Source organism: Pseudomonas paraveronii (assembly GCF_963681955.1).
In the GTDB taxonomy this organism is placed as follows: domain Bacteria; phylum Pseudomonadota; class Gammaproteobacteria; order Pseudomonadales; family Pseudomonadaceae; genus Aquipseudomonas; species Aquipseudomonas paraveronii.
This window is the reverse complement of the sequence record NZ_OY817130.1, coordinates 3,706,133-3,820,217: the sequence shown is the minus strand read 5'-3', so window position 1 is coordinate 3,820,217 and position 114,085 is coordinate 3,706,133. Positions and strand designations below refer to the sequence as shown.

Below are 114,085 nucleotides of genomic sequence, written 5' to 3'. Positions count from 1 at the left end.
GTGGTGGTCGACGAATTTGCCGACATGATGATGATCGTCGGCAAGAAGGTTGAAGAGTTGATCGCACGTATCGCCCAGAAGGCGCGTGCCGCCGGTATCCACTTGATTCTTGCGACCCAGCGGCCGTCGGTGGATGTGATCACCGGTCTGATCAAGGCCAACATCCCGACGCGCATGGCGTTCCAGGTGTCGAGCAAGATCGACTCGCGGACCATCATCGACCAGGGTGGCGCCGAACAGCTGCTGGGCCACGGTGACATGCTCTACATGCCGCCGGGCACCAGCCTGCCGATTCGCGTGCATGGCGCGTTCGTTTCCGACGATGAAGTGCATCGTGTGGTGGAAGCCTGGAAACTGCGCGGTGCGCCGGAATACAACGACGACATCCTCGCCGGTGTTGAAGAAGCCGGCAGCGGCTTCGATGGCGGCAGCAGCGGTGGCGACGATGATGCCGAAACCGACGCGCTGTACGACGAAGCGGTCGCCTTCGTGTTGGAAAGCCGTCGCGCCTCGATCTCTGCCGTACAGCGCAAGCTGAAAATCGGCTACAACCGCGCCGCCCGCATGATTGAATCCATGGAAAATGCCGGTGTCGTCACCGCAATGAACACCAACGGCTCGCGCGAAGTCATCGCTCCCGGGCAGATGCGCGACTGATCACGCGCCGCGTGGCAGCACGCGGCACGCCCTAACGACTCAATGAGGACTCCCATGCGTCTTATCCGCATGCTGTTGTTGCCGGCACTGGCCCTGACTGCTGTTTCGGCTCACGCTGATCCGGCCTCCGTCGCCAGCCTGACCAACCTGCTGGACAAATCCAAGACCCTGACTGCGCGCTTCTCCCAGTTGACCCTGGACGGCGGCGGCACCCAGTTGCAGGAAACCGCCGGTGAAATGGCCGTGCAACGCCCAGGGTTGTTCTACTGGAAGACCGACGCGCCGAATGAGCAGACCATCGTCTCGGACGGCCAAAAAGTCACGTTGTGGGACCCGGACCTGGAACAGGCGACCATCAAGAAGCTCGACCCGCGCCTGAACCAGACCCCGGCGCTGCTGCTGTCGGGCGATGTATCGAAAATCAGCGACAGTTTCGACATCACCTCCAAGCAAGCCAGCAATGTGATCGACTTCACCCTCAAGCCGAAATCCAAGGACACGCTGTTCGACAGCCTGCGCCTGTCGTTCCGCAACGGTGTGATCAATGACATGCAACTGGTCGACAGCGTCGGCCAGCGCACCAATATCCTGTTCACCGGGGTCAAGGCCAACGAGCCGGTGCCCGCCTCCAAGTTCAAGTTCGACATCCCCAAGGGTGCCGACGTGATCCAGGAATAACCTGCCTAGAGGTTTCAAACGCTGCCCATGGACCTGTTTCGAAGTGCCCCGATCGCTCAACCCCTGGCCGCACGCTTGCGTTCGACCAACCTGGATGAGTACGTCGGTCAGGAACACCTGCTCGCTCGCGGCAAGCCTTTGCGCGAAGCCCTGGAGCAGGGTGCGCTGCACTCGATGATTTTCTGGGGGCCGCCGGGGGTGGGTAAAACCACCCTCGCGCGGCTGCTGGCGAAAGTCTCGGATGCCCACTTCGAAACGGTCTCGGCGGTGCTGGCCGGGGTCAAGGAGATCCGCCAGGCGGTGGAAGTGGCCAAGCAGCAGGCCGGGCAATATGGCAAGCGCACCATCCTGTTCGTCGACGAAGTGCATCGCTTCAACAAGTCGCAGCAGGACGCGTTCTTGCCGTATGTCGAAGACGGCACGCTGATTTTTATCGGTGCAACCACCGAGAACCCGTCCTTCGAATTGAACAACGCCTTGCTCTCGCGGGCGCGGGTGTATGTGCTCAAGAGCTTGGATGAAGCGGCGATGCGAAAGCTGCTGCAGCGCGCCTTGAGAGAAGACAAGGGCTTGGGCAAGCGCCAGTTGAGCCTCAGCGATGAAGGCTTCAAGATCCTGTTCAGCGCCGCCGATGGCGACGGGCGACGTTTTCTCAACCTGCTGGAGAACGCGTCCGACCTGGCCGAAGACGGCAGCGAGATTGGCGTCGAGCTCCTGCAAAGCCTGCTCGGCGACACACGCCGGCGTTTCGACAAGGGTGGCGAAGCGTTCTACGATCAGATTTCGGCGCTGCACAAGTCGGTACGCGGCTCCAACCCCGACGGCGCGTTGTACTGGTTCGCGCGCATGATCGACGGTGGCTGTGATCCGCTGTACCTGGCGCGCCGCGTGGTGCGCATGGCCAGTGAAGACATCGGCAACGCCGACCCCCGCGCCCTGAGCCTGTGCCTTGCGGCGTGGGAAGTGCAGGAGCGCCTCGGCAGCCCCGAAGGCGAACTGGCGGTGGCCCAGGCCATTACCTACCTGGCGTGTGCGCCGAAAAGTAATGCGGTGTACATGGGCTTCAAGTCGGCACTGCGCGCCGCGGCCGAACATGGCTCCCTCGAAGTGCCGCTGCACCTGCGCAATGCGCCCACCAAGCTGATGAAACAACTGGGTTACGGTGATGAATACCGCTACGCCCACGATGAGCCGGACGCCTATGCCGCCGGCGAAGATTACTTCCCTGACGAGCTTGAGCCGCAGCCGTTCTACCAGCCGGTGCCCCGTGGCCTGGAGCTGAAGATCGGTGAAAAGCTCAATCACCTCGCTCAACTCGACCGCCTCAGCCCCAAACAGCGGAGAAAGTAGTGCTCAAGACGATTCTTGCCGTGTCCGTTGCCGGCATCGCTGGTACATTATTGCGTTTCGCCACTGGTACTTGGGTAAACGCCAACTGGCCGAGGCATTTTTATGCCGCGACCCTGGCGGTCAACCTGGTGGGCTGCTTGATTATCGGGCTGTTGTATGGCTGGTTCCTGTTGCGCCCGGAAGTGCCGATTGAAATTCGTGCCGGCTTGATTGTCGGTTTTGTAGGCGGTCTGACGACCTTTTCATCCTTTTCACTGGATACGGTGCGCCTGCTGGAAAGCGGGCAGGTCCTGGTCGCCTTCGGGTACCTGGGCATCAGCGTGTTCGGCGGGCTGCTCGCCACCTGGGCCGGCCTGTCCTTGACCAAACTTTGATAAACGAGAGACCGACATGCTCGATTCCAAACTGTTACGTAGCAACCTTCAGGACGTAGCGGACCGCCTGGCATCCCGTGGCTTTGCCTTGGATGTTGCGCGCATCGAAGCGCTGGAAGAACAGCGCAAGACCGTCCAGACCCGCACCGAAGCACTGCAGGCTGAGCGTAATGCGCGTTCCAAGTCCATCGGTCAGGCCAAGCAGCGCGGCGAAGACATCGCGCCGTTGATGGCGGATGTCGAGCGCATGGGCACCGAGTTGTCCGACGGCAAAGTCGAACTGGACAAGATTCAAGGCGAACTGGATTCGATCCTGCTGGGCATTCCGAACCTGCCGCACGAGTCGGTGCCGGTCGGTGCGGACGAAGAGGGTAACGTCGAAGTGCGCCGCTGGGGCACGCCAAAGGCCTTTGATTTCGAGATCAAGGACCACGTCGCCCTGGGCGAACTCAGCGGTGGCCTGGATTTCGAAACCGCCGCCAAGCTGTCCGGCGCGCGCTTTGCCTTGCTGCGTGGCCCGATTGCCCGCCTGCATCGCGCCCTGGCGCAGTTCATGATCAACCTGCACACCGGCGAACACGGTTACGAAGAGGCTTACACGCCGTATCTGGTTCAGGCCCCGGCCCTGCAGGGGACCGGCCAGTTGCCGAAGTTCGAGGAAGACCTGTTCAAGATCAGCCGCGATGGCGAAGCCGACCTGTACCTGATCCCGACCGCCGAAGTGTCGCTGACCAACATCGTGGCCGGCGAGATCCTCGACGCCAAGCACCTGCCGCTCAAGCTCGTTGCGCACACTCCGTGCTTCCGCAGTGAAGCCGGAGCATCGGGGCGCGACACCCGCGGCATGATCCGCCAGCACCAGTTCGACAAAGTCGAGATGGTGCAGGTTGTCGAGCCGTCGACTTCCATGGAAGCCCTCGAAGGCCTGACCGCCAACGCCGAACGCGTGCTGCAACTGCTGGAACTGCCGTACCGCGTGTTGGCGCTGTGTACTGGTGACATGGGTTTCAGCGCCGTGAAGACCTACGACCTCGAAGTGTGGGTGCCGAGCCAGGACAAATACCGCGAGATCTCGTCGTGCTCCAACTGCGGTGATTTCCAGGCCCGTCGCATGCAGGCGCGTTTCCGCAACCCGGAAACCGGCAAGCCGGAACTGGTGCACACCCTGAACGGTTCGGGCCTGGCCGTAGGCCGTACCCTGGTGGCCGTGCTGGAAAACTACCAGCAGGCCGACGGTTCGATCCGTGTGCCGGACGTGCTCAAGCCTTACATGGCGGGCATCGAGGTCATCGGTTAAATGGAATTTCTGCCGCTGTTCCATAACCTGCGCGGCAGTCGTGTGTTGGTCGTCGGCGGCGGGGAGATTGCCTTGCGCAAGTCCCGGCTGTTGGCCGACGCTGGCGCGCTGCTGCGGGTGGTTGCTCCCCAGATCGAAAACCAGTTGCGTGAACTGGTGCAGGGCAGTGGCGGGGAACTGATCGTGCGCGGTTATCAGGAGGCCGACCTCGACGGTTGCACCCTGATCATCGCCGCAACGGACGACGAACCGCTGAACGCGCAAGTGTCCAGTGATGCCAAGCGCCGTTGCGTACCGGTCAACGTGGTGGATGCGCCAGCCCTGTGCAGCGTGATCTTCCCGGCGATTGTCGACCGTTCGCCGTTGGTGATCGCGGTGTCCAGCGGCGGCGATGCGCCGGTGCTGGCACGCTTGATCCGGGCCAAGCTGGAAACCTGGATTCCGTCCACGTATGGCCAACTGGCCGGGCTGGCAGCGCGCTTTCGGGCTCAGGTCAAGCGCTTGTACCCGGATGTGCAGCAGCGCCGCGCGTTCTGGGAAGAAGTCTTTCAGGGCCAGATTGCTGATCGGCAATTGGCCGGGCAGGGCGATGAAGCCGAGCGTTTGCTGATCGAAAAGGTCAACGGCGCACCGCCGTATGCGCCGGGCGAAGTCTACCTGGTGGGTGCCGGCCCCGGCGATCCGGATCTGTTGACCTTCCGCGCCTTGCGCTTGATGCAGCAGGCCGATGTGGTGCTCTACGACCGCCTGGTGGCCCCGGCGATTCTTGAGCTGTGCCGGCGTGACGCCGAGCGCGTGTACGTGGGTAAGCGTCGTGCTGACCACGCTGTGCCCCAGGACCAGATCAACCAACAACTGGTCGACCTGGCCAAGCAAGGCAAGCGTGTGCTGCGCCTCAAGGGTGGCGATCCGTTCATCTTTGGCCGTGGCGGCGAAGAGATCGAAGAACTGGCGGCCCATGGCATTCCGTTCCAGGTGGTGCCGGGCATCACCGCGGCCAGCGGCTGCGCGGCGTATGCCGGGATTCCGCTGACTCACCGCGACTATGCGCAATCGGTACGCTTTATCACCGGACACTTGAAGAACGGCACCTCCGACCTGCCTTGGAGTGATCTGGTGGGCCCGTCGCAGACGCTGGTGTTCTACATGGGCTTGATCGGTTTACCGATCATCTGCGAACAGCTGATCAAGCATGGGCGTTCGGCGGACACGCCGGCGGCGTTGATCCAGCAGGGCACCACGTCCAACCAGCGCGTGTTCACCGGCACCCTGGCCGACTTGCCGCGCATGGTGGCGGAGCATGAAGTGCATGCGCCGACGCTGGTGATCGTCGGTGAGGTGGTGGTGCTGCGCGAGAAGCTCAAATGGTTTGAAGGCGCCCAGGCCCAGGTCTGAGCCTAAATGCATCGGGGGCAAGCCCCCTCCCACATTTTGGAATGCATTCCAATGTGGGAGGGGGCTTGCCCCGGTACAGACCGGAGACATCCTTTACGTTTGAAACCGGAGACATCGTTTACATGTATTAATCATGGCCAGGAGGTAACTGGCCATGTCATGGAATCGAGAGTCCCCTATGGACCAAAAAGTCAGATTGATAGGCGACTGGCTGTCCAGCGCCTATTCAAAACGTCAACTGGCATTGAGCTACGGCATTAGTCGACCGACCTTGGACAAGTGGCTGCAACGGTATGCCACTGCTGGCCTGGACGGGCTCAAGGACGCCTCACGCCGTCCACTCTCAAGCCCTTTTCAAACGTGCGATGCGCATATTGCTGCTCTAATCGAGCTCAAGCATCAACACCATGACTGGGGCCCCAAAAAGCTGGTCAAGGTCCTTTCCAATCGCTATCCGGAATGTCATTGGCCGGCACCCAGCACGGCAGGGGAATGGCTCAAACGAGCGGGACTGGTTCAAGAGCGGCGCAAGCGCAATCGCCCGCCTACCGGCCCCGTCAAACTTCGCCCGGCAGATCTCCCCAATCAAACGTGGGCCGCTGACTTCAAAGGCGACTTTTTAATGGCGGATGGCCGACGCTGTTACCCGCTGACACTCACGGATCAGGCCAGCAGATTCATATTGTTGTGTCGTGCGCAGCCCAGTGTGGCTGGGGCCCGCGAGGGTTTTGACTGGGCTTTTCGCGAGTACGGTCTGCCTGATGTCATCCGGACTGACAACGGTTCACCCTTCGCCTCAACCGGTCTCAGCAGGCTCTCGAGTCTGGCCGTCTGGTGGATACGACTGGGTATCTACCCAGAGCGTATTCAGCCGGGGCGACCCGATCAGAACGGGCGGCATGAGCGTATGCATCGCTCACTCAAGGCCGCGTTACTGAAGACGCCAGAAGCCAATATGGTCCAGCAGCAGTTGGCGTTTGAACGATTTCGACAGGAATTCAATCATGATCGGCCGCACGAGGCGTTAGACATGAAGGTGCCGAACGATCTGTACGATAAATCGCCAAGGATCTATACAGGCTGGGTACCTCCTGCCGAATATGGAGCGGATATGGAGGTACGCAAGGTCAGAACAGACGGGTCAATGAAGTGGAGGGGCAGGATGATCTTTTTGAGTGAGTCACTGGTAGGAGAGTCCGTTGGACTGCGAGAAGTGGACGACAACGTGTGGGACATGTACCTATGTAACTATCCACTGGGTAGGCTAGACAGCGGTGCAAGCCGGCTATCCAGCACCCAGAAACGTAAAGGATGTCCCCGGTCTCGTTTGTAAAGGATGTCTCCGTCCGTACACCCCGATGCGGCCATTTGATCCAACCCATCCTCTGGATCAGCGCCAGACGCCCTTACCGCTCAACCGCCCACGATCATGCGGGGCATCAAACACCTGCAACGGCCCCTTGGGCACAATCCCCGTCGGATTGATGGTGCGGTGGCTGGCATAGTAATGCCCCTTGATGTGCGCAAAGTCCACCGTCTCGGCCACTCCCGGCCACTGAAACATTTCCCGCAACCAGTTCGACAGATTCGGATAATCCGCAATCCGCCGCAGGTTGCATTTGAAGTGGCTGTAATACACCGCGTCAAAACGAATCAGCGTGGTAAACAGCCGCACATCGGCCTCGGTCAGGTACTCACCGGCCAGGTAGCGATGCTCGCCGAGGTGCTGTTCCAGGTGGTCAAGTTCGGCAAACAGATCATCGAACGCACGTTCATACGCCTGCTGCGAGGTGGCGAAACCTGCGCGGTACACACCGTTGTTCACGGCGGGGTAGATGCGCTCGTTCAACGCGTCGATGCTCGCGCGCAGGGCTTCGGGGTAGAAGTCCAGGGTGTTGCCGGTCAGCCCGTTGAACGCGCTGTTGAACATGCGGATGATCTCCGCCGATTCATTGCTGACGATGCGCTTGAGGTGTTTGTCCCACAGCACCGGCACCGTGACGCGCCCGGTGTAATCGGCCGTGTCGGCGGTGTAGCGCTGGTGCATGAACGCGAAGCCATCCAGCGAGTCGCCGCTGGAGCCGCGGGCCTTGTCGAAGGTCCAGCCGTTTTCCAGCATCAGCCAGCTGACCACGGACACGTCGATCAGACCTTCCAGCCCCTTGAGTTTGCGCAGGATCAGTGTGCGATGGGCCCACGGGCAGGCGAGCGACACATACAGGTGGTAACGACCGGCTTCGGCCTTGAAGCCACCTTCGCCGCTGGGGCCGGGCTGGCCGTCAGCGGTCACCCAGTGGCGGCGTTGCGCCTGTTCTCGCTGGAAAGCGCCATCCGCGCTACTTTCGTACCACTGGTCGTGCCAGCGTCCTTCGATCAGCAAACCCATGACTGGCTCCTTGGCTAATAAGCGTTAGAGCCCAGTCTAAAGGGATGAGTTCGAACTAAAAGCGCAAAAACTGCGGCGAAATGATCGATTAAATCGATTTATCCCGCGCATCCCAGTAGTGCTGGGCCAGTTCGAACGCTTGTTCCCGCGGATGACCCAGGCCGCGCAAGGCCAGGGCCATGGTGGCGATCAAGGCGAGTTGCGGGTAGCTGTCCTCGACATCGCCGCGCCACAGCGCTTTCAACTGCTCCGGCTCCAGGCTGGCCGGTTTGACATGGCGCTGAGCGGAGAGGGCGGGCCATTCTTCGTCCCAACTTTCGCCGCCGGTGGTGCCGTAGAGGTGGCTGATCGTGTCGGGGTTGATCTCGATCTCACCGCCATCGCCCTTGACCACAATCACATTGTCGCCGAGCAGGCCGCTGGCATCGCGGTGTACACCCTGGTAACCGGGGTGGAAGATGCTTTGCAGGCCGCAGCGGGCGTTCAGTGGGTTGAGCAGGCGTGCCAGGGAGTGGATCGGCGAGCGCAGGCCCAGGGTGTTGCGCAGGTCGATCATGCGTTGCAGTTGCGGTGCCCAATCGCCCAGCGGGATGAACGCCAGGTTGCCGTGCTCGAAAGCCGTCTCGACCTGCTGCCAATTGCGGCACAGCGGGATCTGCAGGCCTTCGAGCAATTGCTCGGTGTACAACCGGCCAGCGGTGTGGGCGCCGCCGCCATGCATGAGGATGCGCACACCGTTCTGCGCCAGGCACTTGGCGGCCAGCAGGAACCACGGCAGGTGGCGCTTTTTGCCGGCGTAGGTCGGCCAGTCGACATCCACCTTCAGCGCCGGCGCGTGCAGGCGCTCGCGCACCGCTTCGGTGAAACCGGCGAGTTCTTCCGGGCTTTCCTCTTTGTGGCGCAGCAGCATGAGGAAGGCGCCGAGCTGGGTGTCTTCGACTTTTTCGTCAAGCAGCATGCCCATGGCTTCGCGGGCTTCTTCGCGGGTCAGGTTGCGCGCGCCGCGCTTGCCTTTGCCCAGGATGCGCACGAACGGCGCAAACGGGTGCTCGGCGGGGGTTTCGAGGGGCAGCGGGGCAAAGTCGGTCATAAGCAATTCGTCGGCCTGGGCAGGCCCGCCAGCTTGGCGGCGAGTTTGGCGGGAGTGCCGTTGAACAGTTTGTTGAGGTGCAGGCTGTTGCCCTTGTCTGCGCCCAGCTTCAAGGCGGTGTACTTGATCAGCGGGCGCGTGGCGGGGGACAGCTGGAATTCTTGATAGAACTGGCGCAGCAGCTCGAGGATTTCCCAGTGCGCCGGGGTCAGCTCGAGGGCTTCGGCGGCGGCCAGGGCGTTGGCCACGTCGACCGACCACTCGTTCAGGTCGACGAGGTAGCCGTCCTTGTCCAGTTCGAGGGCGTGCGTGCCCACGGTCAGGGTGTTCATAGCCAGGTGTTGACCTTGTCGTAGTCGATCGACAGCTGCACGAAGCCTGGGTAATCCACGCAGTCGGCCCAGTCGGGCAGCGGCAGGTTGCGCGCCAGGCTGTCTTCGGCCAGCACAAACACCTTCACGCCCTTGAGTTGCAGGGCCGGGTGATGCAGCCCGTAGGCGCCGTCGCCACAGAGCAGGATCGCATCGTCGCTGCCGCAGATGCGCAGGCAGCTGTCGAGGCGGCTATCGGTAAACGGGGAGTGAGACACCACATGTAGAGTCGACATCAGAGGGTTATCACCTGGTCGTAACGGTCAATCAACTGGGAAATCTGTTCGTTGTTCAGCGGCTGTGCATTGACCGGGTGCGTCAGCCCGCGCGCGGCCAGGCTGTGCTCGCAGGCAAACACCTCGTCGATACCGAACAGCCCCAGTGCCTGCAGGTTGGCGCCGAGGTCTTTTTGCTGCACGGCCTTGGCGTCCTGGTGCGGTGCCAGTTGGAACACGCCGTCATCCAGAAACAGCAGGCCGATGGGCAGATCGAACGCGCCGCCGGCCAATACGATATCCAGGGCTTCCCGCGCGCTCGGCCCGGACCACGGTGCCTGGCGGCTGATCACCAGCAAGGATGTGGACATGTCACGGCCCTCCAAAACAGATCAAGCGGTCGGCGGTCTGGCTCGCGTCGTGCAATTGCCCAAGGCCCGACAGCTCCCATGGCGCCTCCACGTTCACCGCGCTGCGTTGGTAGCGCGCGGCTTCTTCACTGTTGAGCACACCACGGCGCAGGGCGGCGGCGATGCAGACCACGGCGTCCAACTGATGTGCGCTGACAAACTCACGCCATTGGCGGGCGATGTCTTGCTCATCCTGTGGCGTAACGATGGTGTTGGAGGCGCTGTAGACGCCATCCTGATAAAAAAACAGCCGCACAATCTCATGCCCGCCGGCCAGCGCCGCCTGGGCGAACAGCAAGGCGCGACGCGAGGAGGGCGCATGGGCGGCGGAAAACACTGCTATCGCGAATTTCATGGAACACCCTGCAAGCAAACGTGGGTCAATGATAAGGCCGTCGTCGGGAAAAAGCCCGCCGTGATCAAAACGGTCACGGCCGCTGATCGTTCTGACGATTGCCCTGGGCGCTGAAGGCTGACTACGCTGTGGTCTGTCGAATCGGAAACGGAGTCTCCATGTCAGGTCCCTTGGCGTCCCTTAAAGTACTGGATTTTTCCACCTTGCTGCCCGGCCCGTTCGCTTCGCTGATGCTGGCGGACATGGGCGCCGAGGTGCTGCGCATCGAATCGCCCACGCGCATGGACCTGCTCCGCGTGCTGCCGCCCCATGATCAGGGGACCTCGGCGAGCCATGCTTACCTCAATCGCAATAAGCGCAGCCTCGCCCTGGATCTGAAGCAGGCCGAGGCGCTGGAGATTGTGCGCGAGCTGGTCAAGGGCTACGACATCGTGCTCGAACAGTTTCGCCCTGGGGTGATGGAACGCCTGGGCCTGGGGTATGCGGCGTTGAAGGCGATCAACCCGCGGCTGATTTATGTGTCGATCACCGGGTACGGTCAGACCGGCCCCTACAAGGATCGCGCCGGGCACGATATCAACTATCTGGCGTTGGCCGGAGTGGCCAGCCATACCGGGCGTCAGGACAGCGGGCCGCTGCCCTTGGGCGTGCAATTGGCAGATGTCGCCGGCGGCTCGCTGCACGCGGTGGTGGGCCTGCTCGCGGCGGTGATTGCGCGGCAACAGAGCGGCGTCGGTCAATACCTGGATGTGAGCATGACCGACTGCTCGTTCAGCTTGAATGCGATGGCCGGCGCTGGATATCTGGCCTGCGGCGTGGAGCCCGGCTGGGAGACCCATGTGCTCAATGGTGGCAGTTTCTACGATTATTACCGCTCCCGTGATGGGCGCTGGATGTCGGTCGGCAGTCTGGAGCCGGCGTTTATGCAGCAATTGTGCGCAACGTTGGGACGACCGGAGTTGGCGGCACAAGGCTTGTCGCCCAAGCCTGCGCAGCAAAAGGCGCTCAAGCAGGCGCTGCAGGTTGAGTTCGAGAAGCGCAGCTTCGAGGAGCTGTGCGAGTTGTTTGCCGGGGTGGATGCATGCGTGGAACCGGTGTTGAGTCTGAGCGAAGCGGTGGAGCATCCGCAGTTGAAGGCGCGGGAGTTGGTCGCCCAGGTGCCTCGGGCCGACGGCTCGACCCAGGCGCAGATGGCTTGCCCGCTGAAGTTTTCCGAGGGGCTGCCAGCTCCCCGGCATATTGGGGCCGCTGTGGGCGCACACAGTGATGAAGTGCTGATGGAGTTGGGCTTGAGCTCACAGCGCATCAGCGAGTTGCGTAGGGCCAAGGTGGTTGTGTAGGGACTGTGAGGGCCTCATCGGGGGCAAGCCCCCTCCCACAATTAGCTCTGTGAACAGGGTCAAAATGTGGGAGGGGGCTTGCCCCCGATGAGGCCCTCACACACACCGCATATTTCACTCGACGCGAGTTTCCCCGGTAAACACCAACGTCTGCCGACAGCGCCTGCACAGATAACGCCGCCCCTGCCTCACCAACCCATGGCGCTGTGACGAAAACGGGAAGTCGCTGTCGGCACATGGGCAGCGGTAGATATAGCGGGTCACCTGGCGGCGCTTGATCTCATAGGTGTGGCAACGGTCCGGCGGCAGTTCATACACGCCGCGCATGATCAGTTGCCATTCCTCGCCATGGGGCTGGATGCGTTCGCCAAACAATTGGTGGGCGATCAGGTGCGCCACTTCATGGGCCACGGTCTGTTTGAGGAAGTGTTGGCTGTTTTCTCGGTACAACTGTGGGTTGAAGCGCAGCAGGTTTTCGTGCAAATGCGCGACACCGGCTTTCTGGCCCCGCAACTTGAGGCTGACCTGGGGGCGTTTGAAGCTTCGTTTGAAAAAGGATTCGGCTAGCAGGAAACAATCTTCGACGCGGGTATTGAGTTGCTCGGGCATGCTGTACATCTCTCCAGAGATGCCCAGTATGCCGCAAAGGCGGGTGTTTCCGAATCGGTCAGGCGCCGAATGGTCATGCATGACGCACAAAGCCACCTTGCGGTGGCCTTGCCTGCTGGGTGAAACCGCTTAGTTGGTATAGATCGGGCCAACGCCCAGGCCCCAGACGATCACAGTAAACGCCATGATTGCCACCAGCACGACCAGGCCCACGGCCAACACCGAGCTGGAAAACAGGAAGCCTTCGTCCGGATCGATGCTCATGAACGTCGGTAACCCCACATACAGCAGGTACACCGTGTAACAGATCGCCGCCGTGCCGACGACCATCCCCAGCCACATGTGCGGGTAGAGCGCCGCCAGCCCGCCGATAAACAGCGGTGTGGCGGTGTAGGTGGCAAAGGCGATACAACGCGCCATGCTGGGGCTGGCGTCGTAGGTGCGCGCCATCCAGTGAATGAAGGCGCCCATGACCGCTACGCCGCCGAGCATCGCCACGTAAGACATGAGGGTCATCCACAAGGCGCTTTCCTGGGTCAGCATGACCGGGGAGCGGTTGCCGATGACCCAGCCGATCTGAGTGGTGCCGATATAGGCTGATACGGCGGGGATCGCCGCAAGAATCAAGGTGTGTGTGAGGTACATGTGGCCGACGCTTTCTTCTTTATCGCCACGAATTTCCCGCCATTCCTGGTCGGGATGGGTAAAAAGCCCCACGACGTGATGGATCATGCCAGTCACTCCTGTTGTTATTACCATCGCCCCCCATCGGAGCGCCCACGGGCCAGATGGCCTGAAAGGTCTGGATAGTTATGTGCGACCTCAAGTCGCAGTATAGGAAGTGATGACCGGAAAAACCGTAGGGCTTTAGAGCAAATCGCGCTGTAAACAGTGGGCTTAATCGCGGCGCGGTCTGTAGGTTGGCAATGCGGTCAAGTGTGGGAGGGGGCTTGCTCCCTCCCACATTGGAACTTGACCAACCTTACCGGTAAAATACCCGGCTTTTCGTCACACACCTCTAGCGGATCCAAGCGCCATGGGCACTCTTACGGTCAACCAGAACAAACTGCAAAAACGCCTGCGTCGCCTGGCCGGTGAAGCGGTCGCCGACTTCAACATGATTGAGGACGGCGATAAGGTCATGGTCTGCCTCTCCGGCGGCAAGGACAGCTACACCCTGCTCGACGTGCTGCTGCACCTGCAAAAGGTCGCGCCGATCAAGTTTGAGATCGTCGCCGTCAACATGGACCAGAAACAACCGGGCTTCCCCGAAGACGTGCTGCCGGCCTACCTCAAGGCATTGGGCATCGAGTACCACATCGTCGAAAAAGACACCTATTCGGTGGTCAAGGAGCTGATCCCGGAGGGCAAGACCACCTGCTCGCTGTGTTCGCGCCTGCGCCGTGGCACGCTCTACACGTTTGCCGATGAGATCGGTGCGACCAAGATGGCCCTGGGGCATCACCGCGACGATATCGTCGAGACGTTCTTCCTCAACATGTTCTTCAACGGCTCCCTCAAGGCCATGCCGCCCAAGCTGCGCGCCGATGATGGACGCAACGTGGTGATTCGCCCGCTGGCGTATTGCAACGAGAAGGACATCCAGGCTTACTCCGACTTCAAGCAATTCCCGATCATCCCGTGCAACCTGTGCGGTTCCCAGGAAAACCTGCAGCGCCAGGTGGTCAAGGAGATGCTCCAGGATTGGGAACGCAAGACCCCAGGGCGGACCGAGAGTATCTTTCGCAGCTTGCAGAACGTGATCCCGTCGCAGTTGGCCGACCGTAACCTGTTCGACTTCACCAGCCTGCGTATCGACGAGAACGCCGCTTCGCGCTTCGTCAACGTGGTGAACCTCTGACGTTTCTCAACGCTCTGAACGACGGCGCTCACAGGCGCCGTTTTGATTTCAATCCCCAGGAGAGGGCATGCGCGATTACAAATGGCTGCACGAATATTGTCTGAACCGCTTCGGTTCGGCGGCCGAACTGGAAGCCCGTCTGCCTGTCCCCAAGACGCCGGCGCAATTGCGCCAGATCAGTGATGATCGTTACCTGTCGACCCTGGCGCTGCGGGTTTTTCGCGCCGGGCTCAAGCACAGCGTCGTGGATGCCAAATGGCCCGCGTTCGAGCAGGTGTTCTTTGGCTTCGACCCGGAAAAAGTCGTGCTGATGGGCGCCGAACACCTGGAGCGCTTGATGCAGGACACGCGCATCATCCGCCACTTGGGCAAGCTCAAGAGCGTGCCGCGTAACGCGCAGATGATCCTCGACATCGCCCATGAGAAGGGCAGTTTCGGCGCGTTTATCGCCGATTGGCCGGTGACCGACATCGTCGGGTTGTGGAAATACCTGAGCAAGCACGGCCATCAATTGGGCGGGCTGTCGGCGCCGCGCTTCCTGCGCATGGTGGGCAAGGATACCTTCGTGCCGAGCGATGACGTGGTCGCGGCACTGCATGCGCAGAAGATCGTCGACAAGGCCCCCACCAGCCTGCGCGACCTGGCGACGGTGCAGGGGGCGTTCAACCAGTGGCATGCCGAGAGTGGGCGGCCGATGTGTCAGTTGTCGATGATGCTGGCGTATACGGTCAATCATTGAGACCGAGGTGATGCCATCGCGGGCAAGCCCACTCCCACAGGAAACTGCATTTCAACTGTGGGCTTGTCCGCGATGATGGCGGGTCAGGCTGGCTGACCCTCGCCGGCCAAGCGCCGATCCAACTGGAACCGCCAGCGCACATACAGCAGCGCCGTACAGAACAGCGCCAGGCTCGCCAGCATTTCCAGCACACCGAACCACTGGCGGTTCGGGTCATAGGCCGCCAGCGCGCCCTTGATGAAATACAGGTTCACCACAAAGCACATCCACGAGTGTCCGCGCGCGCTGCCGATCAGCATACCCGGCGCCAGCACCAGCAGCGGCACCAACTCGATCAGCAGGATCACCCACGGGCGTGCGCCGTGCAGGTCGGCGATGAACAGGTAATACACGCAGAGCAGACCGACCAGGCCGAAAAACGCCAGCAGGCTCAGCGCGCGTGCGACTTTGACCCGCGGCTCCAGCCATGCCTGGGGTGGCAGGATTTTAGGTTTTTTGGCCACGGCCGTTCTCCAGCAGCACAGCGGTTTTCGCCAGGCGCAGGCCAAGGGCCTTGCACAGGGCGATTTCATGTTGATCCAGCAGGCGCTTGCCGTCTGGCCCGGCATGGTGGCTGGCGCCGTAAGGCGTGCCGCCACCCTGGGTGTCCAGCAGCGCTTGTTCGCTGTAAGGCAGGCCGGTGATCAGCATGCCGTGGTGCAGCAGCGGCAGCAGCATCGACATCAGCGTGGTTTCCTGGCCGCCGTGCAGGCTGGCGGTGGAGGTGAATACCCCGGCCGGTTTACCGACCAGGGCGCCGGTCAGCCAGAGGTTGCTGGTGCCGTCGATAAAGTACTTCAACGGCGCGGCCATATTGCCGAAGCGGGTCGGGCTGCCCAGGGCCAGGCCTGAACAGTGCTTCAAATCATCCAGGCTGGCGTACAGCGCGCCTTCGACCGGAATGCTCGGCGCTACCGCCTCGCACTCGGTAGAGATCGCCGGCACGGTGCGCAGGCGCGCTTCCATCCCGCCTTGTTCGATACCTCGGGCAATGTGCCGGGCCATTTCGCTGACCGAGCCGTTGCGGCTGTAATACAACACCAGCACATACGGCGTACTCACGGCAGGAGCTCCAGCACGTTCTCCGGCGGCCGGCCGATGATGGCTTTGTCGGTGGTTTCGAGGATCGGACGTTCCATCAACTTAGGGTGCTCGGCGATGGCGGCGATCAACTGTGTTTCGCTGAGTGCCGTGTCTGCCAGGTTGAGGGTTTTGTATTCCTCTTCGCCGGTGCGCAGCAGTTGGCGTGCGCTGATCCCCAGTTTGGTCAGCAGGGCTTTCAATTGCGCGGCATTCAGCGGGGTTTCCAGGTAGCGCACCACCGTCGGGGCGAGGCCGCGAGCTTCCAGCAGTTCGAGCGCTCCGCGGGATTTCGAGCAGCGCGGGTTGTGATAAAGCGTCAGATCGGTCATGTGCGGGTCGCATCTTGCGTAAGGTGGCGGGTATTCTACCTGCGCTGCGCCCGGTCCTTAAACCGTAAGAGGCGATCAGCCGCAGCCAACGTTCATTTTTGCGAAGGATTACCCCATGACAAGGCGACTGATCGGTGCATTGGCGATCATCACAACCCTGCTGCTCAGCGGCTGCGGTAATGACTACGGCGTTGACCAATATGGCCAGAAAGTGGCGGCCGAGCGCTTGGACAAGCAATGGCTGGTGGTCAACTACTGGGCGGAATGGTGTGGCCCGTGTCGCACGGAAATTCCTGAGCTCAACGCCTTGTCGGAACAGTTGAAAGGGCAGAACGTCGGCGTGTTCGGGGTCAATTTCGACAATGTGCAGGGTGCAGAACTGAAGGACGCCAGCGACAAGCTGGGCATCAAGTTCACCGTGCTGGCACAGAACCCGGACGGGATCTTTGATATTCCACGCAGCGAAGCGTTGCCGGTGACTTACATCATCGATGACAAGGGCAAGGTGCGTGAGCAGTTGATGGGCGAGCAGACCGCGCAAGGCGTGCTGGACAAACTCAAGGCCCTGCGCGGTTGAAAATGTAGGAGGGGGCTTGCTCCCTCCCACAGTTAGATCCCATTGAGCCTGCGGGCGGCGGTATCAGCCTTCTTCCAGCCACAGGCGAATGGGCTTGCCTTCGGCAGGCCAGAAACGGGTCTGCTCGATCGGCGAGATGTCCCAGCGCTCAACGCCTTGCAGGGCCTGGAAGAAGCGGTGTTCCTGCTCCATCAGGGCGTCGCCGCAGAGTTTGCGGGTACTGCCGATCTTGCCGAAGCTGAGTTTGTCGCCCTCCACGGTGTACGGTGCAAACCAGTGGTTGCACCCGCCGTTGCCGTAGGCGCGACCATCGGCGCCCAGGGTGACGCTCAGGTGCGCGTAATCCATCAGCGGCCGCTCACCGATCCATTCCACCACGTAGCTATGATCCTGCTCGAGCTTTACCGCATCACCGGCGCAGCCCATCAGGCCGGCCCCGACGGCGGCCAGCAGAAGCAGGCCTTTCATTGCGCGGCCTTCTGGCATTTCGGGCAGCGGTGCTTGGCGCCTTCGCTGGCCCAGCCCAACTCGGCAATGCGCGCATTGGCGGCCGGTTGCAGCGGTTCCTTGGTCAGCTTGGTCTCCACCGCGAATTCAAACTCCAACACGGCCTCGCAGCTGTCGCAGTTGACGTTCCAGGTGTGAATCTCCAGCTCGCCGAACTTCGGCCCTTGGGCCATGGCGACCCACTGGCCCGCCGGGCGGATGGAGTAGCGCGCGTCGCCTTCGACGGTGAGGCGCATCGACAGGGTTTTACTGCCGCGCAAGGTGACGATCAGTACGTCGCCATGCTTGATCGAACCACCGTTGCCGGTGACCTGGTAACGGCCCGGCACCAGGGCGCGGCATTCGATCAGGGTGTGTTGCGGGCTCAGCAAGCTGAAGCGGAAATCGTGTTCGGCCATGGTTCCTCCAAATAGGCGCGGCATCCTAGCACGCGCGCCTGTGGATCATGCGCCTGGTATGTGACCGCTGATCATCCGTCGACACGATTCTGCGCACGGCCATCGGCCCAGGCCGCGATATTGGCCAGGGTGGTGTCGGCAATCGCCGCCAGGGCCTCGCGGGTGAGGAATGCCTGGTGCGCGGTGACGATCACGTTGGGGAACGTCAACAGGCGCGCGAGCACGTCGTCTTGCAGGGGCAGGTCGGAGCGGTCCTCGAAAAACAGCTGGGCTTCTTCTTCATACACATCCAGCCCCAGGTAGCCGAGCTGGCCGTCCTTGAGTGCTTCGATCAGCGCGGGGGTGTCCACCAGGCCACCGCGCCCGGTGTTGATCAGCATCGCGCCGGTTTGCATCTGCGCCAGGGAGCGCGCATTGATCAGGTGCTTGCTGTCGGCGGTGAGCGGGCAGTGCAGGCTGATGATCTGCGCCTCGGCCAGCAGTTCGGGCAGGCTCACATAGCGAGCGCCGAGGGCCTGGACCAGCGGGTTGGGAAACGGGTCGTAGGCCAGCAGGTGGCAGCCGAAGCCGGCCATGATCTTGGCGAAGGTGGCGCCGATCTGCCCGGTGCCGACCACACCGACGGTCTTGCCGACGAGGTCGAAGCCGGTCAGGCCGTGCAGGCTGAAGTCGCCCTCGCGGGTGCGGTTGTAGGCACGATGCAGGCGCCGGTTCAGGGCGAGAATCAGCGCCACGGCGTGTTCGGCGATGGCATGCGGCGAATAGGCGGGCACCCGCACGATGGTCAGGCCCAGGCGCTTGGCGGCGGCGAGGTCGACATGGTTGTAACCGGCCGAGCGCAGCGCGATCAAGCGAGTGCCGCCCTTGGCCAGGTGCTCGAGCACGGGCGCGCTGAGGTCATCGTTGATAAACGCGCAGACCGCTTCGTGGTGTTCGGCCAGGGCCACGGTGTCGAGGGTGAGCCGGGCGGGCTGGAATTGCAGTTCCAGGCCGGGCGGTAGCGGCACGCCGAGAAAACTGTCGCGGTCGTAGGTCTGGCTGCTGAAAAGAATGACGCGCATTAAAATGCTCCCTGCAATCTACGTTTTGGTAACGCGAACCCTGTGGGAGCGAGCAAGCCCGGCTCCCACACAAGCTCGCCTCCATAAAAAGTGTCAGGCGCTGACCCGCGCTTCACTGGCCAAACGGGCAATGGCCATGTCCAGCTCGTCCAGCGCGGCCATGGCCTTGGCGTCGTCCTGCTTGAGCAGGGTTTCGGCGCGTTGGCAGGCGGCGCGCAGTTGCGGCACGCCGCAGTAACGGGTGGCGCCGTGCAGGCGATGGACGCGTTCGATCAAGGCGTGGTTGTCATTGGCTTCGCGGGCGAGGGTAATCGCCAGGCGGTCGGCTTCCAGGGAGGCGAGCAACATTGCGAGCATGTCCGCCGCCAGGTCAGCCTTGCCCGCGGCCAGCCGCAGGCCTTCCTCGTGGTCCAGCACGAGCAATCGCACGCCTGGGCCGAGGCCTTCGGTCGGGCGCTCCGGCCCTTGGTTGCGCAGGGCCAGGCCGGTCCACTTCAACACTACCTGGGCCAATTGCCGCTCGCTGATGGGTTTGGTCAGGTAGTCGTCCATGCCGCTTTGCAGCAGCGCACGCTTTTCATTGGCCATGGCGTGGGCGGTGAGGGCCACCACCGGCAGCGGCGTGCCGTGGCGCTCGCTTTCCCACTGGCGAATCGCCTCGGTACTTTTACGGCCGTCAATGCCAGGCATCTGCACGTCCATCAGCACCAGGTCGAAGGTCTCCTGCTTGACTGCCTCGATGGCCGCGTAACCACTTTCCACCGCCTGCACCTTGGCGCCCATGTCTTCCAGCAGGGTTTGCACCAGTAACAGGTTGGCCGGGTTGTCATCCACACAGAGCACGCGGGGTGCGCGGCTGGAGAGTGGCTCGCCCGGCTCGCAGCGAGAGGGGCGCGGGCTGATCAGGTCGGCCAGGGCGCGGCGCAGCTTGCGCGTACACGCGGGCTTGGCCTGCAACTGACTGTTGGGGTTGGGCACCGACTGGTTGAACAGCATTTGCTCGGTGGTCGGGCACAGCACCAGTACCTTGCAGCCCAGGTGTTCGAGGTCCCACAGATGCTGGTTGAGGCGCTCGGGCGGGATGTCATTGGCGGTGACGCCGAGTACCGCCAAGTCGATCGCCTGTTCGGTCTGGTGTGCGCTGGTGATGCCGTTGGTCAGGCTTTCCAGGGTATTGAACGGCGTGACTTCCAGGCCGCAGTCTTCGAGTTGGTGCTGCAAGGCCTGGCGCGCCAGTTCGTGGTTTTCCAGCACGGCCACGCGGCGGCCGAGCAGCGGCGCAGAGGGCAGGTCTTCGACGTCGTCGCGGGTCTTGGGCAGGTTCAGGCTGATCCAGAACTCCGAGCCTTCGCCCGGTGTGCTGTCGACGCCGATTTCGCCGCCCATCTGTTCGATCAAGCGCTTGGAAATCACCAGGCCCAGGCCGGTGCCGCCCGGTTGGCGCGACAGCGAATTGTCGGCCTGGCTGAACGCCTGGAACAGCGTGCGCACGTCCTGGTTGGACAGGCCGATGCCAGTGTCCTGCACACTGATGCGCAGTTGCACGCTGTCTTCCTGTTCATCCTCGATCATCGCGCGGGCCACGATGGTGCCTTCGCGGGTGAACTTGATCGCATTGCTGATCAGGTTGGTCAGGATCTGCTTGAGGCGCAGCGGGTCACCCACCAATGCCAGCGGTGTGTCGCGGTACACCAGGCTCACCAGTTCCAGCTGTTTGGCATGGGCGGCGGGGGCGAGGATGGTCAGGGTGTCTTGCAGCAAGTCCCGCAGGTTGAAGGGCACGCTGTCGAGTACCAGCTTGCCGGCTTCGATCTTCGAGAAATCGAGGATCTCGTTGATGATGCCCAGCAGGTTATCGGCGGACTTTTCGATGGTGCCCAGGTAATCCAACTGGCGCGGCGTCAGCTCGCTTTTTTGCAGCAGGTGGGTGAAACCGAGGATGCCGTTGAGCGGCGTGCGGATTTCGTGGCTCATATTGGCCAGGAACTCCGACTTGATGCGGCTGGCCTCCAGGGCTTCCTTGCGCGCCAGGTCCAGCTCGATGTTCTGGATTTCGATGGTTTCCAGGTTCTGGCGCACGTCTTCGGTGGCCTGGTCGATGCTGTGCTGCAGTTCTTCCCGGGCGTTCTGCAGGGTCTCGGCCATGCGGTTGATGCCCGAGGCGAGTTGGTCCAGTTCCTGGCTGCCCAGCGCAGGCAAGCGGGTTTCCAGGTTGCCGTCTTTGAGTTGGGCCACGGCTTGCTTGATCTGGCCGAGCGGCGAATTGATGGTGCGGCTGATACGCAGGGCCAGGGCCGCCGTGCAGATCAGGCCGATGGCAATCAACAGCAGGCTGGCGAACAGGCTGCGGTAACCGCGCAGCAACATGCCATTGTGGGACAGTTCCACCTCGACCCAACCGAACAGGCGGTCGGCTTCATCGGGGATCAGCTCGCCGGCAAGGTTGCGATGGTGCCCAAACACCGGCAGCAGGTAGCGGGTGGCGTCGTTGCCGGTGCGCTGTAACAGGTGGGAGCTGTTACCCGCCGGCGGCGGGTTGAGCATGGTCGGGCCGGCGTGGGCCATGGACGAGCGGTCCGGTGCGAGGAAAGAAACGGCGCGCACGTCCGGTTGTTCCAGAGATTGGGTGGCGATGCGTTCCAGCAGGTCGGTGTTCTTGCTGCTCAGGGCGGGAGCCGCCAACGGGGCCAACTGCTCGGCGATCATTTCGCCGCGTTGCAGCAACTGGGACTGCAACTCCGAGAGCTGCATCCAGGTGAAATAGCCGCCCAACAACAAGGCCATCAGGCTGGTCGGTAATAAGGTCAGCAATAGTACGCGGCCTTTTATCCCCATTCTTGTAAGCACGCCACTCTCCTGCAACCACGTTGTCATCAATCGTCCGTGCAGGCATCCGGCCCGCGTTACCCGCGCAGTGTAGCCATTTGCGCGGTCTGGAATCTTGCAAATTAATCACGGATGGCAATCTTCGAGCCATTTGGCACGACGTGGCGATTGCCTGGCGGGGGGGAATCTTGAATAATCAGTGATTGAGAATGACTTGCAGACGCTAATGAATCCCGCAACAGTTGGCCTACCCAGTATCCTGACCATCGAAGATGACCCCGTGCTGGGCGCCTATGTCCATGAGCATCTGGGGCGCTGTGGTTTTCAGGTCACGTGGTGCCAGAACGGTCAGCAAGGCCTGGAAATGGCCCGCGAGCAAGCCTTCGACGTGGTGTTGATGGACATTCTGCTGCCTGGGCTGGATGGGCTGGAGATCCTCACGCACCTGCGCCAGAGCCATTCGGTGCCGGTGATCCTGATGTCGGCCCTGGGCGCCGAAGCCGATCGCGTGAACGGCTTTCGCCTGGGCGCGGACGATTACCTGCCCAAACCGTTCAGCATGATCGAGTTGCGGGTGCGTATCGAAGCCATCCTGCGCCGGGTGGCCTTGGATCGCCGCCCGCTGGCGAGTTTGCCGACCGTGCGCGACGACGTCCGTAGCCTGCGCTTTGACGATGAACTGTCCGACGTCTTCTACCAGCAACACTGGGCCGGCTTGACCCGTAGCGAGTACCGCCTGCTGCACACCTTGCACAGCAGCGGCGAGGAAGTGCTGAGCAAGGCCTTCCTTTATCAGCATGTGCTGCAGCGCGGTTATGCGCCCCATGACCGCAGCCTCGACATGCATATCAGCCAGATTCGCCGCAAACTCAAAGTTATCGGCTACAGCGAGCGCGAAGTGCGCACGGTGTGGGGCAAGGGCTATGTGTTGAGTGGTCACGATGACAGTCTTTGAGGGGCGCTTGAAACGGCTGCCGGGTAAACACTCGTTATTCTGGAAACTGGCCTGCCTGCTGATTGCCTTCTGTTTGTTGATGATCTGGCTCAGTTGGTCCTGGGGTCGGTACATGGAGCAGCAGAACGCCTATCTGTCCGAAACCTCTCGCGAGATTCTCAGCGCTTATGCGGCGGGAGCAGAGTTGGCCTGGAGTACCCAGGGCAGTGCCGGCGTGGACGCCTGGCTGCAACTGATGGCGGCGCGTGAAAGCACCTGGATCGGCGTGATCGGCAACGATCTGCAATCCCTTGGCAGCATGCCGTTGACCGACAAGGAAAGCCAGCGCCTGACCTTCCTGCGTGGCCTGGACTGGCCGGTCAGCCGCCACGTCAAAGGCCTGCCATGGTTGAAAATCCCGTTTCCCCTGGACCCCAGCGTCGGCTCGCTGGTGATCGAGTTGCCCCAGCGCTTTATGCCGGGACGTTACCAACTGTTTTGGCGGGTGGTGACCAATGGCGTGATTCCCGGTCTGTTTACCCTGTTGTTGTGCATCGGCCTCTATCGGCTGCTGATCGTGCCGCTGAACCAGCTGCGCGAGCAGGCCAATGCCTGGCGTGCCGACCAATTGAACACACGGCTGTCCTACGCAGCCACCAGTCGTCAGGATGAATTGGGCGAGCTGGGTCGGGCCTTTGACCATATGTCCGAACGTTTGCAGGGCACCGTGGTGTTGCAGCAACAGTTGTTGCGGGACATGTCCCATGAACTGCGCACTCCCCTGAGCCGTTTGCGCGTGGCCTGTGACAGCGAGCAGGATCTGGCGCAATTGCGTGAACGGTTGGGGCGAGAGATCGACGCGATGCAGCGCCTGGTCGAGGACAGCCTTCAATTGGCCTGGCTGGATACCGAGCGGACGCCGCTGCCTGTCGAAGATATTCAGGTTCAGGCGCTGTGGGACATGCTCAAGGAAAACGCCTGTTTCGAAAGCGATTGGCCAGCCTCGCGGCTGCCATGCCTGCTGGGGCCAGACTGTTGGGTACGCGGTAATCTGAACGCTTTGGCCCAGGCCTTGGAAAATATCCTGCGCAACGCCATACGGCATTCACCGGTGGACGGAGTCGTCAGCCTGGATGGGCGCCGTGACGGCGAATACTGGCACCTGTGGCTGGAGGATCAGGGCGGGGGCATTGATGAGCGCGACCTGGAACGGATCTTCGCGCCGTTTACCCGCTTGGATGGCTCACGACCTGGCGACGGTGGCTTCGGGTTGGGGTTGAGCATCGCGCGCAATGCGGTGCAGCGTCAGGACGGTTGCCTGTGGGCGGAAAATACCGGCCAAGGCTTGCGTGTGCATCTGCGTATGCTGGCCACCTAGGGCTCAAGCGCGACGCTGTTTGCGTTTTTTCCATTGGTGCGCGACCCACCAGCGCCAGTAACCCATGGTCAGGCAATAAGCCAGCGTGCCCAACACCGCACCCAGTACCACCGAGCCGAGCAGGAACGGCTGCCACAGCGTGCTCAACTGCCCGCTGATCCACTCCCAGGACAGGTCGTGAGGCAGGCTGCGCGGTGGCACATTCATCAGCCAGGCGCCAGTCATGTAGGTACACAGAAATACCACCGGCATGGTGATCGGGTTGGTCAGCCACACCAGGCTGATGGCAATCGGCATATTGCCACGCACGGTGATTGCCAGCGCTGCCGCCAATAGCATCTGCAAGGGGATCGGGATAAAGGCCGCGAACAGGCCCACCGCCATGGCGCGTGCCACCGAGTGCCGATTCAAGTGCCAGAGGTTCGGGTCATGCAACAAGGTGCCAAGAAACTGTAATGACTTGTGTTCCCTGATACTCGTGGGGTCGGGCATGTACCGTTTGAATAAGCGCCGGGGCATAAGGGGTCCAAGTCAGATCGAGGGGCAAGTATGCCCGCATTCTATAAACAGAAAATTCAGACTTTGTGACAAAACATCATAGGCGGTGCCCGGGCGGCGGCTAAGACTGAGTGGATCACTTCAAAGGAATGATCCATGAGGACAGGGATGTTCGCGCTTGCACTCGGGCTGCTTGCGCTGCGATTTCTACCCGCACTGCCGCCTACCGGGGCGCTGTTGGCCCTGGTGCAGGTGGCGTTGATGCTGCTGCCGTTTCGTACCTACCCGCTGGCGTTTTTCCTATTCGGCTTGAGCTGGGCGTGCATGAGCGCGCAGTGGGCACTGGATGATCGCTTGCGTCCGGCGCTCGACGGCCAGACACGTTGGCTGGAGGGGCGCGTGACCGGGTTGCCGCAGCGGACCGACAGCGGCGTGCGTTTCGAGCTAACCGACAGCCGGTCGCGCAAAGCCCGGCTGCCCACGCGGATTCGGCTGTCCTGGCACGGTGGGCCACCGGTACGCAGCGGTGAACGCTGGCGCCTCGCGGTGACGCTTAAACGTCCGTCGGGCCTGCTCAACTTCCATGGCGTCGACCATGAAGCCAGGCTGCTCGCCCAGCGTATTGGCGCCACCGGCTCGGTGAAGGACGGCGAACGTCTGGCGCCGGCCCGCAATGCTTGGCGCGACGGGGTCCGTCAGCGCTTGATGGCGGTGGATGCCCAAGGGCGCGAGGCCGGACTGGCGGCCCTGGTGCTGGGGGACGGATCGGGACTGGCGGCCGAGGACTGGCGTGTCTTGCAGGACACCGGCACGGTGCATTTGCTGGTCATTTCCGGCCAGCACATCGGCCTGTTGGCGGGGTTGATCTACGCGCTCGTCGCCGCTCTGGCGCGCTACGGCTGCTGGCCGCGGACCTGGCCGTGGCTGCCGTGGGCGTGTGGCCTGGCGTTTGCCGCAGCGCTGGGGTACGGCCTGCTGGCGGGATTCGGCGTGCCGGTGCAGCGCGCCTGTGTGATGGTGGGGCTGGTGTTGCTGTGGCGTTTGCGTTTCCGTCATTTGGGCATCTGGTGGCCACTGTTGCTGGCGTTTAATGGCGTGCTGATCCTTGAACCCTTGGCCAGCTTGCAGCCGGGGTTCTGGTTGTCCTTTGCGGCGGTGGCGGTGCTGGCGCTGACTTTCGGCGGGCGATTGGGGTGGTGGAGCGTCTGGCAGGCATGGACCCGTCCGCAATGGTTGATTGCCATCGGTCTTTTTCCGGTGTTGCTGGTGCTCGGTTTGCCCATCAGTCTCAGCGCGCCGCTGGCTAATCTATTTGCGGTGCCGTGGATCAGCCTGGTGGTGTTGCCCCTGGCCTTACTTGGGACTGCACTGCTGGCGCTGCCGTTTGTGGGCGAGGGCTTGTTGTGGCTGGCGGGTGGGGCGCTGGGCGGCCTGTTCAAGGCCCTGGCGCTACTGGCGGCACAATTACCTGCGTGGATACCGGCCGAGGTGCCCGTGGGGTATTGGCTGGTAAGCCTGGTCGGTGCGGTGTTGCTGCTGCTGCCCAAGGGCGTGCCGTTTCGGCTGCTGGGCTGGCCGATGCTGTTGTTGGCAGTGTTCCCGCCGCGCGAGCCGGTGCCCCACGGGCAGGTGGACGTGTTGCAGTTGGATGTCGGGCAAGGGCAGGCATTGATCCTGCGCACCCGCCATCACACCTTGCTCTACGATGCCGGCCCGCGCTCCGGGGCGGTTGATCTCGGCGCGCGGGTGGTGTTGCCGTCGCTGAAGAAGCTCGGGATAGACGCTTTGGACATGATGTTATTGAGCCATGCCGATGCCGATCATGCTGGCGGTGCGGCCGCTGTCGCCAGCGGGCTGCCGATCAAACGGGTCGTCGGTGGCGAAACCGAAGGGTTGCCGGCGTTTCTTCAGACTCAGCCTTGTATCAGCGGTGAGCAGTGGGTGTGGGATGGTGTGTCATTTGAACTTTGGCAATGGCCCGACGCCATTAGCCGCAACCCGAAGTCCTGTGTATTGCAGGTGCAGGCCAATGGCGAACGCCTGCTGCTCACTGGCGATATCGATCGCGCCGCAGAGAAGGCGTTTCTGGCCTCGGCCCTGGCGGTGCCGACCGATTGGCTGCAAGCACCTCACCACGGTAGCCGCAGCTCTTCATCCGCTCCCTTTCTGCAGCGGCTGGCGCCGAAGTCGGTGCTGATTTCCCGAGGGCGTGGCAATGCGTTCGGCCATCCTCACCCGCAGGTGGTGGAACGCTATCAAGCATTGGGTAGTCAGGTGTATGACAGCGCCGAACAGGGCGCGGTGCGTTTGCGATTAGGGGCCTTCGCACCACCGATTGTTGCGCGCAGTCAACGCCGCTTCTGGCGAGAAGCGTTACCGTAACCGGGCGTTACCAATGACCGAAGCCTGCGATAGGCGGGTCGTGGGTCGACGAGCCCCGCTGCCTGACCTATATGGTAAAGTGGCGCACTTTTTCGAGGGGACATTCACTGTGTGGGAATTGGTCAAATCCGGCGGCTGGATGATGTTGCCGATCATCTTGAGCTCCATCGCCGCACTCGGCATCGTTGCCGAACGCCTGTGGACCCTGCGCGCCAGTCGCGTCACGCCCGAGCATCTGCTGGGACAGGTCTGGGGCTGGATCAAGAACAAGCAGCTCGACAAGCAGAAACTCAAGGAACTGCGCGCCAACTCGCCCCTGGGTGAAATCCTCGCGGCCGGGTTGGCCAACTCCAAGCATGGTCGCGAGATCATGAAAGAGTGCATTGAAGAGGCCGCAGCGCGGGTCATCCATGAGCTGGAACGCTATATCAATGCCCTCGGCACCATCGCCGCCATGGCGCCGTTGCTCGGTCTGCTGGGCACCGTCCTGGGCATGATCGATATTTTCAGCTCGTTCATGGGCTCGGGCATGACCACCAATGCGGCGGTGCTGGCCGGTGGTATCTCGAAGGCCCTGATCACCACGGCGGCGGGCCTGATGGTCGGTATTCCCTCGGTGTTCTTCCACCGTTTCCTGCAACGCCGGATCGATGAACTCGTGGTCGGCATGGAGCAGGAAGCCATCAAGCTGGTGGAAGTGGTGCAGGGCGATCGTGACGTGGATCTGGTCGGGGGCAAAGCGTGAAATTTCGCCGCAAGCAACGGGAAAATGTTGATATCAACCTCGCGTCGCTGATCGACGTGGTGTTTATCCTGCTGCTGTTTTTTGTCGTGACCACCACCTTTACACGGCAGACCGAGCTGCGGGTCGATTTGCCGGAAGCGGTCAGCGGCTCGCCGGCCGAGGACCAGGAGGTCAAGCAATTGGATATCGCCATCAGTGCCGACGGCGTGTTTTCGGTGAATAACCAGTTGCTCGAGAAAAACGACCTCAACAGCCTGATGGAGGCTCTGCAGAAAGAGTCCGGTGGCGATACCAAGATGCCGCTGTCCATCAGTGCCGATGGCAAGACCCAGCACCAGGCGGTGATTACCGCGATGGACGCTGCCGGCAAGCTCGGGTTCAGCCACTTGCGCATGAGCACCGTCGAGGCGGCGAGCCAACCCTGATGGCCATGTCCGATCGTTTGCTCAAGGCCTGGTACGAGGGCCATCCGGCGCTGACGTTGTTGCGGCCGCTGGAGTCGTTGTATCGCGCGGTGGTGCAGCGCAAGCGCGCGCGTTTCCTGGCGGGCGAGGGCGAGATCTACCAATCGCCGGTGCCGGTAGTGGTGGTCGGTAATATCACCGTGGGCGGGACTGGCAAGACACCGTTGATCCTGTGGTTGATTGAGCACTGCCAACGTAGCGGTTTGCGCGTGGGCGTGGTCAGTCGCGGGTATGGCGCCAAGCCACCGCAGTTGCCGTGGCGGGTCGAGGCCGGCCACAGCGCCGAAGTGGCTGGCGATGAACCCTTGCTGATCGTGCAGCGCTGCGGCGTCCCCTTGATGATCGACCCTGACCGCAGTCGCGCGGTGAAGACGCTGCTGGCCAGCGAAACCCTGGACCTGATCCTCTCCGACGACGGCCTGCAGCATTACCGCCTGGCTCGCGACCTTGAACTGGTGCTGATCGACGCCGCCAGGGGCCTGGGCAATGGCCGCTGCCTGCCTGCCGGGCCGTTGCGCGAACCGGCGGAGCGCCTGCAGAGCGTGGATGCGCTGCTCTATAATGGCGCCGGCGCCGATCGCGAAGATGGCTTCGCCTTTTGCCTGCAGCCCACGGTGTTGGTCAACTTGCAAACCGACGAGCGTCAGCCGGTCGATTACTTCCCGGCAGGCCAGCAGGTGCATGCGGTCGCCGGGATCGGCAACCCGCAACGTTTCTTCAACACCCTTGAAACGCTACACTGGCAACCGATACCCCATGTTTTTGCCGACCATGCGCCCTACAGCGCCGAGGTCTTGAATTTCACACCATCATTGCCGCTGGTCATGACCGAGAAGGACGCGGTGAAGTGCCGCGTCTTTGCCCAGCCTGACTGGTGGTACCTTGCGGTGGATGCGGTGCCGTCGCCGGCGTTTGTCGCCTGGTTCGACACGCAACTGATGCGTCTGTTGCCCGCCCGTCTCTTGCCTTAAACGCTTCATTCCAGGAAACACTCATGGACACCAAACTGCTCGACATCCTCGCTTGCCCGATCTGCAAAGGCCCACTCAAGCTCAGCGCTGACAAGACCGAACTGATCAGCAAAGGCGCCGGCCTGGCTTACCCGATCCGTGATGGCATCCCGGTGATGCTGGAAAGCGAAGCCCGCACGCTGACCACCGACGAGCGTCTGGATAAATGACTACAGCCTTTACCGTTGTCATTCCATCGCGCTACGCCTCGACCCGCCTGCCGGGTAAACCGCTGCAACTGATCGGCAACAAGCCGATGATTCAGTTGGTATGGGAACAGGCCTGCAAAAGCAGCGCCGAGCGCGTGGTGGTGGCTACCGATGATCCACGTATTATCGACGCCTGCAAAACCTTCGGTGCCGAAGCGGTACTGACCCGCGAAGACCATAATTCCGGTACCGACCGCCTGGCCGAAGTGGCCACACAGCTTGGCCTGGCGCCTGATGCCATCGTGGTCAATGTGCAAGGTGATGAGCCGTTGATCCCGCCGAGCGTGATCGACCAGGTGGCCGCCAACCTGGCTGCCCATGGTGAAGCGCGCATGGCGACGCTGGCCGAGCCCATCGAAGATATCGACACCCTGTTCAATCCGAACGTGGTCAAGGTGGTCAGCGACATCAACGGCCTGGCGCTGACGTTCAGTCGCTCGACGTTGCCCTGGGCGCGGGATGCTTTTGCCAGGAATCCTGACCTGTTGCCAGAGGGCGTGCCGTACCGCCGTCACATCGGTATCTACGCCTACCGCGCCGGTTTCCTGCAGGACTTCGTCAGTTGGGGCCCGTGCTGGCTGGAAAACACCGAATCCCTGGAGCAACTGCGTGCCCTGTGGCACGGCGTGCGCATCCACGTCGCCGACGCTCTGGAAGCACCGCCTGCGGGTGTCGACACTCAGGAAGACCTCGACCGCGTCCGCCGTCTGCTGGGGGCCTGATGGAGGTTCTGTTTGTCTGCCTGGGCAATATCTGCCGCTCGCCAACCGCTGAAGGCGTATTGCGTCATAAATTGTCCGAAGCGGGTTTGGCCGGCCAGGTCGATGTGGCGTCTGCCGGCACGGGCGAATGGCATGTCGGCAACCCACCGGACCAGCGTAGCCAGCGTGCAGCGCGGGCGCGGGGTTATGATCTGTCGGCCCAGCGTGCGCAGCAGGTCAGCAGCGCCGACTTTGCGCGCTACGACCTGATCCTGGCGATGGACCACAGCAACCTGCGCAACCTCAAGGCCATGCAGTCGGGGCAGGGCAAGGCCGAGCTGGACCTGTTCCTGCGCCGCTACGACTCGGAAGTGGACGAGGTGCCAGATCCTTACTACGAAGGCGAACAAGGCTTTGAGCGGGTCCTGGACCTGATCGAGCGAGCCTGTGATTTATTGGTGATCGAATTGAAGGGGCGGTTATGACCTTGCAAGTACTTGCGCAGGTATCGCTCAAGCCATTCAACAGCTTCGGCATCGACGTGCGTGCCCAGCTCTTCGCCGAGGCTCATAGCGACGCGGATGTTCGCGAAGCCCTGGCCTACGCCGCCGCGCAGGCAGTACCGCTGCTGGTGATCGGTGGTGGCAGCAACCTGCTGCTGACCCGGGACATTCCAGCCCTGGTATTGCGCATGGCGACCCGGGGCATTCGTGTGCTACAGGATGATGGCAAGCACGTGCTGGTCGAGGCCGAAGCGGGCGAAGCCTGGCATCCGTTTGTACTGTGGACCCTGGAACATGGCCTCTGCGGCCTCGAAAACCTCAGCTTGATCCCCGGCACCGTGGGTGCTGCACCGATGCAAAACATCGGCGCCTACGGTGTGGAGATCAAGGATGTGTTCGCCGGCTTGACGGCCCTGGACCGCCAGACCGGCGAGTTGCGTGATTTCAACCTGGAAGAATGCAACTTCGCCTACCGGGACAGCCTGTTCAAACACGAAACCGGGCGTTGGTTGATCCTGCGAGTACGGTTTGCCTTGAGCCGCGTCAGCCACCTCAAGCTCGACTACGGCCCAGTGCAACAGCGCCTGGCCGGGCAGGGGATTACCGAAGCTACTCCGAGCGATGTCAGTCGGGCAATCTGCAGCATTCGTCGGGAAAAACTGCCGGACCCCGCAGAACTGGGCAACGCCGGCAGCTTCTTCAAAAACCCACTGGTGTCCCAGGCGTTGGCGGCTGAGCTGCAAGGCGTGTATCCGGACCTGGTGGCCTATCCCCAGGCGGACGGCCAGATGAAACTCGCCGCCGGCTGGTTGATCGACAAGGCCGGTTGGAAGGGCTTTCGCGATGGCGATGCCGGCGTGCATAAGATGCAGGCATTGGTGCTGGTCAACTACGGCGGCGCCACCGGACATGACATCGCGAACCTGGCGCTACGTATCCAGCAGGATATTGCCGAACGTTTCAAGGTCGACCTGGAGATGGAGCCCAACCAGTACTGAGCCCAGAACAAAGTCCCCTGAAACAAAAATGCCCCGTATCTCGCGATGCGGGGCATTTTTTATGCTGCTGGCAATCAGTCGTCGCGGCTCATGATGCCGAAGATCTGCAACAGGCTGATGAACAGGTTGTAGATCGACACATACAGGCTGATGGTCGCCATGATGTAGTTGCGCTCACCGCCGTGGATGATGGCGCTGGTCTGGAACAGGATGCACACGGAGGAAAACAGCACAAAGCCTGCGCTGATCGCCAACTGCAGACCGCTGATCTGGAAGAACATGCCGGCGACCACTGCCCCTAGCAACACGAAGAAACCGGCGGTGATGAAGCCACCCAGGAAGCTCATGTCCTTGCGGGTAATCAGCACATACGCCGACAAACCACCAAACACCAGGGCCGTCATGGCAAACGCCGAGCTGACCACTTCCGCGCCGCCGGCCATGCCGAGGTAGCGGTTAAGGATCGGGCCGAGGATAAACCCCATGAAACCGGTCAATGCAAACGCCGACACCAGGCCCCAGGCCGAGTCACGCAGCTTGTTGGTCAGGAAGAACAGACCGTAGAAGCCGATCAACACGACAAAGATATTCGGGTAGCCGACGCGCATCTGCTGGGCCATGAACGCCATCACGCCGCTGAATGCGAGGGTAAGGGCGAGCAAGCCATAGGTGTTGCGCAAGACGCGGCTGACTTCAAGCTGCTCAGCCTGCGCGTTACCATTCACTGCGTAATTCTGTTCGCGCATGGCGACACTCCTTCGGTTTTGAAACGTTCAGTCGCAAAGATCATAACAGACGCTCTGTAACTAGCGATGGCGAGAGTTTGACAGTGTGTTTCATTCGGGTATTATGGCGCCCGCTGAGACAGGATGGGCTGCTATAATCCTGTGATGCAAAAGGGAAATTGGCAGAGTGGTTGAATGCACCGGTCTTGAAAACCGGCGAACGTTAATAGCGTTCCCAGGGTTCGAATCCCTGGTTTCCCGCCAAGATTTACACGAAAGCCCCGCAAACGCGGGGCTTTTTTGTTTTTGGAATCCTGAAACGCTTTTAGTAAAACGCTTGACCGTTTCCGCATCATTTCAGGCGGTTTCCGCAACTCTGCCAGATTCTAGATCAACGAGTCGGCTTCACGATCTCCAGCGTATCTGTAGTCAGGCGGATTCGTAGCTTTTTGGAGGTCTTGCTGCGGCTTGCGTATTCAGGTGCGACGTTATCGACGCGAACTTCTTTCGCATTCGCCAAGCCTTCACTCATCGAGCAGTCAACGTGTAGTGGTCTCCAGGCGAACGATCTGTTCTTCGTGCGGCCGATACATTGGCGATGTCGGTGAGTGGGATGGGTATTACGGAACTAAAACCTGCAATACCGTCTACATTTCAGGGAGCATTCCCTTGGAGAGAGGACGGTCATGTTTAAATTACGCTCGCTTGTAGTTGCTGTTACCTGCCTTACTTTGGCCGTTGGCTCGGTGACTGCACTCGCAGACCCTGGCAATGGGAAAGGTCAAGGCAATGGAAAAGGCAACTCACAAGGCGGCCAAGGTCATGGGAACCAGGGTAATAAGGGCAAAGGTTCCAGCGGAGACGATTGGGCTCGCGGGCCAAGCATTGACCGCGGCAGCGTATTGGGAGTGCTCGGTGGCTATCGTGACTACTGGAGCCCAGGTCCTTCACTGCCACCCGGAATACAAAAGAACCTAGCCAGAGGGAAGCCTCTTCCTCCAGGCATCGCCAAGAAACTTGATGGTCGATTGTTGGGCAGACTTCCACATTACGACGGCTACGAATGGCAGCAGGCAGGCACGGACTTGATACTGGTCGCAATTGCTTCCGGCATAATCTACGAAGTCCTCAACGGCGCCTTCGATTAAGGCGATAACGCTTCGACGATCTATGCCAAACGCCCGCCGCCACGCGGGCGTTTTTGTATCCGCGCTAAACGCGACCATGAGCAATCGCAAGGTCGGCTGTCTCAGGGGCTGATCGTAGGCTTGCTTCACGGCTACGCCGATGCACAAACACACCAAATCCATGACAACCAAACAATCCGGCGGGTGCAATCGAACGTGTCTATCGGGAAAGATCAAGGCACATCACAACCATTCCGATTTCGGCTATGTCGGTACTGAAAGGGATTTCGCCCAGCGCCCTGAACAATTTAGGGCCAAAGGAAAAATGCCCAGAAGAGTTGGGTGTCAGCCTGCGCCAAAAAAGCAAAGCCCCGGAGGTTCGCGGCTCCAGGGCTTCTATTTACGCCTCCATCCCTAAACGGCTGGCGAACGTGGTCGCAGATTATCAGCGGCCCCCGGATGTTTCACTACGACTATTGGCGATAGTGTTCGATCGGCAGCACGCGGGGGAGGGCGGAATGATTTCTGCAACCTTATGCGCCCCATGATCGGCGCGGGCTCCAACGCATTCAAAAGTGCCTTGGTGCGGTAATTATTAGAATCTAACGTATTGTTTTAAAAAGTTACTTTGGATTCCTGGAAGCTAGTGAACGTTACTGGCGATTCCAGGGTTCGAATCCTGACGTACACCTTTTATGAAGGCGTTGACCCGAGTAAGAGGTTCGCCAACGTGACGAGTCCACTTGCCGCGTTACCCGATAATGTTAGAGGGGCAGAGATTACTCTCACGGGCGAAGGGCGCGATGCTGCGCTGCTGATCCGGTTTGCTTTTCCAACGCTGGGAGCCAATCTAAGCGATTAACTGCTGAACAGACCTCGCCTGGGTTGCGACATGTGCAGCCCCTGGCGAACGCGGGGATCAGCACTAAAGGCTTCGCTCAGTCGCTGTGCTCGCTCCTCATTCGTATTAGCCATTTCACGACTTCGAACCACATTACGCTCAGCGCGACGATGCCAAATGCGAAAAGTAGCAGTACTGGCGCGGGTGTCACGAATGAGAACAGTTGGGTAACCGGCGGAAAAAACAGCGCTACCGCCAACATGGCCAGCGTTGCGAAAGCGATCCAACTGAGCTGGGTGCCAAACACGCCAGGCCCCACCCAGCGCGTGCGGCCCCATGACTTATTGGTATGGATCAGGGCGAGGTTGGCCAGCGCCAGGACGACGAAGGTCAGTGTTCTCGCAAGCTCATCTCGCTCAGACGCAACCGGCGCAAAGAACCTCATACCCGCATACGTCGCGAGAAGCAGTATCAGTAAGCCAATGCCCTGGCAGAGGCCGCGTATCATCACTGCGCTGTCGAACAACCGTTGCTCCTTTCGACGTGGAGGAGCCTTCATCGCATCCGGCTCAAGCGGTTCGGCCTCGAACACGACCGAGCAGGCGGGGTCGATGATCAGTTGCAAGAACAAAATGTGCGCCGGCATCAGCACCATCGGCCAGCCGAAAAGCACTGGAAGCATCGATAGGCCGACGATCGGCACGTGTACGGCCACCACAAACACAATCGCCTTGCGCAAGTTGGCGAAAATGCGGCGGCCATAGCGCACGGCGGTCACCAACGACTCGAAATCATCATTGAGCAAAACCAGCGCGGCCGCCTCGCGTGCGACCTCGGTGCCACGCGCACCCATGGCAACGCCAATATCGGCTGCCTTCAGCGCAGGCGCGTCGTTGACACCGTCGCCGGTCATGGCGACGACATCACCCTGTGCACGGAACGCGCGTACCAGGCGCAGTTTCTGCTCTGGCTGAACACGGCAGAAGATCTGCGTCGTGATCAGTCGTGCGGCCAGTTCAGAATCGTTCAGTGTGGACAGTTCGGTTCCCGTGATCACCGGCGCATCGGTGCCCAGCCCGGCCTGCCTGGCGACCGACATCGCTGTGGCCGGGTGGTCGCCCGTCATCATCACCACACGGATGCCTGCGGCTCGGCATTCGGCAATAGCCTGCGGCACATCTGGACGAATCGGATCTTCGAGCCCGACCAATCCTAGAAACCTGAAGTCGAAGTCGTGCTGTAAACCGGGCAATACCTCGGCGGCGAAGGTCGCCTGTGCGACGCCGAGAACGCGAAGCCCGTCTGCCGCCATCGCCAGCACCTGAGCCGCAATGCGCGCGCTGCGAACGGGATCCATATGGCACAAATCGACGATTGCCTCGGGCGCTCCCTTTGCAGCAATGAGTCGCTCTCGTTGATTCGGCGATTGCCAGACCCGCGACATTGCCAGCATCTGGGGTGACAAGGGATAGTCGTCGATCAGCGTCCAGTCGGCGTGAAGGTGCTCGGTGAGCGCCAGCAGGTTCTGCCCGGTCTCGCCGATGGCCGACTCCATCGGGTCGAAAGCATGGCGGTGGCTGGCGAGAACCGCGTACTCAAGCACACCATGGAGTGCCTCCTGCAAAGGCGTGCCGCCGTCAGTACCATCTCTGGCGACTTCATACTCAGCCTCCTCGGACCAAAGGCGCCTGACCGTCATTCTGTTAGCCGTCAGCGTACCGGTCTTGTCGACGCATAAGACGGTGGTCGCACCGAGCAATTCGACGGCAGGGATGCTACGCGCTAACACCTTCTCACGGGCGAGTCGCCAGGCGCCGAGGCCTAGAAAGAGCGTCAGTACAACCGGCAACTCCTCCGGTAGGATTGCCATCGCCAGCGTCAGGCCCGCCAGCATCCCATGCAGCCAGTCACCGCGCAGCAGCCCGAAAGCGATAGCGAGCGCCGCCGCCAGCGCCAGGCCTATGACAGCGACCCGCTTGACCACACGACGCGTTTGCTGTTGTGTCGGGGTGGGTTCCACCTCGATGTCTGCCAGTGACTGGCCAATCCGGCCCAGCGCACTGCGCTCGCCTGTGGCGGTGACACGTCCCTGGGCGGTACCGCACGTGACCAATGTGCCTGAAAATGCCTGCGCAAGGGTCGCATCCATTGGCGGCGGCGCTGGATCACCAAGTGTATGAAACTGCGGCGCGACCAGCTTGCTGACTGGCATGGATTCTCCGGTCAGCAAGGACTCATCAATTGATAGGTTGGCGCATGTTGTCAGTTGCAGGTCAGCGGGTACGCGATCGCCTTCAGCCAGCATTACAACATCGCCAACGACCAGGTCCCGCGAGGGAACGCTGCACTCTTTACCTTCCCTTAGCACTTTAGCCCTTGGGCTGGAGAGGTCCCGCAACGCATTCAGGGAGCGTTCACTGCGCCGCTGTTGGACAAAGCTGATGCTCATCACGACGAAGACAAAGCCCAGCAACATCAGGGCTTCCTGGACATCGCCCAGCACCATGTACAAAGCGCCGCACGCGACCAGCAGGAGAAACATCGGCTCGAAGGCCACGTCACACATCAGGCGCAAGGCGCTGCGTCGGCGGGAGGCGGGGAGTTCGTTCGGCCCGTCCTGCGCCAGACGTTGCTGCACCTGCGCCTCGCACAAACCCTCAAGCGGCGTCTGCGAACCTGAATGAGGTAGCTCAGCGTTCACAGCGCGGCCGTTATGAGTGGGTGATCGTGACTCGAATCAAGGGGGGGCAATGGGGCAATGTGTGTCATCAGGTTCTGTACCCCCATGGCGCTGCGATACCTGCAGGCTGGCTCTATAGCGATGTGATGTCCTGCCTCGAGGCTTGTAGTCGTATCGACCTCGAGGCATGCGTCTAAGACCATCATGTAATCCGTCCTACAGGTACGCTAGCACAACGTTGCTTCAGGCTACCTCGTAAATATTGCGGTATTCGCCGCTCTCGATAAGGGAGCCCCAAGAACGCCTGAATCAGTTTGGCCCTTTGCGGATATCCAGGCTCAGAGCGTGCCGTTTTCATCGTGCAGTTGGGATTTTAGATGTATGCGAAACATCGATGTCCAGCTCATTTCACGCGTCCGGCTTTCTTGTATAAACCGGAATTGTTACAGAAATGGAAAATTACTTTCACGGGAAACGAGGTCATTCCATCGGCGGGAAAGTGTTATAAGTTTTTCACCTTAGGCTCTGCCCTGTACTAAAAATAAACCGTTATAAAACGGTACCTTGCGCTGCGCAGTCAATGCGTTGCGACTTAGAAACCTTCTCATCTGCCATCGACTTATGACTCTTCGCTTTTGACGGCCTGACTTCAGGGGAGATCCTGCTGACTGTGCATCGAGAGACGAGGCAGCTCTATTAAAAACAGGGGAACGAACAATGTCTTTTAAGTGGAATTTGGTGGCGCTGACGGTCTCGCTGGGTGCTAGTCAACTAGCCTCAGCCGCGGGTGTGGAGGACCAAGCGACTGCCAAGGGGTTTGTTGAAGGCAGTAGTTTGAACCTTCTACTTCGCAACTTTTATTTTGATCGTGACGGTAAGAATTCGGCGGGCGACAAACAGGACTGGTTGCAGGTGATGCAAGGCAACTTCACCTCCGGCTTCACCCAAGGCACCGTCGGCTTTGGTGTGGATGCTTACGGATACTGGGGCGTGAAGCTGGATGGTGGCAAAGGCAATGCAGGCTCTGGCAACTTGCCGGTCGACAGCAACGGCCGGCCGGAGAATGATTTCAGCAGCGCAGGTGCGTCGATCAAGGCCCGCTTTTCCAAGACTGAACTGCATTATGGCAACTTGCAGCCCAACAACCCGGTCCTGGCCACGGCGGGTACTCGCGCCACGCCTCAAACAGCGACTGGCTTCAACTTGTTGAGCAGCGAAATTGAAGGGTTGAACCTCGACGCCGGACACTTCACCAGTAGTAACGGTCCGACCACAACCAACAATAGCCACGAATTGTATGCCGGTTATGCAAACGTGTCGGCCAAGAGCATTGACTACCTCGGCGGTAAATATACGCTGACCGATAACCTGTCCATGAGCGTGTTTGCGTCGGACCTCAAAGACGTCTGGCATCAATACTATGGTAATGCCAACTACACGATCCCGTTCACTGCCGATCAGTCACTGAACCTGGACTTCAATATCTACCGCACCCTCGATTCCGGCCAGGCCAAAGCCGGTGCCATCGACAACACCACTTGGTCGTTGGCCGCGGCGTACTCTTTCCTGAGTGCTCACACTGTCACACTGGCGTTCCAAAAAGTTCACGGCGACACCCCGTTTGACTATGTGGCCGTGGGTAATAACAAGTCGGGTGATTTGGCCGACTCCATCTTCCTGGCCAATTCGGTTCAATACTCTGACTTTAACGGCCCAGGCGAAAGGTCCTGGCAGGCCCGTTACGACCTGAACATGGCGGCTTACGGTGTGCCGGGGCTGAGCTTTATGACGCGCTACCTGAACGGTGACAATATCGACGGCACGCACATGCCGGTCGGCAGTGCCTACCAAGCCTATGGTTATGGCGCTGACGGTAAGCACCACGAAACCAACTTTGAAGCCAAGTACGTGGTGCAGACCGGCCCAGTCAAAGACTTGTCGATGCGAGTGCGTCAAGCCTGGCACCGCGGTAACGCCGATCAGGCGGAAGGGGATTACAACGAAACCCGTCTGATCGTGGATTACCCAATCTCGATTTTCTAATTGGACGACTATCGGCCAAGCCCGAAGGACACAATGCTATGACGGCCAGTTTCAGCCCTGCTGAAGCTGGCCGTTTTGTTTGCATAAAGCGGTGTTCTGCCGTTGAGTCGTGTCGGGTGTGAATGGGGGGGCGTGCTTATCAGTATATTTATAAGGTGCCCAATCCTGCACTTTTTCGGATTTTTCGGATCTATCTCTGACCCAGCCACACCCATACTGCGTGTGGACATAAGAACCAGACCTGGTGCAGATGAATCATACGTTCCCGCCTTTTATCCCCCGATTGATGAGCGGTCCGCTTTGGCTGGTTGTCGTGTTCATGCTCTGCACCACCGCTTGCAGCCAGCAACAGGGGCGGGATATCGCCAGGCAGCTCAGCGATGGCAAACCTGATGAGTTCTTCCAGACCAGTGTCGATCGCATGGCCACCCTGGGCATGCGCGATAACCTGCAAAGCCTGTATCTGCTGATGAATAAGCTGTACCTGCGTAACCCCAACCAGTGGCGCCAGTCGGGTTATCCGGACGCGGTGAGTGCGTCGCGGGAAATCCGTCAAGCCATCGAGAACCGCCAACCGCTGCCTGCCCTGGGGGATCGACGTGATCTGGCGGCCCTGAGCTATTCCTTGAGCCCTGAGTTTCGTGGCGATCGGGTCGGAGCGTTTATCTATGCGATTGGCAGCATGCTGGTGACCGCGCATGGCGGGCGCACCCAGTTCTATATCTCTGACTCGATCAACCCGCAATTCGTCAGCAACGCAGCGCGCAATATCGAAAAGGCCACCTGGCTGCTCAGTCAGCGTCAGGACGCCAGCGGCGTGCTGCTGCTGTTTTCCAACGAGATCTCGGAAGAGGGCAGTAACCTCAGTTTCGCCGTCGAGTTCGGCAAGATCGTCGCGCGTCTCGACCTGCTGACCCGGATGCTCGATGAGCGCTACCGACGTATGGGCGTCAATTATGCGCAAAGCCTGTTGCTGATGAATTTCCTGCCGGTGCAGTGAGCGTTGACGTTGCCCGGTTTGAATCCCCAGGCCCGCGTGGATCGCTGGTTGCATCACCGCCAGATTTCTTCGGGTGTCAGGGGTAACCATGCAGATCAACAGCGAGCGTGCCGCCGCAGCATGCGGTTTGGTGGCGATTCTCCTGTGGAGCACTGCCGCTGGATTGATCCGCAGCGTCAGTGAACGCTTCGGCCCGTTGGGCGGCGCCGCGTTGATCTACACATCGGGGGCGGTGTTGTCCTCGGCATTCGCCGCGCTGTGGTTGGGGGCTCACCTCACCGCGCAATTCTGGCAAGGCGCCGTGCTGGTGACGGCCAGCTCGCTGATGTGCTGGCAAGCCACTCGGCAGCGTCGACAGGACGGTTGAGTGCGGAGTTTCCGTTTCCTCTGTAGGAAGTGCCCTATCTTGCACTGCACTGCTTGAAACACCCACCCGTCGGCAATAGCCTCGGACTTTTCTTAAATATGAGGCCCTACCTTGGGTAAGCGAAAAACGGTTTGGCCCACGGATCGCGAAATTCGTCTGCGATTTATCCTGTTTGCGGTGATTGACGCCGCAAGTGTTCAAGGTGTCTCTGCCGACCTGTTGTTACAGGCGCACAAACTGCTGCAGGAGTCGCCGACCGAAGCCCAGTTTCGCGACGCCCTCAGCGCTATTCTGGCCACCGATGAAATGTACGGCTTCCGGTTCCCGGCGGGCTCGGAGGCGGATGATTTCATGCGGGCGTTGGAGCCCGCCGCTGACTAGGGAACCGTCGGGGCTTCTTTTGCAATGATTGGAGCGCTTATTTCCTTTCGGCTGGTCGCGACTCCCCAATCCCATTGCGTTTAAAAACAGGCAGGGTCCGATGCTGTTGTAGGAAGGCTCCGGTTCGTTAATAAAGCGTGACCTGGCGAGCATCCCTGTCTTCCCATCACAGTTCGCGTGCCAGGCCTGGCCTTCACGCCCCCGCATTCCAAGGACCCGCCCCATGCTGCTGCGCCAACCTCCGCTGCTTTTTGCCGCCCTGACCCTCAGCTCCCTTGTGCAGGCCGAAGACCTGCAATTGGCGCCGATCGAAGTCACCACCCGCGAAGCCAGCGCGGGTGAAGTGGCGCAGGCGCAGCTCAAGAGCGTGCCCGGCGGTACCAATTACATCGACATGGGCAGCGTGCAACAGGGGCGGGTGAGCACCAACGAGGACGTGTTCAAGTACCAGGCCGGGGTGTACGCCAAGGCGGCGAATAACGAAGGGGTAAAGCTCTCGATTCGTGGCTCGGGCCTGAATCGCAGCCCCGGCGCCCATGCTTCCGGGTTGTACGAGATGCTCGACGGCTTGCCGCTGACAGGCCCCGGCGGTACGCCTTATGAACTCAAGGACCCCTTGTGGCAAAGCCGCGTCGAGGTGCTGCGCGGCGCCAACGGTTTTGACCAGGGCGCGCTGGCCCTGGGTGGGGCGGTCAATTACGTGACCCACACCGGCTACGACGCGCCCAAGTTGCAAGTGCGCTATGAAGCGGGCAGCCGTGGCTATGCCCAGCGCGAGATCAGTTCGGGCCAGGTGCTGGGGGATGCCGACTATTACATCAGCCTCACCGATTCCGAATCCGATGGCTATCAGCAGCAGAGCGCCGGCACGGGCAAGGGTGTCGCGGCCAACTTCGGCTACCGCTTCAACCCCGCGCTGGAGACGCGCTTCTACTTGCGCTACCGCGAAACCACCAACGATACGCCGGGCAAGCTCACGCGCTACCAGATCAGCCACGATCCGCGTGCCGCCAATAGCCTCAACGCCGCCCGCGACTCAAAACGCCTGCAACCGGGCTCCACCTGGATCGCCAACAAGACCACGTTGCAGCTCGACGACAACTCCCGGATCGAAGTCGGCCTGGCCTATCACGACTACCCGATGGACCTGCGCGAAGGCACCAATCGCCTGAAAGTCGCCTACACCGACATCAGCGGCACGCTGAACTACATTCGCCAGGACACGCTGTTCGGCCACGACAGCAAAACCACGATCGGCCTACGCACCACCCAGGCGATGCCGAACAACGGCGCGTCGGAATACGTGCGTATTCCTGTCGGCAATACCGCAGGCTACGCCCCTGGCACCAAGACCCGCGACTACAGCTACCTGGGTTCCGACACCGTGCTGCACATCGGCAACGACCTGGAACTGGTCCCGGACCTGTGGCTGACCACCGGCCTGGCCGCGATCTACACCCGCCGCGAAACCCAGGTGACCTATCCCGACGGCCAGGCGCCGCTCAGTCAACATGACTGGGACTACGCGCCGCGCATCGGCCTGCGCTATGACTTCACCCCGCAATTGCAGGTGTACGGCAACCTGAGCCGCTCGGTCGAGCCGCCGCATGCCTGGTCGATGATCTGGGGCTCCAACAAATACTTCGGGCCAGGCAGCGGCCCGGCGAGCGGCCTGCAACGCGAAGGCGTGAGCTTGAAAAACCAGACCGCCACCACGCTGGAAGTCGGTGGCCGGGGTGATGCGTGGTTCGGCCAATGGGACCTGGCACTGTACCGCTCGGAAGTGCGCCACGAGTTGCTCACCGTTGAAACCCAGGCCCAGACCCTCACCAGCAACGCGATCCTCGCCGAATCCAACGCCAGCCCCACGGTTCACCAAGGCGTCGAACTGAGCCTGCTCAGCCCGCTGTGGGACGGTGGCCGCAGCGGTAAGCTCGCCCTGCGCCAGGCCTACACCTTCAGCGACTTCCACTACCGCGACGATGACCGCTTTGGCGACAACACCTTGCCGGGCATTCCCAAGCACTACTACCAGGCGCAACTGCGCTACAGCCATCCGACCGGTTTCTACACCAGCCTCAATACCGAGCATTCCTCGCGGGTGGCGGTGGATTACGCCAATTCCTACTACGCGTCTGCCTATACCTTACTCGGCGCGACCTTCGGCTATGACGCCCCGCAGCAGGACTGGCAAGCCTGGGTCGACCTGCGCAACCTGACCAACCGCCGCTACGCCAACACCGTCACCCCGGGTTATGACGACAAGGGCCTGGACGCCGCCCGCTCCACGCCTGGGGATGGTCGGGGCATCTACACCGGCGTGTCGTGGAGCTGGCGTTGAGACGCTGACAACAGGCGTTCGACTTGCGCCTGCTCCCACGTACTCATCAGCGCCACCGGATTGGTGCCATAGCGTTGCCAGCTGTCCAATGATCCATTTCGCCCGTCGGGTGAGCGGCAGTGCTGGCAGCCCACCAGTAACGCGCCGTGGGTCAGCAACACTACCTGCCAACCGTCGATTTCCACGTTCACGGTGTCATCCGTTGCCGCACAGGCGCTGATGACCCGCGTTTCCAGGGCCATATCCTTGAGCACTTGATAAGCCTCCCGTGCAGAAACGGTGGCGGCGGTTGCGGTCATCGGCGGTGTCCTCGTGATGGAGCGGCGCAGTGTCGCGTGTGGGCGGGGCGGTTTCAAGCCTGAGAGGGCAGCGTTCGCTTGCTACCCGGGTTTCAGTCGTTGCCTTGGCGCAGGCGCTTGTACAAGGTGTTGCGGCTCACTCCGAGTTCCCGCGCAAGGTGGGAAATATTCCCGCCCGCCGCTTTCAAGCGTAGCGTCAGATCGACGCTGTCATCCAGAGACTCGCTGGCGGGCAGCGGCGCCGTCACGTTCAGATCCACGAAGAAATCATCCGGCAGATGCTCCGCACGGATCGCCTGCTCCTCGGCCATGGCCAACGCCACCTGCAACACACTGCTGACCTGGCGCAAATTGCCCGGCCACGGGTGCTGCTCGAACAGCGCCAGCACCTCGGCGCTCAGCCCGGCCCATTGGGTCGGTTCGCGGTGTTGCTGCCACAGGTGTTGGAATAACGCCTGCTTGTCAGTGCGCTCGCGCAGTGGCGGCAACTCCAGGGCCAATCCGCCAATGCGGTAGTACAAATCCTCACGAAAGCGCCCGGCCTGCACCTGCTCGCGTAGCACATGGTTGGTGGCGGAGATGATGCGCAAATCCACCGGGAACAGCTCGCTGCTGCCCACCGGTTGCACGCAGCGCTCCTGCAAGACCCGCAGCAAGCGGGCCTGGGTCGGCAGTGGCATATCGCCGATCTCGTCGAGAAACAGTGTGCCCTTGTCGGCCTTGCGGATCAGGCCGATGCTGCCTTTTTGATTAGCACCGGTAAACGCGCCTTTTTCGTAGCCGAACAGTTCCGATTCCACCAGTTCAGCAGGAATCGCCGCACAGTTCACCGCGATAAACGCCTGTTGGCTGCGGGAACTGGCCTGGTGCAGGGCTTTGACGAACACCTCTTTACCCACGCCGGTTTCACCGTGAATCAGCAGCGGAATGTCTTTTTCCAGCAGGCGTTCGGCCTGGCGCACGGCCTTTTCTACACGCACGTCGCCGAAATGCAGGGTGTTGAGGCTGATCGATGCGGCTTTCGGCGGCGCCGGTTGGCTGAAAATACGCGCGTGTACCGGCGTCTGCTTGGGCCGCTTCAATAAACACTGGAAGCGATTGCGGCCTGCCGCCTGCAAGGAAAACGGCAAACCCTGCGGCTGATTCAGTAACTCCAGCATCGACACCTTGAACAAGCGGTCGATCATCACCCGCGACAGGCTGATGCCCAGCAAATTGTCGGCGCGGCGATTGGCCGACAACACCTGGCCGCTTTCATCAAAGATCAGCAGGCCCGCCCATTGACTGTCGAGGTTGTTCAGCCCGGTGTTGAAGGTCAGCTGGAAATGCTCGCCGCGAAACAGGTTGAGGATCAGCCGGTTTTCCACGGTCTGGCTCATCATCTTGACCATGCCCAGGGTGTGGGAGGGCGGCAAGTAGCTGTCGCTGGACACGTCCAGCACCGCGATGATTTCGCGCTGGGCGTCGAAGATCGGCGCCGCCGAGCCGGTCATGAAGCGGTTGGCCTTGAGGAAGTGTTCATCGTGTTCGATATGCACCGCCTGGGCGCAGGCCAGCGCGGTGCCGATGGCATTGGTGCCACTGGAGCGCTCCATCCAACTGGCGCCGGCGCTGAAACCGCGGGCCAACTTGGGTTCGATGAAGCGTTGGGTGCCCCACGACGTCAACACCTGGCCCTGGTTGTCGGCCAGCATGATCAGGCAGTTGGAGTTGCTCAGGATGTTCTCGTAGTAAGGCAATACTTCCTGATGGGTGGTCTGCACCAGGGAATGCTGGCTCTCCAGCAATTGGCTGATGCCCTCGGCGGGCAGTTGGTCAAAGCTGGGTGGGCTCAGATGGTCCAGGCCGAATGCGCGGCAGCGGCGCCAGGAGTCCTGGATGAGGGTGTCGTGAGTCAGCGGTTCGGCCATGGTGACCTTCTTTTTATTGTTTTGGGGTCTTGCACAATCTAACGGATGTAACCAGGTCAATGTGGGAGGGGCGCTGTTCAATAAATCGGGTTCAAACAGTGTTGTTCAGAACTGTTCATTGTCAACCCGGCGAGTGTTCAGTTGTTCAGTCAGTATTGTTCATTTTTGTTCACTCCCGAACATCGTTTTCAGGGCATTTGCTTGTGGATCAAGCACCTGCTGCGGTTGGCATGAAACTCGCTGTGACGACTGGCCAGATTCATTCCAATAATAAAAAAGGGCGTGTCATGTCATTGACCCTGGAACATGTCTCCCGCGTCATCGAAGGCCAGACCTGGATCGACGATGCCAACCTGCGTTTCGAGGCCGGCTCTTTCAACGTGCTGCTCGGTCGCACCCTGTCCGGCAAGACCAGCCTGATGCGCCTGATGGCCGGCCTGGACAAGCCCGACAGCGGCCGCATCCTGATGAACGGCGTGGATGTCACCCATAAACCGGTGCGCCTGCGCAACGTGTCGATGGTGTATCAACAGTTCATCAACTACCCGACCATGACCGTGTTCGAGAACATCGCCTCGCCGTTGCGCCAGGCCGGTGTGTCCAACGAGCTGATCCAGAGCAAGGTGCTGGAAACCGCGCAGATGCTGCGCATCGAGAAATTCCTCAAGCGTCACCCGCTGGAGCTGTCCGGCGGCCAGCAGCAACGCACAGCGATGGCCCGCGCGTTGGTGAAGGATGCCGAACTGATCCTGTTCGATGAGCCGTTGGTGAACCTGGACTACAAACTGCGCGAAGAACTGCGTCAGGAAATGCGCGAGCTGTTCAAGGCCCGCCACACCATTGCCATCTACGCTACCACCGAGCCCAACGAAGCGCTGGCGCTCGGCGGCACCACCACCATCCTCCACGAAGGCCGGGTGATCCAGAGCGGCAAGGCGGCCGAGGTCTACCACCAGCCGCAAACCGTATTGGCCGCCGAGTTGTTTTCCGAACCGCCGATCAACCTGATGCCGGGACGCATCAGCGGCAACGAAGTGAGCTTCGCCAATTTCATACACTTCCCGCTCAACGTCGACCTGCGCCCCATCGGCGAGGGCGAGTTCCGCTTTGGTGTGCGCCCCATCCATATCAGCCTGGTGCCCAGCAACGACGACGACCTCGAACTGGCGGTGACCGTGGAAGTCGCCGAGATCAGCGGCTCGGAAACCTTCCTGCATGTACGCAGCGAGCATTTCCTGCTGGTGCTGCACTTGCCGGGGGTGCATGAGTACGACGTCGACGCGCCGATCCGCGTGTACATCCCCACCCATAAACTGTTTGTGTTCGACAGCCAGGGCCGCTTGGTCCAGGCGCCCGGACGCCGTGTCGCGAGGGTTGCCTGATGGCCGAGATCCATTTGCAAAACCTGGCGCACAGCTACAGCCCTACGCCGACAGGTCCCGAGGACTACGCCATTCGGGAAATGAACCACGTATGGGAGCAGGGCGGCGCCTACGCCTTGCTCGGGCCTTCGGGCTGCGGCAAATCAACCCTGCTCAATATCATCTCCGGTCTGCTCAGCCCGTCCGAAGGGCAAGTGCTGTTCGACCATAAAGTGGTCAACGAGCTGACCCCGGAGAAACGCAACATCGCCCAGGTGTTTCAGTTCCCGGTGGTGTACGACACCATGACGGTGTTCGACAACCTGGCTTTCCCGTTGCGTAACCAGGGCATGGCTGAGGCGAAAATTCACAGCAAGGTGCAGGAAATCGCCGAAGTCCTCGACCTGCAAAGCCTGCTGGGCAAAAAGGCGCGCAACCTCACTGCCGACGAAAAACAGAAAGTCTCCATGGGTCGTGGTCTGGTGCGCGACGATGTCTCGGCGATCCTGTTCGATGAACCGCTGACGGTGATCGACCCGCACCTCAAATGGAAACTGCGGCGCAAGCTCAAGCAGATCCACGAGCAGTTCAATATCACCATGGTCTACGTGACCCACGATCAACTGGAAGCCTCGACCTTTGCCGACAAGATCGCGGTGATGTACGGCGGGCAGATCGTGCAGTTCGGCACGCCACGCGAGTTGTTCGAGCGGCCGAGCCATACGTTTGTCGGCTATTTCATCGGCAGCCCAGGGATGAATCTGATTGAAGTGCAGGCCGAGGCGGGCGGCGTGCGCTTTGCCGGCACCCATCTGCCCTTGTCCGCCGCGTTGCAGCAACGCATTACCGACACGCACTACACGACGTTGCAGGTGGGCATCCGCCCGGAATTCATTCACGTGTGGGATGAGCCAAATCCCGACGCCCTCCAGGCCGACGTCGTTCATGTGGAGGACCTCGGCACCTACAAGATCCTGACCCTCAACCTCGACGGCGCACCGCTGAAAGTACGCCTGGCCGAAGACAAACCGGTACCCGAGGGCCGCGCCTCCATCAGCTTCCCCACGCAGTGGTTGATGCTCTACGCCGACGATTACCTGTTGGAGGTGCTGCCATGAACAAGGTGCAGAACAATAAAGCCTGGTGGCTGGTGTTGCCGGTGTTCCTGTTGGTGGCATTCAGTGCGGTGATCCCGATGATGACGGTGGTCAACTACTCGGTGCAGGACATTTTCGACCAGTCCAGTCGCTATTTCGTCGGCGCCGACTGGTACAAGCAGGTGCTGCTCGACCCGCGTCTGCACGACTCGTTGCTGCGCCAGTTCATATACTCGGCGTGCGTGCTGCTGATCGAAATCCCGCTGGGCATCGCCATCGCGCTGACCATGCCGACCAAGGGCCGTTGGTCATCGCTGGTGCTGATCATCCTCGCCATTCCGCTGCTGATTCCGTGGAACGTGGTGGGCACCATCTGGCAGATCTTCGGCCGCGCCGATATCGGCCTGCTCGGTTCCACCCTCAATGCCATGGGCATCAGCTACAACTATGCGGCCAACACCATGGACGCCTGGGTCACGGTGCTGGTGATGGACGTCTGGCACTGGACGTCCCTGGTGGCGCTGCTGTGCTTCTCGGGGCTGCGCGCCATTCCGGACGTGTACTACCAGGCAGCGCGTATTGATCGGGCGTCGGCGTGGGCGGTTTTCCGACACATCCAGTTGCCGAAGCTGAAAAGCGTGCTGCTGATCGCGGTGATGCTGCGCTTCATGGACAGTTTCATGATCTACACCGAGCCCTTCGTACTGACCGGCGGCGGGCCGGGTAACGCCACCACGTTCCTCAGTCAGACGCTGACCCAGATGGCTGTCGGCCAATTCGACCTGGGCCCGGCCGCAGCGTTTTCCCTGGTGTACTTCCTGATCATCCTGTTGGTGTCCTGGCTGTTCTACACCGCCATGACCCATTCCGACGCCAACCGCTGAGGCCGCCAACATGAGCAAGCGCAAACTCATACCGCTGCTGATCTACATGCTGTTCCTGCTGGTGCCGATCTACTGGCTGCTGAACATGTCCTTCAAAAGCAACACCGAAATCCTCGGCGGGCTCACGCTGTTTCCGCAGGATTTTACCCTGGCCAACTACAAGGTGATCTTCACCGACCCGAGTTGGTACACCGGTTATCTGAACTCGCTGTACTACGTGAGCCTGAACACGCTGATCTCCCTGAGCGTGGCGCTGCCGGCGGCCTATGCGTTCTCGCGCTATCGCTTCCTGGGCGACAAGCACCTGTTCTTCTGGCTGCTGACCAACCGCATGGCGCCGCCGGCGGTGTTTCTGCTGCCGTTTTTCCAGCTGTATTCGTCCATCGGCCTATTCGACACGCATATCGCGGTGGCCTTGGCGCATTGCCTGTTCAACGTGCCATTGGCGGTGTGGATTCTCGAAGGCTTCATGTCTGGCGTGCCCAAGGAAATCGACGAAACGGCCTACATCGACGGCTACTCCTTTCCCAAGTTCTTTGTGAAGATTTTTATCCCATTGATTGGCTCTGGCATCGGCGTGACGGCGTTTTTCTGCTTCATGTTTTCCTGGGTCGAACTGCTGCTGGCGCGCACGCTGACCTCGGTCAACGCCAAGCCCATCGCGGCGGTGATGACCCGTACCGTCTCGGCGTCGGGGATCGATTGGGGCGTGCTGGCAGCGGCGGGGGTGTTGACCATCCTGCCCGGCATGCTGGTGATCTGGTTTGTACGCAACCACGTGGCCAAGGGCTTTGCCCTGGGCCGGGTCTGAGGAATCGATGATGGAATGGATGGCCTGGACCACCCCCACCGCGCTGTTCTTTGGCGGTATCGCCCTGATTCTGGCGGGCATGACCACCTGGGAACTGCGCTCGCCGAGTATCCCTCGGCGCGGGTTTCTGCCGATCAGCACCACCCGTGGTGATCGTTTGTTTATCGGTCTTCTCGGAAGCGCCTACCTGCACCTGCTGGTGATCGGCGTAACCGACTGGAGCATCTGGGTGGCGTCCGCGCTCTCCCTTGTATGGCTGTTGTGTGTGATGCGTTGGGGCTAGTGCGGATGCCTCTATTCTCTGTAGGAGCGAGCTTGCTCGAGAAATTCGTCAACGATAACGCGGCGTTTCTGGGAGTGCGCGGTGTCTGGGCGTTTTTCGCGAGCAAGCTCGCTCCTACAAGGGGTGTGTGGCGTTTGTAGTCCCTTTTGAAATCAACCAGGAGGTCTCTATGTTCGATAAAAACAATAAGCTGCGACATAGCATTTCATTGGCCGCCGTACTGGCCCTCAGCGGTTTGAGTGCCACGGCCTGGGCCGATGCGTATGAAGAAGCGGCGAAAAAATGGATCGGCAGCGAGTTCAAGCCGTCGACCCTCACGGCCGACCAGCAGCTCGAGGAACTCAAGTGGTTTATCAAGGCCGCCGAACCGTTCCGTGGGATGAAGATCAACGTGGTGTCGGAAACCCTCACCACCCACGAGTACGAATCCAAGGTACTGGCCAAGGCCTTCAGTGAAATCACCGGCATCAAGCTGACCCACGACCTGCTGCAGGAAGGCGACGTGGTGGAGAAGCTGCAGACCCAGATGCAGTCCGACAAGAATATCTATGACGGCTGGGTCAACGATTCCGACTTGATCGGTACGCACTTTCGCTATGGCAAGACCGAATCCATCACCGACCTGATGGCCAACGAAGGCAAGGACTTCACCTCGCCGACCCTGGACATCAAGGACTTCATCGGTATCTCCTTCACCACCGCGCCGGACGGCAAGATCTACCAGTTGCCCGACCAGCAATTCGCCAACCTGTACTGGTTCCGCGCCGACTGGTTCGAACGTCCGGAGCTGAAAGCCAAGTTCAAGGAAAAATACGGCTATGACCTCGGCGTGCCGGTGAACTGGTCGGCCTACGAAGACATCGCCAAATTCTTCAGCGAAGACGTCAAGGAAATCGACGGCAAGCGCATCTATGGGCATATGGACTACGGCAAGAAAGACCCGTCCCTGGGCTGGCGCTTCACCGACGCCTGGTTTTCCATGGCCGGCGGTGGCGACAAGGGTTTGCCCAACGGTTTGCCGGTGGATGAGTGGGGCATTCGCGTGGAGGACTGCCACCCGGTGGGCTCCAGCGTGACCCGTGGCGGCGACACCAACGGCCCGGCCGCCGTGTTCGCCACGCAAAAATACGTGGACTGGATGAAAGCCTATGCACCACCGGAAGCGGCGGGCATGACCTTCTCTGAGTCCGGCCCGGTGCCGTCCCAGGGCAATATCGCCCAGCAGATCTTCTGGTACACCGCGTTTACCGCCGACATGACCAAACCGGGCCTGCCCGTGGTAAACGCCGACGGCACGCCGAAATGGCGCATGGCGCCATCGCCCGTCGGGCCTTATTGGGAAAAGGGCATGAAGAAGGGGTATCAGGACGTGGGTTCCTGGACCTTCCTCAAGTCGACGCCTGAGAAGCAGAAACTCGCGGCCTGGCTGTACGCGCAGTTCGTCACCTCGAAAACCGTGTCGCTGAAGAAAACCATCGTTGGCCTGACGCCGATTCGTGAGTCCGACATCAACTCCCAAGCCATGACCGACCTGGCGCCGAAACTCGGTGGACTGGTGGAGTTCTACCGCAGCCCGGCCCGGGTGGAGTGGACCCCGACCGGCACCAACGTGCCCGACTATCCACGCCTGGCGCAACTGTGGTGGAGCAACATCGCAGCGGCCGCCAGCGGCGAGAAAACCCCGCAACAGGCGCTCGACAATCTGGCCAAGGAGCAAGACGCGATCATGGCGCGCCTGGAGCGTTCTAAAGTGCAACCGGTATGCGGGCCGAAAATGAACCCGGAACGTGACGCCCAATACTGGTTCGACCAGCCGGGCGCGCCGAAGCCGAAACTGGCCAACGAGAAACCCAAAGGCGAAACCGTGGCCTACGGCGACCTGCTCAAGCAGTGGGAGGCGGCGCGTAAATAAACGCACCCGGTAGAAAATGTGGGAGGGGGCTTGCCCCCGATTGCGGTGCGCCAGTCGATACATGCATTGACTGAACCACTGCTATCGGGGGCAAGCCCCCTCCCACATGTTGATCTTCATCTGCCAGGGGGATAGACCGGTTCCCCAATAAACCGCTTGGCCAGAAATCCATACAACAGATACCCGAACGCCAGCACCAGCATTGCGCCAAACACCGCGTCTTCACCGCAGGCATAAATCGCATACAGCGAATACCCCACGGCCACCAGCACCACCAGCGTATTGCGCGCCTGCACCGTCGCGCTGGCGTGCGCCTTGTACATCATCACCAGCAGGCCGGTGAGGGCGGTCACATAGGGCAGCAGATTAGTCACCACCGCCAGGTTCACCAGTTTGCTGAACTGTGCGCTGGCGGTGGGCGAGATGGTCGACAAGGCAATCAGACTTTGCAGCGTGGCACAGGCCAGCAACCCCAGCACCGGCGCATTCGCGGGGCTGACGCGGCTGAAAAAGCGCGGAAACAGGCGTTGGTCCGCCGACATCTTGGCCGTTTGCGCCAGGGTGAATTGCCAGCCCAGTAACGAACCGATACAGGCCACCACCGCCAGCGCCATGATCAGCTTGCCGACTCCGGGGCTGAACATCTGCGCGTAAACCAGCGCAAACGGTGCGGACGACGCGGCCAGTTCGGCATTGGGCACGATGCCCTGGATCACCGCGGTCGACAGCACATACACCACGGCCACCCCAAGCGTGCCGAGCAGGCAGGCCAGGGGCACGGTGCGGTTGGGGTTCTCCACCGCGTCGTAGCCCTGGGCGGCCGACTCCATGCCAAGAAAGGCCCACAGGGTCAGAGGAATACTCGCACTGACGGCGTCCCACAGGTGCCGTTGGTGTGGGTTCCAGGCGGCCGTGAACACCTCGGGCTTGAAATAGAACCAACCGATCACGCAGAGCCCCGCCACTGGAATGATCACGCCCCATACCGTCACCACACCGATGCGCCCAGTGATGCGCGGGCCGCCGAAGTTGGCCACGGTGGTCAGCCAGATCAGCGCCAGGCTGCCGACGAAAAACGGCAGCGGCCCGCTGCCCAGCCACGGAATAAACGATGACAAATAGCCCACCGCCGAAATCGCAATCGCCACATTGGCGATAATCAGCGACAGAAAATACAGAAACGAACACAGGAAAAACCCCGACTTGCCGTGGGCCTCCTCGGTATACGCCGACATCCCGCCGCTGCGGGTACAGAACAGCCCGCATTGGGCGAAGCCGTAGGCAATCGCCATCGAACCGAGCGCGGTGACGACCCACGACAGCAGCGAAATCGCGCCCAGTTGCGCCATGCTGGCCGGCAACATGATGATCCCCGAGCCCATCATGTTGATCGCTACCAGGGTGGTCAGGCCCAACAGGCTCATCTTCTTGCTTGGTGCGGCCATCCAGAACTCCTTGTGATCAACGCAAAACCTGAGCTGTGCTTTCGCTGCGCCAACCCTGCGCGGCGGCAGTCGGGCGACATCGTCACGCGCAGGATGCCCGTCTCGGTGCGACGGTGTTCGGCTTTGGTGGTGAAGGCGCGTTATTCGATCAAGCGGCTATTCATCGTGGGCCATGCTGATCCCACTGATGAAACTTGCGCAAGGAAAAAGCCGAAATAGGCAGGATTGGCGTAGGGACAGCGGCGTCCCTGGGTAGGACGCTCGCTACTGCGCTCACTCAACGGTTCGATTTATCACCCCGACGTCTGAGCCGCACATTCAAGGGCGGGCTCAAGGGCGGAATCAGGCCATCGCCTGCGGTTGGATGCGCAGTTCGCCCTCGACATCCTTGGCCAACCCACTGGCCAGAAACAACGGGGCGAGGCGCTTGTGCAACTGTGGCTCGACAAACTCCTTCACCGTCGGCAATGCCAGCACACCACTGAGCGGCAACTCCGCCTTGGTGTACGACAGCCACGCCTTTTTCAACATCAACAGCACATCGCTGCCGGCCGTCGAGGCAAAGCGGCGGTGGGTGGGTTTGGTGTCGAGGTTGAAGGTGTGCTGGAACTCATAGCCGGTTTCATCCCCGCCACTGGCAGCACAACGCACGCAGGTGCATGGGCCGTCGCCAAATGCGTTGCGCAGGTAGGCGTTGAAGTCCACCACGGGTTTGAGTGACAGGCGCTTATCCACCTCGAACAGGTCCCCGGTCATTTTTTCGTCAGTGTTCAACGTCCATTTCCTTGCTGGTAGGCGGCTTTTCAAAGCGCGGCACAATAGCAGCCAAGCACGGTTTTGGGGACTATTTGCATCACAATAGATCCGGACGCCGGCTTGCCTGCAACAGTGTTTTGGTCGCCGGCAAGCCAGCCGCCAGCCTCAATCGGCGGAGAACTTGAAGACGGTGCGCTGGGTATAGGTCTGCCCTGGGTCCAAGCGTGTCGAGGCAAACTTCGGTTGGTTCGGCGCGTCGGGAAAGTGCTGGGTCTCTAGCGTGAAACCGCTCCAGTGCTTATAGGTTTTGCCTGCCTTGCCCTTCACCGAGCCATCGAGGAAGTTGCTGGTATAGAACTGCACCCCAGGTTCGGTGGTGTAGAGCTGCAAACGGCGGCCGGAGTCGGGGTCGTACACGTCGGCGGCGAGTTGTTTGAGATCGCCCTGGGTGTCCAGCGCCCAGTTGAAGTCAAACCCGCCCTGTTTCGGCTCGGCGAATTTGAGTTGCGGATGATTGTCCTTGATGTGCTGGCCGATGGCGGTGGGCTGGAGAAAGTCCATCGGCGTGCCCTTGACCGGCGCCAGTTCGCCGGTGGGGATCAAGGTCGCATTCACCGGCGTGTAGTGGCTGGCATGCAAGGTCGCCACCTGCTTGAGGATATCGCCGTTGCCCGCGCCGGCGAGGTTGAAATAGCTGTGGTTGGTGAGGTTGAGCACCGTCGGTTTGTCGGTGGTGGCCTTGTAGTCGATGTGCAGTTCGTTGTTGTCGTTGAGCCGATACGTGACTTCGGTGGTCAGGTTGCCGGGAAAGCCCATCTCGCCGTCCTTGGACAGGTAGGTCAGGGTCACGCCGACCGAGTCCTTGTCCTTGACGGGCTTGGCTTGCCACACGCGCTTGTCGAAGCCCTGGGCGCCGCCATGCAGCGCGTTGGGACCGTCGTTGAGCGGCACCTGATAGCGCTTGCCGTCGAGTTCAAACGCACCGCCAGCCAGGCGATTGCCGAAGCGGCCGATGGTCGCGCCAAAAAACGCCGTGCCACCCTGATAGCCCTGCACGTCGTCGAAGCCGAGCACCACGTCCTCGACCTTGCCGTGCTTGTCCGGCACTTTCAGCGCCTGCAACACGCCGCCATAGGTGATGACCGTGGCTTGCATGCCGTGGCTGTTGCGCAATACGTACTGCTCGACGGCGGTACCGTCGTTGGTTTTCCCGAAGGGTTTGTGTTCACTGGACAGACCGGCGGCCTGCGCGCCACCGCTGGCGATCAGCATGGACAGGGCAAGGCCGGACAACAGGTATCGAGGGTGCTTCATGGTCGAACTTCCTTTTGTTGTTTTGAGTGGAATAGTTCTACTAATGTGCGATATTTTGTCGGTGTGACCGCAAATTTATAGCCTTAAACGCCGATTTCGTAAAATAAAATAAGACTAATTGATCGAGGCAACCTTGATATGAGTACTGAACAGGCCGTTTATCCCGACCTTAAGGGCAAGACCGTGTTGATTTCCGGAGGCGCTTCGGGGATCGGCGAATTCATGGTGCGTGCCTTCGCCGGGCAGGGGGCCAAGGTGGCATTTGTCGATCGCGCGCAAGGCCAGGGCGAGCGCCTGGCCGCGTTGTTGAGTGCCCAGGGGCATACCGTCGAGTTCGGGCATTGCGATATCACCGACGAGATTGCCTACAAGGCCGCGATTGCGCGCTTCGAATACGCCCTGGGGCCGATCACCGTGCTGGTGAACAATGCCGCCAACGACGTGCGTCATACCCTGGAGGAAGTCGACTCGGAGACCTTCGACAAGCTGATTGCCGTCAACCTCAAGCACGCCTTTTTTGCCGCCAAGGCCGTGGTGCCGATGATGAAGCGGGCGGGCGGCGGTTCGATCATCAACCTGGGCTCCGTCGGCTGGATGATGGCCTCCGCCGGCTACCCGGTGTACGCCGCCAGCAAGGCCGCCGCCCACGGCATGACGCGGGCACTGGCGCGTGAGCTGGGCCCGGACCGTATCCGCGTGAATACGCTGGTGCCGGGCTGGGTGATGACCGAAAAACAACTGACGATGTGGGTCGACGACGCCGCCAAGGAACTGATCAGCCGCAGCCAGTGCCTGCCTGGCAGCGTATTGCCGGAACACATCGCCAACATGGCGCTGTTTCTCGCTTCGCAGGCGTCGGCGATGTGTTCGGCGCAGAACTTCATTGTCGATGGCGGCTGGGTGTAGAGCGGATTACACGATCGGGTAGCGTTTGAAGGTTGGATGCCGCTCCAGGCGCTCGGCGTGGCGTTGCACATGGGGGAACGCATCCGCCTTGACCACCGAGGCCACGGTGAACTGGCTGAAGGACCAGGCGACCGCCGCCGTCAGCGAGGCCTGGGTCAGCGCTTCGCTGTCGGCCTGGCTCAGGTGTTGGTCCAGCAGCGTATACGCGGCCAGCAATTGCGCGGTGACGCGTTCGAGCCACGGCGCATGTTGCTTCTCGGCCGGCCGCAGGTTGTGTTCATAGACGATCTGCACGCTTTTCTCACAGGCCGCCAGGGCCAGCCCGAGCAGTTGCAGGTCTTTGGCGCGTGCCGTAGGGGCCTGCGGCAGCAATTTTTTGTCGGCCGGGGCCAGGGCTTCGAGGTAATCCAGGATCAGGCTGGAGTCCATCAACACGGTGCCATCGTCCAGCACCAGGGTCGGGGCCTTGACTACGGGGTTGATCCGCGCAAATTCGCTGTAGGTGCTGAACACGGACAAGGGCGCATGCACAAAATCCACGCCGTACAGTTCCAGGGAAATGGCCACGCGACGTACATAAGGCGAGTCCAGCATGCCGACCAGTTTCATAAAGCCTCCTGGGTAATGGGTAATGGGTAGTTGGCAGGATTGGTTAGCTTAGGTAACTTTATAGCGGGCGTCCGTCCCGCAATATCGATTATTTTTACCCAGAAAGGTTAGTCGCGCTTACATGAGTGCATTTCCTCCCTTGACGTGCCTACGCAGCTTCGAAGCCACCTCGCGATTGGGCAGTGTGACCCTGGCGGCCAAGGAGTTGCACGTCACCCACTCGGCGATCAGCCAGCAGCTCAAGGCGCTGGAAGCGTTTGTCGGTCTGACCCTGTTCGTGCGCGAAGGTCGCGGCCTGCGGGTGAGCGAAGACGGGCGCCTCTACGCCTTGCAGATTCGCAAGGCGCTGGGAGATATCGCCGAAGCCACGCGCTTGATCCAGGCCCAACCCAAGACCGATGAACTGGTGGTAGCGGTGTTGCCCTCGTTCGGCTGCTCCTGGCTGGTCCCACGCCTGCCGACGTTCCAGGCGCTGTACCCGCATATGCGCATTCGCTTGCAAGCCAGCCTGAGCATTTCCAATCTGCATCAGGAATCGGTCGATATCGGCATCCGCATGGGCAAGGGCGATTGGGAGGGCGTGGAGCAGCGGCTGTTGTTTCATGATGAATTGATCGCCGTGGCCGCGCCTCATTTCAATCACGGGCAGTTGCCGCAGACACCACAGCAGATTGTCGACAGCACGCTCATCCATAGCACCGAGTCCTGGCTGCCGTGGTGCGAAGCGGCGGGAATCGACATGTCGGGCGAGCGCGCAGGTTTATGCAGCAATGACTCCAACCTGATCCTGGAGGCTGTGCGCCTGGGGCAGGGCATCGCCCTGGAGCGGCGCAGCCTGGTGCAGGGCGCTATCGCGCGTGGCGAACTGGTGCAGCTCGGCGATGTCTGTGCGCCTTACGCTTATCCTTACTGGCTGGTCTGGCCGCCCCGTGAAGGTTCGCACACCAAGCAGCATGCGTTTTCCCAGTGGCTGTTCAAGGAAGTGGAAGACTACCTTGGGCAGTTGAAAGCCGTTACCGATAAGCGTCCACCCAGCGTTCAAGGGTGAAGACGGGATTGTGACGCACCCCAACCTTTGGTTTAGTCTGGGTCGATTCGTTGACCGCAAGCACATCAGGAGCCGTGAGCATGACCGAATACGTACCCCCCAAGGTCTGGACCTGGGACGCCGAAAGTGGCGGCACGTTCGCCAGTATCAACCGCCCCATCGCCGGCGCGACCCACGACAAGGCCCTGCCGGTCGGCAAACACCCGTTGCAGTTGTACTCGCTGGCCACGCCGAATGGGCAGAAGGTCACGATCCTGCTCGAAGAGCTGTTGGCCCTCGGGCATACCGGTGCGGAATACGATGCCTGGCTGATCAAGATCGGTGACGGCGACCAGTTCGGCAGCGGCTTCGTCGCGGTGAACCCGAACTCGAAAATCCCTGCTTTGCTCGACCGCAGCGGCGCCACGCCGATTCGCGTGTTTGAGTCCGGCGCGATCCTGCAGTACCTGGCAGAGAAATTCGGGGCGTTCTTCCCGACCGAACCTGCGGCCCGCGCCGAGTGCCTGTCGTGGCTGTTCTGGCAGATGGGCAGTGCGCCGTACCTGGGCGGTGGTTTCGGGCATTTCTACGCGTATGCGCCGAGCAAGATGGAGTACCCGATCAACCGCTTTGCCATGGAAACCAAGCGTCAGCTGGATGTGCTCGACCAGCGCCTGGCCGTGAGCGAGTACATTGCCGGTGACGACTACACCATCGCCGATATCGCCATCTGGCCCTGGTACGGTGGCCTGGTCAAAGGCCGCTTGTATGACGCGGCGCAGTTTCTCTCGGTGCAGGATTACAAGCATGTGCTGCGCTGGGCCGATGCGATTGAGGCGCGCCCGGCGGTGCAGCGCGGACGGCGGGTCAACCGGGTGTCCGGGCCGCTCGAAGAGCAGTTGCGGGAGCGGCACGATGCGCGCGATTTCGAGCGTTAAGGTCGATGCCGCGCCGTTGCGCCCCTGAGGCTCAGCTCAACAACCCGGTGCTGATCGCCACGATCAGGAAGATCCCCAGCAGCGCGCGGTAGATCACGAACGGCCAGGTGGAGAACCGCTCCAGGAACTTCATCAGGCCCCAGATCGCGAAGAACGCCGAGACGCTGGCGACTCAAGCCGGCGAGGGCGATCGCCGGCAGGCCCAGCAGAAAGGAGAAACGCGCAGCCTCTTCACGCTTGAAATTGAGGAACAGCGCAGCGGTCAGCGTGGAACCGGAGCGCGAGACCCCAGGAATCAAGGCGCCAATCTGCGCGATGCCGACGATCAGCGCGTCGCGCAGGCGCATGTCACTCACCTCCCGCGTATGCCGCGCACTCAGTTCGGCCAAAGTACGTGTCCTTGAGAAAAAAGAGGCAAGCCGGCGAAGTTTATTCGAAATATTTTGAGGGTTCGGGCAAGGCCACGCCTATTCGCAATCGGTTCAGCAAGTAGAAAGGTTCAAGCCGCTATTGGACTGGGGCAGGGTTTTGTGAACAATGGCGCCCTGCGTTTTTTCACCGAGAGCCTCATGCCTGAAACCACCGTCGAATTGATCCAGACCGGCCCGGAAGCGTCCGAGCTGATCCGCAACCTGTACCAGTACTACGCCTATGAGTCTTCGGACTGGGAGCAAGAAGATGTGGAGGCGGACGGCCGCTTCTACATCCATGACGAACACCTGAACCGCTACTGGCAAGACCCGCAATGGAGCGCCAACCTGCTGCTGGTCGACGGTTATATCGCCGGTTTCCTGCTGATCGAAGGCAGTGAGTTGCCGGGCATCGACGCCCTGGAACTGGCCGACCTGTTCATCCTCAAGCGCTACCGCCGCAAGGGCATCGGCAGCGCGATCGCCACCCAGGTGCTATGCAGCGGCGCGGCCAACTGGCTGGTGCGCTTCTATGATCAGGATGAAGTGTCCCAGGCGTTCTGGCGCACCGTGCTGGATAACCTGCCACGCCCGGTGCAGACCCTCGAGCTGGACGATGATCCGCAACTGACCAGTTACCTGATTACGCGGGCGTCGCTGCACTAAGCGCTGCGTTCGCCAAAAAAAGCCTGTTGCATGGCCTGGGGCGGTTGCCCAAAGGCGCGCAGAAACGCCTGGCGCATGCGCTCGCGGTCGCCGAAGCCGGTTTCGCGGGCCACCACCTCGACCGGGTGGCGGCTGGTTTCCATCATCGCCCGCGCGGCTTCCACCCGCAGTGACTCGATGGCCTTGGCCGGTGTCTGCCCGGTTTCTTCGCGAAACACCCGGCTGAACTGGCGCGGGCTGAGCCTGGCCACATCGGCCAGGGCTTCCACCGACAGGTCGTGGGTCAGGTTTTCGCGGGCGTAGGCCAGGGCCAGTTGTATGCGGTCGGACTTGGGGTCCAATTCCAGCAACGCCGATAGCTGCGACTGTTCGCTGCCCCGGCGCTGGGCAATCACCAGCTTGCGCGCGATACGCCGGGCGAGGTCGCTGCCCAGGTCGTTCTCCACCATCGCCAGCGCCAGGTCGACCCCGGCGCTCATGCCGGCGCCGGTCCAGATCTGACCGTCGACGACGAACAACTTGTCTTCTTCCAACTGGATATCCGGGTAGCGCTTGCGAAACGCCGGCGCGTGAATCCAGTGGGTGGTGGTGCGCTTACCCGCCAATAATCCGGCCTCGGCCAGCACAAAAATGCCGGTGCACAGCGAGGCGACACGCCGCGATTGCGCCGACGTAGCCTTGACCAGCTCCAGCAGGTTGGCCTCCGGCAGACGAAACTCCAGGTAGCCGCTGACGATCAGGGTGTCATAGCCCTGCGGCCGGATCGGCGTGGTATTCACCGAAAACCCCTGGGATGTCATCACCGCGCCGCCGCTCTCCGACACCAAGTGAAACTCATAGGCCGGCTCGCCGCGCAGCAGGTTCGCGCACTCGAACACCGAGCCCAGGCTGAGGCTCAGGGACTGGAAGTTCGGGTAAACCATCAGCGCAACGCTGTGCATCGCCATTCTCCAACGGGGGCGGGAGGGGCGATTGTCGGCGCGTGCCGGGAAAACGGCAACCGGGTTCGCCTCATGTCCGGAATCCTTGCGCATATGACATTGTGGGCGTCCGGCCCGGCTCCTAACATTCACCCCACGAACTAGACGACTGGTCTAATCGGACGGAGTGAAGCATGAACAGCGCAACCAAAAGTGCACGGCAGACCATTCTGGAGACGGCGCAATCGATTGTCGGCGCCAAAGGGTTTTCTGCGGTGGGCCTGAACGAAATACTTCAAGCTGCCGATGTGCCGAAAGGTTCGTTTTATCACTACTTCCACTCCAAAGATGCATTCGGTGTCGTATTGCTCGATACCTACTTCGATCACTACGTGCAGGGGATGGCGCAACTGTTCGACGCGCCTGGGTTATCCCAGCACGCCAAGTTGATGCGCTATTGGCAATGCTGGATCGACAATCAGACCGGTTGCACCGACGCGGGCAAATGCCTTGCCGTCAAACTCGGTGCGGAAGTGTCAGACCTTTCAGAGCCCATGCGATTGGCCCTGGATCGCGGCACGTCGAGGACCATCGCCTTGCTGGCCGACGCGATTGGACGCGGCGTCGAAGACGCTTCGCTGACAGTCACGCAAGCCCCGCAAAGCCTGGCCCACAGCCTGTATGCGTTATGGCTGGGGACCAGCGTCATGAGCAAGATCACCCGTACATCCGCGCCTTTTGATCAGGCGCTGCTACTGACCCGACAGCTGTTGGGTTGCCCTGACACACACTGACCTTCACCCTATCGAGGCACTGGAAAATGAAAGTATTAATGGTACTGACCTCTCACGACCAGCTGGGCGATACCGGCCGCAAGACCGGCTTCTGGCTCGAAGAGTTTGCGGCGCCGTATTACGTGTTCAAGGACGCCGGCGCCGATGTGGTGCTGGCTTCCCCGGCCGGTGGCCAGCCGCCGCTGGACCCGGTGAGTGATCAAGCGGATGCGCAGACCGAACAGACCCGCCGCTTTGCCGCCGACCCGGCCGCGCAGCAGGCCCTGGCCAACACCGTCAAGCTGGACACGATCAACACCGCCGACTTCGACACCGTGTTCTATCCAGGTGGCCACGGCCCACTGTGGGACCTGGCGGAGTCGCCGGTGTCCATCGCCCTGATCGAGGCGTTCGAGCGGGCCGGCAAGCCCATCGGTTTTGTCTGCCACGCACCGGGCGCCTTGCGCCACGTCAAGGCGGTCAATGGCGAACCGCTGGTCAAGGGCCGTCGCGTCACCGGTTTTTCCAACGCGGAAGAGGCCGCAGTCGGCCTGACCGAGGTGGTGCCGTTCCTGATTGAAAACGATTTCAAGGCCCTGGGCGGCAAGTATGAGAAGGGCGCCGATTGGCAATCCTTTGTGCTTGAAGACGGTTTGCTGGTCACCGGGCAGAACCCCGCCAGCTCCAGCGCTGTGGCCAAGGCCCTGCTGAAACTCACCGCGTAAGTTAATCGCTCACTTTTACTGCTTCATTGCTTGGCGGCTCTCAGGAGCCGCCGACGCTTTCGTTCGTCCTGAATTTGGAATCTTTCGAATGACCCACAGTGTTTTAAGTACCCCGATCCAACTCGGGCACCACACCTTGAAGAACCGTGTCGTCCTGCCACCGCTGACGCGCCAACGCAGCGCGCAACCCGGCGACATCGCCACCGAGTTGATGGCCGAGTATTACCGTCAACGCGCCTCGGCCGGTTTCATGGTCAGTGAGGGCACGCAGATCGAGCCGCGTGGCCAGGGTTACGCCTGGACACCGGGCATCTACACCCCGGCGCAGATCGATGGCTGGCGCACCGTCACCGACGCGGTGCATGCCGAAGGCGGGGTGATCTTCGCTCAGCTCTGGCATGTGGGCCGGGTGTCCCATAACGCGTTGCAGCCTGACGGCGCCGCGCCCGTCGCACCGTCCGCGATCCAGGCCGAGCAAGCGAAGGCGTTTATCGCCACCGGGCCTGGCGTAGGTGACCTGGTACAACCGCCCGTGCCCCGTGCCTTGACCACCCTTGAGGTCAAGGAACTGGTCGGGCATTACGCACAGGCCGCACGCAATGCGCTGGACGCGGGGTTTGACGGGGTGGAGATCCATGCGGCCAACGGTTATCTGGTCAACCAGTTCATCTCGGCCCATGCCAACCAGCGCGACGATGAGTACGGTGGTTCGCTGCACAACCGTCTGCGCTTTTTGCGTGAGATTGTCGAGGCGGTCAGCAAGGTGGTTGGACCGGAACGTCTTGGTGTACGTTTTTCGCCGTTGTTCAGCGGCACCGACCAGGACCGGGTGTACATCGGCCTGGTGGAAGACGACCCGCACCACACCTACCTCGAAGCGATCAAGGTGCTGCAAGCGGCGGGCATCGCCTACGTCTCCATTGCCGAAGCTGATTGGGACAACGCGCCCGACTTGCCCGACACGTTCCGTCAGGCCGTGCGTGACACCTTCCAAGGCCGAATCATCTACGCCGGGCGTTACACCGCCGAGCGCGGTGCGCGGTTGGTCGACGCGGGGCTGGCCGACCTGATTGCGTTCGGGCGTCCATTCATCGCCAACCCGGATTTACCGCAACGGATTTTCAATGGCTGGCCGTTGAATCCGCTGCGGGCGGAGGGGATGTATGGCGGTAATGCGGTGGGCTATATCGATTACCCGGTGCATGCCGAATAGGTTGTCGACTGGGTCGCAAAGGCCGGTTTTTGTGGAAACTGTCGAGCCCTGCCTAGGCCCGACAGTTTCTGCATCGAGGCGCCTGTTTAGGCGTCACGCCACCTGCAACACAATCTTGCCGATATGCTCCCCACCTTCCATCCGCGCATGGGCCTGGGCGGCATCGGTGTATGCGTAGACCTTGTCGATGATCGGCAGGCAACGCCCGGCGGCCAGCACGGGCCATATGTATTCGCGCAGTTGTTCGGCAATCGCGGCCTTTTCCTCCCGGGTGCGTGCGCGCAAGAGTGAACCGGTAATCACCGCGCGTTTGGCGAGGATCGTCAGCAGGTCGACGTCATTGGCCTTGCCACCCCCGAGAAAGCCCAACATCACCAGGTGACCGTCCATGGCCAGGGCCTTGAGGTTGTTGTTCAGGTACGAGGCACCCATGATGTCGAGGATCACATCAACCCCGTTGTCATCGGTCTTTTGCGCGATGACGTCGGCGAAGTCCTGCTCGCGGTAATTGATCGGTTCGGCGCCCAGCTTGGCGATGGCCGCACATTTGTCGGCGCTGCCGGCGGTGGCGAAGGCCTGGATGCCGAACTCGCGGCAGAGCATCAGCGCGGTGGTGCCGATGCCACTGGTGCCGCCGTGGACCAATACGCGCTGGCCTGTGTGCGCGTCGCCGAGGCCGAACAGGTTGGCCCACACGGTGAAGAAGGTTTCCGGCACGGCGGCGGCTTGAATCCAGTCCATGCCTTCGGGGATCGGCAGCGCCTGGCTGGCGGGCACCGCGCAAAACTGCGCATAGCCGCCGCCATTGGTCAGGGCACACACCTTGTCGCCGAGGGCGTATGCGCTGACACCGTCACCGAGCGCCACCACTTCACCTGACACTTCCAGCCCCGGAATCAGGCTCATACCGGGTTTCAGCGGGTATTTGCCGGCGCGTTGCAACGCGTCCGGGCGATTGACCCCGGCAGCCTGCACCCGAATCAGGATCTCGCCCGGGCCAGCCACCGGTACGGCGACCCGCCGCGGTTGCAGGACGTCGGGGCCGCCGGGCTGGGTGATTTCGATCAGGGTCATTTCGTGCGGGAGCGTCATTCGAGAGTTCCTGTAGCGATGAGCGTATGGGTTGGGACCGCATCTGAGGGGCGGCGGTTCAGCAGGATCATGCCCAGTTCCAGCAGCAGCGCGACCACGATGGCCCCGGCCGCGATCATGAACAACAGGGCATGCTGGCCGCCGCTGCCGTTGAACAGCGCCGAGTAGGCAAAGCCTGCCAGCGCCTGGAACGTGGCGAAAGATACCGTAGCACGGCTCCAGGCGAGCTGTTGATGGTGATGGTTGGGCACCAGCTCATGAACCCGCGCCAATGCCAGCGGCACGATACCCGGCGGGAACGAACCGAGGATCACCGCCAGCAGCGCCAACGCGGTGAACGAACGGGAGACCGGCAGCAGGCCGACCGTAATCGCCTGCACCGCCAGTACCAGGCGGATGCTTAAGCGCGCACCGAGCTTGTCGGCGAGAAATCCATACGTGACCGGGCCGACAATCGCCCCCAGGCCATACATTACCCAGATCATCGCCCCGACGTGCGGCCCGGCCCCCAGGCCACGGGCGACGTAGTCCACCAGGAACACCATGGCCGGCACCAGCCCGGTGGCCATGAACGCGTATTGCCCAAACAGCAGGTATACGCCCGGCGGGGTCGCGGCGGACGCGTTGGCTTGCGGTGCCGCTTCATGCAGGGTGCCCGAAGGCCAGCCGAACCAGCTCGCTGCCGTCAATACCAGCGCCAACAGGCCCAGGCCGAACCACGTCTGTTGCAAACCCAGGCTCAACAACGGCGGCACAATCGTCCCGGAGCCTGCAATGCCCAGGCCGATGCCGAGGAAGATCGCGCCGCTGGCCAGGCCCCGACGCGCCGCGGGTACGTGGGGCAACACCGTCGCCGCCACCAGCACCATGATCGCGCCCCCGGCGATGCCCGACAGCAGGCGCCAGGCAAAGAACCAGAGCAACGATAAGGGAAAGCCACAGGCAAAGAACGCCAGGGTCACGGCCACCATCATCAGCCGCAAGGCGGCCGTGTTCGAGGTGCGCCGGGCAAGGGGCCGTCCGATCAGTGCGCCGACCAGGTAGCCCACCAGGTTGGCGGCGCCGAGGTACACCACGTCACTGGCGGCAAACCAGTGAGCCTGGATCAGCGAGGGGATCAGCGGGGTATAGGCGAAGCGCGCCAGGCCGATACTGACCAGGCTGGCGCACAGGCCGGCGAAGATCGGTAACCACAGTGCGCGGCGGGGAGGGGTGTGAGTGTCGGGCATGACGGCGGTCCTGAGGGTTTTCTCTGGCGCTCAGCATAGCCCCGTTGCATGATGCAATAACGCTGCGAGTATGCAGCTAAGTGATGCATATATGCAGCATAAGGAGGGGGCATGAATTGGGATGATGCACGGGTTTTCCTGGCGGTTTGCCGCGAGTCGACCTTACGTGGCGCGGCGCGGGTATTGGGGGTCGACCAGGCCACTGTCGGTCGGCGGATCAACGCACTGGAAAAGGCCTTGAGTGCCACCCTGTTCCTGCGCACTTCCGAAGGCTACGCGCTGACCGCCGTCGGCGAAGCCGCCCTGCGTAGCGTGGAAAAAATGGAACGCTCGGCCCTCGACCTGGAGCGCCAGATACAAGGCCTGGACGAGCGCCTGACCGGCACCGTGCGGGTCAGTACCACCGACTCGCTGGCCATCGACTTCCTGATCCCGGCGATTGCCCGCCTGCACGAGCTGCACCCCGACGTGTGCGTGCATCTGGACGCCTCCACCCAGTTTCTCAGCCTGGCCAAGCGCGAAACCGACATCGCCGTGCGTAACATGCGCCCGGACAGCCCCGACCTGATCGCGCGGCGTATCGCCCGTTGGCCGGTTGGGTTGTTTGCCTCCCAGGCCTATATCGATCGCCACGGCGCACCGGAGCCCGGCAGCCTGTTCGAAGGCCATGATCTGGTGGTCTACCACGCCTATCTGCAGAGCCAGAAGGACATGACCCTGGTCTGCGAACCCCTGGGCCGCGGCCGCATCGCAGCCACCCTGAGCTCCGGCCTGCTGGTGCGCCGTTCCATTGCAGCCGGCATCGGTATCGGTGAGATACCGGTGTGTACCGGCGAACGCGACGGGCTGGTACGTCTCTGGCCGGAGCGCACTCGGCCTATGCCCTACGACGTCTGGCTGGTGACCCACGCCGACCTGCGCCACACCGCGCGGGTGCGGGTGGTGATCGATGAAATCGTCGCGGGCTTTGCCGGCACCGGGGACTGAGGTCAGCACACGCTTGCAAGCTCGCCGGCGTCTTTGCGCACACAATCGGCGGCAGTCATTTCACGGACAGGTCGCTTATGAACGAATCAAGAAATCAGGATGTGGGTCTGCTGTTTCTGCGGGTCAGCGGCGCGCTGTTCCTGTGCTGGGTGCATGGCATGCCCAAACTGCTCAATTACAGCGAGCAATTGAAACTGATCGAAGACCCGTTTCACCTCGGCGCCCACATCACGTTGCTGCTGGCGATTGGCGCCGAAGTACTGTGCCCGCTGTTGATCATCGCCGGGGTGCTGGTGCGCCTGGCCTGCCTGCCGATCCTCGCGGTGCTGTTGATCGCGATGCTGGTGGTGCACCCGGAGTGGACGTTATTGGAGGGGCAGTTCGGCTGGCTGCTGTTGATCATTTTCACCAGCGTGCTGATCGCCGGGCCGGGTCGTTTCACCCTCGCTCAGCGTGTTGCCTGACAAAAAAAGGCCGGGCAAGCCCGGCCAAAATAAGGAGAGGGGAGTCTAAGCGCTTCAGCGCTTGAGGAACGCCAGCAGGTCTTCATTCAAGGCCTGGGCGTGGGTCACTGCAAACCCGTGCGGCGCATCCTTGTAGACCTTCAACTCGGCACCCTTGATCATCTCGGCTGCCACCTTGCCGGTGGTTTCGAACGGCACGATCTGATCGCCATCGCCGTGGATCACCAGGGTCGGCACGTCGATCTTGGCCATGTCCGGGCGGAAGTCGGTCTCGGAGAAGGCAGTGACGCAATCCACGGTCGACTTGAGCGATGCCAGCAGGGCGATTTGCAGGGTTTGCGTCAGTACGCCGTCGGAGACTTTCTGGCCTTTGTTGATGCCGAAGAACGGCAGGTTGAAATCAGCAATGAACTGCGCCCGATCCTTCAGCAGGCCGGCCTTGATACCGTCGAACACATCGGTGGGCACACCCTGCGGGTAGTCCGGTTTCTGACCGAATAGCGGCGTCACCGCCCCCAGCAGCACCAGGCCGGCGACACGGGCGCTGCCATGGCGGGCGATGTAGCGCGCGACGTCGCCGCCCCCCATGGAGAAGCCGACCAGGGTCACGTCCTTGAGGTCCAGGTGTTCGATCAGTTGAGCGATATCGTCGGCAAAGGTGTTGTAGTCGTTACCGGTCCACGGCTGGTCAGAGCGGCCGAAACCCCGACGATCAAACGCGATGGTGCGAAAGCCGCGGCTGCTCAGGTATTCCATCTGGTATTCCCACATGTCGGCATCCAGCGGCCAGCCATGGCTGAACAGCACGGGTTTACCGCTGCCCCAGTCCTTGAAGTAGATCTGGGTACCGTCTTTGGCAACGAATGTGCTCATGGAAAACTCCTTGGTTGAGGAACGAAAAACATCAGGATCACTATTGCCCCAATCCGGGCAAAGGGCTTGTATGGGTGTGCTTGCTTGGGGTCACCAACTGAACTTGAGCTCGACCCCCAAGTAATTGCTGTCGTCGCCTCCGGCATCGCGCAAGGTCCGGCCGACCGCGTAATGCACCGCTTCGACCGCGCCGCTGAGGTTTGGCGTAAACGCATAGTCGGTACGCAGTTGAGCGTAAGCGCCGGTCCAGCGCTCACCCTGGCCTGCGGTGCCGGCGACCGGCAAGTTCGGCTGGGTGTAGACCGCGTCGTGGGTGGTCTGCCGCCAGAGCAGGCCGACGGCGGTCTGCACGCTCAGCTTGTCGATAGGCTGAACGGTGATCGAGGGCTTGACGTGAATCAGGTTGCTGTAGCCCGTGTAGCCCGCCAGGGAAAAATAGTAGCCGTTGGGAAACAACGGGTTGAACGTGCCGAGTGTGCCGTCGCCGGTTTTACGGTCGCCCGAGGCAATATCCAATTGCAGGCCGATGCGCGGTTTCCACGCCAGGCTATCGAAGGTATATCCGGTGCGGCTGCCGCCGGCCCAGGCGCGAATATCCTTGTTGCCTACCGAGCCGCTTTGCAGCATGGCTTCGATGTCCCAGTCGAAACCCTGGGCTGCGCCGCCCAGGCGCACGTCGAGCAAATCGCGGGTTTCATCGCCATCCGCATCCAGATAGTGCGCGGTGCTGCGCTCATACACGCCGTAGTAGGCCGACAGCTCATTCTTGCCGCCCACCAGTCGCTCGACCCGCAGCATGTGAAAACGCACATCGCTGTTGGATTTGTCATCGAAGTGCCGCCCGTCCTGATACTGCACCGGCTGGCTGGCGATGCCGATAAAGCGCCACTGACGGGTCTCCCAGTCGGCCCACAGCGCATCAAAAGATTGCCGCACATTCGGGCCGTCCCGTGACGAGATGAAACGCTGCAAGTCAAAGGCAAAGTCCTGGCGGCCGATACGGCTCTTGAAGGTGCCGGCGTCGAAGGTGTTGATGTATTCGGCGAAGGCCAGGCGCAGGTCCACGCGGTTCTGATCGGCGCCGCCGATCGTGGTCTTGTCGTAGGCCCGCACATCTTCGAGTTGGGTGAACACACGCCAGTTTTCATTCAAGTGCAGGTCGGCGTGGACCTGGAAGCGTTGGAGCAAGTAGCTATCACGGGCCACATTGTGTACGCCAAAACCGCTGGCATCGTTCATCTCGAAGCGCTCGCGCAATGTTGCGCCGAGGGACAGGTAGGTGAATGGGTTGGCGCTGGACAGCGGGAGGTACTTCAAGCTGTCCAGTGGTTGCGTGCGCAGCGCCGGGTCGCTGAGCACGGACCAGTCTTCCTGCCAACGGTTGGTCTTGATCGCCGGTCGCGTGGCCAACTCGTCTGCGTGGCCACTGCTGGCGAGCAGCGGCCACAGCACTGCCAGGCCCCAGCCGGTGCGTCGAGTCATGGGCATGGGCATGGGTTCACTGCGCCGTGTTGAGCTGGTGAATTTCCGCGATATAGCCGCCCGGGAATTCAACCAATGCGCTGCGCCGGTTTTTACTGGTGAAGGTCGGCACCAACACTTTGGCACCCGAGCCGGTGGCTTTACCCAGCGTGGCTGTCAGGTCCGCCACTTGGTAGCCGGTGGTTTCATGCCCAAACGGGTAGGGCAGTTGGCCGTTAGTGACCAGCACCGCCATGCGTCCGAACGGTGATTCGATATCGACGCGCCGGTAGGTACCGCTGACCTGGCCCACATCGACAGCGGATGCGTGCTTGTCATCGGCCAGCACCTTGCCATGGGAGAAGCCCAGGAACGACCGGATGAACGTGTCGGCCCGATCGGCGGAGAGGTAAACGCGGTTTTCCGGTAGGGTCTGGAACGCCGTGTAGTCCGGGGTCTTGGTGTGCCAGTAGAGCTGCATGTTCACGCCACCTGGCCATTGGATCACCGCATCCCGGCCAATCGGGTCGGGAAAGTCGCTGACGATCACCGCCGCACCGTTGTCCCGGGCGGCTTTGAGCGCGGCGTCCATGTCCTTGACCAGATAGCCGTTGCGTTCCTGGCCGAACGGATGCGGGATGGGGGTGGTGAAGCCAAACAGCGACACCGTGCCTGCTGGCGTCTGCAGCAACTGCGAGGTAGTGCTGCTGGGCACCGGCAGCACATTCACCACCACCTGGGGTGTGCTCCTGCCGCCGAAAGTGGCGAGGAAACTCTGGGTGAAGCGGTCCACATCGGCCGGGGCGACGTACACATGGCTCGTGTCATATTGCGGTGCCACAGCGACCGCCGGCGTCGCCGCAAAGGCGCAGTTCATCATGGCGCCGGTCAACAGCGTCAATGCCAGCGATACCGTCCTGACTTTTTTGTACATGCCTACTCTCCCGCCTTTTTGGAAAGTCAGGAGATTAGGGGGCAGGGCCGCCAAGCGAATTGTATGGGCGTGCTCGGTTGAGTGGTTCAGCCTTGATGGCCAGTCAGCGGCTCAAGGCCGCTGCGGTTTGACCGACGTCCCGAACGTATTGCCCATGCGAATGCTGGTCGCCGCCGGGGTGGACAATCCCACCTGATTTGGCGGGCGTTTTTGCACCGGGATGTTTTGCGCCTCGCGGTTCTTCTGCGCCGCTTTGGCCGCGTCCGCGTTGTTGCCCATCTGCTGGCCCAGGCAGCCATAGTCGGGAGCCTTATAGCCATCCACCGTCACCTCGGTGCAGCCTTTGGCGGCGGTTTCGGCGTGGGCGAGCAGGGGCAGCGCGGTACACAGCAACAGGCTGGCGAGGGTGGGGAGTCGCTTCATGGGGCCTCCTGGCGGGCCTTGGGAAATTGGGCCGATAAGGCTTGAAAGTGTAGTGCAGCGGGTTTCCCATCACCGTGATGTTTTTTTTGCTATCACCGTAACATCAGGTTCATAAATTGGCCTCAGGATGACGGTTTTCAAGGACACGTTGGCCGTGCAGCAATGCAGAGCGGGGGAGCAGCAGCGGGGCTTGCGGCGTGCCATCGGCGCCCTGGCCTTGCTGTTGCTGCTGGCGTGGGGCACCCCGGCGAGGGCAGAGCCGCCGCTGTTGGTACTGGACCTGCCGGCACAAGATCTGGAGCACGCACTGCAAGCGTACAGCCGCGCCACCGGCATGGCGGTGCTGGTCGACCGTGAACTGACGCGGGGCCGGCGCGCCATCAGCGTGCGCGGGCGCTTCACGGCGCAGGAGGCTTTGGCGATGTTGCTGACCGGGAGTGGCCTGATGGCGCGCTATGCGCGCAGTGATGCGTTCACCTTGCAGCTGCCCGAGGTCAGCCCACCGCCTGCCAGCCGTGGTGCATCGGCGCGCAACGCTGCACGGATCAACAACAGCTATGCCACGGCGTTGCAACAGGCGATCGAAGCCAGCCTGTGCCGTTCGCCGTTGACCCGCCCCGGGAGTTTCAGGGCGCTGGTGCAACTCTGGGTCAGCCCTGAGGGGCTGATCGAATACAGCCGGTTGGTCAGTTCCACTGGCGATGAACAACGCGATGAAGCCCTGGTGCGCAGCCTGGGCGCTGCCCGGGTCGAACGCCCGGCGCCCAGTTCGCTGCGCCAGCCGGTGACTTTACTTTTGATGCCCGACACAACAGGAACACGCATGGAATGCACAGCAGGGACAGGAGCCTGGGGCGGATGAAAGATTCCGGGCACAGTACGATGGTCAGCTTGTTCCTGGCGTCCTACGAGGACTTCAAGGTGCGTTTGCGCAAGCGCCTGGGCTCGGAGGACCTGGCCAACGACGTCCTGCACGAAACCTACCTGCGCGTCGACCGCATGGACGTGCCGCCGAACCTGGCGCAACCCAATGCCTACCTGTACCGCATGGCCTTGAACATCGCTGCCGACCGCCGCGAGGCCGACGCCCGCCTGTTGACTGGCAGCGAGGTTGAAGAGCTGCTGCAAAGCGCCGACGAAGCCCAGGACCCCTCGCGGGTGGTGGGTGGTCAAAAAGAAATCCAATCTCTGGTCAAGGCCCTCTACGAACTGCCGGCACGCCGGCGCAAGATCCTCATCGCCGCGCGCCTGGAAGAAGCGCCGCACCTGGAAATCTCCCAGCGCTTCGGGATTTCCACGCGCATGGTCGAAAAAGAAATCAAGGCCGCCCTGGGCCACTGTGCCAAGCGTCTGGAAAGAAAAGTCATCCAGCGGTTCGGTCCCGGGGCCGGAAAACCGTCTTAGTGTTGAGTCCCTGATAAAACCGTGAGTATTTGCGCGCTTGAACATTTTTAGCCTCTCCACCGCCCGGGCAACCCCCGCCAGCCCATTGCACGATGAAGCCCGCGACTGGCTGCTCCTGCTGACCTCGGGCCGCGCCACCGTGGCGGATGCCAAAGCCCTGAAGGCGTGGTGCGCCCAGAGCCCGGAGCATGCCCAGGCGTTCGAGCAGACCAAGGCGTTGTGGCGGCAATTGGGCACGGCGATTGAGATTGAACAGGCGCAGCGCCCGCGCCCTTTTGGCCGGCGGGCCTTCCTCGGCGGTGCGATAGCGGCGTCGGCGGCGTTGGTGATGGTGGGCGTCGGCGCACCGGGTGGGTTGGCCGGCTTGACGGCGGACTATCGCACCGAGGTCGGCGAGCAGCGCCAGGTCCTGTTGAGCGACGGCGTGAGCCTGGAACTCAATACCCAGACGCGCATCAGCCGGGTGGGGCAGGGGATCGAATTGCTCGAAGGCGAAGTCGAAGTGCGCGCCCGCGTGGCCCAACCGCTCAAGGTCCAGGCCGGCGCGGGCTGGGTCAGTGCGGCGCAGGCGCGGTTCAATGTGCGGCATACCGATCGGAATGTGTGCGTGACCTGCATCGAAGGGTGGCTGTCGGTGGATGTCGCCGGGCGCACTGTGCACATGGAGAGTGGCCGGCAACTCACCTATGGCGCCGACGTGATCGGGGAGGTGGCGACGGTGGACACCCAGGCGGTGGTGGCCTGGCGTGAGCAGGTGCTGGTGTTCAACAACGCGACGCTGGCGACGGTGGTGGATGAGATAAACCGGTATCGACCGGGGATGTTGGTGTTGTTGAACAAAGAACTGGGCCAGCGCCGGGTGCAGGCGCGGTTCAATTTGCAGCAGTTGGCGGGGGTGGCGTTGTTGATTCGTGATGCGTATGGGGCGAAGTGTACGGAATTGCCGGGGGGGGTGGTGTTGTTGAGTTAGGTTGGCCGACGTTTTTTGGGTTGGATTGAGTACATATCCATTGCTGCGGTAACGGCGGCTATTGGTTCCGCTCTTACAGCGGGTCACTTTGGAAAAGCCCCAAAGTAACCAAAGGGCTCTTGCCCCACCACTCGGCACCTCGCTAGTGCTCGGTGTGCCCTCACTCCGGCTTGAATCCGTGGGCCGCCGTCATGGGCCATCCTTGGCCCAGGACGGCTAACCCGGCGTCCTGCCGGGTTGCCCACGGATTCAAGCCTGCGTTCGGCCAGCGTGGTTTTACGGGGCGCCTAAGATCAAAAGCCAAAGCAAAAGCGAGGCGGCCTTATAGCCGACCTGATCCTGGAAGCCGAACCCGGTCAAAAATGTGGGAGGGGGCTTGCCCCCGATGGCAGTGTGTCAGTCACTACATGCATGACTGATCCACCGCTATCGGGGGCAAGCCCCCTCCCACATTTTGATCTCCATGGATCAGATAGACCTCATTCTGCTCTGGCTCTGGCTCTGGCTCTGGCTCTGGCTCTGGCTCTGGCTCTTGATCTTAGGCGCCCCGTAAAACCACGCTGGCCGAACGCAGGTATTACGCAGCGGGTAAACCGGCAGGGATGCCGGTTTAGCCGTCCCGGGCCATGGATGGCCCGTGACGGCGGCCCGCGGAGTAATGCCTGCGTTCGGGCACACCGAGCCTAGGCGAGGTGCCGAGTGGTGGGGCAAGAGCCCTTTGGTTACTTTGGGGCTTTTCCAAAGTGACCCGCTGTAAGAGCGGAACCATAAGCAGCCGTTACCAAAAAAACGGATATGCACTCAGCCGCCGCCATTACCGAAAAAACGAATATCCCCCCATCACCCAACCCTACCAAAGCGGCCCCACCACCTGCCGATACCGCTCCACCCCCTGCGCCGTCTGCCGCACCAGACTCACCTCCACCCCCAGCGGATCTTCCCGCCGATTCCCGCTCAACTGCCGCCAGCCCTTGTCCGCCTCCCACACCCGCACCTGCACATCACTGACCCCGGTCAACACCACCACCCCATCCTTCGCCGCCGGCAACGGAAAACGATCCCGCGCCGGTGCGGCTGCGCGGTACAGGCTGTCGCCCTTGAGCCACCAACGCACCCGTTGCAACCCATCCCCCGCGACCGGCGCGCTGCGGATCACGTCCAGGCGAAAACCCTTGCTGTCGGAACTGCCCACCGTCACCGCCGCCAACCCGCGGGGCTTGGATTTTTCCTCTTGCAGGGAAGCCGGCACGCTCAACTCAACGCTGGCGCGCATGTTGAGATCGCGCTGCAACTGGTTCAGCGCCCGCAACAGTGCCTCGGTCTGTTCCGTACTGGCCTGCAGGTGCTGATCCGCGCGGGTCACGCTGTCGAGGCCGCGCCAGGCGATGAGGCTGACCAGCGCCATCAGCATGATCGCCACCATCACTTCGATCAGCGTGAAGCCTTGCTGGGCGCGGCTCATGGCGGGCTCACCACGCGCATCAAACCGGCGGCATCACGTTGCAGGTTAAGGCGGTGTTGCCCGTCGGACAGCTCCACCCGCACCGGCGGGTTGATCCATTCGGCGTCGAGCACCAAGGTTTGCCGGGGCTCGATCGTCACCTGCATCGGCGTGCTCTCCCACGGGCGCGGGCGCAACTGGTCGTCGCCCTGGAACGACTCCACGCCCAGGCCGTCATCGCTGCGGCGGTTGAAGCGGAACCCCTTGGCGTCCGCGCGCCAGGTGATCGGCCGCCCATCGGCGCGGGCTTCGGCCTGGGCCACTTGCAGCAACTGGCTCAAACGCTCGGCATCCTTGCGCAGCAGGTGCAGCGGGTCGGGCTTGATCGTCAGGCTGATGGCGGCGCTGGCGATGCCGATGATCACCAGCACCACCATCAACTCGATCAGGGTGAAACCTTGCTGTTTCATGGGGCGGCACCTGGAAAGCTGGCGAGGTTATGAAATAAAAACGTGCGAATTGGCCTGTAGGCTGGTGCCACGGACAAACAGGAGGTCCTCCCCATGACATTTGCCCTTCGTTTCTCTGCCGCCCACGGCGTGCAGGCGCTGGCCTTGCTTGCGGCGTTGGCCGGCGTGGCGGTATGGACGCCGTTGCTGCTCAGCACTGCCGAATCCCACACGCCGCCGGCCGCAACCGATGTGGCGGCGCGCAGCGATAACCCGGCGTTGCAGTGGTTTTCCACGGCGCCGACGGCATTGCAGGTCAAGGTCTCGGGGGTCTTGGCCGGAGCGCGGGGTGCGGTGGCGATCCTCAGCCTCAACGATGGCCCGCCGCGCAGCTTTTTGCTCGGCGAGCGCCTCAGCCCAGGTGTGCGCTTGACGGCCATCGCGGGCGACGGCGTCGAGATCGAACGCGGCGGCGAGAAGGTGCGCGTGCAGCTCGACACGTTGCCGCAGGCACCCGCTTTGCCACGGCTCACTCGGCCTTGACCTGTGGCCTGGCCAACGACGTCTCCACGCGGGCCAACGGCGGCGCCTCGCGGCTGATGTCCCGCACCTGCACATCGACCTGCACCAGCCGGCTATCGGAGCCGCTGCTTATGGTCTGCTCGCAACGCAGTTTCAAGCGGCCCTGATCGCACTCGAAGGTCTTTTTGCCGGGCGGGAAACGCCCCTCCAACTGCAACTCCGCCAGGCGACTTTGCGCCGCTAGCATCGCCATCGACTTGTCGCGCAACAGGCCGTTGCTCTGGGTCATCAGCCCGGCCACGCGCACGGCCGCGGCCATGGCCACCGCGATGATCGCCAGCGCCACCAGCACTTCAATCAGGGTAAAACCTCGCTCGTTGCGGTGCCTGCGCATGGCGTTCTCAAAGCCTGGAAACAGGTGCGCAGCCTAGCGCCGGCAGTTGACCGATTGGCGACCGAAACTCCCGAGGATTTTCAATACGACTGACATGTGTTCTTGCAACACTGCGCCCCGAAATGCACTCAAGCCAAGGAATGTCGAGATGGATATCGCACGCCTAACATCCCCACTGCCAGGCCCTCGCGGCCAGCGTGGCTTCACCCTGATCGAGATCATGGTGGTGGTGGTTATTCTTGGGATTCTGGCGGCGATGGTGGTGCCCAAGGTGCTCGATCGCCCGGACCAGGCACGTGCCACCGCCGCGAAACAGGACATCGGCGGGTTGATGCAGGCGCTGAAACTCTATCGCCTCGACCACGGCGCCTACCCGAGCATGAACCAGGGCCTCAAAGTCCTGGTGGAGCGCCCGGCGGATGCGAAGAACAGCAACTGGCGCGCTTACCTCGACCGTCTACCGAATGACCCGTGGGGCCACGCCTATCACTACCTCAACCCGGGCGCCAACGGTGAGGTGGATGTGTTCTCCCTGGGCGCCGACGGCCAACCGGATGGCGACGGCGTGAATGCCGATATTGGCTCCTGGCAGCTATAAGGCGCCCCATGAAACGGCATTCGCCCGCAGCGGCGAAGCAGCGCGGCATGGCGATTATCAGCGCGTTGCTGATCGCGGCGGTGGTGGCGGTGATCGCCGGCGCCATGCTCACGCGTCAGAGCGTATTCACCCGCAGCGTGGAGGCTGAGCAATTGCGCATTCAGGGCCAGTGGTTGTTGCAAGGCAGCCTGGAACACAGCCGGCTGTTGCTCTGGGATGCCCGTCAGAAGGACGTGCTGACCCGTCTTGATCAACCGTGGGCACGTCCTCAGCGCGGCGCATTTGAAGGGCGCCTGGAGGACGAGCAGGGCAAGTTCAACCTGCGCAACCTGGTCAATCGCCAGCGGTTGGACGCCGAACAACTGCAAGCTTTCGAGCGCCTGTGCCGCCTGATCGGCATCGATGCGGCCGTGAGCCAGCGCATCAGCCGGCGAGTGATCGGGTCCTATGAGCAACGTGCCGACACGTCGCTGCTGCCGGCCCGCTACCCGATGCTGCGCAGCCTGGATGACTTGAGCGGCATCGACGGCCTCGACCCGTTGTTGCTACGGCGCCTGCAGACCTTCATCAGCGTGCTGCCCGGCAATACCTGGGTCAACGGCAACACCGCCAGCGCCGAAGTGCTCAGCGCGGTGGTGCCGCAACTCAGCCTGGCCCAGGCCCAGGCATTGGTGGCTGAACGCGACAGCGGGCGCTGGTTTATCAACCGCGGCGATTTTGTCAACCGCCTGCACCTGCCGCAAGTGGCGGTGGAGAGCGTGCAGGTGGGCATTACCAGCGAGTGGTTTCGCCTGCAGGGCCAGGCCCGCCGTGAACAGAGGCGGGTGACGCTCGACGTGTTGTTGCATCGCCCCGAAGACCGCCGGCCCCAGGTGATCTGGTCGCGGGTGGGCGCATGAAACGCCTGCGGATCGGCCTGCCGCCACTCGATCAATTGACGGCCGACAGCCAGGTGCAATTTGCCTGGCTGGAGCGTGGCGCGGTGGTCAGCGAAGGCCGTGAAAGCCTGCTGCAGTTGGGTCGGTCCAAGCCGCAGGTGGAGTGTTTTCTGCACCCCGCTGACAGCCTGCTGACCGGCCTCGACCTGCCGCCGCTGGCCGCCGCCAAAACCGCCGCCGCCGTGGCCTGTGCCGCACAGGCGTTGATCCTCGGGCCGGTGGAGCAGATGCAGGTGGCCCACGGCCCGCGTGACAGCGATGGGCGCGTGCAGGTGGCCTGGGTGCCCAAGGCCGGGTTGGCGCGACTGGGCCAGGTGTTGGCGCAGGGGCAGCTCACGTTGCGCGGCCTGTACCCGGCGCCGTATGCCTTGCCGCCAGGCGCTGCGGCCATGCACGACGGTTATTTGCTGACACGCCATAGCGTGCAACAAGCGACGGTGCATCCGCTCGGGCAACAGGTGTTGGATCAAGGGCTGGAGGTGCCGCTGGTGCAGGAGGCACAGCGCTGGAGCGGCGTCGTACCCGGCTGGGGCTTGCACGGCCATCTCAGGCAACCGGCGAGCGGCGGCTGGGGCAGGGCGCTGGCCGCTGTCGCCCTGGCCACTGCCATTTGGACCCTGGGCCTGAACCTGTACGCCGCCCGCCAGGCGAGCGAAGGCCAGCAACTCAAGGCGCTGCTGAGCCAGCAAGTGCGCCAGGCCTTCCCCGAACTGCCGGTGATCCTCAACCCCTTGCAGCAGGCCCGCCAACAGTTGGCCGCCCGCCAAACCGGCGCCGCTGCCGACCCCGGCCAGCGCTTTGGCAGTCTGCTGCAAGTCGCCGGCAGCAGTCTGCCGTTCATGGTGAGCAACGTCGACAGCCTGACCTTCGAACAGGGCCGCTTGCACCTCGGGTTGCTGGCCGACAGCCGTAGCCCCGCCCTGCAAGGCGATTGGCAGGCGGCGCTGGCCCAGGCCGGGTTTGGCGCGACGCGCGATGAGCACGGCTGGACCCTCGGCCCGGTGGACGGCGCTGAAAAACCGGGAGCGGCTGATGAATAAGTGGCGCCGCCTACGCAGCCAGGTCCAGGCGTTCTGGAGCGGCCTGGCCCTGCGCGAACAACGCATGCTCAGCGGTGCCGGCCTGGTGTTGGCCAGTCTGTTGACCTGGCTGGTGCTGATTCAGCCACCCTTGAAGAAGATTGCGTATTGGCAGGCCGAAACGCCCAAGTTGCGCGCCCAGGCCGACACTTTGCACGCGCTGTTGCAGGGCGTCGCGGCGCCTCGGCCCGCCGATGCCGCGGCGCTGCAACAGGCCCTGGATAGCGCCGGCCTGCAAGGTCGTTACCAGTTGCAGGCGCTGGATGCCGGTGGCTGGCGCCTGAGCTTCGACAACGCGCCGGCCGATGCGGTGATGGACTGGTTACTGGGCAATCCCCGTTCGTTTTCCCTGGAGGTGTCCGAGGCGCGCTTGCAGCGTAGCGCGGACGCTGTCGACAACTCGGCCGGCACTGTGTCCGGGACCGTTCGCATGGATCAGGCGCTTGGCGCTAAGGAAGCTTCATGAAGTGGTCAGTCCCCCACCCTGCGCCTTTTCGCAAGGTCGCGCCGCTGCTGTTACTGGCCTTGAGCGCGTGCAGCAACCACCCGTCGCCGACCACACCGTTGCTGGTGGACAGCGAACTCGGCCAACCCCTGGCCGACACCCGGCGCAGCAGCGAGAGCGTGCTGGAGCGCCAGCGCGAGCCGGCGCCCAAGCCCCGCGTCCAGCATCCGCTGACCAACAGCGCCCGTGGCCACGCGCCGGCTGCGGTCAAGACGCGCAACCCACTGGGTGATCAGCCGGTGCAGTTGAATTTTGTCGACGCCGACATCCAGGCGGTGGTGCGTGCGCTGTCCCGTGCCACCGGCCAGCAGTTTCTGGTCGACCCTCGGGTCAAAGGCAACCTGACCCTGGTCAGCGAAGGCCAGGTGCCGGCGCATCAAGCCTACGACATGCTGCTGGCGGCGCTGCGCATGCAGGGCTTCAGCGTGGTCGACGTCGGCGGCGTGGCGCAGGTGGTGCCGGAAGCCGATGCGAAGTTGCTCGGCGGGCCGATCTACAGCGCCGGCAGCAGCGGCATGCAGACCCGCACCTTCCGCCTGCAATATGAAAACGCGGTGAACCTGATCCCGGTGCTGCGCCCGATCGTCTCGCCGAACAACCCGATCAACGCCTACCCCGGTAACAACAGCATCGTCATCACCGACTACGCGGAAAACCTTGCTCGGGTGGCGCAGATCATCGACGGCATCGACACCCCCAGCGCCATCGACACCGACGTGGTGATGGTGCAGAACGGCATCGCCGTGGACATCGCCGCCATGGTCAGTGAACTCCTGGAAACTCAAGGGGCCGATCAGACCCAGAAGATCAACGTGATCGGTGACCCGCGCTCCAACTCGATCATCATCCGTTCCGGCAGCCCCGAGCGTACCGAGCTGGCGCGCAACCTGATCTACAAGCTCGACAATGCCCAGAGCAACCCGAGCAACATGCACGTGGTCTACCTGCGCAACGCCCAGGCGGGCAAGTTGGCGCAGTCGCTGCGTGGCTTACTCACTGGCGAGAGCGAGGCCGGCGTCAGCGACGAGGCGCGGGGCAAACTCAGTGCGATGGGCGGCAATGCCCAGAGCACCCAGGGCAACAGCACCGCGCAGAACAGCAGCGGCACGCCCACCGGCAGCGGCGTGCAGGCCGGGTATGGCCAGGATAAACCGGCGACCGGCAGCAGCCCCGGCAGCGATCAGAACACCGCGTTCAGCGCCGGCGGCGTGACGATCCAGGCCGACGCCACCACCAACACCTTGCTGATCTCCGCACCGGACCCGCTGTACCGCAACCTGCGCGAAGTGATCGACATGCTCGACCAGCGCCGCGCCCAGGTGGTGATCGAAAGCCTGATCGTTGAAGTCAACGAAGACGACGCCAGCGAATTCGGCGTGCAGTGGCAGGCCGGCAACCTCGGCGGCAAGGGCGGTTTTGGCGGGGTCAACCTGGGCGGCAGCGGGGTGAATGGCACGTCGACCGGCAAGACCAGCATCGATGTGTTGCCCAAGGGCCTGAATATCGGCCTGGTCGATGGCAGCGTCGACATCCCCGGGATCGGCAAGGTGCTCGACCTCAAAGTGCTGGCCCGCGCCTTGAAGAGCAAGGGCGGCACCAACGTGCTGTCGACACCGAACCTGTTGACCCTGGACAACGAAGCCGCGAGCATTTTTGTCGGGCAGACCATTCCGTTCGTCACCGGTAGCTATGTGACGGGCGGCGGCGGCACCAGCAACAACCCGTTCCAGACCGTGCAGCGCGAAGAGGTGGGGCTCAAACTCAACGTGCGTCCACAGATTTCCGAAGGCGGCACGGTGAAGCTGGATATCTACCAGGAAGTCAGCAGCGTCGACGCACGGGCGTCGGTGGACGCGGGCACGGTGACCAACAAGCGCGCGATCGATACCAGCATCCTGTTGGACGACGGGCAGATCATGGTGCTCGGCGGGTTGTTGCAGGACGGCTATAGCCAGAGCAATGACGCGGTGCCGTGGCTGTCGGATATCCCGGGGTTGGGCGCGTTGTTTCGCAATGAAAAGCGCAGTGTGAACAAGACCAACCTGATGGTGTTTTTGCGGCCCTACATCATTCGCGACAGTGGCGCCGGGCGCAGTATTACGTTGAACCGCTATGAGTTTATGCGCCGGGCGCAGGGTGGCTTGCAGCCGGAGCGCAGTTGGGCGCTGCCGGATGTGCAGGCGCCGCAGTTGCCGCCGGTGGAGAAGGCGATTCCGGGGGCTGGACCGAGGGCAGTGATCAGGGCGGTGCCGGCTTCGGGGGGGACGCAGCGGTGATGGAGTACATATCCGTTGTTGCGGTAGCGGCCTCTTATGGTTCAGCTCTTACAGCGGCTCACTTTTGGAAGGCCCCCAATTCCTGGGCACTCACCGCTTCAAAATGTGGGAGGGGGCTTGCCCCCGATAGCAGTGTGTCAGCCAATACATCTGTAACTGAGCCACCGCTATCGGGGGCAAGCCCCCTCCCACATTTACAGTGCGCGCCAGCTCCTACAGGGGGAGCGCGTTCGCTTGCGAAATCAGGTCGCCTCGGCTTTGTTTTTGATCTTGATCTTAAGCGCTCCGTAAAGTGGTTACGCGGGGCTCCGGCGCTTTTTCATGACTTGGATTTGTGCCACAACCCTGCTGTGACCAGATGGGTGCGGTCGCAATTGACTGACAACTCCTGGGCACTCACCGCTTCAAAATGTGGGAGGGGGCTTGCCCCCGATAGCAGTGTGTCAGCCAATACATGCATGACTGATCCACCGCTATCGGGGGCAAGCCCCCTCCCACATTTACAGCGCGCGCCAGCTCCTACAGGGGGAGCGCGTTCGCTTGCGAAATCAGGCTGCCTCGGCTTTGTTTTTGATCTTGATCTTAAGCGCTCCGTAAAGTGGTTACGCGGGGCTCCGGCGCTTTTTCATGACTTGGATTTGTGCCACAGCCCTGCTGTAACCAGATGGGGGCGGTCGCAATTGACTGACAACTCCTGGGCACTCACCGCTTCAAAATGTGGGAGGGGGCTTGCCCCCGATAGCAGTGTGTCAGCCAATACATCTGTAACTGAGCCACCGCTATCGGGGGCAAGCCCCCTCCCACATTTACAGTGCGCGTCAGCTCCCACAGGGGGAGCGCGTTCGCTTGCGAAATCAGGCCGCCTCGGCTTTGTTTTTGATCTTGATCTTAAGCGCCCCGTAAAGCCGCCGTTACCGCAGCAACGGATATGTACTCAATCCAAAAGGGTCAACCCCATGAGCCTGCTCCCCTACGCCTGGGCCAAATCCCAGCGCATCCTCCTGCGCCCCGGCGAGGCCGGCATGCGGCTGACCGTCTGCCCGTCGACCCCCGGCTGGTCGATCAGCGAAGTCCAGCGGCAGTTCGGCCAGAGCCACCTTGAACAGGTGCGCGACGATGAACTCGACGGCCTGCTCGCCAGTGCCTATGCCGACACCGGCAGCGCCGCCGCGGTGGTCGGCGCCGCCGAAAACGAAGTCGACCTCGACCGCCTGATGCAGGACATGCCCGAGATCACCGACCTGCTCGACACCCAGGACGGCGCGCCGGTGATCCGCATGATCAACGCCTTGCTGACCCAGGCCGCCCGCGATGAGGCCAGTGACATCCACATCGAACCCTACGAAACCCACTCGGTGGTGCGCTACCGCGTCGACGGCACCCTGCGCGACGTGGTCTCGCCGCGTAAGGCGCTGCATGGCGCGCTGGTGTCGCGGATCAAGATCATGGCCCAGCTCGACATCGCCGAAAAACGCTTGCCCCAGGACGGCCGCATCGCCCTGCGCGTGGCCGGGCGGCCGATTGATATCCGCGTGTCGACAGTGCCCACCGGGCATGGCGAGCGCGTGGTGATGCGGCTGCTGGACAAACAGGCCGGGCGCCTGCAACTGGAAACCCTGGGCATGGAAGCGCACCTGTTGGCGCGCCTCGACACGTTGATCCGCCAGCCCCACGGCATCGTGCTGGTCACCGGGCCTACCGGCAGCGGCAAGACCACCAGCCTCTACGCCGCGCTGGCGCGGCTGGATGCGAGCACCAGCAATATCCTCACCGTCGAAGACCCGGTGGAGTACGACCTGCCGGGTATCAGCCAGATCCAGGTCAACGCCAAGATCGACATGACGTTCGGCCTGGCCCTGCGCGCGATCCTGCGCCAGGACCCGGACATCATCATGATCGGCGAAATCCGCGACCTGGAGACCGCCCAGATCGCCGTGCAAGCCTCGCTCACCGGCCACCTGGTACTTGCCACCCTGCACACCAACGACGCGGTATCGGCGGTCAACCGCCTGATCGACATGGGCGTCGAACCGTTCCTGCTGGCGTCTTCACTGTTGGGCGTGTTGGCCCAGCGCCTGGTACGGCGCCTGTGCCCGCACTGCAAGCAGGCAGACCCGGCTGTACCTGGCACCTGGCGCCCGGTGGGCTGCGCGCAGTGCAACCAGATCGGCTACAGCGGGCGTACCGGCATTCATGAATTGTTCTGCGTTGACGACGAGGTGCGCAGCCTGATCCACCAGGGCGCTGGCGAGCAGGCGCTGCGCCTGGCCGCACGCCGCGCCGGCATGTTCAGCCTGCGTGAGGACGGCGAGCGCTGGGTGCGCAGCGGCACCACCGCCGCCGAAGAAATCCTGCGTGTGACACGGGACGCCTGATGAATCGCTATCGCTATGAAGCCGCCGACGCCAGCGGCAAAGTCGAGGCCGGGCACCTGGAGGCGGACAGCCAGAGCGCGGCGTTTGCCGCGTTGCGCAGCCGTGGCCTGACCGCGCTTCTGGTGCAGGTCGAAGGCAGTCAACAGGCAGCGAGCGGCAGCAGCCTGTTCAGCGCCAAGCTGTCGGACAACGACCTGGCCTGGGCCACGCGGCAACTGGCGAGCCTGCTCGGCGCCAGCCTGCCGTTGGAAGCGGCGCTGAGCGCGACGGTGGAACAGGCCGAGAAAAAGCACATCGCCCAGACCCTGGCCGCCGTGCGCGCCGATGTGCGTGGCGGCATGCGCCTGGCCGATGCCCTGGCGGCGCGGCCTCGGGACTTTCCGTCGATCTACCGCGCGCTGATCGCGGCGGGGGAGGAGTCCGGCGACCTGGCCCAGGTGATGGAGCGCCTGGCCGACTACATCGAAGAGCGCAACAACCTGCGCGGCAAGATCCTCACCGCATTTATCTACCCCGGCGTGGTGGGGCTGGTGTCCATCGGCATTGTGATTTTCCTGCTCAGCTACGTGGTGCCCCAGGTGGTCAGCGCGTTCTCCCAGGCGCGCCAGGACCTGCCGGGGCTGACCCTGGCGATGCTCAACGCCAGCGACTTTATCCGCGCCTGGGGGTGGCTGTGTTTTGCCGGGATCGTCGGCAGCTTCTGGGGCTGGCGCTTGTACCTGCGCGACCCGGTGGCGCGCTTGAACTGGCACAGCCGCGTGCTGCGCCTGCCGCTGATCGGGCGCTTTGTGCTGGGCCTGAACACCGCACGGTTTGCCTCCACCCTGGCGATCCTCGGCGGCGCGGGGGTGCCGCTGTTGCGCGCCCTCGAAGCGGCGCGCCAGACCCTGTCCAACGAGCGCCTGAGCCAGTGCGTCAACGACGCCACCGCCAAAGTGCGCGAAGGCGTCAACCTCGCTCCGGCGCTGGCGGTGGAGAAGGTATTCCCGCCGGTGCTGATCCACCTGATCGCCAGCGGCGAAAAAACCGGCTCACTGCCGCCGATGCTCGAACGCGCGGCGCAGACCCTGTCGCGGGACATCGAACGCCGCGCCATGGGCATGACCGCGCTGCTCGAGCCACTGATGATCGTAGTGATGGGCGCCGTGGTGCTGGTGATCGTGATGGCGGTGCTGTTGCCGATCATCGAGATCAACCAACTGGTGACCTGACTACACGCGGTCAAAAATGTGGGAGGGGGCTTGCCCCCGATTGCGGTGGGTCAGTTTATGCATCTGTGGCTGACACTCCCTCATCGGGGGCAAGCCCCCTCCCACAGTGGACCCTATCTGTTCAGTTGATTTCGGGGTGGGCCGATACCGCCAGCCCCAGACCTCGGGTTCCTCATTCCGTCACATCCAACCCCCTCGCCACAGCCCGTGCCGCCTTGACGAAACCCCCACTGAAACCGCGCTGTCACCTGCCTCAAAACCGCTCAAAACCGTGACCAAAACACCCGAGAATCTTTTTAAAAATCAAGCCCTTCCTCCCGAGGTTTTTTCCCATTGCTGTCATCGGAAGCTGCGAAATTCTCTAGCCATGGCCTCACCCCCAGCCACCCCCGGAACAGGGCTTGGGACCGGAGCCATGGCGTCATGCAAGAGCTATCTACCTCAAACGTACAAACACGACGAAAGGAGATTCTTCATGTTTAAGCGCACTATGATCGCGGCCTCTTTGGCAGTTGCAGCACTGGCTTCGGCCCAATCCATGGCCGCAGTGGTCGGTGGCGGGGCTACCTTGCCGGAAAAACTCTACGGCAGCACTGCCACATCGACGACGGCTACCGGCATCCTCTCTGCCAGCATTCCAGGTTTTAGCCCCTACATCGGTGTGGGCAGTGGCGACGGCAAGAAGGCGTTCTTCGGTAACGATTCGACCAAGTTGAAATTGGCCGCCGGTATCACCGTCGACTATGCCGGTAGCGACTCGGTGGTGAGCGCCGCGGAACTGGCTGCTTACAACGCTGATACCGTTAAAGGCCGCGCCGCTTATGGCCCGCTGGTTCAAGTCCCGGCTGAAGCCACTTCGGTGACCGTGCCTTACCGCATCGACGGTAAAACCTCGCTGCAGCTCACCAGTGCTCAGTTGGCCGATATCTTCGCCGGCAAGATCACTAACTGGAAAGACGTGCAATTCAACGGGGTTGCCGGTCCAGACCTGCAGATCAAAGTGGTCTACCGTAATGAAACCAGCGGGACCACCGAGATTTTTACCAACCACCTCAAAGCGGTAAAACCCGCGTCGGTACCGAATGTCAGCAACAGCTTCGTCACCGCTATCGGCTTTGACCCAGCCACCAGCGCTCCGCTCGATTCAAGCTACCTCGCCGTAACCGGTAGCCAAGGTGTCGCCACCGCGATCACCAATAACAACGGTGCCATCGGTTACGTCAGCCCTGACTACGCCGCGTTCAACAGCGCCGCCGCCGTTGCCTCGGTCAATGGCTTCCTGCCGACTGAAGTGAACGTTCAAGCTTCTCTCGATACTATTGCGCCGCCGACCGTCGGTTCCACCGCCGCCGCCGACCCGTTGAACTGGGTCCCTACGTTTGCCAACCCGACCGCAGGCTACCCCATCGTCGGCTACACCAACCTGGTCTTCAGCCAGTGCTACAAAGACACCAATGACAACGCCCGCATCCAGACTTTCCTGAAGCGTCACTACACCGGCGTGAACAACGCTGCTATCAGCAGCCACTCGTTCATTCCGTTGTCCACCACCTGGCAGAAAGCGGTCTACGACAACTTCGTTGCCACCACCAGCTCGCTGCGCATCGGCGACACCAACACCTGCAACGGTATCGGTCGTCCGCTGTAACACCCCGTCTCGACAGGGTTGGCCCCACAACCGGCAATGACTTCGCGTCATTGCCGGTTTTGTCATTGCGCATCGCGACCTGCCAGTTGAACCGCGTTGTATGAACATTGTGTGACATCAGTTCGGTCGCCCCCCTCGGCAACCGCCTTAAGCAATAACCACAACACGTGCCCGCGCAGTGTTCGCGCGCCCGTCGTTCGCCTGCCCCGTCAAAAGGACCTGTAAGTGATGCGTTCCCGTCTGAAGCTGCCTGCCAACCGCGCCGCCAACGTGCCTGCCACTGCCGGTCAAGCGGTGTTGCGCCTTAAACCCCTGGCCCATGTGATCGCACTGCTGGTGTTTACCGGTGGTGCCCACGCGGCGCAACCCCAGGCATTCAGTTCGGGTTGGTTTGCCGCCAAGGGCGTGACGCAGGCCGATGGCGGCGCGCGCCCTGGCGCGACGTTGCCGGGAACGCCGCCGCCGTTGGCCCAGCAACAGGCGCTTGGTCAGCAGTTGCAACGCTCCTTTCAGACCCTCAACACCAGCGTCGCCGCAATTGCCGCGCAACAGGCGGCGCAGGCCGCTGCCCGCAATAACGCCAGCGCGGGGCCGGAGACGATCCATAACGGCCTGGGCGGCAACGGCTTGAATGTGGTGATCGGCGCGGATGGCAAGCCGCTGTTCGTCAATGCCGAGGGGCCGGTGCAAACCGATGCCAACGGCAAGACGCTGGTGTCGATCAAGCAAACGGCCGATAAGGCGATCCTCAATTGGGACACCTTCAACATCGGTCGCAACACCACCGTGCAGTTCCAACAGAACAGCGATTGGGCCGCGCTCAACAAGGTCAACAACAGCACGGCGCCGAGCCAGATCCAAGGGGCGCTCAAGGCTGACGGCACGGTGCTGATCCTCAACAGCAACGGCGTTGTGTTCAGCGGCAGCAGCCAGGTCAACGTGCGCAACCTGGTGGCTGCCGCCACGGGCTTCAGCGATGAGCAATTCACCGCCAAGGGGCTGTACAGTTCAAGCAACAGCGCGCCCGGTTTTACCCAGGCCGCCGGCAAAGTGACGGTCGAGCGCGGCGCGCAGATCCAGACCCAGGTGCCCGCCACCTCCACTGCGGGCGGCGGTTATGTGCTGTTGCTCGGCAAAGAGGTGGAGAACGCCGGGACCATTTCCACCGCGCGAGGCCAGACCACCCTGGCGGCGGGCGACAGCTTTGTGATCAAGAAGGGCTACAGCACCGATGGCAATGTCGCGTCCACCACGCGGGGCAATGAAGTCAGCGTCACCGGCAACGGCAAGGTCAGCAACAGCGGGCTGATTCAGGCCTCCACCGGTGACATCACCCTGGCCGGCCAGCAGGTGTTGCAAAACGGTGTGTTACTCGCCAGTTCGTCGGTGGAAGCCCGGGGTACCCTGCATGTAAAGGGCACGGGCAACAACGCCAGCGTGACCCTGGGCGAGGGCAGCCTCAGCGCGATTATGCTCGACAGCAGCAGCGCCCTCGACAGCCAGCGCGCCGGGCTGATGACGCCGTCGCTTGATCAGGACGGCAACATTGTGCCGGCCGATACCTACCGCCGTGATCAGTCCCTGGTGGAAATCACCAGCGACGGCACGGTGGATTTTCGCAGCGGTTCCGTGACCCTGGCCACCGGCGGCCAGGTCGGTATCAAGGCTGCGCAGCGCACCCTGGTGCGCGACGGCGCGGTGATCGACGTGTCCGGCGCCACCGGGGTCAAGGTGTCGATGGCGTCCAATAGCGTCAAGGTCAATATCCAGGGCAACGAGCAGCGCGATGCGGCGGTCAATCGCGACGGCAAGTCCCTGAATAACAACGATGTGTGGGTGGATGTCCGCGACTTGATTTTTGTCGCGGCCGGCACCAATGGCTACGCCACCGACCGCTGGTACACCGCGGGCGGCCTGCTGGAAGTGGGCGGTTATTTGGGCACCCGTAATCACGGCATTGGCGAGTGGATGGCCCAGGGCGGTACGGTGACCTTCAGCGGTAAGGACGTGGTGACCCAACAGGGGTCGCAGATCAACCTGTCCGGCGGCACCCTCGATGTGCAGGCGGGCAAGGTCCAGCAAACCTGGCTCAAAGGGCCTGACGGGCGTTTGTATGAACTGTCCACCGCGCCGGGGGACTTGCTCTACAGCGGGATTTACAAAGGCTATGAAGACCACAGCCAGCGCTGGGGCGTGACCGAGTATTACTACAACCCCTTGATCGCCCCGCGTGAGCGTTCAGAAGGTGCCTACACCGTGGGGCGCGATGCCGGACGCCTGGTCGTCAGTACCGCCAGTGCGGTTCTGGAGGGCCAGGTTGTGGGTGACACCTATCAGGGCGAACGCCAGACCCAGGCCGCGCAAAAAGGCCTGGACGGTTATGTGCAATCGCAAAAAGCCGTGGCCCGCGGTGCCCAATTCGTGGTCGGTAGTTACGTGCCGTATTACGTCAAGGACAGCGCCACGTTGCAGTACGCCCTGGGGGCGGATGCCGGCACCGTAAAAAACGTCGTGCTCGGGCAGCGGGGGGCGGCTATCGCCGCAGGTCTGGATTTGACCAGCGTACTGCCGGCCGATCGGGTGTCCACGCTCTATCTGGACACCGATGCCTTGAACGCGACGGAACTGGGGGCGATCAAAATCGCCAGCACCGGTTCGATTCTGGTCAACGGTGCGCTGGAAGTGGCCGCAGCCGGCGACATCAGCCTGTTTGCTCCGAAAATCGAGGTCAATGCCAACCTGACCGCGCATTCCGGCAGCCTGCAACTGGGTAACGTACAAACGCAGATCACCCCTGCCGGCAAAGTCGATGTGACGCTCGGCGGGCGTGGCAGCCTGACGGTGAACAACGGCGTGTCCCTGGATGCCAGCGGCCTGTGGAGTAATCAGCGGCTGGGCACCGGCGATGGCAGCCGTTTGCCCTATCTCAACGGCGGCAGCGTGGCGTTGCGCAGTAGCGGTGATATGACCCTGGCGGCAGGTAGCCGGGTCGACGTGTCATCCGGCGCGGCCCTGGATGCCAAGGGCCAGCTCACTGGCGGCAAGGGCGGTGACCTGACGCTCGCGGCCAACGCCAATAGCGCCGACAGCCGAGGCAGCCTGGCCCTCGACGGTGAGCTGCTCGGGTATGGGGTCAATGGCGGCGGGCGCCTGAGTGTGCAGGCCGGCCGGGTGCTGATCAGCGATTCGGCGGTTGCCCCAGGTACCGGGACGTTGCAGCTCAACAGCGGGTTCTTCAATAAGGGCTTTGGCGCCTATGACATCACGGGCAATGAAGGTCTGGTGGTCGCCGATGGCACCCAGCTTGCCGTGACAGCACCGGTGTACCGCCTCAATGACAACGCACAAAGCGTGGCGAGCGGTGCAGCACCACGCACCGCACTGGAGATCTGGACTGCGCCACAGTATCAGGAAAACCCCACCAAGGGCCTGTTGACCCCCCGCAAAGGCGCGAGCGTGAGCTTGCAAGCCGGTACGTTGTTGTCGACAGCGGCGCAGATGGCGTCGGCGCAACTGCGCATCGGCCAGGGCGCGCGGATCGAGGTTGATCCGGGTCAAGCGATCAGTCTACGCAGCGTTGGCCAGTTGACCGTGGATGGCAGCCTGAATGCCTGGGGCGGCAGCATCACGCTGGGCGCCGTCAGCGTGCAACCCAACGTGGCCGGTGACGTTGAAAACCAAGGCCATGGCCGTTCGATCTGGATCGGTAAACACGCAGTACTGGACGTGGCCGGGCGGGCGTTCACCGCAGTGGACAGTCTCGGCCGGCGCTACGGTACGGTCGGCCAGGGCGGCACTATCGTGATTGGCGGGGTGATCGACCCGGCCACCGGGATCGCCTCCGCCGCCAACCTGTTTGTGGTGGTGCGCGAAGGCGCGCGCCTTGACGCTTCCGGCAGCCAGGCGGTGCAGGACCTGGTCGGTGCCGGCCCGAGCGTGATCGCCAGCCGTGGCGGCAACATCTCCCTGGCATCCAACACCGGCGTGTACCTCGACGGTACGCTCAAGGCCAGCAGCGGTGGTGCCGGTGCGGCGGGTGGTTCCCTGAGCCTGGCCTTGGAAACGCCGCTGTACGCCGAATCGGCTGCGGCTCGCGTGCGGCAAGCCCGCGAATTGATTGTCAGTGCCGCTGATGCGGGCGTGCCGTTGCCCGCCGGCAGCACCCCCGAATCGGCCGCGGGCAGCCTGGCCTATGGTCATGGCCGGCTCACGGTCAGCCAGGTCGACGCCGGCGGCTTCGATAACCTGTCGCTGTTGAGCAATGGTCTGATCAGCTTCGACGGTGACGTGTCCCTGCGTCTGGGGCAGAGCCTGAGTCTGTATTCCGGGGCCATGGCGTTGACGGATGGCGCGCCCCGACAGTCCCAAGTGCTCCTGGCGGCGCCTTATGTACGCCTGGCCGGGGTTGGCAACAACAGCCAGGGCAGCGACGGCGCCGTTCGTCCGACCGTCCAGGGTGGCGTTTCCACGCAGGGTACAGCCGGGCTCTTGAGGGTTGAAGCGGCAAACGTGCTGGATGTGCGTGATAGCCTCAACTTCGGTGCCCATGCCGAGCGCTCCAAGGCGTTGGCCAACGGCATTGACCGACGCGCCTTCGATCAGGCCCAGTTGGTCAGCCTGGGGGATATGCGCTTTCTGGCCCGCAGCGCCAACAATACTAAAACCGCCTTGACCACCCAGGCCGACTTGAGCCTGACGGCGGCGCAGATTTACCCGGCTACGGGGGCCGTTGCCGAGGTCACGGCCGGCTACACGGGGCCCAACAGCGACTTTGACCCGACACGCACCTTGCGCATCGGCCGGGTCGGCAGTGAGGCCCCGGCGCAACCTTATTCAGTGTTTGGCAGCTTACTGTTGAGTGCCTCGACCATCGAACAAGGCGGCGTGTTACGGGCGCCCATGGGCGTGCTGACCTTGGGCGTGGATGGCGGCATCGTCCGATCCACCAAAGTGATCAACCTGTTGCCTGGCAGCCTGACCTCCGTCAGCGCCGGTGGCCTGGTGCTGCCGTATGGCGGGACAGTCGACGGTGTGACTTGGCAGTACAACGGCAAACAGGTGGAGTTGCTGGGCGTCGGTGGCACCTATAGCACGGGCAGTCTGGCCGTTGGTCTGCAATTGGTCGGGCGCTCGCTGAATGTGCAGCAGGACGCGGTGCTGGACCTTGCCGGTGGCGGTGAGTTGCTCGGCGCGGCGTTTGTGTCCGGGCGCGGCGGCTCTACCGATGCGCGCTACAACCCGTTGGTGCAAATCGGTACGGACGGGCGCTTTACCTTGCCGGGGCTGGCCACCAACCCGATCTATGCGATTGTTCCCGGCGCCCAGCCGGGAGTCGCGCCCAGCGGTGGCGAGCCGGGTGCGACCCAGCCGCTGGTGGGGCAACAAATCAGTATCGGCGCCGGGGTTCCAGGCTTGCCGGCGGGGACCTATACCTTGCTGCCGTCTACTTATGCCTTGTTGCCGGGGGCATTTCGGGTCGAGATCAACGGCTTGGCAACGGCGTTTGCCGCAGGTTCGACGCCGAACGCCTCGGCCATGAATAACGGTTCCTGGTCAACCGAGGGCTTCCTGTCGATTGCCCACACCGGCATTCGCGACAGCCTGTCGAGCCAGGTGATCGTCACGCCGGCGGCGGTATTGCGCCGGTATTCCCAGTACAACGAAACCCGTTACGCAGACTTCGTGCGCGCTGACGCTGCGCGCCTGGGCGTCCCGCGTGCGGCCCTTGAAGCCGACGCCAAAACCCTGAAGCTGCAACTGATCGCCGGTCAAAAAGACGTGGGGTTCACCTTTGATGGCGAGGGGCGTTTTAAACCCGCGGAGGGTGGATTCGGTGCCACTGTAGCGGTGCAGGGCAACGCCATCGAGGTGATTTCTGACACCGCCCGAGCCAGTGCCACGCCGTCGACGGTGGCAGTACGCGCCAGTGATTTGAATGCCTTGGGGGCCGCCCGTTTGGTGGTGGGCGGCGTGATGACGGTGATGTACGGCCAGGGTGGTAATTTCGCCGGGTTCGACACAGGTACCAGCGCGAACTCGGTGGTTGTGCGTCAGGGGGCGAGCTTGGCGGCGCCGGAAGTGTTCTTGATGACGGGTACGTCTTCGGGCGCCATTGAGATCGAACAAGGTGCATCGATCAACACCCTGGGGCTCGGCAAGGCTGCCTATGACTCGGATGATGGTTTTATCTATCGACCAGGCGCTCACAGTGTCCTTGCAGTGTCCAATGGGCGCTTGCAGATGCTGGCCCCAACCGCTGGCGATAATAATAGAGGACCAGGCAGCATCCTGATCGGCCAGTGCAATCCAGGGGCTTGCAGCGGTGAAACGTCGCTGTATTCCGAGGGCTCGATCGCCTTTGCCACCACCAACCGCTTTGCCTTGAGTGACGGTGTGCGCTACGGCACCCGTCATCTGGCGCTGGCGGTGGGTGGGATCAACGTCGGCAGCCCCGAGGCGTTGGCCGAGGCCGCCGCGCGTGGCGTGTTGCCGTCGGGCTTGACCCTCAATCAGCACGTGATGGATCGCCTGTTGCGCGGCGATACCTCACGCGGCGCACCGGCCCTGAAAAGCCTGGCACTGACAGCTGGGCAATCCTTGAACTTCTATGGCAGCGCCACCCTGAGCACCCTCGACAGCTCGGGTAAGTCACTGCTGGATGAACTGTTACTGACGACTCCGGCGATCTATGGATATGGCAACGCGGCGGATGTGGCGTTGATCCAGACCGGCACCTTGGTGTGGGGAGGCGATACCAATGCGCCGCCGGCCGTGATCAACCAAGGTGCGGGCACCGGCAGCGGCACCCTGGAGCTGCAGGCCCGGCGCATCGAATTCGGCTATGGCCGCAACGCCCAGCCCGATGGCCTGACCGAGAATGGCCGCATGACCCTGGGCTTTGCCAATGTCCACCTCAACGCCGACGAACGCATTACGGCCAACCACAAAGGCAGCCTGGCGGTGCATCAGTCCCAGGGCGCTTATGAAGCGGGCAAGGGCTTTGCCTACAGTGGCGGCAACTTGACCATCACCGCGCCGCTGTTGACCGGTGAAGCCGGTTCGGTCAACCGGATCACCGCCGGTGGCGCAGTGACCGTAGTGGCCCCGACCAACGGTGCGGCCTCGGCGGATGCGACGGCCATCGACGCGTTGGGCGCCGAGTTATTGCTGTCCGGGCGCAGCGTGGCGGTCGATACGGCGGTGGTGTTGCCCAGCGGCAAGCTGACCCTCAGCGCCGACGAAGCGCTGACCCTAGGCGCCTCTTCGCGTCTGGACCTCAGTGGTCGCACCGTGCGGAACAACGACGTGAGCAAATACAGCTGGGGCGGTGACGTCAGCCTGGAAAGCCGCCACGGCAACATTTATCAGGCGGCAGGTGCACTCGTCGACCTGTCAGCCCGATACAACCAAGGTGGCCTGCTCAAAGCCGTGGCGGTGGACGCCGGAGCCGGGCAGGTCGACTTGCAAGGGCAGATCCGCGCCGGTAGCAGCGGCTATTACGATGCCGGTGGCACCCTGGTGCCGTACCAGGCGGGTGGGGTGGACATTCGTGCGCAGCAGATGGGGGATTTCGCCGCGTTGAACCAACGCTTGAACCAGGGGCAGGTGTGGGGTTCGCGCAGCTTCCAGCTCAAGCAGGGCAACCTGGTTATCGGCGATGAACTCAAGGCCAATCAGGTCAATGTCTCGGTGGATAACGGCAGTTTGACGGTGGTAGGCACTGTCGACGCCAGTGGTGAGCGGGTCGGCAGTATCCGCCTGGCCGGCAAGCAGGGCCTGACCCTCGCCGGCAGTGCGGTGCTGGATGCCCACGGTACGGCGTTGCGGGTCGACAGCTACGGCAAAATCATCGATGCGCCGAACCGGGCGATGGTTGAACTCAACAGCGGTGACGGTCAATTGACCTTGGCCGATGGCGCACGTATCGACGTGCGCCACGGCACGGCTGCGGTCCTGGGCCGTGGCCCGGGGCAATACGACGGCCTGGCCCGTGGCACCCTGGAACTGAATGCCCCCCGGCTGAATGCCAATGATGTGGCCATCGATGCGCGCGGGCGCGTCGATATCCTTGGCGCCCGCTCCATCGCGCTGAACGCCGTCGCCCGTTACACCGATGCGCCGCTCGGCGTTGAGCCGTCGGCCAGTGGCCGGCCGTATCAGGTGATCGATCAGGATTACCTGAATAAAAAACACGCGCTCAGTGAAACCTTTATCAACAATGCCTTGAATAACCTCGGGTTGACGCAAGGCAAGCTGGCGGGCTTGAACAACGGCCGCTACGCCGACGCCTTCCACCTGCGCCCAGGCGTGGAAATCGTCACCGAAGGCGATCTGGTGGTCAGTGGCGACCTGGACCTGTCGGGCATGCGCTATGCCAGCCTCAACCGCAATACGCCGAAGACGTCGGTGTATGGTTCGGGCGAGGTCGGCAGCCTGGTGGTGCGTGCCGGTGGCAACCTGGACGTCTACGGCAGCATCAACGACGGTTTTTCCCCGCCGCCGCCCACCCCGGACGACAACGGCTGGGTGCTGACGCCCGGCCTGCAAGGGTTCGGCAGCGATGTGATCGTGCCCGGCCCGGGTGTGGTGCTGGCAGAGGGCAGTGCATTCCCCACTGGCAAGACCCTCAACTACTCGTTACCGATCCAGGCCACCACGCTGGCGCAAGGCACTGTGCTGCCGACGCAGGGCATCCTCGATGCGCCACTGACCCTGCCGGCCAATACCGTGTTGAGCGCGGCGGTGCGCGACAGCGCCGGCAACCTGCTGTATGCCGCCGGCACGTTGTTGCAACAACCTGTGGTGCTCGCTGCCGGTACACGACTGGACGCCGGCACGGTATTGGCGGGCGCTGCCGCCCTGCGCGCGATGACCTGGCCGGCCGGCGTGCCGTTACCCAGCCGAGGGGTGCTGAGCGGCAGTGCGACCGACGGTGTTTTGCTGGCTGGGAACCTGGCTCTCAAGGTTGGCGCGCTGATTCCTTATGGCACGGACGTCAAACTGCCGAACGGCGCGCTATCGGTGCCGTTGCGCACCGTGACCGGCGCCACGGCACGCCAGAACTGGGCTGTGGCACCGATGTTGGCCGAAGGCTCGCAGTCGTGGTCGTTGCGTTTGGTGTCCGGTGCTGATACCCAGGCGGCCGACACGCGTTCGATCCAGCCGGCCTTTGCCGGCGACCTGACCCTGGCGGACACGCACTACGGCATTTACGAGACTCACAGTAAAACCATCATCCCGGGGCAACCGGCCCGGCCAGGCGGCGCCTGGTACTGGAGTGACTTTGCCGCCGAACTGTTCGGCGTCACGGCGGGTACTCCGGTGCCGGAGTCCGAGTGGACTTCTTGCCCGGACTTTTGCGTGCGCGTCAACTACGTGTGGAGCGACTTAGCCGAGTTGTTTGGCTTTACTCCCGGGGCGCCGGTGTCACCCGAAAACGAAAGCATGTGCGACGCAGATCTGTGCGTTTCCTTGGGCGAACCCACTCCAGCAATCCCTGAGCAGGTGATCGTCGGGCCGGTCAAACTGGTTTCACCCGTGAGTCAGCATTTCAGTGTGCTGCGCACCGGCACCGGTGATCTGGATCTGATCGCTGCGGGCAACGTCTCAATGCAATCGCCCTACGGCGTGTACACCGCAGGGGCCTCCAGCGCGTCTCGCGCAGGCAGCGCCGCCGCCGACTTCAACCGGGCTCGCGCCACCGCTGCGGATGGGACGGTACTGGGTAGCGCGGCCAAGGCGTATGAAGCCTTGGTCGATGAAAGCAGCGCCAGCCCTTACGCCGCCTGGTACCCAGACGGGGGCGGCAACGTGTTGCTGCGCACTGGCGGTAGCCTGACGGGCGCTGTCTGGACGCCGATGCAAGATAGGCCAATGGACAATGACGGTCGCAGCCAACTCAACAGTGCGAACCTGGGCAACTGGTTGTGGCGCCAAGGCACAGGCAGCGCGGCGGGTGTCACCCCAATACCGACCAGTTGGTGGATCAACTTCGGCACTTATGTAAAGGGCGAAAGTGGTGCTGCCAACCGGTATTTTGACGACGCCGCACAGATAGACCAGCTGCCACGCCTGGTGGGGTTCACCGGTGTCGGCACGCTGGGCGGCGGCAACCTGACCCTGGACCTGGGCAGCGATGGCGGCATGCAGACGCGCCGTGGCTCCGTGGATGGGTTGAGAGCACCACGCAGTGAAGGCCTGGTGTTGGCGGTGGGGAGTACCGGGCGGGTGGTGGACGGTCAATTGCTGTTGACGGGGGGCGGCGACCTGGATGTACGCATGGGCGGCGATTTGAACCCTGGGCTGGACGCTCGTGCGACCCGCAGTAATACCGCCAGCTTGCAGTCAGTCGACTATAAGGCACAAACACTCAGCCTCAATGGCGTGCTGACCAACCTGCGTGGCGCCTTGAACCTGCAGGCAGGCAGCCTGGGGGGCATTGCCTTGAACTACGGCAGTATGCGTAACGATCAGGATGTCAAGGAAAGCCGAGCCTACTCGCCGTACACCGCAAGCCTGGGCACGGCCACGGGCGGGATCACCTTGATGCTGGGCGACGCCACGGCCACCCTGTCGACGCGAGGTGACCTGGTGTTGGCGGGGACCGGCGACCCTGGACGCGTCTCTACCGAAAATACCCAAGCGTTCAGTTACAACGGTAGCGCTTATGGCAATGGCACCACATGGTTCTCATTATGGACCGAGCGTACCGCCATCGACTTGTTCTCCGCAGGTGGCAGTTTGACGCCTAGCGTGCAGAGCATGTCGCTGAGCGCCAATGGCCAGCTTAATCCGCTGCCCGAGCAAAACTACTCCAGTTCGGATGGGCGTTTCATCTTCCCCTCCAAGCTCGGCGTGGTAGCAGCCAATGGCAGTATTTATCTCGGCGCATCCGCGCTGGGTGCTGGCCCGCTGCCTAACAATCCTGCTTATTCGCTGTTATTGGCGCCGTCGAGCAAAGGACGATTGGCCATGTTGGCGGGGGACTCAATTTACGCCAGCGGTTATGCGGTCAACCAGTCGGGTGACAGCCAGGGTGCTATACCAACGCCGTTCGCGCCAGCCTTTGTCGGCAGGAATGGGTTCAGCCTGGTCGTCAACAACCTGGGCAGTGACGCGATACAGGACGACTTTTCCTTGTTCGCCTTCCGCAGCGCGACTGATCTTGCGCGTCCGGCTTCCCAGGCAGAGCCGGCCAGGTTTTATGCCCAGCAGGGCGACATCGTGGGGTTGCGCAGCGGTGAGATCCTGACGTTCGGCAGCCCGCGCCAAGGCCAGGTCCGCTATGAGTCCGCAGGCCCGGTCTGGATGCGGGCGGGGCGCGACATTGTCAGTTCAGGTACCGATATGGGCTCGTCGACGGTGCTTCCTAAACTGTTGGGTTACAACGGCGATTACTTGGGTGAAAGCCGCGGCAACCTGTTCGTTCACAGCCGCCCAGAGGACGTGTCGGTGGTTTCCGCCGGGCGCGACATTCTCTACAGCAGCTTCAACGTCGCCGGCCCCGGCACCCTGGAAGTCAGTGCCGGGCGCAACCTGTTGATGGCTGACAAAGCATCCATCACCAGCCTGGGACCGGTGGCGGTGGGCGACTCCCGTCCGGGGGCATCTATCGTGCTGGAAGCCGGGGTCGGGCTCAACGGCCTGGATTACCTGAAGTTCGTCACGCCCTACCTGGACCGCGCCAATCAGGCGGTCGAGGGTGTCGCGCTGGCCGCACAAGCCGGCAAGGTGGCGAAAACCTACGAGGCCGAACTGTTGCAATGGCTCAACGAGCGCTACGCCTTCAGCGGCGATGCCGAGCAGGCGCGGGCGTACTTTGCAGGCTTGGGCCACGAGCAGCAACGCATCTTTGCCCGTTCGGTGTACTTCGCCGAAGTGCGCGAAGGTGGTCGCGAATACAACCTGGCCGCTGGCCCGCGTTCCGGTAGCTTTGTCCGCAGCCGCGCGGCCATCAACGCACTGTTGCCGAGCAAGGACGTGGCGGGTAACCCGATCATGTACAACGGCGACATTACCCTGTACGGCGGTGCCGGGGTGCATACCCTGTTTGGCGGCAATATCCAGATGCTCAGCCCGGGCGGGCAGCAGGTGTTCGGGATTGAAGGCAACGTGCCGCCGGCCAGTGCCGGGGTCCTCACGCAGGGTGCCGGGGATATTCAATTGTATTCCCGGGGCAGCATCCTGCTAGGCCAGAGCCGGATCATGACCACCTTTGGCGGGGCGATTCTCGCCTGGTCCAACGAAGGCGACATCAACGCCGGCCGTGGCTCGAAAACCACCGTGCTGTACACGCCGCCCAAGCGGCTCTATGACACCTGGGGCAACGTGACCTTGTCACCCAGTGTGCCAAGCGCCGGTGCCGGTATTGCCACCCTGGCACCGATTGCCGAAGTGCCGGCCGGTGACATCGACCTGTTGGCTCCGGCCGGCACCATCGACGCGGGCGAGGCGGGCATTCGGGTCTCGGGCAACGTCAACATCGCCGCCTTGCATGTGGTCAACGCGGCGAACATCCAGACCCAGGGCAAGTCGTCCGGGGTGCCGGTGACGGCCACCGTCAATACCGGCGCCATGACCTCGGCCAGCGCCGCGGGGGCGGCGGCGTCCCAGGCGGCGGAAGACGCGGCGCGCAGCCAGCAGGCGGCGGCCAAGCAGGGCAGGGCGTCGATCGTGACGGTGGAAGTGTTGAGCTTTGGCTCCGAGCCGGTGCAACGCGAACCGCAGGAACAGCCGAAGACCTCGGGGTACAACCCCAACAGCCCGGTGCAGGTACTGGGCGCCGGGCCGCTGAGCGAACAGGCGCGTGCGCGGTTGACGGATGAGGAGCGCAAGCAGATCACGTTGTAGGTGGAAGGACCTCTCGATGTACGTTTGGGGCAATCAGTGATTGCCCCGTTTTTTTTGCTGTTGGCGCGGCGGCCTAATAGCCGGCTGGTGTTTCATGGCTAACTCGGTTGGAAAGGTGGGAGGGGGCTTGCCCCCGATGGCAGTGGGTCAGTTACAGATGAATTGACTGACACACCGCTATCGGGGGCAAGCCCCCTCCCACATTTGGATCTCCATAAATCGGATATCTCCATAGATCAGATAGACCTCATTCTGCTTTTGCTCTGGCTTTTGATTTTGATCTTAGGCGCCCCGTTAAACCACGCTGGCCGAACGCAGGCTTGAATTCGTGGGTAACCCGGCAGGACGCCGGGTTAGCCGTCCTGGGCCAGGGATGGCCCATGACGGCGGCCCACGGATTCAAGCCTGCGTGAGGGCACACCGAGCACTAGCGAGGTGCCGAGTGGTGGGGCAAGAGCCTTTTGGTTACTTTGGGGCTTTTCCAAAGTGACCCGCTGTAAGAGCGGAACCGCCAGCCGCCGTTACCGAAGAACCGGATATACCCACCGACCCACCATCCGCCACGCCCAAAGAACCGGATATGTACCCGCTCCCCCCCCAAAAAAATGCCCCCCACTCAATCCAAAATGAAGCTTTCATGACAAAAGTTCGGTAGCTCCCACCCACGCCCGTCTTGCCTATGTAACGCGCTGGAGGCGGCCACAAGTCGCCTCGCCAGCCGTCAGCAGGACGCCAGGAGTGGGGCACATGGGAACTATGGAACGTTACTCGAAAGTCGGCATGCAGGAGCTCGATCAGCGCCTGTCGAAGATTGTCGAAGCCGCGCGCAAGAAGCCGGTTTCGGTGTACCGCTATGGTGCGCCCTGGGTGTGGATCGTTTCGCAGGACGATTGGCAGGGCGCCTTGAAGGAAGTCTCCAGCTACATCCCCGCGGGCCATTCGCTGGTGTTGTTGCGCCCGCAGATCGACGAAATGTTCGACCGGCACCACGCCCTGCTGCGGCCCGCACCCGGGATGCAGATCGCACCGCGCACCGTGCTGCAGATCCTGTTGCTGCAACTGCTGTATTCCGTGCCCAGCGAACAGCAACTGCACGAGCAGCTCAATTACAACCTGCTGTTCCGCTGGTTCGTCGGCCTCGACCTGCACCAGAAGGTGTGGGGCATCCAGGCGCTGCAGCGCGATATCGCCACCCTGTTGAACGACCCACGGGCGGTGCAATTGATCCAGACCATCATCGGTGACGTGTTTTGCGGTGCCTTGCTGCACATGCCGGAGTTCTCGTTGAACTTCGCCTTGTTGCACACCTGGCTGGCACGGCACAGCCAACTTTCGACAACCGGCAATTGAGCAGGCCAAACGCCGTGCAATCGGCGAGGGCGCAACATTTTAGATATTTAGGGGGCTGTGTGGAGCATCTGTTCAAGTCAACGCTGGCGCTGTGTTGCTTGGCGCTGGGCACCTTGGTGCAGCCGGCGCTGGCCGAGGAGGGCGATGCCCCGGCGCGCCGGGTGGACGTCAACGAGTACTTCGTGCGCGGCAATACCGTGCTCGATGCGGCAACGATCGAAGAGGCGGTGTACCCGTTTCTCGGCCCGCAAAAAACCCTGAACGATATCGAAGGCGCCCGCGATGCGCTGCAGAAGATCTACCAGGCGCGTGGCTACCAGTCGGTGTTTGTGGAACTGCCGGAGCAGAAGGTCGATGACGGCATCGTCTACCTGCAAGTCAGCGAAACCAAGGTCGGCCGCGTGCGGGTGGTGGGGGCCAAGCACTATTCGCCGGTGGAAATCCGCGAGGAAGTACCGGCGCTCAAGGAAGGCGCGGTGCCGGATTTCGCCAGCGTGCAAACCCAGCTGGCCGGGCTCAATCGGGGGGCCGGACGCCAGGTCACGCCGCTGGTGCGCGAGGGCCAGCGCCCCGGCACGATGGACGTCGACTTGCAGGTGGAGGACCAGAACCCATGGCACGCCAGTATCGGCCTGAACAACGACTACAGCGCCGACACCGAGAAGCTGCGCTCGGTCGCGACCCTGGGCTACGACAACCTCTGGCAACTGGGCCATAGCCTCTCGCTGACGTATTTCACCGCGCCCCAGGACAGCTCGAATGCCAAGGTCTGGTCGGGTTCCTACAGCGCGCCGCTGGATGAGCGCTGGACGCTGCAGTTCTCCGGTTACCAGTCCGACAGCAACATCGCCACCATCGGCGGCAGCAACGTGTTGGGCAAGGGCCATTCCTACGGGGTATCTGCGATCTACAACCTGCCGCTGGACGGGAACTGGGCCAACTCGTTCTCCTTCGGCATCGACTTCAAGGACTTCGACGAACAACTGAAATTCGGCGCCAGCAGCGACCAGGTGCCGCTCAAGTATGCCCCGTTCACCTTTGGCTACAACGGCTACCGCTACAGCGAAAAATCGCAGCTGGGCCTGGGGTTGAACCTGGTAGTGGGCACCCGGGCGTTCTTCGGCTACGGCAGCGATGCCGAGGAATTCCGCGCCAAGCGCTGGGACTCCAGCCCGAGTTTCGCCGTGCTCAAGGGCGATGCCAGTTACACCTACACCTTCGCCAACGACTGGCAGTCGGCGTCCAAGGCCGGCTTCCAACTGGCGTCGGGGCCGCTGGTGTCCAACGAGCAATATTCTGCCGGCGGCGCCACCTCGGTGCGCGGTTATCTGGCGGCGGAGCGCACGGGGGATGAGGGGTTGCTGCTCTCCCAGGAGTTGCGCACACCGTCGCTGGCCAAGTTCCTCGGCAGTTACGTGCAGGAGTGGCGCTTCTACGCGTTCGCCGAAGGTGCGCGCCTGCGTCTGCACGACCCGCTGCCCGAGCAGGAAGACGAATACAGCCTGGCCAGTGTCGGCCTTGGCACCCGCGCCAGTTTGAGCAAATGGTTGTCCGGCAGCCTGGATTGGGGCTACCCGCTGCTCGACGGACCAAACACCCAGAAACAGGACTCGCGACTGCACTTCAGTGTGCAGGCGACCTTCTGACCTTTTTCCCCGGAGATTCTTCCCATGCAACGCCTATTCCTGAGCCTGTTGATCTGCCTGGGCTTCGCGCTCCCGGCCACCGCCCATGCCTGGTGGCAGGACGATTGGCATTACCGCAAACAGATCAGCGTGGACACCACCGCCCAAGGCGCCGCGATCAACCAGGCCTTGGGCCGCACCGCACTGCTGGTGCGCCTGCACACCGGCAACTTCACCTTTGACGGGGTCAAGGATGACGGCAGCGACCTGCGCTTTGTCAGTGCCGATGACAAGACTGTGCTCAACCACCAGATCGAAAGCTTCGACCCGCTGATGGGCATGGCGCTGATCTGGGTCGATGTGCCCAAGGTCGAAGGCGCTCAGCGCCAAGACCTGTGGATGTACTACGGCAACCAGAAGGCCGCGGCCACCGCCAACGGCCAGCTGACGTTCGACCCGAATTACACCGCGCTGTATCACTTTGACGGGGCCAGCGGTACACCGCCACGGGACACCACGGCCTACGCCAACACCGCGCTGAATGCCACCGGCAGCAGCATCGACGGCGTCGTCGGGCGGGCCTTGCAGTTCAGTGGCCAGCCCTTGCTGTTGCCGGCCAGCCCGTCGCTGCAACATGCTGCCGGTGGTGCCTTCACGTTCAGCGCCTGGCTGCGTCTGGACCAGGCCAGCGGCGAGCAAATCGTCCTGGCCCGGCGTGAGGCTCCGCATAGCCTGTTGCTCGGGTTGAACCAAGGCATGCCGTTCGTGGAAATCGACGGTCAGCGCGGCGTCTCGACCCAGCCACTGAACCCCGGTCAATGGCAGCACCTGGCGTTCACCGCCGAGGGTGAAAAAGTCACGCTGTATGTCAACGGCCGCGAAACCGCGAGCCTGGCGGTGGCGATGCCGGCGTTCAACACCCAACTGGCGATCGGTGCCGATCTGCCGGAAGCGGCCAGCACGCACCTGCCGTTTGCCGGGGCGATGGATGAGCTGCGCCTGTCCAAGGTGGCCCGCCCGGCGACCGTGCTGCTGGCCGATGCGAGCGCCCAGGGCGCCGAGTCGAAACTGGTCGCTTACGGCGTGGATGAAGAACAATCGGGCTACGGTTTCGGCAGCCTGGGCTTTCTGCTCAACGCGGTGCCGATGGATGCCTGGGTGATCATCCTGGTGCTGGTGGCGATGATGTTCCAGTCGTGGGTCATCATGATTCGCAAGAACCGTATGGTCAGCCGTGTGAGCAGTGCCAACGAGGCGTTTCGCGAGCAGTTCGCGCAGATCGGCACCCGCCTGGAAATGTTCTACGACGACAGCGTACTCGCCGAACGCCTGACCCATTCTTCGCTGTGGCGCCTGTACTGCGTGGCGGTCAAGGAGATCCGCACCCGCCGCGCCCAGGGCGCCGACACCTCGTCGGTCTCGGCGGCGACCATCGAAGCCATCCGCTGCTCCATGGACGGCGTGCGCACCCGCGAAAACCAGGCACTCAGTTCCAAACTGTCGACCCTGTCCAACGCCATCGCCGGCGGCCCGTACATCGGCCTGCTGGGTACGGTGCTGGGCATCATGGTGGTGTTCCTCGGCACGGCCATGGCCGGTGACGTGAACATCAATGCGATCGCCCCGGGCATGGCGGCGGCCTTGCTGGCCACGGCCATGGGCCTGTTCGTCGCGATCCCCGCGCTGTTCGGCTACAACCGCCTGATCACGCGCAACAAGGAAGTCAGCGCCGACATGCGCGTGTTCGTTGACGAGTTCATCACACGCCTGGCGGAGATGCACGGTGAGGGCCAGTTCAGTGAAACGGCGCATCGCGTGCCGCACCACGCGCCGGTTTCGGCCTGAGGAGAATCGCCATGGCTTCCGTAAATGCCTCCCACGACGATGACGACGATGCCGCCGTCGACAGCATCAACATCACGCCCCTGGTGGACGTGCTGATGGTGGTGCTGGTGATGTTCATCCTCACCGCCACCGCCCAGGTCTCGGGCATCCAGATTCACCTGCCCAAGGCCAGTGCCTCGGTGTCGCTGTCGGAGGCCAAGACCAAGGCCATCTCCGTCAACGACGGCGGCCAGGTGTTCCTCGATGCCTACCCGGTCACCCTCGGCGAGCTGGAGGAGCGCCTGCGCATCGAGAAAGCGCTGAACCCGGATTTCCCGGTGATTGTGCGCGGCGACGCCACCGTGCAGTACCAGAAGGTGATCGAGGTGCTCGATTTACTGCGGCGGCTGGAGCTGTCCCAGGTCGGGCTGGTCACCGGCAAACCGAGCCAGGGCTGAGTCATGACCGCACAGATCCCGATGCCGCCGTTGCCCGTGAAGAACAAGCCGTCGTTGCGCCCGCTGAAGTGGGGCGCCGGCCTGCTGCTGGGTGCCGTGGCCGCCTGGTTCCTCTGGCAATGGGCCAATGACATGAGTGGGATACGCCGTGAAGCACCCAAGGTGCCGACCATTATCCCGTTGCCGCCACCGCCGCCACCGCCGCCGGAAAAACCCAAGGAGCCCGAGCCCCAGGTGGAGGAAAAAGTCCCTGAACCGGTGCCCACGCCGGAGCCCGAAGAGGTGAAACCGGCGGAAGAAGCGCCGCCTTCGCCGGCCGACGACTTGGCCAACCCGATGCAGATCGATGGCGATGCGCAGTCCGGTAACGACGGCTTCAACATCGGCGCGGGCAAAGGCGGTGGCATGGCCGGTTCCGGCGGCGGAGGCCTGGGTGCCGGCACGTACAAGCAATACCTGGCGGGGGTGTTTCAACGCCTGCTGAGGGAAGACCCGGAGTTGCGCAAAAAGGCCTACGCGGTACAGGCGGATGTGTGGTTGAGCGCCGAGGGCCAGGTCACGCGTGTGGAGCTGGCCAAGTCCAGCGGCGACCGCGAGACCGACGCCCAGGTGCTGGCGGCGTTGCGTGTACCGCATGCCGCGCAACGCGTTCCAGCCTCGGTGAGCATGCCGGTGCGCCTGTCCCTCAAGGGCCGGCGTCCGGATTGAACGAACCCATTTTTTGCAGTTTTTTACAGGAGTTGCTTACGAATGATTTCCCCCGTGAATCGGCTGACCCTGGCGGTTGGCATGGTCATCGCGACCCTGGTCGGCCAGGCGACGGCCGCCCCGGTCGCCCCTTCGGAAAACGTCACGATCAACCTGATCCGCCTGCTGGTGCAGCAAGGCGTGCTCACCCAGGACACCGCCAATGGGCTGATTGCCCAAGCGGAAAAAGAAGCCCAGCAGGCTCGCCAGGCGAATGCCGCCCCGGTGGTCGCCAGCGGCCCGACGGCGGCGCCTGGCGATGTGCGCGTGCAGTATGTGCCGCAAGCGGTGCGCGACCAGATCCGCGATCAGGTGAAAGCCGAAGTCATGGCCACCGCCAAGCAGGAAAACTGGGCCCAGCCCAATACCTTCCCGGATTGGGTCTCGCGCATCAGCTTTGATGGCGATATCCGCCTGCGTGACGAGTCGCGCTATTTCTCGGGGAGCAACAGCAATGAAATCCTCGATTACGCCAAGCTCAATGAGAACGGGCCTTACGACGTCAACCGCAACTCCAACACCAAGTTGCCGCCGCTGCTCAACACCCGTGAAGACCGCGAAAGCCTGTTCCGCCTGCGTGCGCGCCTGGGCATGAAAGCGGTGATTTCGCCGGAATGGACCGCCGGCATTCGCCTGGGTACCGGCTCTGACAATAACCCGGTGTCCACTACCCAGGCCCTGGGCGGTGGCTTCGGCAAGAAGGACATCTGGCTCGACCAGGGTTACCTGAGGTGGAAGACCACCGACTACATGACCTTGACCGGCGGGCGAATCGCCAATCCGTTCTACGCCACCGACATGATGTATTCCAACGAGCTCAATTTCGACGGCGTGGCTGCGATCTTCAACCACAAGCTCAACAACGAGTGGGGCCTGTTCGGCACCCTCGGCGCATTCCCGGTCGAATACACCGCGGATGCCGCCAGCAGCAACGGCATCGACAAGGAAGACAGTCAGACCAAATGGCTGTTCGGCGGGCAAATCGGCGCCGATTGGAAGATCAACCGCGGCAACAGCCTTAAGCTCGCCGCGGCCTACTACCAGTTCCAGGACATCCAGGGCGAGCGCTCCAGTCCTTGTTCGCCGTGGGCCGGCGCCCCCGGTTGCGACACCGACGGCACGCGTGTGGCCTTTATGCAAAAAGGCAACAGTGTGTTCCTGCTGCGTAACAACACCACCAACCCGGCGGACCCTGTCAGAACGCCAGACCCGCAGTACGTAGGCTTGGCGTCCAAGTTCGACGTGCTGGACCTCAACCTGGTCTGGGACAGCGAACTGCCCAGCGACTTCAAGTTGCGCACCCAAGGCAACTACATCCGCAACCTGGCCTACGACAAAGGCGAAATGCTCAAGCGCAGCGAAGGCCAGATCGTCAACAACATCAACAGCAAGGGCCAGTTTGAAAGTGGCGGCAACGCCATGATGGTGCAGTTCACCCTCGGCAGTGCGCTGGAGATGCGCAAACGTGGCGATTGGAACGTGCTGGCCGGCTACAAGTACATCCAGCCTGACGCCTTGCCCGACGGTTTCAACGACTCCTCGTATCACCTCGGCGGCACCAACGCCAAGGGCTACTTCATTGGCGGCAACTACGGCATCGACAAGAACATCTACGCCAGTGCGCGTTGGTTGAGCGCGTCGGAAGTGTATGGCGCGCCGTTCGAAGTCGATGTGATGCAACTGGAACTCAACACGCGCTTCTGATGCGCAGGGAGATGCCCCATGAACACGCGAATATGCGCGCTGCTGTTGCTGCTGGTTACCACCGGCGCTTCGGCCGAAGGCATGGAAGAGCGCCTGCGCACGCAACTGCGCAGCACCACCCAGCAGTTGCAGGCGCTGCAAAGCGAGCAGGCCCAGGCCAGTGCTGCACGCCTGGCCGCCGAAAACCAGGCCAAGCAGGCCCAGGCGCAGATCAAGCAACTGACCGCCGAGCTGGACAAGGCCCGTGGCGTCGCCGAGCAAATGGCGGGCCAGCAACAGAGCCTGCACAGCCAGGCGCAAGCGCAGGTGGCGGCGAGTAACGAGCAGATCGGCAAGTTCAAGAAGGCTTATGACGAACTGCTGGTGTTGGCCAAGGGTAAAGAAACCGAACGTGCGCGCCTGCAGGCGCAGTTGAGCGAACGTGACACACAAGTGCAGCAATGTTCAGCCAAGAATCAACAGATGTACGGCGTGGCCCAGCAGTTGCTCGCGGCCTACGAAAAAATCGATGTGGCCGAGGTGATGAGTATTCGCCAGCCCTTCGCCAGCGGCGCGCGGGTCAAGTTCGAGGAACTGGCCCAGGGCTTTGGCGACGAATTGTACAAGACCCGTTTTGATGCGCCCCAGGCAGCCGCCAATCATTGATAGACAAGGAACAGATCCCATGAGCGAATTGATCACCAGCGTTACCGTCCAGAGCCTGACCGAGCTGTTGCAGGAAGCCGGCTACCGGGTCAACCAGAGCGAGCAGAACGGCATCGTGCAACTGCTCAGCGCCAGCCAGGGCATCGGCTTTGCCGTGCGCTTCGGCAACCCGGCGGCGGAGCCGGGCAGCTACGTGGATTTCACCTACAGCTGCGCGCTGCGCGTGCAGGGCGACTTGCCCGAAGGGCTGACTCAGGTGTGGAACGCCTCGCGCCGGTTTGCCCGGCTGTCCGTGCAGGGCGAATTTCTGCTGATGGAAATGGACGTGGTGGTGGCCGGTGTCGGTGCCACGCACCTGCGCAGCCAACTGGAACTGTGGGACCGTCTGCTGCAGGAATTTATCGTCTACCTGCGTGAGTACAGCCAGCACGCCGCGCAGTTGCAGGCCCAGGCGGCTGAACCTGTAGCTGAAGAGGTACCGGTGCTGTGAAGAAGCGAACCGTGGTTGTCGGCGCCGGGGCGCTGACGTTGCTGGTGGTGGCGGTGGGGTTGAGCCTGCGACCGGGCAGCGACCCGGTCGCCGCTCAGCAACCGGCGCCTGTCGTCACGCCCTCGCCGAGCGAGCACGGCGCGCCGGCTGTGGCGCGCCTGGGCAACCAGCAGATCGACGTGCCTGAACTGAAAAGCGTGCTGGCGAGCCTGCCGGCCGAATCCCGCGAGCAACTGCGCGGCAACCGTGGCGCCCTGGAGAGCTGGCTGCGTTCGCGCCTGGCGCAAAAGGCCGTGCTCGAACAGGCCGACGCCCAAGGCTGGCGCCAGCGCCCGGAGGTGGAACAACAGACCCGCGCCGCCACCGAACAGATCGTGTTTCGCGACTACATGCTCTCGGTCAGCCAGGTGCCGGCCGACTACCCCAGTGCCGCTGAATTGCAGCAGGCCTACGACGCTGGCAAAGCACAATGGATAACGCCGCCGATGTACCGGGTCAGCCAGATCTTCCTCGCGGTGAATGACCCGCAAAGCGTCGACGCGGTGCGGCGCCAGGCCCAGGAACTGAGCCGCAAGGCCCAGGCCGCGCCGGGGGATTTTGCCGCCCTGGCCACGCAATATTCCCAGGACCCGGACACCGCCCAGCGCGGCGGCGACTCGGGCTTGCAGCCGTTGCAGCAACTGGTGCCAGCGGTGCGCGAAGCGGTGTCGCGGCTCAAGGTCGGCGCGGTCTCGGAGGTGGTGCAAAGCCCGGCGGGGTTCCATGTGCTCAAACTCACCGCCCAGCAACCGGCGCGCACCGCCACCCTCGACGAACTGCGTGAGCGCTTGACCCAGGCCCTGCGCGCGCAACGCCAGGAACAGATCGCCAAGGCGTACCTGGAAGGCATGCTCAATACCGCGACGTTGAGTATCGACGGCGCGCAGTTGAACACGCTGCTGGAGTAACACGCGTCGACCGTATTGGATGCACAAGACAGGGAGTCTCCCATGGCATTTCTAGAACCGTCTGGCCCCCCGGGGCCTGCACCCTATCGCGAGCCGAGTCAGTCCCGCGGCGCCTGGCTGGCCCTGGCCAACGACATCGAGCCGGAGGTCGCGCGCTACTTCCTGGTGAGTGCGCGCTGCGGCTGTTTCATGCAGGCGGCGCGCAGCCTGAATATCAAGGCGACGCTGCTGCGCAAACGTCTCGCACAACTGGAAGAGCAGCTGCGCCATGCGTTGTTCAGCTACCAGGGCAACGGTCTGGTACTCAGCCGCGATGGCCAGCAGTTGCAGGCGCAGTTGCTGGCCCTGGCTCACGCGCGGCGCCTGCCGGCGGTGGCGCAGCCACTGATTCGCCTGGCCGTGGCCGAGCCGATCCTGCACGACATCCTCGGGCGCGACTTGATCGCCTTGCTGCGCCGCAACGCCAGCGTGCGCCTGGAGATCATCTCCATCGACAGCCAACTGTCCCTGCAAGCGGTGGACGTTGACGTGGTGCTGTGGCTGTCGGACACGGACGGCCCCGCGCCCGGCCCGAGCTTTCCCACCGAGCCGCCTCGGCTCCTGGCGCATTTGCACTACCTGCCGCACATCGCCAAGCGTTACTCGCGGCTGACGACCCGCCCCGACAGTGTCGAAGACCTCGATGACTACATGTTGGTGCAGTGGCAGCCGGATGGGCAGGTGGACGCGTTGCAGCCGTGGAACACCGTAGTAGCACAGCGCCTGGCCGCGGTGGTGCAGGTGCATGCCTATTCGCTGATGCTGGAGATGATCCGCTGCGGTGCCTGCATCGGTTTGCTGCCGCACTACATGGGCAGCTTCGACCGTGGCCTGGTGGCCTTGCCGGGATTGCTCGCCGAGCCCATGCAGCGCCAGGTTTGGCTGGCGGTGAATGCGCGGGTGCAGCATGCCGAAGCGGTGCAGATGATTGTCGAGTTGATCGCCAGTACGTTCGAAGGGCGGCGGGAGTGGTTTGATTAGCGCAGCAGCGCCCTCTGGCTCAAGGCGTTGCGTCATGGCGCCAATTGCGCCAGTCTTGGTCGCCTTATCCTTCACCTAGCTGCGATCTGCGATGCAAGCCAGCCGTTTGACACTGATCTGCCATGCCGCCACGCCGTTGCAAAAGCGCGGTTGCTTTGCCGATGACGAATCGGTGGCGATGGATTGGCAAAGCGCGGCGTTATCCCTGGCCGGTCGCTACAAGAAAAACCTGCGGCTGCGCTGTGGGCCCGAGGCGCGAACCCGTCAGACGGCGAGCTTGTTCGGCAATCAGGCGGTGATCGACGAAGCCTTGCGCGATGGCGATGTCGGGCACTGGAAAGGTCAGGACATCGCCGCACTCGACAGCGCCGAACTGACCACCTGGCTCACCGACAGCGCCAGCGCACCTCACGGTGGCGAGTCGGTGAATCAGCTCTGTGCACGGGTCGCGCAGTGGATGCAGTCGCTGCAAACCGAACCCGGCCATGTCGTGGCCATCACCCACCCGTTTGTCATCCGCGCCGCAATGCTGTACGTCATGCAGTTTCCTGTCGCGATGTTCTATCGCATCGATGTGGCGCCGCTGTCTTGCACTGAACTGCGCTTCAACGGCGTCTGGCGCCTGCGCCTGGAAACTCACGCCTGAGTGCGTGAACATGGCAAAATCCACGCCCCGCAATGAGAGCAACCCATGAAACGCATCCTGATCATCGGCATTGGTGCCGGCAACCCTGACTACATCACGATGCAGGCCGTGAAAGCGCTGAACCGCACCGACGTGTTTTTCCTGATGGACAAGGGCCAGAGCAAAGACAAGCTGATCGACCTGCGCCGCGAGATCTGCGCGACCTACATCACCAAGCCCGGCTACCGCTTCGTCGAGGCCGATTGCCCCGAGCGGGTGCGCGGGGACATCGACTACACCAGCGCCGTGCAGGACCTCAATCGCGACAAGCAGCAGACCTTCGAGCGCATGATCAACGAGGAAATGGCCGACGGTGAAGTGGGGGCTTTCCTGGCTTGGGGCGACCCTGCGTTGTACGACAGCACCATTCGCATTTTGCAGGCGATCCTGGCCAGTGGCCGCTGCGTCTTTGAATTCGAAGTGATCCCCGGCATTACCAGCGTGCAGGCCCTGGCGGCCCAGCACAAAGTGCCGCTGAACCGCATCGGCCGCTCCATCGAGATCACCACCGGGCGCCGCTTGGCGGCGGGGCAGGCGAGCGACGCCGACACCCTGGTGGTGATGCTCGACGCCGAAGACTCCTACCGCACCGTGGCCGATCAGGATCTGGACATTTATTGGGGGGCCTACCTCGGCACGCCGGATGAAATCCTCATCAGCGGCAAGGTGAGTGAAGTCGCTGAAGACATCCAACGGGTGCGCAAGGCTGCGCGTCTGACCAATGGCTGGATCATGGACACTTATTTGCTGCGCAAACCCTGAGGTCGATTCCCATGTTCAAACTGTTCGCTCTGGCACTGACGCTGGTGGCCGGTGCCGCCCATGCCGATTCCAGCCTGCACACCGACTTGCCGCTGTCGTACCTGGAACAGACCCAGGGTGATGCGCGCAACCAGCCGCTGGTGATTTTCCTGCACGGTTTCGGCAGCAACGAGGAAGACCTGTTTGGCATCAAGGATTCGCTGCCGTCCACCTGGACCTACCTGTCGGCCCGGGCTCCGACGCCGGTGGAACCCAATGGGTTTCGCTGGTTTACCAAGACCCCGGGCGACGGCGATTACGATGGGGTGACTGAGGACCTGCAGAACAGCGCCAGGCTGATCAAGGCGTTTGTCGCCAAGGCCACCGCCAAATACCACACCCAGCCTGACCGGGTGTTTTTGGTAGGGTTCAGCCAGGGCGCGATCATGTCCTACGAGGTGGCGTTACGTGACCCTGAGTTGGTGCGCGGGATTGCTGCGCTCAGTGGCAGCGTGCTGCCGGTGCTCAAGGCGCAGCTCAAGCCGGATGAGCGATTGGGCCAACTGGCGATTTTCATTGGCCACGGCACGTTGGACCAAGCGCTGCCGTATGCCTCGGCGACGCGGGCGAACGAGGTGTTGTCGGGGTTGGGGTTGAAGCCGGAGTTTCATACTTATCCGGGCATGAACCACACCATCAGTGCAGCGGAAGTGCAGGATTTGAAGGCCTGGTTGGAAACCAATGTGAAGTGAACACCGCTAAACATGTGGGAGGGGGCTTGCCCCCGATGGTGGTGGGTCAGATACAGATGTTGTGACTGACACACCGACATCGGGGGCAAGCCCCCTCCCACAATTGATCTGTGTGGTTTTAACGGGCGGTTTACTTGCCGCCGGTGATCTGTTTCACCAATTCTGCATGCCCCTTCACATCATCCGCCCGCGAAATGGCCTGGATCACCAGCAAGTGATTGCCGGAACCGCCGAGGAAGGTGGAGTTCAAGGTCTTGCCGCCGCCCTGGGTGGCCGTGCTGTCGACCTGGCGCAGGCCAAGGCCCTTGAAGGTGAGTTTCTTTTCGTTCTGTTTCTTGAAGTCGGGCAGGGCGGCGCTCTGGTCCTTGATGAAGCCAGCTACCGCACCGTCGAGGAACTGCGGGTCATTGTCTTTAATGGTTACCCCGTCGTTGCGCACGGTTTCGGCGACGATGACCACACTTTTCGTGGTTTGGTTCGCGTACATCGTACCTTGGGTATCCCCGGTGCCGTCTGCCGCCTTGCTGGCTGGCAGGGGGTCGGCGACGTAGGCCTTGGGCAAGTTGAAGGTGAACTTGCCGACCAGGGTGGAGATGCTCTGGTCAGCCGGCTTGGCCGCGGCGAATACGCTGCCGGCGCTAAGCGCCAGGGCGAGCAGGACGGCGGTCTTGGTGAAAGTGGCCATGAAGAAGCGCTCCGGTAGATGAACGAAATTGCGCCGTATTCTGTCAGAAAATTCGCAAGATCGTTCATCCGCGCCATCACACCTTGTCGGACTCTTCCTCAAGCCGGTCCATCTCGAACAACCGCGCCAGTTCTGCACGGGCTTCCTGGGCGGTCTGCATGACCTTGGCCGCGTCGTCGTACACCGCGTGCTGGGCGGCGAGGACTTGCAGGTCGTGGTTCTTGAAGCGGGTGATGCGCGCATCGGCCTGGGCTTGGCTCAGGCCGAGACCCACCAGGGTGCGACGGCTCATCTCCAGGCTGGAATAGAAGGTTTCGCGCACCGGTGACGCGTCGAGGTCCACCAGGCGGTGCACGTGCTGGCGGTTACGGGCGCGGGCGATGATCTGCATATGCGGATAGAGGCTGCGCACCAGTTCGGCGGTTTTGATGTTGATCTCCGGGTCATCCATGGCGATGACGAAGAACTCCGCCCGGTCGACCTTGGCCGCATGCAGGATTTCCGGACGTTGCGGGTCGCCGTAGAACACCGGCATGCCGCCGAAGCTGCGGGTCAGCTCGATGGTTTCCACCGAGGTGTCCAGGGCGATAAACGAAATGTTTTGCGCGCGCAGGATTCGCGCGACGATCTGACCCATACGGCCCATGCCGGCGATGACCACGCGCGGTGCATCGCTTTGGATGGTGCGATATTCCTCGGGGACTTCCACGGGTTTGACCCTGGGCTTGAACAGTTTCGGGCAGATCAGCAACAGCAG

General features: G+C 62.3%; 104 protein-coding genes, 1 tRNA gene and 1 pseudogene (2 of these 106 cut by a window edge). 69 read left to right on the top strand and 37 right to left on the bottom strand.

Annotation, left to right across the window (positions count from 1 at the left end; all coding sequences use genetic code 11):
- The 7 genes from U5A08_RS17505 to U5A08_RS17475 form a co-directional block, all read left to right on the top strand.
- Positions 1-657, top strand: partial view of a DNA translocase FtsK gene (locus U5A08_RS17505; protein ID WP_253396749.1) — the end only. It extends 1,749 nt beyond the left edge of the window; only the last 657 of its 2,406 coding nucleotides appear in the window; its start codon lies beyond the left edge, outside the window; it ends in the stop codon at positions 655-657.
- 54 nt (positions 658-711) lie between these two features.
- Positions 712-1,335 (top strand): outer membrane lipoprotein periplasmic chaperone LolA, encoded by a 624-nt coding sequence (gene lolA / locus U5A08_RS17500; RefSeq protein WP_247397136.1) that lies wholly within the window; start codon positions 712-714, stop codon positions 1,333-1,335.
- 27 nt (positions 1,336-1,362) lie between these two features.
- Positions 1,363-2,685, top strand: coding sequence for a replication-associated recombination protein A (locus U5A08_RS17495; protein WP_321847697.1), 1,323 nt, complete (start codon positions 1,363-1,365; stop codon positions 2,683-2,685).
- Entirely contained in the window at positions 2,685-3,059 is a 375-nt protein-coding gene (gene crcB / locus U5A08_RS17490) for a fluoride efflux transporter CrcB (protein ID WP_247404599.1), read from the top strand. The genes U5A08_RS17495 and crcB overlap by 1 nt, the downstream gene beginning before the upstream one ends.
- Before the next feature lie 16 nt (positions 3,060-3,075).
- Positions 3,076-4,356: a serine--tRNA ligase gene (gene serS, locus U5A08_RS17485; RefSeq protein ID WP_253396745.1), complete on the top strand. Its 1,281-nt coding sequence runs from the start codon at positions 3,076-3,078 to the stop codon at positions 4,354-4,356.
- Positions 4,357-5,751 carry a siroheme synthase CysG gene (cysG, locus tag U5A08_RS17480; RefSeq protein WP_321847694.1) on the top strand — a complete coding sequence of 465 codons (1,395 nt, stop codon included), beginning with the start codon at positions 4,357-4,359 and terminating at the stop codon, positions 5,749-5,751.
- Between the two features lie 154 nt (positions 5,752-5,905).
- The gene (locus tag U5A08_RS17475; RefSeq protein ID WP_425262807.1) at positions 5,906-7,084 is read left to right on the top strand and encodes an integrase core domain-containing protein; all 1,179 of its coding nucleotides are present in this window, start codon (positions 5,906-5,908) and stop codon (positions 7,082-7,084) included.
- Positions 7,085-7,141: 57 nt separating this feature from the next.
- On the opposite strand, the gene U5A08_RS17470 is transcribed toward U5A08_RS17475, so the two are convergent.
- The 6 genes from U5A08_RS17470 to tusD all read right to left on the bottom strand — a co-directional run bounded on the left by U5A08_RS17470 (position 7,142) and on the right by tusD (position 10,578).
- Positions 7,142-8,137: a glutathione S-transferase family protein gene (locus U5A08_RS17470; RefSeq protein ID WP_321847689.1), complete on the bottom strand. Its 996-nt coding sequence runs from the start codon at positions 8,135-8,137 to the stop codon at positions 7,142-7,144.
- A gap of 88 nt (positions 8,138-8,225) precedes the next feature.
- The gene (locus U5A08_RS17465) at positions 8,226-9,227 is read right to left on the bottom strand and encodes a glycosyl transferase family protein (RefSeq protein WP_253396738.1); all 1,002 of its coding nucleotides are present in this window, start codon (positions 9,225-9,227) and stop codon (positions 8,226-8,228) included.
- Positions 9,224-9,559 (bottom strand): TusE/DsrC/DsvC family sulfur relay protein, encoded by a 336-nt coding sequence (locus tag U5A08_RS17460; RefSeq protein ID WP_247404614.1) that lies wholly within the window; start codon positions 9,557-9,559, stop codon positions 9,224-9,226. The genes U5A08_RS17465 and U5A08_RS17460 overlap by 4 nt, the downstream gene beginning before the upstream one ends.
- Positions 9,556-9,834, bottom strand: a complete 279-nt coding sequence (gene tusB / locus U5A08_RS17455) for a sulfurtransferase complex subunit TusB (protein WP_253396735.1) — start codon at positions 9,832-9,834, stop codon at positions 9,556-9,558. The genes U5A08_RS17460 and tusB overlap by 4 nt, the downstream gene beginning before the upstream one ends.
- Positions 9,834-10,184, bottom strand: coding sequence for a sulfurtransferase complex subunit TusC (tusC, locus tag U5A08_RS17450; protein ID WP_321847684.1), 351 nt, complete (start codon positions 10,182-10,184; stop codon positions 9,834-9,836). The genes tusB and tusC overlap by 1 nt, the downstream gene beginning before the upstream one ends.
- A 1-nt stretch (position 10,185) precedes the next feature.
- A complete protein-coding gene (gene tusD / locus U5A08_RS17445; RefSeq protein WP_321847683.1) occupies positions 10,186-10,578 on the bottom strand; it encodes a sulfurtransferase complex subunit TusD in 393 nt (130 codons plus the stop codon).
- A gap of 158 nt (positions 10,579-10,736) precedes the next feature.
- Here tusD and U5A08_RS17440 point away from each other — a divergent pair, with 158 nt between their 5' ends.
- Positions 10,737-11,918 carry a CaiB/BaiF CoA transferase family protein gene (locus U5A08_RS17440; protein ID WP_253396729.1) on the top strand — a complete coding sequence of 394 codons (1,182 nt, stop codon included), beginning with the start codon at positions 10,737-10,739 and terminating at the stop codon, positions 11,916-11,918.
- A gap of 114 nt (positions 11,919-12,032) precedes the next feature.
- Here U5A08_RS17440 and U5A08_RS17435 read toward each other — a convergent pair whose 3' ends face one another.
- Together U5A08_RS17435 and U5A08_RS17430 are read right to left on the bottom strand one after the other, a co-directional pair.
- The gene (locus U5A08_RS17435; RefSeq protein ID WP_026140162.1) at positions 12,033-12,527 is read right to left on the bottom strand and encodes a SprT family zinc-dependent metalloprotease; all 495 of its coding nucleotides are present in this window, start codon (positions 12,525-12,527) and stop codon (positions 12,033-12,035) included.
- Between the two features lie 129 nt (positions 12,528-12,656).
- Positions 12,657-13,259: a Yip1 family protein gene (locus tag U5A08_RS17430; protein ID WP_247405141.1), complete on the bottom strand. Its 603-nt coding sequence runs from the start codon at positions 13,257-13,259 to the stop codon at positions 12,657-12,659.
- Between the two features lie 304 nt (positions 13,260-13,563).
- Between U5A08_RS17430 and ttcA the strand changes: the two genes are divergently transcribed.
- Together ttcA and U5A08_RS17420 are read left to right on the top strand one after the other, a co-directional pair.
- Positions 13,564-14,388 carry a tRNA 2-thiocytidine(32) synthetase TtcA gene (gene ttcA / locus U5A08_RS17425; RefSeq protein ID WP_253396727.1) on the top strand — a complete coding sequence of 275 codons (825 nt, stop codon included), beginning with the start codon at positions 13,564-13,566 and terminating at the stop codon, positions 14,386-14,388.
- Positions 14,389-14,455: 67 nt separating this feature from the next.
- Positions 14,456-15,127 carry a DNA-3-methyladenine glycosylase I gene (locus U5A08_RS17420; protein ID WP_253396725.1) on the top strand — a complete coding sequence of 224 codons (672 nt, stop codon included), beginning with the start codon at positions 14,456-14,458 and terminating at the stop codon, positions 15,125-15,127.
- 83 nt (positions 15,128-15,210) lie between these two features.
- On the opposite strand, the gene U5A08_RS17415 is transcribed toward U5A08_RS17420, so the two are convergent.
- The 3 genes from U5A08_RS17415 to arsC are packed head-to-tail and all read right to left on the bottom strand — an operon-like array spanning position 15,211 to position 16,578.
- A complete protein-coding gene (locus U5A08_RS17415) occupies positions 15,211-15,630 on the bottom strand; it encodes a DUF2069 domain-containing protein (RefSeq protein ID WP_253396723.1) in 420 nt (139 codons plus the stop codon).
- Entirely contained in the window at positions 15,614-16,228 is a 615-nt protein-coding gene (wrbA, locus tag U5A08_RS17410) for an NAD(P)H:quinone oxidoreductase (protein WP_321847678.1), read from the bottom strand. Before wrbA ends, U5A08_RS17415 begins: the two co-directional genes overlap by 17 nt.
- The gene (arsC, locus tag U5A08_RS17405) at positions 16,225-16,578 is read right to left on the bottom strand and encodes an arsenate reductase (glutaredoxin) (protein WP_321847676.1); all 354 of its coding nucleotides are present in this window, start codon (positions 16,576-16,578) and stop codon (positions 16,225-16,227) included. The genes wrbA and arsC overlap by 4 nt, the downstream gene beginning before the upstream one ends.
- A 115-nt stretch (positions 16,579-16,693) precedes the next feature.
- Between arsC and U5A08_RS17400 the strand changes: the two genes are divergently transcribed.
- A complete protein-coding gene (locus U5A08_RS17400) occupies positions 16,694-17,155 on the top strand; it encodes a TlpA disulfide reductase family protein (RefSeq protein ID WP_253396718.1) in 462 nt (153 codons plus the stop codon).
- 63 nt (positions 17,156-17,218) lie between these two features.
- On the opposite strand, the gene U5A08_RS17395 is transcribed toward U5A08_RS17400, so the two are convergent.
- The 4 genes from U5A08_RS17395 to U5A08_RS17380 form a co-directional block, all read right to left on the bottom strand.
- Positions 17,219-17,623, bottom strand: coding sequence for an META domain-containing protein (locus U5A08_RS17395; protein WP_253396716.1), 405 nt, complete (start codon positions 17,621-17,623; stop codon positions 17,219-17,221).
- Complete coding sequence (locus U5A08_RS17390) at positions 17,620-18,060, bottom strand: hypothetical protein (RefSeq protein ID WP_169881558.1); 441 nt, start codon at positions 18,058-18,060, stop codon at positions 17,620-17,622. The genes U5A08_RS17395 and U5A08_RS17390 overlap by 4 nt, the downstream gene beginning before the upstream one ends.
- A 71-nt stretch (positions 18,061-18,131) precedes the next feature.
- Entirely contained in the window at positions 18,132-19,121 is a 990-nt protein-coding gene (locus U5A08_RS17385; protein WP_253396712.1) for a 2-hydroxyacid dehydrogenase, read from the bottom strand.
- 93 nt (positions 19,122-19,214) lie between these two features.
- A complete protein-coding gene (locus U5A08_RS17380) occupies positions 19,215-21,968 on the bottom strand; it encodes a response regulator (protein WP_253396710.1) in 2,754 nt (917 codons plus the stop codon).
- A 205-nt stretch (positions 21,969-22,173) separates the two neighbouring features.
- Here U5A08_RS17380 and U5A08_RS17375 point away from each other — a divergent pair, with 205 nt between their 5' ends.
- Both U5A08_RS17375 and U5A08_RS17370 read left to right on the top strand, forming a co-directional pair.
- The gene (locus tag U5A08_RS17375; RefSeq protein ID WP_253396708.1) at positions 22,174-22,902 is read left to right on the top strand and encodes a response regulator transcription factor; all 729 of its coding nucleotides are present in this window, start codon (positions 22,174-22,176) and stop codon (positions 22,900-22,902) included.
- Entirely contained in the window at positions 22,889-24,259 is a 1,371-nt protein-coding gene (locus tag U5A08_RS17370; RefSeq protein ID WP_321847671.1) for a sensor histidine kinase, read from the top strand. The genes U5A08_RS17375 and U5A08_RS17370 overlap by 14 nt, the downstream gene beginning before the upstream one ends.
- Positions 24,260-24,262: 3 nt before the next feature.
- Here U5A08_RS17370 and U5A08_RS17365 read toward each other — a convergent pair whose 3' ends face one another.
- Positions 24,263-24,778 carry a DUF2062 domain-containing protein gene (locus U5A08_RS17365; RefSeq protein WP_253396704.1) on the bottom strand — a complete coding sequence of 172 codons (516 nt, stop codon included), beginning with the start codon at positions 24,776-24,778 and terminating at the stop codon, positions 24,263-24,265.
- Positions 24,779-24,913: 135 nt separating this feature from the next.
- Here U5A08_RS17365 and U5A08_RS17360 point away from each other — a divergent pair, with 135 nt between their 5' ends.
- From U5A08_RS17360 to murB, 8 genes are all read left to right on the top strand, one after another.
- On the top strand, positions 24,914-27,139 hold the full coding sequence (locus tag U5A08_RS17360; RefSeq protein ID WP_321847669.1) for a DNA internalization-related competence protein ComEC/Rec2: 2,226 nt from the start codon (positions 24,914-24,916) through the stop codon (positions 27,137-27,139).
- A 109-nt stretch (positions 27,140-27,248) separates the two neighbouring features.
- On the top strand, positions 27,249-27,884 hold the full coding sequence (locus tag U5A08_RS17355; RefSeq protein ID WP_247407985.1) for a flagellar polar localization protein PocA: 636 nt from the start codon (positions 27,249-27,251) through the stop codon (positions 27,882-27,884).
- Positions 27,881-28,309, top strand: coding sequence for a flagellar polar localization protein PocB (locus U5A08_RS17350; RefSeq protein WP_024076131.1), 429 nt, complete (start codon positions 27,881-27,883; stop codon positions 28,307-28,309). Before U5A08_RS17355 ends, U5A08_RS17350 begins: the two co-directional genes overlap by 4 nt.
- Entirely contained in the window at positions 28,309-29,319 is a 1,011-nt protein-coding gene (gene lpxK / locus U5A08_RS17345; protein WP_253396698.1) for a tetraacyldisaccharide 4'-kinase, read from the top strand. The genes U5A08_RS17350 and lpxK overlap by 1 nt, the downstream gene beginning before the upstream one ends.
- Before the next feature lie 23 nt (positions 29,320-29,342).
- Positions 29,343-29,528: a Trm112 family protein gene (locus U5A08_RS17340; RefSeq protein WP_003174668.1), complete on the top strand. Its 186-nt coding sequence runs from the start codon at positions 29,343-29,345 to the stop codon at positions 29,526-29,528.
- Complete coding sequence (kdsB, locus tag U5A08_RS17335; protein WP_253396696.1) at positions 29,525-30,289, top strand: 3-deoxy-manno-octulosonate cytidylyltransferase; 765 nt, start codon at positions 29,525-29,527, stop codon at positions 30,287-30,289. Before U5A08_RS17340 ends, kdsB begins: the two co-directional genes overlap by 4 nt.
- Positions 30,289-30,753, top strand: a complete 465-nt coding sequence (locus U5A08_RS17330) for a low molecular weight protein-tyrosine-phosphatase (protein ID WP_253396694.1) — start codon at positions 30,289-30,291, stop codon at positions 30,751-30,753. Before kdsB ends, U5A08_RS17330 begins: the two co-directional genes overlap by 1 nt.
- Complete coding sequence (murB, locus tag U5A08_RS17325; protein WP_253396693.1) at positions 30,750-31,769, top strand: UDP-N-acetylmuramate dehydrogenase; 1,020 nt, start codon at positions 30,750-30,752, stop codon at positions 31,767-31,769. The genes U5A08_RS17330 and murB overlap by 4 nt, the downstream gene beginning before the upstream one ends.
- A gap of 74 nt (positions 31,770-31,843) precedes the next feature.
- Here the strand turns inward: murB and U5A08_RS17320 are convergent, their stop codons facing one another.
- Positions 31,844-32,515: a Bax inhibitor-1/YccA family protein gene (locus tag U5A08_RS17320; RefSeq protein ID WP_247404731.1), complete on the bottom strand. Its 672-nt coding sequence runs from the start codon at positions 32,513-32,515 to the stop codon at positions 31,844-31,846.
- Positions 32,516-32,667: 152 nt separating this feature from the next.
- Here U5A08_RS17320 and U5A08_RS17315 point away from each other — a divergent pair.
- Both U5A08_RS17315 and U5A08_RS17310 read left to right on the top strand, forming a co-directional pair.
- Positions 32,668-32,758 (top strand) — tRNA-Ser (locus tag U5A08_RS17315).
- Between the two features lie 422 nt (positions 32,759-33,180).
- The gene (locus tag U5A08_RS17310; RefSeq protein WP_253396670.1) at positions 33,181-33,642 is read left to right on the top strand and encodes an anti-virulence regulator CigR family protein; all 462 of its coding nucleotides are present in this window, start codon (positions 33,181-33,183) and stop codon (positions 33,640-33,642) included.
- A 917-nt stretch (positions 33,643-34,559) separates the two neighbouring features.
- Here U5A08_RS17310 and U5A08_RS17305 read toward each other — a convergent pair.
- Positions 34,560-37,163, bottom strand: coding sequence for a cation-translocating P-type ATPase (locus U5A08_RS17305; protein WP_321847659.1), 2,604 nt, complete (start codon positions 37,161-37,163; stop codon positions 34,560-34,562).
- A gap of 696 nt (positions 37,164-37,859) precedes the next feature.
- On the opposite strand from U5A08_RS17305, the gene U5A08_RS17300 reads away from it, so the two are divergent.
- The 5 genes from U5A08_RS17300 (at position 37,860) to U5A08_RS17280 (ending at position 43,274) form a co-directional block, all read left to right on the top strand.
- A complete protein-coding gene (locus U5A08_RS17300) occupies positions 37,860-39,185 on the top strand; it encodes an OprD family porin (protein WP_253396665.1) in 1,326 nt (441 codons plus the stop codon).
- A gap of 286 nt (positions 39,186-39,471) precedes the next feature.
- Positions 39,472-40,185, top strand: a complete 714-nt coding sequence (locus tag U5A08_RS17295) for a hypothetical protein (protein WP_253400405.1) — start codon at positions 39,472-39,474, stop codon at positions 40,183-40,185.
- An 88-nt stretch (positions 40,186-40,273) separates the two neighbouring features.
- Positions 40,274-40,552 carry a hypothetical protein gene (locus tag U5A08_RS17290; protein ID WP_321847658.1) on the top strand — a complete coding sequence of 93 codons (279 nt, stop codon included), beginning with the start codon at positions 40,274-40,276 and terminating at the stop codon, positions 40,550-40,552.
- A gap of 111 nt (positions 40,553-40,663) precedes the next feature.
- The gene (locus U5A08_RS17285; protein ID WP_247397819.1) at positions 40,664-40,933 is read left to right on the top strand and encodes a hypothetical protein; all 270 of its coding nucleotides are present in this window, start codon (positions 40,664-40,666) and stop codon (positions 40,931-40,933) included.
- Positions 40,934-41,156: 223 nt separating this feature from the next.
- Complete coding sequence (locus tag U5A08_RS17280) at positions 41,157-43,274, top strand: TonB-dependent receptor family protein (RefSeq protein ID WP_321847656.1); 2,118 nt, start codon at positions 41,157-41,159, stop codon at positions 43,272-43,274.
- On the opposite strand, the gene U5A08_RS17275 is transcribed toward U5A08_RS17280, so the two are convergent.
- Both U5A08_RS17275 and U5A08_RS17270 read right to left on the bottom strand, forming a co-directional pair.
- A complete protein-coding gene (locus U5A08_RS17275; protein WP_321847654.1) occupies positions 43,244-43,573 on the bottom strand; it encodes a DUF7693 family protein in 330 nt (109 codons plus the stop codon). The two genes, U5A08_RS17280 and U5A08_RS17275, sit on opposite strands and share 31 nt — an antisense overlap.
- A gap of 92 nt (positions 43,574-43,665) precedes the next feature.
- Positions 43,666-45,483, bottom strand: coding sequence for a sigma-54-dependent Fis family transcriptional regulator (locus U5A08_RS17270; protein ID WP_321847652.1), 1,818 nt, complete (start codon positions 45,481-45,483; stop codon positions 43,666-43,668).
- A 287-nt stretch (positions 45,484-45,770) separates the two neighbouring features.
- Between U5A08_RS17270 and U5A08_RS17265 the strand changes: the two genes are divergently transcribed.
- From U5A08_RS17265 to U5A08_RS17240, 6 genes are all read left to right on the top strand, one after another.
- On the top strand, positions 45,771-46,865 hold the full coding sequence (locus U5A08_RS17265; RefSeq protein ID WP_321847650.1) for an ABC transporter ATP-binding protein: 1,095 nt from the start codon (positions 45,771-45,773) through the stop codon (positions 46,863-46,865).
- Positions 46,865-47,962 carry an ABC transporter ATP-binding protein gene (locus U5A08_RS17260; protein ID WP_247397810.1) on the top strand — a complete coding sequence of 366 codons (1,098 nt, stop codon included), beginning with the start codon at positions 46,865-46,867 and terminating at the stop codon, positions 47,960-47,962. The genes U5A08_RS17265 and U5A08_RS17260 overlap by 1 nt, the downstream gene beginning before the upstream one ends.
- On the top strand, positions 47,959-48,825 hold the full coding sequence (locus U5A08_RS17255) for a carbohydrate ABC transporter permease (RefSeq protein ID WP_247397808.1): 867 nt from the start codon (positions 47,959-47,961) through the stop codon (positions 48,823-48,825). Before U5A08_RS17260 ends, U5A08_RS17255 begins: the two co-directional genes overlap by 4 nt.
- 10 nt (positions 48,826-48,835) lie before the next feature.
- A complete protein-coding gene (locus U5A08_RS17250; RefSeq protein WP_253396655.1) occupies positions 48,836-49,636 on the top strand; it encodes a carbohydrate ABC transporter permease in 801 nt (266 codons plus the stop codon).
- 10 nt (positions 49,637-49,646) lie between these two features.
- Positions 49,647-49,919, top strand: coding sequence for a DUF2160 domain-containing protein (locus tag U5A08_RS17245; protein ID WP_253396653.1), 273 nt, complete (start codon positions 49,647-49,649; stop codon positions 49,917-49,919).
- A gap of 169 nt (positions 49,920-50,088) precedes the next feature.
- A complete protein-coding gene (locus U5A08_RS17240; RefSeq protein ID WP_247397799.1) occupies positions 50,089-51,831 on the top strand; it encodes an ABC transporter substrate-binding protein in 1,743 nt (580 codons plus the stop codon).
- A 116-nt stretch (positions 51,832-51,947) separates the two neighbouring features.
- Here U5A08_RS17240 and potE read toward each other — a convergent pair whose 3' ends face one another.
- From potE to U5A08_RS17225, 3 genes are all read right to left on the bottom strand, one after another.
- Positions 51,948-53,276, bottom strand: coding sequence for a putrescine-ornithine antiporter (potE, locus tag U5A08_RS17235; RefSeq protein WP_321847644.1), 1,329 nt, complete (start codon positions 53,274-53,276; stop codon positions 51,948-51,950).
- 342 nt (positions 53,277-53,618) lie between these two features.
- Positions 53,619-54,050, bottom strand: coding sequence for a hypothetical protein (locus tag U5A08_RS17230; protein WP_321847642.1), 432 nt, complete (start codon positions 54,048-54,050; stop codon positions 53,619-53,621).
- Positions 54,051-54,197: 147 nt separating this feature from the next.
- On the bottom strand, positions 54,198-55,346 hold the full coding sequence (locus tag U5A08_RS17225) for an aldose epimerase family protein (RefSeq protein WP_321847640.1): 1,149 nt from the start codon (positions 55,344-55,346) through the stop codon (positions 54,198-54,200).
- A 138-nt stretch (positions 55,347-55,484) separates the two neighbouring features.
- Between U5A08_RS17225 and U5A08_RS17220 the strand changes: the two genes are divergently transcribed.
- Positions 55,485-56,252: an SDR family NAD(P)-dependent oxidoreductase gene (locus tag U5A08_RS17220; protein WP_321847638.1), complete on the top strand. Its 768-nt coding sequence runs from the start codon at positions 55,485-55,487 to the stop codon at positions 56,250-56,252.
- Between the two features lie 6 nt (positions 56,253-56,258).
- Here the strand turns inward: U5A08_RS17220 and U5A08_RS17215 are convergent, their stop codons facing one another.
- Positions 56,259-56,861, bottom strand: coding sequence for a glutathione S-transferase family protein (locus U5A08_RS17215; RefSeq protein WP_321847636.1), 603 nt, complete (start codon positions 56,859-56,861; stop codon positions 56,259-56,261).
- Positions 56,862-56,982: 121 nt separating this feature from the next.
- Here U5A08_RS17215 and U5A08_RS17210 point away from each other — a divergent pair, with 121 nt between their 5' ends.
- Both U5A08_RS17210 and yghU read left to right on the top strand, forming a co-directional pair.
- A complete protein-coding gene (locus tag U5A08_RS17210; RefSeq protein WP_321847634.1) occupies positions 56,983-57,909 on the top strand; it encodes a LysR substrate-binding domain-containing protein in 927 nt (308 codons plus the stop codon).
- Positions 57,910-57,989: 80 nt separating this feature from the next.
- Entirely contained in the window at positions 57,990-58,826 is an 837-nt protein-coding gene (yghU, locus tag U5A08_RS17205; protein ID WP_321847633.1) for a glutathione-dependent disulfide-bond oxidoreductase, read from the top strand.
- A 31-nt stretch (positions 58,827-58,857) separates the two neighbouring features.
- Here the strand turns inward: yghU and U5A08_RS17200 are convergent.
- Positions 58,858-59,215, bottom strand: a pseudogene (locus U5A08_RS17200) (undecaprenyl-diphosphate phosphatase); the annotation flags it as partial.
- Positions 59,216-59,395: 180 nt separating this feature from the next.
- On the opposite strand from U5A08_RS17200, the gene U5A08_RS17195 reads away from it, so the two are divergent.
- Complete coding sequence (locus U5A08_RS17195) at positions 59,396-59,902, top strand: GNAT family N-acetyltransferase (protein ID WP_247408585.1); 507 nt, start codon at positions 59,396-59,398, stop codon at positions 59,900-59,902.
- Here the strand turns inward: U5A08_RS17195 and U5A08_RS17190 are convergent.
- Positions 59,899-60,843, bottom strand: coding sequence for a GlxA family transcriptional regulator (locus U5A08_RS17190; protein WP_321847631.1), 945 nt, complete (start codon positions 60,841-60,843; stop codon positions 59,899-59,901). The two genes, U5A08_RS17195 and U5A08_RS17190, sit on opposite strands and share 4 nt — an antisense overlap.
- A gap of 173 nt (positions 60,844-61,016) precedes the next feature.
- On the opposite strand from U5A08_RS17190, the gene U5A08_RS17185 reads away from it, so the two are divergent.
- From U5A08_RS17185 to U5A08_RS17175, 3 genes are all read left to right on the top strand, one after another.
- Positions 61,017-61,616 carry a TetR/AcrR family transcriptional regulator gene (locus tag U5A08_RS17185; protein WP_321847629.1) on the top strand — a complete coding sequence of 200 codons (600 nt, stop codon included), beginning with the start codon at positions 61,017-61,019 and terminating at the stop codon, positions 61,614-61,616.
- 26 nt (positions 61,617-61,642) lie between these two features.
- Positions 61,643-62,320: a type 1 glutamine amidotransferase domain-containing protein gene (locus U5A08_RS17180; protein WP_321847628.1), complete on the top strand. Its 678-nt coding sequence runs from the start codon at positions 61,643-61,645 to the stop codon at positions 62,318-62,320.
- 88 nt (positions 62,321-62,408) lie between these two features.
- Positions 62,409-63,533: an alkene reductase gene (locus tag U5A08_RS17175; protein WP_321847627.1), complete on the top strand. Its 1,125-nt coding sequence runs from the start codon at positions 62,409-62,411 to the stop codon at positions 63,531-63,533.
- A gap of 93 nt (positions 63,534-63,626) precedes the next feature.
- On the opposite strand, the gene U5A08_RS17170 is transcribed toward U5A08_RS17175, so the two are convergent.
- Complete coding sequence (locus U5A08_RS17170; RefSeq protein WP_321847624.1) at positions 63,627-64,625, bottom strand: NAD(P)H-quinone oxidoreductase; 999 nt, start codon at positions 64,623-64,625, stop codon at positions 63,627-63,629.
- A complete protein-coding gene (locus tag U5A08_RS17165; protein ID WP_321847623.1) occupies positions 64,622-65,854 on the bottom strand; it encodes a YbfB/YjiJ family MFS transporter in 1,233 nt (410 codons plus the stop codon). The genes U5A08_RS17170 and U5A08_RS17165 overlap by 4 nt, the downstream gene beginning before the upstream one ends.
- Before the next feature lie 111 nt (positions 65,855-65,965).
- Here U5A08_RS17165 and U5A08_RS17160 point away from each other — a divergent pair, with 111 nt between their 5' ends.
- On the top strand, positions 65,966-66,841 hold the full coding sequence (locus U5A08_RS17160) for a LysR family transcriptional regulator (RefSeq protein WP_321847622.1): 876 nt from the start codon (positions 65,966-65,968) through the stop codon (positions 66,839-66,841).
- A gap of 77 nt (positions 66,842-66,918) precedes the next feature.
- On the top strand, positions 66,919-67,305 hold the full coding sequence (locus tag U5A08_RS17155) for a DoxX family protein (RefSeq protein WP_253396624.1): 387 nt from the start codon (positions 66,919-66,921) through the stop codon (positions 67,303-67,305).
- Positions 67,306-67,359: 54 nt separating this feature from the next.
- Here the strand turns inward: U5A08_RS17155 and U5A08_RS17150 are convergent, their stop codons facing one another.
- From U5A08_RS17150 to U5A08_RS17135, 4 genes are all read right to left on the bottom strand, one after another.
- Positions 67,360-68,178 (bottom strand): alpha/beta fold hydrolase, encoded by an 819-nt coding sequence (locus U5A08_RS17150; RefSeq protein WP_253396622.1) that lies wholly within the window; start codon positions 68,176-68,178, stop codon positions 67,360-67,362.
- Between the two features lie 90 nt (positions 68,179-68,268).
- Positions 68,269-69,660, bottom strand: coding sequence for an alginate export family protein (locus tag U5A08_RS17145; protein ID WP_321852244.1), 1,392 nt, complete (start codon positions 69,658-69,660; stop codon positions 68,269-68,271).
- Between the two features lie 16 nt (positions 69,661-69,676).
- Positions 69,677-70,573 carry a glyoxalase gene (locus tag U5A08_RS17140; protein WP_253396620.1) on the bottom strand — a complete coding sequence of 299 codons (897 nt, stop codon included), beginning with the start codon at positions 70,571-70,573 and terminating at the stop codon, positions 69,677-69,679.
- 111 nt (positions 70,574-70,684) lie between these two features.
- Complete coding sequence (locus U5A08_RS17135) at positions 70,685-70,996, bottom strand: hypothetical protein (protein ID WP_321847620.1); 312 nt, start codon at positions 70,994-70,996, stop codon at positions 70,685-70,687.
- Between the two features lie 217 nt (positions 70,997-71,213).
- Between U5A08_RS17135 and U5A08_RS17130 the strand changes: the two genes are divergently transcribed.
- Genes U5A08_RS17130 through U5A08_RS17120 form a run of 3 tightly spaced genes read left to right on the top strand, consistent with a single transcriptional unit; the run spans position 71,214 to position 73,370 of the window.
- Entirely contained in the window at positions 71,214-71,858 is a 645-nt protein-coding gene (locus U5A08_RS17130; protein WP_321852242.1) for a secretin and TonB N-terminal domain-containing protein, read from the top strand.
- The gene (locus U5A08_RS17125) at positions 71,855-72,400 is read left to right on the top strand and encodes an RNA polymerase sigma factor (RefSeq protein ID WP_247408728.1); all 546 of its coding nucleotides are present in this window, start codon (positions 71,855-71,857) and stop codon (positions 72,398-72,400) included. The genes U5A08_RS17130 and U5A08_RS17125 overlap by 4 nt, the downstream gene beginning before the upstream one ends.
- A gap of 37 nt (positions 72,401-72,437) precedes the next feature.
- On the top strand, positions 72,438-73,370 hold the full coding sequence (locus U5A08_RS17120) for a FecR family protein (protein ID WP_253396616.1): 933 nt from the start codon (positions 72,438-72,440) through the stop codon (positions 73,368-73,370).
- Between the two features lie 850 nt (positions 73,371-74,220).
- Here U5A08_RS17120 and U5A08_RS17115 read toward each other — a convergent pair.
- Both U5A08_RS17115 and gspH read right to left on the bottom strand, forming a co-directional pair.
- Entirely contained in the window at positions 74,221-74,832 is a 612-nt protein-coding gene (locus U5A08_RS17115) for a type II secretion system protein GspJ (RefSeq protein ID WP_321847617.1), read from the bottom strand.
- A complete protein-coding gene (gspH, locus tag U5A08_RS17110; RefSeq protein ID WP_321847614.1) occupies positions 74,829-75,281 on the bottom strand; it encodes a type II secretion system minor pseudopilin GspH in 453 nt (150 codons plus the stop codon). Before gspH ends, U5A08_RS17115 begins: the two co-directional genes overlap by 4 nt.
- Positions 75,282-75,374: 93 nt before the next feature.
- On the opposite strand from gspH, the gene U5A08_RS17105 reads away from it, so the two are divergent.
- Complete coding sequence (locus tag U5A08_RS17105; protein WP_253396609.1) at positions 75,375-75,803, top strand: type II secretion system protein N; 429 nt, start codon at positions 75,375-75,377, stop codon at positions 75,801-75,803.
- Here the strand turns inward: U5A08_RS17105 and gspI are convergent.
- Positions 75,790-76,176, bottom strand: coding sequence for a type II secretion system minor pseudopilin GspI (gene gspI / locus U5A08_RS17100; RefSeq protein WP_253396607.1), 387 nt, complete (start codon positions 76,174-76,176; stop codon positions 75,790-75,792). The two genes, U5A08_RS17105 and gspI, sit on opposite strands and share 14 nt — an antisense overlap.
- A gap of 148 nt (positions 76,177-76,324) precedes the next feature.
- On the opposite strand from gspI, the gene gspG reads away from it, so the two are divergent.
- From gspG to U5A08_RS16990, 22 genes are all read left to right on the top strand, one after another.
- Complete coding sequence (gspG, locus tag U5A08_RS17095; protein ID WP_321847611.1) at positions 76,325-76,774, top strand: type II secretion system major pseudopilin GspG; 450 nt, start codon at positions 76,325-76,327, stop codon at positions 76,772-76,774.
- An 8-nt stretch (positions 76,775-76,782) separates the two neighbouring features.
- Positions 76,783-77,673 carry a type II secretion system minor pseudopilin GspK gene (gene gspK, locus U5A08_RS17090; protein ID WP_321847610.1) on the top strand — a complete coding sequence of 297 codons (891 nt, stop codon included), beginning with the start codon at positions 76,783-76,785 and terminating at the stop codon, positions 77,671-77,673.
- Positions 77,670-78,752 (top strand): type II secretion system protein GspL, encoded by a 1,083-nt coding sequence (gspL, locus tag U5A08_RS17085; RefSeq protein WP_253396601.1) that lies wholly within the window; start codon positions 77,670-77,672, stop codon positions 78,750-78,752. The genes gspK and gspL overlap by 4 nt, the downstream gene beginning before the upstream one ends.
- Positions 78,745-79,257 carry a type II secretion system protein M gene (gspM, locus tag U5A08_RS17080; protein ID WP_253396599.1) on the top strand — a complete coding sequence of 171 codons (513 nt, stop codon included), beginning with the start codon at positions 78,745-78,747 and terminating at the stop codon, positions 79,255-79,257. Before gspL ends, gspM begins: the two co-directional genes overlap by 8 nt.
- On the top strand, positions 79,254-81,572 hold the full coding sequence (gspD, locus tag U5A08_RS17075) for a type II secretion system secretin GspD (RefSeq protein ID WP_321847607.1): 2,319 nt from the start codon (positions 79,254-79,256) through the stop codon (positions 81,570-81,572). Before gspM ends, gspD begins: the two co-directional genes overlap by 4 nt.
- 956 nt (positions 81,573-82,528) lie before the next feature.
- A complete protein-coding gene (gene gspE / locus U5A08_RS17070; protein WP_321847606.1) occupies positions 82,529-83,947 on the top strand; it encodes a type II secretion system ATPase GspE in 1,419 nt (472 codons plus the stop codon).
- Positions 83,947-85,158: a type II secretion system inner membrane protein GspF gene (gspF, locus tag U5A08_RS17065; RefSeq protein WP_321847605.1), complete on the top strand. Its 1,212-nt coding sequence runs from the start codon at positions 83,947-83,949 to the stop codon at positions 85,156-85,158. Before gspE ends, gspF begins: the two co-directional genes overlap by 1 nt.
- A gap of 475 nt (positions 85,159-85,633) precedes the next feature.
- Positions 85,634-86,806, top strand: coding sequence for a substrate-binding domain-containing protein (locus U5A08_RS17060; protein WP_321847603.1), 1,173 nt, complete (start codon positions 85,634-85,636; stop codon positions 86,804-86,806).
- Between the two features lie 228 nt (positions 86,807-87,034).
- On the top strand, positions 87,035-99,655 hold the full coding sequence (locus tag U5A08_RS17055; RefSeq protein ID WP_321847601.1) for a filamentous hemagglutinin family protein: 12,621 nt from the start codon (positions 87,035-87,037) through the stop codon (positions 99,653-99,655).
- 756 nt (positions 99,656-100,411) lie between these two features.
- Complete coding sequence (locus U5A08_RS17050) at positions 100,412-101,005, top strand: transposase (RefSeq protein WP_253400402.1); 594 nt, start codon at positions 100,412-100,414, stop codon at positions 101,003-101,005.
- Positions 101,006-101,064: 59 nt separating this feature from the next.
- A complete protein-coding gene (locus U5A08_RS17045) occupies positions 101,065-102,651 on the top strand; it encodes a ShlB/FhaC/HecB family hemolysin secretion/activation protein (protein WP_321847599.1) in 1,587 nt (528 codons plus the stop codon).
- Positions 102,652-102,675: 24 nt separating this feature from the next.
- Positions 102,676-104,475 carry a DUF2341 domain-containing protein gene (locus U5A08_RS17040; protein WP_321847597.1) on the top strand — a complete coding sequence of 600 codons (1,800 nt, stop codon included), beginning with the start codon at positions 102,676-102,678 and terminating at the stop codon, positions 104,473-104,475.
- 11 nt (positions 104,476-104,486) lie between these two features.
- A complete protein-coding gene (locus tag U5A08_RS17035) occupies positions 104,487-104,912 on the top strand; it encodes an ExbD/TolR family protein (RefSeq protein ID WP_017849147.1) in 426 nt (141 codons plus the stop codon).
- 3 nt (positions 104,913-104,915) lie between these two features.
- Entirely contained in the window at positions 104,916-105,620 is a 705-nt protein-coding gene (locus U5A08_RS17030; RefSeq protein ID WP_253396584.1) for an energy transducer TonB family protein, read from the top strand.
- 42 nt (positions 105,621-105,662) lie between these two features.
- Positions 105,663-107,363, top strand: coding sequence for a putative porin (locus tag U5A08_RS17025; RefSeq protein ID WP_321847593.1), 1,701 nt, complete (start codon positions 105,663-105,665; stop codon positions 107,361-107,363).
- A gap of 18 nt (positions 107,364-107,381) precedes the next feature.
- A complete protein-coding gene (locus tag U5A08_RS17020) occupies positions 107,382-108,008 on the top strand; it encodes a DNA repair protein (protein ID WP_321847591.1) in 627 nt (208 codons plus the stop codon).
- 19 nt (positions 108,009-108,027) lie between these two features.
- Positions 108,028-108,498, top strand: a complete 471-nt coding sequence (locus U5A08_RS17015; protein ID WP_321847589.1) for a YbjN domain-containing protein — start codon at positions 108,028-108,030, stop codon at positions 108,496-108,498.
- Positions 108,495-109,445, top strand: a complete 951-nt coding sequence (locus U5A08_RS17010) for a peptidylprolyl isomerase (protein ID WP_321847588.1) — start codon at positions 108,495-108,497, stop codon at positions 109,443-109,445. Before U5A08_RS17015 ends, U5A08_RS17010 begins: the two co-directional genes overlap by 4 nt.
- Positions 109,446-109,487: 42 nt before the next feature.
- Positions 109,488-110,465 (top strand): LysR family transcriptional regulator, encoded by a 978-nt coding sequence (locus U5A08_RS17005; RefSeq protein ID WP_321847587.1) that lies wholly within the window; start codon positions 109,488-109,490, stop codon positions 110,463-110,465.
- Between the two features lie 91 nt (positions 110,466-110,556).
- The gene (locus U5A08_RS17000; protein WP_321847586.1) at positions 110,557-111,111 is read left to right on the top strand and encodes a histidine phosphatase family protein; all 555 of its coding nucleotides are present in this window, start codon (positions 110,557-110,559) and stop codon (positions 111,109-111,111) included.
- Between the two features lie 45 nt (positions 111,112-111,156).
- Positions 111,157-111,912 (top strand): precorrin-6A synthase (deacetylating), encoded by a 756-nt coding sequence (gene cobF / locus U5A08_RS16995; protein WP_253396570.1) that lies wholly within the window; start codon positions 111,157-111,159, stop codon positions 111,910-111,912.
- An 11-nt stretch (positions 111,913-111,923) separates the two neighbouring features.
- On the top strand, positions 111,924-112,643 hold the full coding sequence (locus tag U5A08_RS16990; protein WP_321847584.1) for an alpha/beta hydrolase: 720 nt from the start codon (positions 111,924-111,926) through the stop codon (positions 112,641-112,643).
- A gap of 130 nt (positions 112,644-112,773) precedes the next feature.
- On the opposite strand, the gene U5A08_RS16985 is transcribed toward U5A08_RS16990, so the two are convergent.
- A complete protein-coding gene (locus tag U5A08_RS16985; protein WP_321847582.1) occupies positions 112,774-113,328 on the bottom strand; it encodes a DcrB/PsbP domain-containing protein in 555 nt (184 codons plus the stop codon).
- 76 nt (positions 113,329-113,404) lie between these two features.
- Positions 113,405-114,085, bottom strand: the final stretch of a protein-coding gene (locus tag U5A08_RS16980) for a monovalent cation:proton antiporter-2 (CPA2) family protein (RefSeq protein WP_253396564.1). Its footprint extends 1,128 nt past the window's final position; the window shows 681 of its 1,809 coding nt (coding positions 1,129-1,809); the start codon falls outside the window, past its right edge; it ends in the stop codon at positions 113,405-113,407.

What these genes read in the sequence shown, in the direction of transcription:
- U5A08_RS17150 (WP_253396622.1), bottom strand. Translation starts at nt 68,178, where the DNA reads ATGAGCACATTCGTTGCCAAAGACGGTACCCAGATCTACTTCAAGGAC.
- U5A08_RS17015 (WP_321847589.1), top strand. Translation starts at nt 108,028, where the DNA reads ATGAGCGAATTGATCACCAGCGTTACCGTCCAGAGCCTGACCGAGCTG.
- U5A08_RS17435 (WP_026140162.1), bottom strand. Translation starts at nt 12,527, where the DNA reads ATGCCCGAGCAACTCAATACCCGCGTCGAAGATTGTTTCCTGCTAGCC.
- U5A08_RS17215 (WP_321847636.1), bottom strand. Translation starts at nt 56,861, where the DNA reads ATGAAACTGGTCGGCATGCTGGACTCGCCTTATGTACGTCGCGTGGCC.
- U5A08_RS17000 (WP_321847586.1), top strand. Translation starts at nt 110,557, where the DNA reads ATGCAAGCCAGCCGTTTGACACTGATCTGCCATGCCGCCACGCCGTTG.
- U5A08_RS17030 (WP_253396584.1), top strand. Translation starts at nt 104,916, where the DNA reads ATGACCGCACAGATCCCGATGCCGCCGTTGCCCGTGAAGAACAAGCCG.
- tusD (WP_321847683.1), bottom strand. Translation starts at nt 10,578, where the DNA reads ATGAAATTCGCGATAGCAGTGTTTTCCGCCGCCCATGCGCCCTCCTCG.
- U5A08_RS17365 (WP_253396704.1), bottom strand. Translation starts at nt 24,778, where the DNA reads ATGCCCCGGCGCTTATTCAAACGGTACATGCCCGACCCCACGAGTATC.
- U5A08_RS17115 (WP_321847617.1), bottom strand. Translation starts at nt 74,832, where the DNA reads ATGAGCCGCGCCCAGCAAGGCTTCACGCTGATCGAAGTGATGGTGGCG.
- gspM (WP_253396599.1), top strand. Translation starts at nt 78,745, where the DNA reads ATGAATAAGTGGCGCCGCCTACGCAGCCAGGTCCAGGCGTTCTGGAGC.
- cysG (WP_321847694.1), top strand. Translation starts at nt 4,357, where the DNA reads ATGGAATTTCTGCCGCTGTTCCATAACCTGCGCGGCAGTCGTGTGTTG.
- U5A08_RS17330 (WP_253396694.1), top strand. Translation starts at nt 30,289, where the DNA reads ATGGAGGTTCTGTTTGTCTGCCTGGGCAATATCTGCCGCTCGCCAACC.
- U5A08_RS17265 (WP_321847650.1), top strand. Translation starts at nt 45,771, where the DNA reads ATGTCATTGACCCTGGAACATGTCTCCCGCGTCATCGAAGGCCAGACC.
- U5A08_RS17290 (WP_321847658.1), top strand. Translation starts at nt 40,274, where the DNA reads ATGCAGATCAACAGCGAGCGTGCCGCCGCAGCATGCGGTTTGGTGGCG.
- U5A08_RS17210 (WP_321847634.1), top strand. Translation starts at nt 56,983, where the DNA reads ATGAGTGCATTTCCTCCCTTGACGTGCCTACGCAGCTTCGAAGCCACC.
- arsC (WP_321847676.1), bottom strand. Translation starts at nt 16,578, where the DNA reads ATGACCGATCTGACGCTTTATCACAACCCGCGCTGCTCGAAATCCCGC.
- U5A08_RS17255 (WP_247397808.1), top strand. Translation starts at nt 47,959, where the DNA reads ATGAACAAGGTGCAGAACAATAAAGCCTGGTGGCTGGTGTTGCCGGTG.
- cobF (WP_253396570.1), top strand. Translation starts at nt 111,157, where the DNA reads ATGAAACGCATCCTGATCATCGGCATTGGTGCCGGCAACCCTGACTAC.
- tusB (WP_253396735.1), bottom strand. Translation starts at nt 9,834, where the DNA reads ATGTCGACTCTACATGTGGTGTCTCACTCCCCGTTTACCGATAGCCGC.
- U5A08_RS17440 (WP_253396729.1), top strand. Translation starts at nt 10,737, where the DNA reads ATGTCAGGTCCCTTGGCGTCCCTTAAAGTACTGGATTTTTCCACCTTG.
- U5A08_RS17470 (WP_321847689.1), bottom strand. Translation starts at nt 8,137, where the DNA reads ATGGGTTTGCTGATCGAAGGACGCTGGCACGACCAGTGGTACGAAAGT.
- U5A08_RS17300 (WP_253396665.1), top strand. Translation starts at nt 37,860, where the DNA reads ATGTCTTTTAAGTGGAATTTGGTGGCGCTGACGGTCTCGCTGGGTGCT.
- U5A08_RS16985 (WP_321847582.1), bottom strand. Translation starts at nt 113,328, where the DNA reads ATGGCCACTTTCACCAAGACCGCCGTCCTGCTCGCCCTGGCGCTTAGC.
- lpxK (WP_253396698.1), top strand. Translation starts at nt 28,309, where the DNA reads ATGGCCATGTCCGATCGTTTGCTCAAGGCCTGGTACGAGGGCCATCCG.
- U5A08_RS17220 (WP_321847638.1), top strand. Translation starts at nt 55,485, where the DNA reads ATGAGTACTGAACAGGCCGTTTATCCCGACCTTAAGGGCAAGACCGTG.
- U5A08_RS17370 (WP_321847671.1), top strand. Translation starts at nt 22,889, where the DNA reads ATGACAGTCTTTGAGGGGCGCTTGAAACGGCTGCCGGGTAAACACTCG.
- gspD (WP_321847607.1), top strand. Translation starts at nt 79,254, where the DNA reads ATGAAGTGGTCAGTCCCCCACCCTGCGCCTTTTCGCAAGGTCGCGCCG.
- U5A08_RS17020 (WP_321847591.1), top strand. Translation starts at nt 107,382, where the DNA reads ATGAACACGCGAATATGCGCGCTGCTGTTGCTGCTGGTTACCACCGGC.
- U5A08_RS17295 (WP_253400405.1), top strand. Translation starts at nt 39,472, where the DNA reads ATGAGCGGTCCGCTTTGGCTGGTTGTCGTGTTCATGCTCTGCACCACC.
- U5A08_RS17360 (WP_321847669.1), top strand. Translation starts at nt 24,914, where the DNA reads ATGAGGACAGGGATGTTCGCGCTTGCACTCGGGCTGCTTGCGCTGCGA.
- U5A08_RS17240 (WP_247397799.1), top strand. Translation starts at nt 50,089, where the DNA reads ATGTTCGATAAAAACAATAAGCTGCGACATAGCATTTCATTGGCCGCC.
- U5A08_RS17390 (WP_169881558.1), bottom strand. Translation starts at nt 18,060, where the DNA reads ATGGCCGAACACGATTTCCGCTTCAGCTTGCTGAGCCCGCAACACACC.
- serS (WP_253396745.1), top strand. Translation starts at nt 3,076, where the DNA reads ATGCTCGATTCCAAACTGTTACGTAGCAACCTTCAGGACGTAGCGGAC.
- U5A08_RS17055 (WP_321847601.1), top strand. Translation starts at nt 87,035, where the DNA reads ATGCGTTCCCGTCTGAAGCTGCCTGCCAACCGCGCCGCCAACGTGCCT.
- murB (WP_253396693.1), top strand. Translation starts at nt 30,750, where the DNA reads ATGACCTTGCAAGTACTTGCGCAGGTATCGCTCAAGCCATTCAACAGC.
- U5A08_RS16990 (WP_321847584.1), top strand. Translation starts at nt 111,924, where the DNA reads ATGTTCAAACTGTTCGCTCTGGCACTGACGCTGGTGGCCGGTGCCGCC.
- U5A08_RS17060 (WP_321847603.1), top strand. Translation starts at nt 85,634, where the DNA reads ATGTTTAAGCGCACTATGATCGCGGCCTCTTTGGCAGTTGCAGCACTG.
- U5A08_RS17275 (WP_321847654.1), bottom strand. Translation starts at nt 43,573, where the DNA reads ATGACCGCAACCGCCGCCACCGTTTCTGCACGGGAGGCTTATCAAGTG.
- gspG (WP_321847611.1), top strand. Translation starts at nt 76,325, where the DNA reads ATGGATATCGCACGCCTAACATCCCCACTGCCAGGCCCTCGCGGCCAG.
- U5A08_RS17165 (WP_321847623.1), bottom strand. Translation starts at nt 65,854, where the DNA reads ATGCCCGACACTCACACCCCTCCCCGCCGCGCACTGTGGTTACCGATC.
- U5A08_RS17320 (WP_247404731.1), bottom strand. Translation starts at nt 32,515, where the DNA reads ATGCGCGAACAGAATTACGCAGTGAATGGTAACGCGCAGGCTGAGCAG.
- gspI (WP_253396607.1), bottom strand. Translation starts at nt 76,176, where the DNA reads ATGCGCAGGCACCGCAACGAGCGAGGTTTTACCCTGATTGAAGTGCTG.
- U5A08_RS17395 (WP_253396716.1), bottom strand. Translation starts at nt 17,623, where the DNA reads ATGAAAGGCCTGCTTCTGCTGGCCGCCGTCGGGGCCGGCCTGATGGGC.
- U5A08_RS17280 (WP_321847656.1), top strand. Translation starts at nt 41,157, where the DNA reads ATGCTGCTGCGCCAACCTCCGCTGCTTTTTGCCGCCCTGACCCTCAGC.
- U5A08_RS17185 (WP_321847629.1), top strand. Translation starts at nt 61,017, where the DNA reads ATGAACAGCGCAACCAAAAGTGCACGGCAGACCATTCTGGAGACGGCG.
- U5A08_RS17105 (WP_253396609.1), top strand. Translation starts at nt 75,375, where the DNA reads ATGACATTTGCCCTTCGTTTCTCTGCCGCCCACGGCGTGCAGGCGCTG.
- U5A08_RS17270 (WP_321847652.1), bottom strand. Translation starts at nt 45,483, where the DNA reads ATGGCCGAACCGCTGACTCACGACACCCTCATCCAGGACTCCTGGCGC.
- gspK (WP_321847610.1), top strand. Translation starts at nt 76,783, where the DNA reads ATGAAACGGCATTCGCCCGCAGCGGCGAAGCAGCGCGGCATGGCGATT.
- U5A08_RS17420 (WP_253396725.1), top strand. Translation starts at nt 14,456, where the DNA reads ATGCGCGATTACAAATGGCTGCACGAATATTGTCTGAACCGCTTCGGT.
- U5A08_RS17195 (WP_247408585.1), top strand. Translation starts at nt 59,396, where the DNA reads ATGCCTGAAACCACCGTCGAATTGATCCAGACCGGCCCGGAAGCGTCC.
- U5A08_RS17035 (WP_017849147.1), top strand. Translation starts at nt 104,487, where the DNA reads ATGGCTTCCGTAAATGCCTCCCACGACGATGACGACGATGCCGCCGTC.
- gspL (WP_253396601.1), top strand. Translation starts at nt 77,670, where the DNA reads ATGAAACGCCTGCGGATCGGCCTGCCGCCACTCGATCAATTGACGGCC.
- U5A08_RS17375 (WP_253396708.1), top strand. Translation starts at nt 22,174, where the DNA reads ATGAATCCCGCAACAGTTGGCCTACCCAGTATCCTGACCATCGAAGAT.
- U5A08_RS17475 (WP_425262807.1), top strand. Translation starts at nt 5,906, where the DNA reads ATGTCATGGAATCGAGAGTCCCCTATGGACCAAAAAGTCAGATTGATA.
- ttcA (WP_253396727.1), top strand. Translation starts at nt 13,564, where the DNA reads ATGGGCACTCTTACGGTCAACCAGAACAAACTGCAAAAACGCCTGCGT.
- gspF (WP_321847605.1), top strand. Translation starts at nt 83,947, where the DNA reads ATGAATCGCTATCGCTATGAAGCCGCCGACGCCAGCGGCAAAGTCGAG.
- U5A08_RS17005 (WP_321847587.1), top strand. Translation starts at nt 109,488, where the DNA reads ATGGCATTTCTAGAACCGTCTGGCCCCCCGGGGCCTGCACCCTATCGC.
- U5A08_RS17340 (WP_003174668.1), top strand. Translation starts at nt 29,343, where the DNA reads ATGGACACCAAACTGCTCGACATCCTCGCTTGCCCGATCTGCAAAGGC.
- U5A08_RS17190 (WP_321847631.1), bottom strand. Translation starts at nt 60,843, where the DNA reads ATGCACAGCGTTGCGCTGATGGTTTACCCGAACTTCCAGTCCCTGAGC.
- potE (WP_321847644.1), bottom strand. Translation starts at nt 53,276, where the DNA reads ATGGCCGCACCAAGCAAGAAGATGAGCCTGTTGGGCCTGACCACCCTG.
- lolA (WP_247397136.1), top strand. Translation starts at nt 712, where the DNA reads ATGCGTCTTATCCGCATGCTGTTGTTGCCGGCACTGGCCCTGACTGCT.
- U5A08_RS17155 (WP_253396624.1), top strand. Translation starts at nt 66,919, where the DNA reads ATGAACGAATCAAGAAATCAGGATGTGGGTCTGCTGTTTCTGCGGGTC.
- U5A08_RS17125 (WP_247408728.1), top strand. Translation starts at nt 71,855, where the DNA reads ATGAAAGATTCCGGGCACAGTACGATGGTCAGCTTGTTCCTGGCGTCC.
- U5A08_RS17175 (WP_321847627.1), top strand. Translation starts at nt 62,409, where the DNA reads ATGACCCACAGTGTTTTAAGTACCCCGATCCAACTCGGGCACCACACC.
- U5A08_RS17225 (WP_321847640.1), bottom strand. Translation starts at nt 55,346, where the DNA reads ATGAAGCACCCTCGATACCTGTTGTCCGGCCTTGCCCTGTCCATGCTG.
- U5A08_RS17430 (WP_247405141.1), bottom strand. Translation starts at nt 13,259, where the DNA reads ATGATCCATCACGTCGTGGGGCTTTTTACCCATCCCGACCAGGAATGG.
- U5A08_RS17025 (WP_321847593.1), top strand. Translation starts at nt 105,663, where the DNA reads ATGATTTCCCCCGTGAATCGGCTGACCCTGGCGGTTGGCATGGTCATC.
- U5A08_RS17495 (WP_321847697.1), top strand. Translation starts at nt 1,363, where the DNA reads ATGGACCTGTTTCGAAGTGCCCCGATCGCTCAACCCCTGGCCGCACGC.
- kdsB (WP_253396696.1), top strand. Translation starts at nt 29,525, where the DNA reads ATGACTACAGCCTTTACCGTTGTCATTCCATCGCGCTACGCCTCGACC.
- gspE (WP_321847606.1), top strand. Translation starts at nt 82,529, where the DNA reads ATGAGCCTGCTCCCCTACGCCTGGGCCAAATCCCAGCGCATCCTCCTG.
- U5A08_RS17040 (WP_321847597.1), top strand. Translation starts at nt 102,676, where the DNA reads ATGCAACGCCTATTCCTGAGCCTGTTGATCTGCCTGGGCTTCGCGCTC.
- tusC (WP_321847684.1), bottom strand. Translation starts at nt 10,184, where the DNA reads ATGTCCACATCCTTGCTGGTGATCAGCCGCCAGGCACCGTGGTCCGGG.
- U5A08_RS17180 (WP_321847628.1), top strand. Translation starts at nt 61,643, where the DNA reads ATGAAAGTATTAATGGTACTGACCTCTCACGACCAGCTGGGCGATACC.
- U5A08_RS17140 (WP_253396620.1), bottom strand. Translation starts at nt 70,573, where the DNA reads ATGTACAAAAAAGTCAGGACGGTATCGCTGGCATTGACGCTGTTGACC.
- gspH (WP_321847614.1), bottom strand. Translation starts at nt 75,281, where the DNA reads ATGAAACAGCAAGGTTTCACCCTGATCGAGTTGATGGTGGTGCTGGTG.
- U5A08_RS17245 (WP_253396653.1), top strand. Translation starts at nt 49,647, where the DNA reads ATGGAATGGATGGCCTGGACCACCCCCACCGCGCTGTTCTTTGGCGGT.
- U5A08_RS17050 (WP_253400402.1), top strand. Translation starts at nt 100,412, where the DNA reads ATGGAACGTTACTCGAAAGTCGGCATGCAGGAGCTCGATCAGCGCCTG.
- U5A08_RS17135 (WP_321847620.1), bottom strand. Translation starts at nt 70,996, where the DNA reads ATGAAGCGACTCCCCACCCTCGCCAGCCTGTTGCTGTGTACCGCGCTG.
- U5A08_RS17250 (WP_253396655.1), top strand. Translation starts at nt 48,836, where the DNA reads ATGAGCAAGCGCAAACTCATACCGCTGCTGATCTACATGCTGTTCCTG.
- U5A08_RS17460 (WP_247404614.1), bottom strand. Translation starts at nt 9,559, where the DNA reads ATGAACACCCTGACCGTGGGCACGCACGCCCTCGAACTGGACAAGGAC.
- U5A08_RS17260 (WP_247397810.1), top strand. Translation starts at nt 46,865, where the DNA reads ATGGCCGAGATCCATTTGCAAAACCTGGCGCACAGCTACAGCCCTACG.
- U5A08_RS17145 (WP_321852244.1), bottom strand. Translation starts at nt 69,660, where the DNA reads ATGACTCGACGCACCGGCTGGGGCCTGGCAGTGCTGTGGCCGCTGCTC.
- U5A08_RS17385 (WP_253396712.1), bottom strand. Translation starts at nt 19,121, where the DNA reads ATGCGCGTCATTCTTTTCAGCAGCCAGACCTACGACCGCGACAGTTTT.
- U5A08_RS17170 (WP_321847624.1), bottom strand. Translation starts at nt 64,625, where the DNA reads ATGACGCTCCCGCACGAAATGACCCTGATCGAAATCACCCAGCCCGGC.
- U5A08_RS17160 (WP_321847622.1), top strand. Translation starts at nt 65,966, where the DNA reads ATGAATTGGGATGATGCACGGGTTTTCCTGGCGGTTTGCCGCGAGTCG.
- U5A08_RS17400 (WP_253396718.1), top strand. Translation starts at nt 16,694, where the DNA reads ATGACAAGGCGACTGATCGGTGCATTGGCGATCATCACAACCCTGCTG.
- U5A08_RS17465 (WP_253396738.1), bottom strand. Translation starts at nt 9,227, where the DNA reads ATGACCGACTTTGCCCCGCTGCCCCTCGAAACCCCCGCCGAGCACCCG.
- U5A08_RS17310 (WP_253396670.1), top strand. Translation starts at nt 33,181, where the DNA reads ATGTTTAAATTACGCTCGCTTGTAGTTGCTGTTACCTGCCTTACTTTG.
- yghU (WP_321847633.1), top strand. Translation starts at nt 57,990, where the DNA reads ATGACCGAATACGTACCCCCCAAGGTCTGGACCTGGGACGCCGAAAGT.